This is a genomic window from Catellatospora sp. KI3, assembly GCF_029948125.1.
GTDB lineage: Bacteria > Actinomycetota > Actinomycetes > Mycobacteriales > Micromonosporaceae > Catellatospora.
In genome coordinates, this window is sequence record NZ_JASAMB010000001.1 from 569,426 (window position 1) to 684,768 (window position 115,343).

Sequence of the window (115,343 nt, forward strand, 5' to 3'; positions counted from 1 at the left end):
TGTCCGAGATGTTCCGGCGCCGCCGCGCCGCGGGCGGACCCGCCGAGCAGACGTTCGCCGCGCTGGTCGGACTGGAGCTGCGCCCGCGCCGCCTGCGCGAGGCGGCAGCCCTGTGGGCGGCGCTGACCGAGCACCGGGGCGTGGACGGGCGGGACGCCCTCTGGGCCCACCCGGACCTGCTGCCCGACGAGGAGGCGTTCACCGATCCGGTCGCGTACGCCACCCGCTCGGAGACCGACTGGGACATCAGCGCGCTGGACGACCTCGCGCCGAACCCGGAACCGGGGCCGCCGTCGGACCCCGACGACCCCGCTCACCCCTAGCTTCAACCGAAGGAAGGGCCCCTTCTTATCGCTTCGCGATGTAGAAGGGGCCCTTCCTAACGCTCACGCCCCCGCCGAGGCGGCCCGGCGCAGGGCGAACGTGCAGTTTCGGGGAAACTGGGCGAATTGGGGTCATGATTCCAGCACTTTCCCTGAAATTGCACGCATCCGGCGGCGCGGCGCCGCTCAGTGCCCCGGGTCAGTGGCCGGCGGCGGCGATGCCCTCGAGGTAGCCGCGGGCGCGCTCGGTGCGCGGGTAGCGGCTGACCAGCTCCCAGAAGCGGGCGTTGTGGCTGGGCACGATCAGGTGGACCAGCTCGTGCAGCAGCACGTAGTCGCCCACCCAGCCCGGCATCTCGCGCACCCGCTCCGACAGCCGGATGGTGCGGTCGGCCGGGGTGCAGGAGCCCCAGCGTCCGTTCTGGTTGGTGACCCAGCGGACGCTGGCGGGCATGGCGATCGCGCCGAACTCGGTCAGGTAGCGTTGGGCGAGCTGCCGCGCGCGCGTCTCCAGATCGGCATCGCTACGCTGGCTGCGCAGGTCTCTCGCGGCGAGCCGGGCGAGCATCTTGCCGACCCACTCGCTCTCCTCCGCGCGGGAGAACTGGCTCGGAATGAGCACCACCACCCGCTCACCCTCCCGGTAGGCGGACACCGTCCGACGCCGACGCTCGCTGCGCCGGACCTCGACCACGGGCTTGCGTGCGGCGGCCATCAGCGACCGGCACAGGCCAGGTGGTTTGCGGGGGTAACCAGGGGGGTGTTGCTCACGGCATGGACGCTAGCGGCCGCCTCCCAGGGTTCCGCAAGGGTCAATCTTGTGATCATCGCCAGATTTGGCTGGATACGTGCCCTTCGCCAAGAAAATTCTTGCGGCCGGGCATGATCGCCTAGGTCGCCATAAGGGACATTGCTCGATACGCAGGCGACTTCCAGAGAATGCCTCATCTTCGACAAGCGTGATGACTCCGGCGTGTCTCGCGTAACCTGACTAGTCAGATCGATCCGGACAGGCAGACTTCCACCGTCACAGCACGGGCGCCCCGGCGGTGGCGCCCGGCGATCCGTCGCCAGTGGCTCCACTCGGCCGTCCGCCGCAACGGCGGCCGTCACCGACTCCCCACCGGCGCCCGGCACCGTTGATCATGGAGGAGGAATCATGGCCGAGGAGAAGTACAACGGCTACTGCGTGAAGTGCAAGGAGAAGCGTGACTTCACCGGCAAGGTGGAGATCTCCAAGACCGGTATGCGGATGGCCAAGGGTCCCTGCCCCGTCTGCGGCACCACGGTGAACCGCATTCTCGGCAAGGCCTGAGCCACCGACCGTTCCCGCGCGGCACCTTCGCGCACAGCACAGAGGGCCCGCGAGGTTACGCGGGCCCTCTGTCGTACTCCCGACATTTCTCCCCAAGATCTGTGGATAACCCCGGTCCGGGCTGTGGAAAACGCCTTGATCATCGGGGATGGCCTGTGGATAACGCACCGGAAGTCCGATCCCGGCGGCACGCTCGGCACGTGGAACGTCACCCCCTGCCACGCCCGACCCTGCTGCCCGGCCTGCGCCTGCTCTGGCGCAACCGGCACACCGTGCAGGTGGGCACCGACCCCGGCCAGGCCGTCGTGCTGGAGCTGCCGCACCCGGCCGCGGCCCGGCTGTTCGACCTGCTCGACGGCGCGCGCACCGAACGGGCCGTGCTGGCCGAGATGGGCCGGATCGGCCTGGCGGCGCCGCAGGTGCACGAGGTGCTGGGCGCGCTGGTCGAGGCGGGCCTGGTCGTCCCCGCCGACGCGCTGCTGCCCGCCGCCCTGCCCGCCGCCCGACGCGACCAGCTGCGCGACGAGGCGGCCGCCCTGGCCCTGCGCGACGCCGGGCGACCAGGCGCCCGGCCCTCGCGGACGCTGCGCCGCCGGGCGCAGGCGCGGATCGTGGTCGCTGGCCACGGGCCGCTGGCCGAGCTGCTGGGCGAGACCCTGCAGGCCGCCGGGGTCGGCACGGTCGCCTGGGTGGACCGCCCCGGCGGCACCGCCCGGCTCGCCGGGTCGGCCGGGCACACCCTGCGCGCCACCGACGCCACCTTCCGGGTGCAGGTCGGTCCCGCCGTGAGCGGCCGGGGCACCCGGCGGCGCGTGCCGCACCTGGCCCTGGGCGTGCGCGACGGCACCGCCGTGGTCGGCCCGCTGGTGCCCGCCACCGGCGGCCCCTGCCTGCGCTGCCTGGACCTGCACCGGGCCGACCGCGACCCGTGCTGGCCGGATCTGGCGGCGCAGCTGGCGCAGGCGGCGCCGGTGCGCGACCCGTGTGCCGCGGCCACCCGGGTCACCGCGGCCGGCTTCGCCGCCGCCGAGATCCTGGCCTTCCTGGACGGCGCCGAGCCCACCACGATCGGCACCACGGTGGAGATCAACGGGGTGGCGCCGTGGCGGCGGCGGTCATGGTCACCGCACCCGGCCTGCGACTGCACCCGGCGCCGCCGGTGAGCGCCCACCGCCGTGGCCTTCACGAACTCTTCACCGCGGCATGACGCATTCGCGCCGAGGTCGGCGACAATGGCACGGTGACCGACATCCCGCGCCGAGCCGTCTCCCGGACCGCCAAGCTCGCGTCCCTGCCGCTCGGCTTCGCCGGGCGGACCGTCCTGGGCTTCGGCAAGCGGATGACGGGGCTCGCCACCGACGTGATCAGCGCCGAGATCCAGGAGCGCACCGCCGAGCAGCTGTTCAGCGTGCTCGGGCAGCTCAAGGGCGGCGCGATGAAGCTCGGCCAGGCGCTGAGCGTGTTCGAGGCGGCGCTGCCCGACGCCCTGGCCGAGCCGTACCGGGAAGCGCTGGTCAAGCTGCAGGAGGCGGCCCCGCCGCTGCCCGCCGCGACCGTGCACCGGGTGCTGGCCGAGCAGCTGGGGCCGGACTGGCGCACCATGTTCCGCGAGTTCGACGACTCCCCCGCCGCCGCGGCCAGCATCGGCCAGGTGCACCGGGCCGAGTGGAAGGTGCCGCGCCGCAAGGCCGGTCTGCCGGTCGCGGTGAAGGTGCAGTATCCGGGCGCCGGGGACGCGCTGATCGCCGACCTGACCCAGCTGTCCCGGCTGGCCGGGCTGTTCAAGGTGATCCAGCCCGGGCTGGACGTGAAACCACTGGTCACCGAGCTGCGCGCCCGGGTGGTGGAGGAGCTCGACTACGAGCTGGAGGCGGCCAGCCAGCGGGCGTTCCACGAGGCGTACGCCGACGACGAGGAGATCCTGGTGCCGCGGGTGCTCGCCGCCGCGCCGCAGGTGCTGGTGACCGAATGGGTCGAGGGCATTCCGCTGTCGAAGATCATCGGCAGCGGGACCGTGGCCCAGCGCGACCGGGCCGGGGCGCTCATGGCGACGCTGCACTTCTCTGCCCCGGCTCGCGCCGGGCTGCTGCACGCCGACCCGCACCCGGGCAACTACCGGCTGCTGCCCGACGGGCGGCTCGCCGTGATCGACTTCGGGGCGGTCGCGCGGCTGCCGCTGGGGCTGCCGGAGCCGGTGGGCCGGATCACCCGGCTCGCGCTGGCCGGGCAGGCCGACGCGGTGCTGGCCGGGCTGCGCGACGAGGGGTTCGTGCGGCCCGACACGCAGGTCGACGCGCAGGCGGTGCTCGACTTCGTCCGGCCGATGCTGGAGCCGCTGGCAGTCGAGGAGTTCCGGTTCACCCGGCAGTGGCTGCGCGACGAGGCGGCCCGGCTGGCCAGCCCGCGCAGTGCGGCGTACCAGCTGGGGCGGCAGCTCAACCTGCCGCCGTCGTACCTGATGATCCACCGGGTGACGCTGGGGTCGATCGGGGTGCTGTGCCAGCTGGAGGCCAAGGCCGGTTACCGGGGCATCCTGGAGCGCTGGCTGCCGGGCTTCGCCGAACCGGCGGCCTGAGCGGTCGTACGACGCAGGATGCCCGCCGCTGGGGAGGCGGCGGGCATCCGATGAAGTGAGCTCATCAGGTTGTCGCTATCAGCGCATCGACTGCTCTCGGGCACGTCGGCGGGCGGAGAGGATGACCTGGCGAGCGGAGCGGGAAGCCTCAGAGGGGATGGTCTGAGGCTTCGGCATTCGAGCCCGGCTCATGATTTCGTGGATCATATACATGTCGCTGATTCCGCTTCTCTCATTCATTTCTTCGTCCTATTCGGATAACTTGCTAGCCGGCAGGCGGCTGGTGTGGATGGTTGCAGAGCTCAGGCGGCCAGACGGACCGACTCGCGAACGGTGACCGTCGCGGCTACCCGCGCCTCGGTCTCGGCCACGAGGGCCGCCTCGCGAGCGAGGTCCTCCTTGCGCGGACGGCCACGGGGACGCTTGCGCGCCACGACGGCACCACGCTCGAAGATCTCACCGCCCCATACACCCCACGGCTCCTCGCGCTCGAGCGCCCCAGCGAGGCACTCGACCTTGAGCGGGCACTCGCCGCACATCGACTTGGCGAGCTCGAGCTCCGCGGGAGCGTCGGAGAACCACAGGTCCGGGTCGAACTTGCGGCAAGGAAGCTCTGCACCCAGCTCGACGCTGAAGTCGAGGGCTGGGGCCAACGCCAGACTCATCTTTCGGTCACCTTTCCTTCGTTGCAGTTGCGGTGGCTGCAATCGGGGGCCCGGTCTGTTGACCGGAAATAACTAAGGCCGCGGATCCCGGTGTACGGGTTCCGCGGCCTCGAGGTGAGCCGGTTTCGGTCTGCTAGACCGGTATACCTCGAGGTGGAACGCCGCCGAATCCATCGAGCTTGATGCCCTCGGACTCGTTCTTCCGGTAACCCTTGGTGGTGCTGGTGCTGCTGTTGTTGCTGGTGGTGCTCGTGCTGCCCATCAGGACCGGGGCACCCGCCGGGGCGGTGGCCAGGATCGGGTTCCTCGGGGCCCAGTGCAGCTGTCGCTGGGCGACCAGCTGTGCCGCCAGCAGGCTGGCGACGGCCGGGACTGCGGCCACCAGGGCACGGTCCACGGGCAGAGTGCGGTTCACGGGCGACGCGAACGTGGGCGCACAGGCGGAAGCGAACGCCGACAGGGTGATCGTGTTGGTCATCTCCACGGGACTCGCCTCCTCTCCGAAAGTGCCCTAGTCGCTTACAGAACGTGAATCACCATCTCGGAGCAGCACAGATGCGCGCTCTTTGAGGTGTGACCGAAGGCTATGCCTCCGGGGCGGGGACGCGCAAACGGTTTTACGGCTCTGTTGCCAAATCTTTTTGAAGATCTTCTGAATCCGGTTGATCGGGCGCCAAATCCGCCACCGCCGCACCCCTGAGCAGCGCCAGCACAGCCTCGCCGTACAGCTCCAACTTGCGCGGACCGATGCCGGCGATCTCCACCAGACCGGATCTGTCCGATGGACGACGCTCGGCCAGCGCCGTCAGGGTCGCGTCGGTGAACACCACGTACGCGGGGACCCGGGCCACCGCCGCGACCCGGCCCCGCCAGTCGCGCAGCCGCTCCAGCAGCGCCTCGTCCAGCGTCGACGGGCAGGTCACGCAGCGGCCGAGCTTGCGCTCCGGCCCGGTCAGCAGGGTCGCGCCGCACACCCGGCAGCTCACGATCACGGTGCGGACCCGGCGCTCGGCCGGCGCGCCCGGCACCGCCGCCGCCCGCCGCGCCGACGGCACCGCCGCGCCGTCGACCGGACCGGGCAGGAACCGGCACGCCCGGCGCGCGCGGCCGCCCGGCGACCGGGCCTCGCCGTAGCTCAGCCACAGCCACTGCCGGGCCCTGGTGATCCCGACGTACAGCAGGCGCCGCTCCTCCTCCAGCGCCTCCGGCGTGCGCGCGTAACCGGTGGGCAGGGTGCCCTCGACCAGGCCGACCAGGAACACCGCGTCCCACTCCAGGCCCTTCGCGGCGTGCAGGCTGGCCAGGGTGACCCCGGCGACCGTCGGCGCGTGCTGCGCGTGCTCCCGGCGCGCCAGCTCCTCGTTGAAGCCGGTCAGGCCGCCGTCGGCGCCCGGCTCGGGGCGGAACTCGGTCGCCAGGCGCACCAGCGCGGCCAGCGACTCCCAGCGCTCGCGCGCCGCCCCACCGCTGGGCGGGCGGTCCGGCTGCCAGCCCAGCCCGGTCAGCACCGCGCCGACCGTGCCGACCAGGTCGCCGCCGTCCTCGGACCGGGCCGCACCGCGCAGGGCCACCATCGCCTGGCGGATCTCGGGGCGCTCGAAGAAGCGCTCGCCGCCGCGCAGCACGTACGGCACGCCGTGCTCGGCCAGCGCCTCCTCGTACGTCTCCGACTGGGCGTTGGCGCGGAACAGCACCGCGATCTCGGCCGCGGGCGTGCCCGCCGCGATCAGCTCGGCGCACCGGCGCGCCACCGCGATCGCCTCGTTCGCCTCGTCGGGGAAGGTGCGCAGATCCGGCTGCGGGCCGGGCGGGCGCTGGCCGATCAGGTCCAGCCGCAGCCGCGCCTCACTGCCCCTGGCCTGCCGGATCACCGCGTTGGCCAGGCCGACCACCTGCGGCGTGGACCGGTAGTCCCGCACCAGCCGCACCACGGTCGCGTCCCGGTGCGTACGCGCGAAGTCCACCAGGTACGACGAGGTCGCGCCGGTGAACGAGTAGATCGTCTGCGCCGCGTCGCCGACCACGGTCAGGTCCCGGCGGCCGCCCAGCCACGCCTCCAGCAGCCGCTGCTGCAGCGGATTGACGTCCTGGTACTCGTCGACGACGAAGTGGCGGTACTGCGAGCGCACCTGCTCGGCGACGTCGGAGTGCTCCTCGATGCCCCAGCACATCGCGCGCAGCAGGTCCTCGAAGTCGATCACGCCCTGGTGGCGCTTGACCTGCTCGTACGCCTTGAACACCGCCTCGACCTGAGCGGCCTCCAGCGGCACCTCGCGCCCGGCCTTCGCCGCCTCGACCGCGTACTCCCCCGGCTCGACCAGGGACGACTTCGCCCACTCGATCTCGCCGGCCAGGTCGCGGGCGCCGACGCGGTCGGCCCGTACCCCCGCCTTGGCCGCCGCCAGCGTGACCAGCCGGGCCTTGCTCTCCACCAGCTGCGGCATCTCGCGGCCGCGCAGCAGCCGCGGCGCGAAGAACCGGAGCTGGCGCAGCGCCGCCGCGTGGAACGTGCGCGCCTGCACGCCCCGGGCATCCAGTGCGGCCAGGCGTTCCCGCAGCTGAGCAGCCGCGCGGGCGGTGAATGTGACGGCCAACACATGCCGCGCCTGGATCTGCTCGGACACCACCCGGTACGCGATCCGGTGCGTGATCGCGCGCGTCTTACCGGTGCCCGCACCAGCGAGAATGCACACTGGACCGGCCGGGGCCACCACTGCCGCCCGCTGCTCGTCGTCCAGGCCGGCCAGCACCCGGGCCGCCTTGACCTGGGCGGTGTCCTGGGCACGGTCGTCGGTCACACCTGGAATCATCCCAGGTCCATTCGATGTTGCTGCGGTTAGAGTCCGAGTCCCCCGCGGAGAGAGCTCTCCCCCGACCTGAGGATGACCATGCTGACCATGTACTCGACCACCTGGTGCGGCTACTGCCACCGGCTGCGCACCCAGCTCGACCGCGAGGGCATCGCCTACACGGTGATCGACATCGAGCAGGACCCGAACGCGGCCGAGTTCGTCATGAGCGTCAACGGCGGCAACCAGACGGTCCCGACGGTCAAGTTCAGCGACGGCTCCGCCCTCACCAACCCGAGCATCATCCAGGTCAAGGCCCACCTCGCCACCCTGTCAACGGCGACCGAACCGGCCTGACCAGGCTCGCGGCGGCCCCGTCGCGACCTGCCCCGCACCCGCCTGGCATCGACACTGGCCTATCTAGAAGACGTATCTCGGAATTCCGTCTTCTAGATAGGCCAGTGTCAATTTAAGGCGGGTGCGCGGAGCGCGGCCGGAAGCGCAGCTCAGCTGGGCCACTTCGGGGCGTCGAGCCGGACCACCTTCACCCGCTGGCGCCCCGACCGGACCGCGCCCACCGACGCGAGCGCCCGCGCCAGCTGGAGCGCCGCGTCCAGGGAGTCCGCCTCGGCGACCTGGCGCCGCTGCTCCGGACTGATGGTCTCGTCGCGCAGGGGCAGCTCTTCATGAACCGACGCCACCACATCCTCGGGGGCGAACGGTCGGACCTCGGTCCGGACGATCAGGTACCGCATGCGCTACTCCGTCACTGCTGGCGGGCGGAGGCGAAGTGGGTCCATGGGTGGAACTTCCACATTCGGCTGTTGTCATGCTTGTGCATTTCCCGAGCTGGAATCAAGCAAGACGCGACGATCGGCGGGTAGCACCGCCCGAACGGGTGACTCAGCGTAACGTTTGCACGTTTTGATCACTTGAGCCGCGACTCGAGCCACGCCCGCGACCGGATCGGGTCGAGCGCCGCCGCGCGCAGCCAGTCGAAGACCCGGGAGTACCGCTGCACCGCCATACGGTCAGTGATGACCAGCTCACGCGCAAGCGCTTCGACAGCCACGGTCTCGGGATCCTCCGGGTCGGAAAAGTGATAGATGGAAAATCCCGTATACGGCACGAACTCCGGACCGACGCACGCCTCGCGCGGCAGTACTCTGATCGTCACGTTAGGTAACAGCATGAGGCTCGACAGGTGTGCGAGCTGGCCGTCGCGCACCGCCCGCGGCGCGCCCCGACCGAGCACCGCCTGCTCGTCGAGCACCGCCTCGTAGCGGGGCGGATCGGGCTGCCGGGCGAGGACGGCCTGCCGGGCCAGCCGCGCCGCGACCTCGGTGTCGGGCTCCTGGGCGGCCGGCAGCTCCGCCGCCGAGCCCGCGCGCTGCACGGGCACCGCCTCGGCCCGGCCGGCCGGGTGCGGGGCAGGCGAGGACGGGGCAGGCTCGGGCGAGGACAGGATGCGGGCGCGGGCGTACTCGGCGGTCTGCAGCAGGCCGGGGACGATGCTGAGCGCGTACTCCCGGATCTCGGCACTGCCCGCCTCCAGCTCGGCGTAGCCCCGCTGCCGCTGGGTCATCACCGGGTAGGCGCGCAGCCAGCCGCGGGTGTTGCCCGCCTCGCGGGTGATGGCCACCAGCTGGTCCCGGTCCCGCCCGCGCACCTGGTACAGGTCGAGCAGGTCCAGCACGTCGGCCAGGTCGGGGCGGCTGCGCCCGTTCTCCAGCCGGGACAGCTTCGACTTGGCCGCCCAGCCGACCCGGTCGACGACCTGCTCGCCGGTGAGCCCGGCGTGTTCGCGCAGGCGGCGCAGCTCCGCGCCCAGGCGCTGGCGGCGGACGATGGGACTGGATCCTCGCGGCAAGGGGACCTCCGTGGTGACCGGTCCCCAGGCTAGGCTGCCCTACCTCTCCCGATCCGTCCGACACGCGGCTTTCACCCGTACGCCGCGAGCTGGGGACAGGGTTGAAAGACTTCTTTCGAAAGGGTACTTTCGACGCATGGATGAAGCGCGTCATGAGATCCGGGAGGTCACCGACCCCCGGATGCTGCGGGCACTGGCGCATCCGCTGCGGCTGCGGCTGCTGAACGAGCTGGCCATGCGCGGTCCGGCCACCGCCACCGAGCTGGCCGAGCAGGTGGACGAGTCGCCGTCGAACTGCTCCTGGCACCTGCGCCAGCTGTCGAAGTTCGGCTACGTCGAGGAGGCCGAGGGCGGGGTCGGGCGCAACCGGCCCTGGCGCTGGATCCCGGTCGGCCACCGCTGGGGCGACCCGGACGACTCCCCCGAGATGGTCCGCGCGGGCGAAGAGATGGGCAACACGCTCATGGCCTTCGAGCTGGCCCAGCGCAACGCGTGGGAGGCCGCCCGCGCGGCCGAGCCCGCCGCCTGGCAGCGCGCGGCGTACACGAACCAGATCGTCACCTGGCTCACCGTCGAGGAGCTGGCCGAGCTCAACACGGCGATCACCGAGCTGATGAGCCGCCACGTCGACCGCATCGGCGACCCGGCGCGCAGGCCGGACGGCTCCCGCGCGGTGCGCCTGGTCGCCTGGGGCGTCCCCGCCGCCTGATCCACCCGCACCGACCCCTGGAAAGGAACCACCATGCGCGCCGTCCTCAGCCGACCCGCGTTCCGGCTGCTCTTCTGCGGCCTGCTCTTCAGCATGACCGCCGAGTCGGTGCTGCTGCTGGCGCTCGCGATCTGGGCCAAGGACCTGACCGGCTCCGACGGCATGGCCGGGGCCGCGATCCTGGCCGTGGTCGCGCCGATGGCGCTGGCCCCGGTGCTCGGCTTCGTGGTGGACCGCTTCCGCCGCCGCCCGTTCCTGGTGGCGGTGCTGCTCAGCTCCGCGGCGATGCTCACCCCGCTCTTCCTCGTACACGACCGCGGCGACCTGTGGATCCTGTTCACCGTCGGGGTGGGCTACGGCGCCTCGTTCATCATGGTCAGCGCCGCCCTCAACGGCCTGATCAAGGAGGTCGTCCCCGACGAGCTGCTCGCCGAGGCCAACGGCGCGCTGCAGACGGTCAAGCAGGGCCTGCGCCTGGTCGGCCCGCTGCTCGGCGCCGGGCTCTACGGCGCGACCAAGGGCTGGGGGCTGGCCGCCGTCGGCATCACCGGCTTCGTCGTGGCCGCGCTGGTCATCTCCGCGGTACGGGTGCACGAACAGCCCCCGCGCCGCTCCGAGCTGCGCTGGGCGGCCGAGGTGACGGCGGGCATGCGCCAGCTCGTCGCCACCGCCGCCATGCGCCGGGTGATGGTCGGCGTCGTCATCGCGATCACGGTGTTCGGCTTCGGCGAGTCGGTCTTCTTCGCCTACGTCGACCAGGGCCTGCACCGGTCGCCCACGTTCCTGGGCGTGCTGATCAGCATCCAGGGCGTCGGCGGGCTGATCGGCGGCCTCACCGCGGCGAAGGTGGTGCGCCGCCTCGGCGAGATCGGCACCATCACGCTGGGTCTGGCCCTGTTCGCGCCGTGGCAGTTCGCCGGGCTCGTGCCCCGGCTGTGGCTGGCCGTCCCGCTGGTGGTCGTGGCCGGCCTGGGGCTGCCGTACGCGATCGTCGGGCTGATGACGCTGCTGCAGCGCACCACCCCGGCCGAGCTGATGGGCCGCACCTCGGCGGCGATGGACGCGCTGCTCAGCGGACCGCAGGCGCTGTCCATCGCGTTCGGGGCGGTGCTGGTCGGGTTGGTCGACTACCGGGTGCTGATGACGGGCATGGGCGTGGTGATGGCCGCCTCCGCCGTGTACCTGTGGGCGGGGCGGGGGCTGACCAGGCCGTCAGAGACCGCCGAGCCAGCGCCGGATCAGGTGGTTGGCGATGGAGGAGCGGTTCGGCAGCCCGAAGCTGTCGTCTGAGCCGTCCAGCACCGCGGCGACCTCGGCCCGGGTGAACCAGCGCGCGTCGACCAGCTCCTCCGGGTCGGTGCGCACCGGTTCGGCCGGGTCGCCCTGCACGGTGAAGCCGAGCATCAGCGAGCGCGGGTACGGCCAGGGCTGGCTGCCCACGTACACCGGGTCGGCGACCGTGACGCCGCACTCCTCGGCGACCTCGCGGATCACCGCCGCCTCGGCGGACTCGCCCGCCTCGACGAACCCGGCCAGGGTCGAGTAGCGGCGCTTCTCGGCGGTCGCCCACATCACGTTGGCGCCGAGCAGCGCCCGGCCCTGCGGCCCGGCCACCCCGTCGTGCACGATCATGATCACGGCCGGGTCGGTCCGTGGGAAGTGCAGCTCGCCCTCGGCGTCACGGCGCACCCAGCCGCCCTGCTCGACCGTGGTCGGCTGGCCGGACTTCGGCGCGAACATGTGATCGCGGTGCCAGCGCACCAGCGCCAGCGCCTGGGCGAGCACCCCCGCGTCGCGCTCGCTCAGGTCGGCGCCGACCTCCCACAGGTGCATCGGCCGCGCGCCCTCGACCTGCGGCAGCTCGGCGTTGACCGCGAAGAACGGCTGCCCGTCGGGCTCGACGCCCAGGAACAGCGGCGCCGCCGCCGGGTCGGTGACCGGCAGCTCCGCGGAGCGCAGCAGCACCAGTTCGGTGCCGCGGATCAGCGCCTTGCCGTCGGGGCCGACGACCACGACCTGGGCCCGCAGCCACGCGTCGGCCAGCCACTGCGGGTCGGCGCGCCGGAACGCTGCCCGGTCCAGCGAGGACCGGGCCAGCGCGGGCCGCTCGCCGAGTTCAGCGGCCCGCTGCGCGTGTACGTGGTTCATTACTTCGACTCGACCTGCACCGGCACGATCGCGGCGACCGCGGCCTGGATCTTCTCCGCGTCGCCCAGGATCACCGGGGCGGACACGGCCGGGGCCAGGTACGTGCGGGCGACCCGCGCGATGTCGTCCAGGGTCGCGGCGGCCAGCCGGGCGGAGTGCTCGGCCAGGTAGTTCAGCCGCAGCCCGAACCCGGCGTACGTGCTGGCCAGCCCGGCCAGGCCCGCCTGGGTGGACATGCCCAGCTGCAGCGTGCCCAGCGCGTACTGCCGGGCCTGCTCCAGCTCCGCCTCGGACGGGGGCAGGCTGGCCAGGCGGCCCAGCTCGTACAGCGTCTCCACCAGCGCGGGCGCGGTCACCTCGGTGGCGACCTCGGCCGAGACGGTGAGCGTCGAACCGGCCACCGAGTGCTCGATCACCGAGTGCGGGCCGTACGTGTACCCCTTGTCCTCGCGGATGTTCTCCACCCAGCGGGACGAGAAGTAGCCGCCGAACACCATGTTCGCCAGCTGCAGCGCCGCGTGGTCGGGGTGGGTCCGCCCCACCGCGGGCAGCGCGATGCGCAGCGACGACTGGACCGCGCCGGGCCGGTCGACCAGCAGCAGCGGGCCGGGCACCAGGTCCGGGATCGCGGGCAGCTCGGCCTGCGTGCCCTGCCCGTTCCAGCCGCCGAGGCGCTTGCCCGCCAGCTCCACGGCCTGCTCGGGGTCGATGTCGCCGACCAGCACCAGCGTCGCCCCGGCCGGGTGCAGCCGCTCGGCGTGCATCGCCCGCAGCTCCTCCGGCCGCACCGCGCGCACCTCGTCGACGCTCGGCGTCTGCACCGCGTACGGGTGGCCGGGGTAGATCCGCTTCAGCAGCGCCACCCGGGCCAGGTGCGCGGGCTGGCTCTGCGCCACCTGGATCCGGTCGGCCAACCGCTCGGACTCGGTGTCGACCTCGCCGTCGGGGTAGACCGCGTCGTCGAGCACCTCGGCCAGCAGCTCCAGCAGCCGGTCCAGCCCGGACACCAGCGAGTTGCCGCTGACCAGCAGGCGGTCGGGGTCGATGCCGGCGCCCAGGCCGCCGCCGACGGTCTGCAGCTCGGCGGCGATCTGGACGGTGCTCTTGGTGCTGGTGCCGGAGAACAGCGTCTGGCCCAGCACCGCGGAGCGGGCCAGGTCGGTCTTGGCGAACGGCACCCGCAGCCGCAGCTCCACCAGCGGCACGCTGGGCCGCCGGATGGCGATGACGGTGAGCCCGTTGGGCAGCGTGCGCTCGGCCTGCAGCGGCAGCGACAGCGGACGGTTCTCGTCCAGTTCGGGCAGGGCGAGAGTCACTGGTTGCCTCCGGGCACGACCTCGATGGTGGCCCGGCGCTGCGGGCGCAGGGTGGCGGCGGCCGCGCGGATCTGGTCCTCGGTCACCGAGGCGATCGCGTGCGGCAGGTCGTTGAGCAGCCCGGGGTTGCCCCGCTGCAGCTCAAGCACGGCCATGCGCAGGGCGCGGCCGAGCACCGCGTCGGTCTCGCGCAGCAGGTGCGTGGCCAGGCGGGCCTGGGTACGGGCCAGCTCGCCCGCGGTCAGGCCGTCGTTGGCCAGCCGGTCCAGCTCCTCGTCGATGGTGCCCAGCACCTTGTCGACGCTGCCGCCGGGCGGCAGGTGCGACTGCAGCAGCAGCGCGGTGGGGTCGCGCACCTCGAACGGCTCGCCCATGAAGCCGATGTAGCCGCCGACGCTGGTGACGCTGCGGTCCTTGAGCACCAGGCGCTCGACCAGCCGGGACGCGTCGCCGTCGGTCAGCACCTCGGCCAGCACCATGTACGGCAGGTAGCCCTCGAAGTCGTTGACCGGGTCGGGCACGCGCCAGGCCGAGGCCACCGCGGGCAGCGGGGCGAGGGAGTCCACGTACGACTCGCGGCGCTCGGTGGTCAGGTCGGGCTCGGCGAAGTCGGCTCGCGCCGGGGCCGGCCGGGCCGGTACGTCGCTGAAGTGCCGCTCCACCAGCGTGCGGGCGTGCGCCGGGTCGAAGTCGCCGCTGACCGCGAGGGTGGCGTTGCCGCAGGCGTAGTAGCGGTCGAAGAACTCGGCCGCGTCGGGGACGGTGGCCGACTCCAGGTCGAGGAACGAGCCGTAGCCGTCGTGCGCGTTCGGGAACGTGTCGAACATGACCGGCGGGAGCTTGAGCCACGGGAAGCCGCCGTACGGGCGGTTCAGCACGTTGACCCGGATCTCCTCCTTGACCACGTCGATCTGGTTGCGCAGGTTCTCCTCGGTGAGCCGGGGCCCGCGCATCCGGTCGGCCTCCAGGAACAGCATGCGCTCGAGCGCGTTGCTGGGGGCCGTCTCGTAGTAGTCGGTGTAGTCCAGGTGGGTGGAGCCGTTGAAGGTGCCGCCGGCGCCCTGGACGTGCCGGAAGTGGGCCAGCTTCTCCAGGTTGGCCGAGCCCTGGAACATGAGGTGCTCGAAGAGGTGGGCGAAACCGGTGCGGCCCTCGGGCTCCGAGCGGATGCCCACGTCGTAGACGACCGCCACACCGATGACGGGGGCGCTGCGGTCCGGGCTCAACACCACGCGCAGTCCGTTGGCGAGCGTGAACCGCTCCACCTCGTACGCCGTGCGCGGGATCTGGATGTTGCTGGTCTCCATGGACACAACGCGACCCTAGCAAGCCGGAGGGCCCACCCACACCCGCGTGCGATCACACCCGCCTACGAGTCGACGGTCTCGGGGACCTCCACCCGCACCGGGCCGAAGGCCAGCGCCAGCGCCCTGGCCTGGGCGCGGATCTCCGGAGCCGCCGTGGTCTCCCACAGCCGCCCGCGCCGGGTCGGGCCCAGTGTCCACAGCGCGCCGCCGGCCGAACCGTCGCGGCGCAGCACGGCACCCGAGGCGTCGGTGTCCAGGCCCAGGCGGTGCGGCCCGGGACGGGCCATGCCGACCGCGATCAGCGACCGGACCAGCGGGTCCGACTCCACCAGGCGGCCGGGGCCGGTGCAGTTCACCACCGCCGCGAACCGGCGGGTCACCACCTCGCCGCGGTGACGGTCGCGCAGCACGGCCCGTACGCCCCCGTCCTCGTCGGCCGCCAGGCCGCACAGCTCGGCCGCGGTGACCGCCAGCGTGCCGTGCGCCAGCAGCCCGTCGACGGTGTCGGCGATCGGCGGCGCCATCCGGTGCCGGTGCACCTCCCAGTAGCGGGCCAGGTGCCGCAGGAAGCGGTGCTGGTCGGGCTCCGACAGCCCCTGCCACAGCGCATCCCAGCGCGGGCGCAGCGCGTCCATCACCGCCCGCCAGTCACCGGTGCGTACGGCCAGCCGCCGCAGTCCGCGCACCAGCTCGGCGGCCGAACCGGTGGGCAGCGCGGCCAGCGCGGCCGGGTCCACCGGCTCCGACGGCACACCCGGACGCCGGTGCGGCTGGGGCAGCAGCCCGTGCCGCGACACCGCGGTCAGCGCGTGGTGCCGCCCGGTACGCGACAGCGTCAGCGCCACGTCGACCGCGGTCAGTCCGGTGCCGATGAGCAGCACCTCCCCCTCCGGCAGCGAGGCCAGCGCCCCCGGCCGCCACGGGTCCCCCAGGTACGCCGCGGACCCGCCCAGCCCGGCGTCCAGCCGCGCCGGGGCGCCCGGGGCCGGGTGGCCCAGCGCCAGCACCACCCGGTCAGCGTTGATCACCACATCGTCGCCGAGCAGCACGGTCAACCGGCCGTCGGCCGTGCCGCCGGTCTCGAAGATCCGGGCGACCCGGCCGCGCTGCACGGTCAGCCGACCGGGCGCACCCCGGTCGGCGGCCAGCAGCGTGTCGGTCAGGTAGTCGCCGTACCAGGTGCGCGGGACGAAGTCGCCCGGCCCGGTCTGCGGCGCGCGGGCCCGGCACCAGTCGAGGAACTCCTCGGGGCGGTCCGGGTCGGCGCTCATCGCGGCGACCGGAGAGTTGAGCAGGTGCCACGGGTCGGCCGTGCCGTACGCCAGCCCCCGGCCGGGGCGGGCGCCCGGGTCGATCAGCACGACCTGCCAGCCGGAGCGCAGCAGCTCACGCGTGGCGAACACGCCGCTGCAGCCGCCCCCGACCACGACCACGATGCCCATGGCGGTACCTCCTCTGTCAGCCGATCAACCTAGGGACCCTGTCCGGAGTCGCGGCACCAGCCCCCAGCCTAAAACCCATATATCCTACCGGCACAATAGGAGATACGGCTCAACCAGGCTAGCCCGGGGGCGGCCGCGACGTCCCGCGGCGCGATCGGGCGAAAGCTTTTGTTGACAGCCGAGCCCGGCGTTTCCCCCCATCCCAGGATGTGGCACCCCGCCCCGCCCCGCCCTGCCCCGTCCCGCCCTGCCCCGCCCCCGTCGCCCCGTCGCGCCCGCCCCGCCCGCGCCTTGAATCGACGCTGGCCTATCCAGAGGACGATTTCTCGCAAACCGTCCACCAGATAGGCCAGTGTCAATGTCAGCGCGGGCCGCGCCGCGGGGGTGCTTGCTGCAGTTTCAGGGAAAGTGCCGGAATCCGTGCCGAGATTCGTGCAGTTTCGCCGAAACTGCACGAATCTCGTAGGCGCGAGGGGCGGGTCGCCCCGCGAGCCGCCCCTCGCAGCATGACCGGGGCCGGGCGGGGGCAGCCAGCGGGCGGGGCTGGTCCGGGAAGGGTCAGCGGGAGGTGCGGGTCACGGGCGGGAGGTGCGGCGGGCGGTGCGGTGGGACCACAGGCCGAGGGCCGCCAGGAAGCCGAGCAGTGGCAGGACCACCAGCCAGCGGCGCCAGTCGCCGCTGTCGGCCAGCGCCACGGGCCGCGGCGACGCACTCGGCGACGGGCTGGGCGCCAGGCTCGGCGCGAGCGCGGGGCTGGGCGTCACCGAGGGCTCGGGCAGCACCAGGGACAGCGCGGCGTTCAGGTTCAGCGCGCCGGCGCCGTACCGGCTGTCGGGGCCGTCCGCGCCGCGGTCCAGCGCGGTGGTCCGCATCCGCTGCACGACCTGCGCGGCCGTGGAGCGCGGGTACGCCGACCAGATCACCGCGGCCGCACCGGCGAGCACCGCCGCGGCGCTGGCCCCGCCCTCGTCGATGTGGTAGCCACCGCCGACGTCGGTCGAGATGAGGTCCACGCCCGGCACGGTGATGCCGGTGGTCTGCCCGCTGACGGGCAGCACGGGCACCGCGCCGGTCCGGTCGGCCGCGATCGCGCCCAGCACGCCCGGGTACGACACCGGCCACGGCGTGAACGGCCGGCCGGTCTTCGCGGAGTCGGCCGCGATGATCAGCACCCCGCGCGCGACCGCCGCGTCGACCGACGCCTGCAGCCTGCTGCTGGGGGCGACGCCGCGCCCGATACAGATGATCTTCACATCGCGGCTGACCGCGTAGTCGATCGCGTCGGCCAGCCGGTCCGGCTCGCCGGTCGCCCCGGCCGCGGGCGCGAACGCCACCGGCAGGATCTTCGCCCCGGGTGCCACGCCGCGCACGCCCGCGGGGCGGTCGTCGGCCGGGGGCACCGTGGCGGGGCTCGGCGCCAGTCCGGGCGCCTGCGCCGACGCGCTGGGGGTGGGCGAGGGCGACGAGGAGGGCGTCGGCGACGCCGGGGCCAGCGGCTCGCCGATGATCTGCACCACATGGCCGCGCCCGGCGATCAGCCCGGCGAGTTCGGTGCCGCGGCCGTCCACATCGGTGGTCGCCTGCGCGTCCGGCCCGGCCAGCACCTGTCCGACCAGGTCAGGATGGGTGGCGTCGACGCCGGAGTCGAGCACCGCGACCACGATGCCGCTGCCGTCGGCGCGCTGGTGCACGCTGGGCAGGTCGAGGGCCGCGAACTGCCACTGCAGCCCGCGTACGACATCAGGCTCGGCGGCGGCCGCCGGGACCGCGTTCAACGCCAGCGCCACGCCGAGCGCGGTCGCCGACAGCAGTTTCATCCGACTTGGCATCGCGCGCACTCCGGCAGGGTATCGAGGGGGTCCACAGGTTCGCACGGGGCTGTGACGGGGACGTCAGGGCACCGTCGGGCACTGGACGTCCACGACGATACCGGCCTGCGCCGCATGCCATGGCGCCAGCACCACCGCGCCGGCGACGGCCACGCCGGCGAGGGCGAGCAGCACCACCAGCGCGATCTCCCGTACCGACGACTCCACAACGCCTCCCGCATGCATACGCGGTACCCACTCTGCATCGTGAGTACGACATCACGCAGTCGGTTTTATGACCGAAGGCCCCTCATTCGCTTTCTGCCGGAAGGCTTGTGAGCAGGGCGGTCAGCCCGTCATGGTCGAGCAGATCGGCCGGTCGGACGGTGAGATTGTCACGTACGTAATGGAAGGCGGCGCTGACCTGGGCCACCGGCACCCCGGCCAGGGCCGCCCAGGCGAGCCGGTACGCGGCGAGCTGCACGGCGGCGGCCGCGGCGGCGGCACCGGTCGGCATCCGGCCGGTCTTCCAGTCCACCACCTCGTAACCGCCGCCGACGGTGCGGAAGACCGCGTCCATCCGTCCACGCACGACTGTGCCGCCGAGTTCGATCACGAACGGCGTCTCGACCTCGACCGGGGTCCGGTCGGCCCAGACGCTCTCCTCGAACCGCTGCCGCAGCTGGTCCAGCGCCTCGTCGGGGGCGGCGTCCTCGTCGGCGGCGCCGGGCAGGTCGTCGAGGTCGAGCAGCTGGTCGGCGCCGTAGCGCTGCTCCAGCCAGTGGTGGAAGGCGGTGCCGCGCCGGGCGTACACGTCGGGGGCGGCGGGCAGCGGCCGGCGCAGCCGCCGCGCCAGCGCCAGCGGATCCTTGCGCAGCGCGACCAGCTGTGACACGGATAGGTGCGCGGGCAGCACCACGTCGGCCCGCTGCGCCCGCCGGGCCTGCTCCTCGCGTTCGATCAGCAGCAGGTCGGACTCCTGCCGCCAGCGGCGGGTGACCTCGTCGTGCTCGGCCAGCCGCACGCCGCCGTCGGGGTCGTCGAGCATCGAGCGCACCAGCGCGGCCGCCGCCTCGACGTTCGGGCGGCGCTCACCCAGCGGGTCGCTGGGCCAGACCACGGCGACTTCGCCGCTGGTCGGGTTGACCGCGTCGTCGGCGGGCTGGGGCGCCCACACGTCGACGTGCCCGTGCCCGGCCTCGCACACGGCGACGATCTCGGCCAGCAGCGGCGACGGGCCGCGCGGTTTGCGCACCTTGTCGCCCCACCAGTAGCCGGAGGCGAACAGCCAGCCGCGCGGGCGGGTGACCGCGACGTACGCCAGGCGGCGCTCCTCGCGGGCGTCGTGCTCGCGCCACTCCTGCTCGAAGGCGGTCACCGCGCGGCCCAGGTCCTTCTGGTCGTCCGCGCCGGCGACGGCCAGCTCGGGCAGGCCGTCGCGGTCGCCGCGCAGCGGGAACGGCAGCACGCCCAGGCCCTTGAGGAAGTGGTCGGAGCCCTTGCTCGGGCCCGGCCACACGTCCTTGGTGAGCCCGGCGACCGCGACCACGTCCCACTCCAGGCCCTTGGCCGCGTGCGCGGTGAGGATCTGCACCGCGCCCTCGGCCACATCGACCTCGCCGGGGGTGAGGCCGCGCTCCTCGTCCTCGGCCGCGGCCAGGTAGGACAGGAACGCGCTCAGCGGCGCGCCGTCGGTCTCGATCGCGAACCGGGCCGCGACCTCGCCGAGGGTGTCCAGGTGGGCGCGGGCCAGGCCGGTGTCGCCGGCGCGGACCGCGACCTCGACGTCCAGGCCGACGGTCCGCTCGACGTCGGCGATCAGGTCGCTGACCGGTTGGTCCAGGCGAGCTCGCAGGCTCGCGATCTCCTGGGCGTACGCCGCCAGCCGGGTGTACGCCGCGGGCGAGTACTGCTCCGGCTCGCCCAGGTCGTCCAGGGCCTCGCTCAGCGACGCCTCGTCGAGCCGGTCCACCGCGATCTCGGCGTCCGGGCCGCCCGGCTGGCGGCCCCTGGCCAGCTCGCGGGCCCGCCGGTGCAGCGCCACCAGGTCGCGCGGGCCGATCCGCCAGCGCGGGCCGGACAGCAGCCGCAGCAGGCTCGCCCCGTCCAGCGGGTCGGACAGCACCCGCAGCGTGCAGACGACGTCGCGCACCTCCGGGGTGTCCAGCAGGCCGCCCAGGCCGACGACCTCGACGGGCAGGCCCCGGGCCCGCAGCGCCGCCTCGATCGGGGCGATCTGCGAGCGCACCCGCACCAGCACCGCCGAGCTGGGCCGCCGCTCGATCGGGAGGTGCGCCGGGTTCTGGTCGGCCGTGGTCTTCGCCTCGGTCCGCCAGGCGGTGACGATCTGGTCGGCGATCCACTCGGCCTCGTCCAGGTACGACTCCAGCAGCCCCGTCAGCACGATGCCCGGCTTGTCGCTGCCGGAGGTCAGCGAGACGACCCGCGCCCCGCGCTCGCGCAGCGGCGCCGAGATGGTGTTGGCCACCGCCAGGATCTCCGACCGGTTCCGGAAACTGCGCCCCAGCTGCGCCATCTCGGCGGGCGTCGTGTCCGCGGCCGGAAACTCGCGCGGGAACCGGTCCAGGGTGCCCGCGCTGGCGCCGCGCCAGCCGTAGATGGACTGGCACGGGTCGCCGACGGCGGTCACCGGGTGGCCCGCGCCGGTCTCGGGGGTGTCCCCGGAGAACAGCGCGCGCAGCAGGGTCACCTGGGCGTGGCTGGTGTCCTGGTACTCGTCGAGCAGGACGACGCGGAACCTGTCCCGCTCGGCCGCCCCGACCTCGGGGTGCGACAGGGCGACCCGGGCCGCCCGCGACATCTGGTCGCCGAAGTCCATCGCCTCCAGCGTGTGCTTGCGGGCCGCGTACGCCCGCACCAGCGGCAGCAGCTGCAGCCGGGCCCGCTGCCGGGCCAGCAGGTCGCGCACGTCGGCCAGCATCCGGCCCGGCCGCGACGACACCTCGGCGTGGAACCGCCCCGTCCACGCGGCCAGGTCGTCCGGCTCGACCAGGTGCTCGGCCAGCTCGCCGGCCAGGGCCAGCACCGCCGACACGACCGTGCTCGGCGCCGACTCCACCGCCGACATGTCCCCCTTGTACGACCGCACCACCTCGTCGGCCAGCTGCCAGCAGGACGCCTCGGTGAGCAGCCGGGTGCTCGGCTCGTACCCGGCGCGCAGGCCGTGCTCGGTGACGATGCGGGCGGCGAACGAGTGGTACGTGGCGATGGTCGGCTCGCCGTCGAAGCCCTCGGCGACGCGGGCGCCGATGTGGCGGCGCAGCTGGCTCAGCCGCATCCGGACCCGGTGCGACAGTTCACCGGCGGCCTTGCGGGTGAAGGTGAGGCCGAGCACGTGCTCCGGGCGTACGTGCTGGTTGGCGACCAGCCACAGCACCCGCGCCGCCATCGTCTCGGTCTTGCCCGACCCGGCACCCGCCACCACCAGCAGCGGTGCCACCGGCGCGCTGATGACCGCCGCCTGCTCCTCGGTCGGCGGATGCAGCCCCAGCTGCTCGGCCAGCTCCTCCGGCGTCCACCGGGGCCCGTCCTTGATGACTATCGACACGGCGCTGTGCTCCTGACAAGAGCCGTTCCTTCGCTGCGCCCACTCACGGCTCGACCACCTGCCGCCCCTTCCCGGACACCGGGCAGCTCGACTTCACCGGGCACATCCGGCACTTGTCGTTGACCTTCGCCACGAACGTCGAGGCGGCCATGGTCGCGGCGGTCCGGTGCACCATCGCGTGCGCCCAGTTCGGGTCGCCGGACTCGCCGATCGCCTCCTGCACCTGCTCCTTGGCGTCCCTGTGGGTGGTCCCGAGCTGCACCAGCGCCGCCCCGCCGGACACCTCCCCCTCCGGGAACCCGCCCTCCTCCACCGCCACCTGGTACGCCCCCAGTTGCGGATGCTCGGGCAGCTCCTCGCGGGTGGCGGTGGTGGTCTTGCCGGTCTTGAGGTCGATCACCACCAGGCGGCCCTGGTCGTCGACTTCGAGGCGGTCGACCCGGCCGACCAGGTCGATCGGGGGCTCGTGCGCCAGCCGTACCGCGAACTCGCGCTCGATCGCGACCAGGCGGCGCGGATTCTCCGCCAGCCACCGGGTCAGCTTGGCCAGCATGTCCCGCGACCGGTCGCGCTCGCGCCCGGCCAGCCACTGCGCCGCCAGCTCGATCGCGTCGAACCGCGCCGCCACGTAGTCCACCAGCACCGACGGGTCGCTCATCGCCTCGTCGGCGAGCATCGCCGCCGCGTGCACCAGGTTGCCGACGCCCTGCGCGCTGGACGAGGCCGCCGCGCCGCCATGCTTCTCCAGCAGCCAGCGCAGCCCGCACCGCAGCGCGCTCTCCATCGTCGAGGGGGTGACCCGCACCGGCTCGTCCGGGCCGTGCAGCGGCCCGTCGTCGGTCAGCTCTGGCAGCCCCCACCACTCGTCCGGATGCGCGCCCGGGATGCCCGCTGCGGCCAGCCGGGCCAGCTCGCGGGCGGCGGCGTGGCGGCGCGGGCCGTCGGGGCCGACCACGGCCGCGCGCAGCTCCGCCACCAGCGCGGGCAGCGTCAGCGCGCGCGGCGGGCGGGCCGTCTGCAGCTCGGCCACCTCGTCCTCGTCCACCTTCACCGGCGGGGCCAGCTCGAACAGGAACCGGCTCGGCCGGTCCTCGCCTTCGGCGCCGCCGACCGCGCCCGAGTCGACCGCCGTCACCACCAGCCGCCGCCGGGCCCGGGTCGCCGCCACGTAGAACAGGCGCCGCTCCTCGGTCAGCAGGGCCGCGGTCTGCGCCACCCGCTGCGCCCGCTCCCCCGCCAGGGCCCGGTGCGCCACCTCGTCCACCAGCTGCTCCGATCCCAGCAGGCTGCCGCGCAGCCGCAGGTCAGGCCACATCCCCTCCTGTACGCCCGCGACCACGACCACGTCCCACTCCAGGCCCTTGGCCGCGTGCGCGGTCAGCAGCCGCACCGCCTCACCCCGGTCGCCGCTGGCCGCCAGCGAGTCGGCGGGCAGCTGCTGGTCGGCCACGTGCTCCAGGAACGTGTCGATGCGCGCGCCCGGCAGCCGGTCGGTGAACCGCGCCGCCGCGTCGAACAGGACCATGATCGCGTCGAGGTCCCGGTCGGCGGTCTCCGCGCGCCGCTGCTGGTCCAGCCCCAGCGCGGGCGACGTCGCCACCGCGGCCCAGCGCTCGGCCAGCCCGGTGGCCCGCCACACCGACCACAGCACCTCCTCCGCGGTGGCCCGCGGCCGCTCGGCGGCCTCGCGCGCAGTGGTCAGCAGCATCGCGATCCGGGCCGCCGGGAAGGCCCAGCGCCGGTCCAGCGCCGCCAGCTCGGCCGGATCCCGCAGCGCCTCCACCAGCAGCTCACCCGAGCCGCGCTCGTCCCCGGCCGCCATCGCCAGCGCGCGCAGACCCTGGCGCAGCCGCCGCTCCGCCATCGGATCGGCACCGCCCAGCGGCGAGTGCAGCAGCGCCACCGCCGCCTCCTCGGTCAGCAGCTGCGGCCGCAGCGCGCAGCGCAGCAGCGTCAGCAGCGGCTTGACCGCGGGCTGCTGGTGCAGCGGCAGGTCCTCGGCCAGCACCTTCGTCGGCACGCCCGCCTGCCGCAGCGCCCGCTCGTACGCGGCGAGCTGGTTGTTGGTGGAGCGCATGATCACGGCCATCCGGGACCAGGGCACGCCGTCGACCAGGTGCGCCCGCCGCAGCCGGTGCGCCACGAACGCGGCCTCGCTGATCCGGCTGCGCAGCGCCACCACCTCGACGCCGGTATCCGGGTCGGGTTCGCGTTCGGGCTGGTCGTCGCGCTGCAGCGGCACCACCGGCAGGTGCCCCGGCAGCCTGCGGGCCAGCCGCGCCGTCGCCGCGCGGACCGCCGGGGCGGCCCGGTGCGCGACGGGCAGGATCACCTCGGCGGTGCCCGGGAAGCGCTGCGTGAACGTGCGCACGATCTCCGGGTCGGCACCGCGGAACGCGTACGTCGAGCTGTCCGGGTCGGCGAAGGCGGTCAGCGGCAGCCCGGTGGCGATCAGCTCCAGCAGCTCGATCTGGGCCGGGTCGGTGTCGGCGAGCTCGTCGACGTAGACGGCGGACAGGCGGGAGCGCTCGGCCGCCAGCAGTTCCGGGTCCCGGCGCAGCAGCGAGGCGGCGGCGCGGACCAGTTCGGCGTGGTCGAAGCCGACCGAGCCCCGGGTGGAGGCGTCGCGCAGGGCCATCGTCTGCTCGTACTCCCGCAGGAAACGCGCGGCGGCCGACCAGTCGTCGCGGCGCTGCCACAGCGGGTCGTCCGGGCCGATGCCGCGCTCGGACGCGCGCAGCAGCAGGTCGCGCAGCTGCTCGGCGAAGGCGCGGGTGTTCAGGGCGGGCAGCAGGCGCTCGGGCCAGCCGGCGGTCTCGCCGGGTAGCAACTCGCGGATGACGAGGTCCTGCTCGGGGCCGGACAGCAGGCGCGGCGGTGCCGCGTCGTAGAGGGCGGCGGCGCGCCTGAGCAGGCCGAACGCGTACGCGGGAAAGGTTCTGACCAGCGGCTCGTGGCCGATGCCCTGGGCGATGCGGGCCTCGATGCGGCGGCGCAGCGACTGCGAGCCCCGGCGGCCGAAGGTGAGCACCAGGATGCGCTGCGGGTCGGCGCCCTCGGCGACGCGGCGGGCGACGGACTCGACCAGGGTGGTGGTCTTGCCGGTGCCGGGGCCGCCGCGCACCAGCAGCGGGCCGGAGTCGTGCGCGACGACGCGGAGCTGGGCGGGGTCGGGCAGCAGCGGGGGCTGGTCCGAGGCGGTGCCCCGGACCAGCCGCCACTCCCGCTGAACGCCGCTGCTCACGCCCCACATTCCAGCATGCGGGGGCGACAGAGCCCTAAACGCCGTCCTCGGCCAGGCGCACCCCGGCCTTCCGCTACGTCCTCTGGCATGGCAGCGGACCAAACAATCTGCGACCTAGTGGTAGACGTCGGCGCGATGGTCTATTCGCATGACATGTACGGAGTGGGTCTTCTCATCGATGCGGTAGACGACGCGGTAAGCACCACGTCGAGCAGAGTGATAAGCAGCGAGTTCGTTCGTCAAGGGTTTACCGAAGCGGTCGGCTTCACCGAGATGTCGGCTGCGACAGGAGCACCTGTCGCAGCCGACCGGCGACTGGTGGTGTTACAGGATGCCCCGAGCCGTGAACGCCGCCCGTACCTGTGCGGCGGCGGCGTTGCCGTACAGGCGCTGGGCCGTGGCGACGGTCTTGAGGGCCGCGTCGTGGAAGGTGGTGTCGACGGCGAAGTCGAACTGCGCCTCGATGACCACCGTGCTGCCCTTGACGTCGCCGAGCGCGTTGTGGACGTCCCACAGCGCCCGCGACCAGATCTCCCCGTCCGCGTGCACCTCACCGCGCACGTCGGCCGGGTACACCTTGTTCCCGTCGAGCCGCCGCAGGCAGTGCGGTGCGGCCGTGTACGACGCCGAGTCCCAGTCGGCCACGCACGCCTCGGCCGTGGCGGTCGGCACACCGGTCGCCCAGTCGGTGACGACGACCGACAGGTAGTCGCCGAAGCCCTCGCCGATCGCCCCGGACTCCAGGGTGGTGCCGAAGCCGGGCACCTGGCCGTCCTGCACCGAGTGGCCGTACTCGTGGATGATCACCTCGGCGTCCTCGGCGTCGTCGACGCCACCCTTGCCGAGGGTGATGTTGGCCTTGTCCTCGCGGAAGAACGAGTTGTCGCCGCCGTACTGGTCGATGCGCAGCTCGATCTGCCGCTGGTTGACCGGCCGCAGGGTGCTGCCGAACCCGAGGTGCTGGAGGTAGTGCTGGGCGGTGGTGACCCAGTAGTACCCCATGACCTGCTCGAACTGGTCCTTGTCACGGTGCCAGTCGGCGTAGGCCCCGTTCACGGCCAGGGCGCGCTGGCCGGTCTTGCTCTTGACGGCCACGTACGCGCCGGTGAGCGTGCCGGAGCCGTCGAGGTCGGTCAGCACCACGCGCCGGTACGCCGCCGCGAAGGCCGCGCTGTCGGCGTCCTTGTCGTCGGCCAGGTTCTGCAGCCCCAGCTGCTGTACCGGGTTCGGGTGGAACACGGTGCCGGTCGCGCTGTGACCGAACCCGCCGCCCGCCTGGGCACCGCCGGCCGTCCCCGTGACGGCGGCGACGGCCACCGCGACCGCGACGGTGGCGCCCCGAATCTTGGACAGTCGCATCTCTCTCCTCCCCTTGAGATGCGCCCAGCCTAGAAACCACCGCACGCGCCCCGACTCGTCCGATCTACCTACTGCGACGTCGCGCCCGCGACACGGCGATCCGGCGACGACGCCGGCTCCGGCGGTACGGCCGCGGGAACGGCGCCGCCGCCCGGAGCACCGGACACGCGCCACCAAACTCCGATCGATCATGAAGTTGTGGGCGGGACACGCCGTCGAACACGGCCATAGGTTCATGATCGGCCAGAAAAGGGGGGCCGGGTGGTGCAACCGGGGGGTGGGCGGGGGCCGTTTGAGGTCTGCAATGGACATCTAGGGACGGGGGTTCCGATGGCACCGGACAGGGCCGGGCAGCGGGACGCGGAGTACGCGGAGTTCGTATCGGCGCAGCTGCCGGCGCTGCGTCGGACGGCTTTCCTGCTGTGCGGCGATGCCCATCGCGCGGACGACCTGATACAGGAGGCGATCACCAAGCTGTATGTGCGCTGGCACAGGCTCGGTGAGGTGGAGCGGCTGGATCGCTACCTGCGCACCATGCTGGTGCGCGAGTTCCTGAACGAGCGGCGCCTGTCCTGGGCGCGCGTGCTGCTGTTCGGGCAGCCGGTGTACGAGCCCGTGGCCAGGGCCGACGACACCGAGCAGCGACTCGCCGTACGTGCCGCGCTGGCGAAGGTGCCCAAGCGACAGCGGGCCGTGCTGGTGCTGCGGTTCATGTGCGACCTGCCCGTGGACGAGGTGGCCCAGTTGCTGGGCTGCTCGGCCGGGACGGTCAAGAGCCAGACCTCGCACGGCCTCGATTCGCTGCGCAGGCATCTGGGCAACCGGGTCGACCTCGTCCCCACCCTGGCCGATTAGGAGAGTCGAGAGTGAATATCGAGGAAGAGTACGGCCGCCGGCTGCTGGAGCCGCTGGTCGGTGAGCCGGTGGCGCCGTCGCGCGTCGACGTGTCCGCCGCGATGAAGACCGGCCGCAAGCGGCGCCGCACCCGCCAGGCGGTGGCGACGACCGGGCTGCTGGCCGTCGCGACGGCCGCGGTGATCTCGCTGCCGATGGTGATCCAGCGGGTGTCGGCCGACCAGGCCGAGCCCGCCGCGAGCGGCTCGGCGTCGGCGGTCGCCAGCGCGGCGGCGTCGCCGAGTCCGGCCGCGCCCCGCTACGACCGCGGCGGCGCACCGGCGCTGCCGGCCTCGTGCAAGGCGACGGCCTTCCCGTCGCCCGGCGGCAAGCACAGCTACACGCGGGCCGTCGACCCGTCGGGGCACTGGGCGACATACCGGACCTACATCAACGGGACCAACGCGAAGATCTGGCACGACGGCAAGGTCGACGCGGTCCGGATGCCCGGTGAGGACAACGGGTTCGAGGCGGTCAACAGCCTCGGCGTCGCGGTCGGGCAGACGTTCATCGGCGAGGCGGGCGCCAACGCGATGGTGTACCGCGACGGCGGGGTGGCGAAGCTGCCCGGCGGGGTGGGGGCGTCGCCGAGCGGCATCAACGACGCCGGCGTCATCGTCGGCGAGAAGGACCGCAAGCCGATCGTCTGGCGGTCGGTGACCAGCCGTCCGGAGCCGCTGCCGCTGCCTGAGGGCTTCACCGGCGGACAGGCCTCCGACATCGACGACGACGGGACGATCGTGGGCCACGTCGACAACGGCCAGGACCGGACCGCGTACGTGTGGCTGCCCGACGGGACGGGACGGGCCCTGCCCGCACCCGAGTACAAGGGCGTCGAGGCGACCGACTTCGACGCCCGGAAGGTCACCAACGGCTGGGTCTCCGGCTACGCGGGCTTCCGCAACGGGAACATGAACTCGGTGCGCTGGGACCTGGCCACCGGCAGGGTCGAGACGTTCCCGAAGCTGAGCTGGAGCAACGACGTCAACCGGTACGGCTGGATGACCGGCATGAGCGCCGAGAACCGGGCCGTGCTCACCGACGGCACCGCCTACGTGGTGCTGGAGGAGATATTCCCGCTCTACAAGGAGTACGGGATGAACTTCGGCGAGTCGATGAGCGACGACGGGCGCGTCATCGTCGGGCAGAACGACGACGGCGCCCACGACGGCGTCCAGCGCGCCCTGCTCTGGCGCTGCTCGTAACCCACCCGCGAAGAAGGGGCGCCCAGGTCACCCTGAGCGCCCCTCCGGAGGTTGGGAAGGGACCCTTCCACATCGGATTCCGATAAGAAGGGTCCCTTCCTTACTTCACCAGGCGGAGGGCGCCGGCGGGACGACCACCGGGGGACGGTCGTCGCAGGTGATGGTGTTCGGCAGCTCCCACGAGGCGAACCAGGGGCCGGTGGTGCCGCCGCCGTCGTTGCCGCCCAGGTCGGTGAGGGAGAACTCCGAACCGGCGGGCGTGAAGTGGAACGACCCGCAGTTGTTGATGCCGACCGCGCCCACGTTGCGCGCGTCCACGTTCTCGAACGAGGCCGACCCGGCCGCGCGGGCGCTGACCACCGAGGTGCCGGTGCCGTCGACCCGGACGTCCTTGAAGTGCACGTTCGAGATCGAGTACAGGTCCTTCACCGGCCAGTCGCTGACCAGCATGATCGCGTTGTAGGTGCTGTCGAGGAAGTGGTCCCCGACGACCTGGATGTCGGCGTCGATGCTGCGCTCCAGCGCGAGGAACCAGATGGCCCCGAGGCCGATGTTCCAGTTCAGCTCGTACGTGCCGGCGCGCACGGTGGTGTTGTTCGTGATCGCCAGCGTGCCGGTGAACGGCTGCGCGCCGAAGCGCGAGCCGACGTGCAGGCCGCTGCCCTCGCGGATCGGGTCGGCGACCAGGTTGTTCGACACCGTGTTGTCGGTGCCGCCGTAGATCGCGATGCCGTTGGCCAGGGTCGGGGTCTGGACCGTGTTGTGGTCGAAGACGTTGTTCGCGTCCGCGACCTGGTCGGACCACATGGCCAGGCCGTCGTCACCGGTGTTGCGGATGAAGGTGTGCGACACCGACGAGTTGGTGACGCCCTTGCGGAAGTTGATCGCGTCGGCGATCTGGTCCGTGATGATGCTGTTGGTGATCTTCAGGTTGTCCATCGGACCGTCGAACCACATGCCCACCTTGGTGTGGTGGATGTAGAGGCCGTCGATGGTGGAGTCGCTCAGCGACCCGCCGACGCCGTTGACCTGGTCGGTGTCGATGCGCTCGCGGACGTCGCCCTCGATCGCGAACCCGGACAGGTGCACGTTGCGGCTGCCGCCGGCCTCGGCGTACTTACCGTAGAAGCCGACCCCGGTGTGCACCGAACCGTCGGCGGCGGGGGTGCTCAGCGCGACCTCGCTGCCCTTGATCACGGTGTACCAGTTGCCGGCGCCCTCGATGGTCACGTCGTCGACGATGATGTGCCGGTTGACCTGGAACACGCCCGGCGGGACGTAGACGCTGAGGTGGAATCGCTTGGCGAACGCGATCGCCTGGTCGAACGCGTCGGCCGAGTCACGCCGGCCGGTCGGGTCGGCGCCGAACAGCAGCACGTTCGCCGCGATCACGCGCACCTTCGGCGCGCCGACCAGCTCGGAGTCGAGCAGGTCGATCGTGGTCGTGGCGGCGCCGGTGCCCGCCGGGGCGGTGAGCCGGATCCGGTCGCCCGCCTTGTACACCTTGCCGAGCAGCAGGCGCTGCTCGTCGTAGAAGTGCATGGGGCGGAACGGGGTGCTGATGACCGGCGCCGGGTCGGTGTACTGCGGGACGCAGGCGCACTCGGTGATCCACCAGTCGGGGTGCAGCAGCCCGGCGGTCGGGTCGTTGCTGAACGGGTACTGATTGTACAGCCACGCGTACTGCGAGGTCAGCGTCATGGTCTGCTTGTGCTTGCCGTTGACCGTGACGTCCAGCGGCGCGGTGATGCCGCCGCCGGTCGGCGCGTCCGGGATGCTGTAGCGCACCGTGATCGCGTTGGCGGCGCTGGGCAGCGTGAACTCGACATACTGCCCGGGGGTCAGCTGCACGGCCTTGCGGCCCGAGGCCTCCGCCGCCAGCGTGTACGCGGCCCGGCCGCTGATGACCGAGCCGTTGTGGACCGCGTTCTCGGCCTCCTGCTCGGCGAAGGCCACGGTGGCACCGCGACCGGCGACGAGCGACGGGTCGAGAGCCGCCCTGGTGACGACCGGGGCGGCGGGGGCGTTGGCGGCCAGAGCCGGGGCGGCGTTGCCGACCACGAGGCTCAGGCCGACGGCGGCCGTCGTCGCGGAGGCGACCGCCACCGGCGCCCAACGCCGGCGGGACCACCTCGCTCCTGTGATGCTCCGAGACATCGATTGACTCGTTTCTGTCGGAGGGGTGAACGCCAAAGACGCTCTCGGCGGAGCGGACGCCAGGAGGTGAGGCTGACTCTAAGTCGCAGATGTCTGCTCCCACAAGCATCTCGTGAAATCTTTCCGTAACCTTGCCCGGCAGATTCGTATGTCCATTTGGTTATTGCGCTCTTGTCGTAAAGAGTTGCGCAACCGAGGTCCGTCGAACGGCTCGGCCCCACCGCATGTAGGGGTCATCCCCGACAACCTCCGGAGAGACAGAAGGCGTTCCGGAGGCGAGGATCGAACCGTTGTCGACGGCCCAGGGAGCGCGGCGTGTACCCCACCGAACCGAACGCACAGCCCGGACCGGCAGCTCCGCAACGGCCCGCGCCCGCGGCCGATCTGGACGGCGGCGACGTGCCGGCACTGCCCGCCGCCGAGACCGCGCCGGCGCCGGCGGCTCCGGAGCCACGGCGGGAGTGGCCGAAGGTCGAGCTCGGGCGCCGCCTACGGGTGCTGGCCGGGGTGGACGAGGCGCTGCTGGACCGGGTGCCGCAGGAGCGTGCCTGGTACACCTCGCTGGGCGGCGTGGTGCTGGGCACCGCCACCATCGCGGCGTTCTCCATGTTCTTCGCGATCAGCCAGGCGATCGGCGGCCCGCACTGGCTGGTGATCGTGCCGGTCGCGGTGTGGTTCCTGTTCATCCTCAACGTCGACCGCTGGCTGGTCTCCAGCCGCCTGGGCACCGGCTGGTTCCGCCGCGTGCCGGTGCTGGTGATGCGGGTGCTGATGGCCGTGTTCTTCGGCATCGTCATCGCCGAGCCGCTGGTGCTGAAGATCTTCGAGACCGCGGTGGTACAGCACGTCGCCGACCAGCGCACCCAGCACCTGGCCGACCTCGCCGGGCGGCTCAAGGTGTGCAACCCCGTCCCGGGCGGCACCGACACCGCCCCGGCCGACTGCCGGGCCACCGAGACGTTCAACTTCGACCAGTCCCCGGTGGCGACGCTACGCGAGCTCCAGGCCCGCCGCACCGACGCCGACGCCCTGCTCAAGACCATCGACGCCGACACCGCCCAGCTTCGGGCGATCAACGACCTGGCCCGGCGCGAGTGTGTCGGCGACTCCGGAGCCGGCCTGACCGGTCAGCGCGGCGTCGGACCGAACTGCCGCCGCCTGCGGGCCGAGGCGGACGCGTTCGCGCGCAACCACAACATCTCCGGCAACAGCGCGAAGCTGGCGACGCTGCGTACGCAGATCTCGGAGCTGGAGTCGGGCGCCCGCGCCAGCCACGCCGCGTTCGAGGCCGAGCGGGAGGCGAAGGTCAAGGCCCGGGTCGCGGAGGAGCGCAGCCACCAGGGCGCCATCGGCCTGCTGGAGCGCCTCGGCGCGCTGCACGGCCTGGCCGACAGCAGCGGGGTGCTCGCCGTCGGCATCTGGGCCGTGCGCATCCTGTTCATCCTGGTCGACTGCATGCCGATCCTGGTCAAATTCGTCGGCGGCAGCACCACCTACGACCGGCTGGTGTCCCAGCAGCTCGCGGTCGCCGAACGCGACCTCAACCACGACATCGAGGCCGAGTACGCCGAGCGCGAGGCGGCGCTGCGCAAGCGCCGGGCCGAGATCGACCTTGAGGTGCTGGAGCACAAGGCCGAGCTCAACACCCGCCTGCACCGCGCCGCCGACCGCCTCAGCGAACGGATCTGAGTGCCGGGTACAGGTCAGAACAGGTCGACGATGCCGCGGACGAACGAAGCCGCGCTGTCGGGCCGGAAGGCGACCCAGCCGCCGACCCCGCAGCAGCACAGTGCCGCCACCGCGACCACCAGCACGATGACGATGACGGTGCTGCTGGACTTGCGGGGAGGCGTCGGCAGGTTGCTCATGTCTGTCCTGTCACGAGAGGGGTGGGCGCCATCGTCTCATGGTGCGACCGACGTCGCCGCCCCTCGATTCGCGGTGCTAGGCGCGCGGGCCGCCGTGGCGGATCTGCTGCTCGGTGGTCAGGACCTTGTCGGCCTCGACGATGTGGCTGACCGCCTCGTCGACGTCGTCGGTCACCAGCAGCAGGTCCAGGTCAGCCGCGTCGATCTTGCCGTCCGCCAGCATCCGCTCGCGCAGCCACTTGAGCAGGCCGCTCCAGTAGTCCACGCCCATCATCACGACCGGGAACCGGGTGACCTTCTCGGTCTGCACCAGCGTCAGCGCCTCGAACAGCTCGTCCATGGTGCCCATGCCGCCGGGCAGCACCACGAAGGCCTGGGCGTACTTGACGAACATGGTCTTGCGGACGAAGAAGTAGCGGAAGTCGATGCCGATGTCGACCCACTCGTTGATGCCCTGCTCGAACGGCAGCTCGATGCCGAGCCCGACCGACAGCCCGCCCGCCTCGGTGCAGCCGCGGTTGGCCGCTTCCATCACCCCCGGGCCGCCACCGGTGATCACCGCGTACCCGGCGCGGGCCAGGGCGGCGCCCAGGCGCTCGGCCAGCCGGCACTCGGGCGACTCCGGGGCGCTGCGGGCCGAGCCGAAGACGCTGACCGCCGGGGGCAGATCGCTGAGGCTGTCGAAGCCTTCGACGAACTCACTCAGGATGCGCAGCGTCCGCCACGAGTCCCGGACCTTCCAATCCGGACGCCCGACAGAGTCGAGCAGTGCCTGGTCCGCGGTGCCCGCGGTGACCGCGTCGCGGCGCAGGGTCACCGGACCCCGGTGCCGCTCCGGTCGGGAATTGCTGTGCGTCATGCCCATCACCGTAGTCCGCCGCGATCGTTGCCCGTAGGAACCGGGGGTGTCCCGGGAACAAACAGCGGCCGGACCGCGATTCCAAGGTTTGACGCGTCCTTCCCACCGGGTAAGGAACGCCCACCGGACCACAGCCTGGGGCGCATGCCACAGGTGGCGAAATTCTCTGCGAAACGCGCAACCCTGCGCCATGCTGTGGCGTCAGGAATGTCAGACGACCAGGGTTGAATCGAAGCCGACGAGGGAGGCGATCACCGTGATGACCCGCTCCGAGATGCTCCGCCAGCGCCAGGCCATGCGCCAGCGCATCCGCGCCACCGTGCACGCCCGGCGCATCGCCCAGGTCACCGGCCCGCTCGACAACGACCAGGCCGAAGAGGCCGCGGCCGCCCGCTGACCCCGGCTACGCCTCCAGCCAGCGGCGCAGCAGGGCCGCGCCCTGCTCGATCTTCTCCAGCTCCACGTGCTCGTCGCGCTTGTGCGCCAGGTTGGGGTCGCCCGGTCCGAAGTTGAGGGCCGGGATGCCCAGCTCCGCGAAGCGCGCCACGTCGGTCCAGCCCAGCTTCGCCGCCGGGGCCGCCCCGGTGGCGGCCAGGAACTGCGCGGCGGGCGGCGCCTCCAGCCCCGGCAGGGCGCCGGGGGCGAAATCCGTGATCTCCACGTCGTACCCGGACATCACCTCGCGCAGGTGCTCCTCCGCCTGCGCGACGCTGCGGTCCGGGGCGAACCGGAAGTTGATCTCGACCTCGCACTCGTCCGGGATGACGTTGCCGGCCACCCCGCCGGTGACCTTGACCGCGTTAAGGCCCTCGCGGTACCGGCAACCGTCGATCATCACCTCGCGCGCCTGGTACTGCTCCAGCCGCCGCAGCACCTCGCCCGCCTTGTGGATCGCGTTGTCGCCCAGCCACGACCGGGCCGCGTGGGCCCGCACGCCGTGCGTGCGCACCTTCGCCCGCATGGTCCCCTGGCACCCCGCCTCGACCACCCCGTACGTCGGCTCCAGCAGGATGGCGAAGTCGGCCCGCAGCAGCTCGGGCCGCAGGTCGGCGACGATCTTCAACCCGTTGCGCACCGCCTCGACCTCCTCGCACTCATAGAAGAAGTACGTGGCGTCGTAGCGCGGCCGGTCGACCGTGACGGCCAGGTGCAGCGCCAGCGCGGTGCCGCTCTTCATGTCCGAGGTGCCGCAGCCCCACATCCGCTTCCCGTCCGTAGTGGACGGGAAGTTGTCGGCGATCGGCACCGTGTCCAGGTGCCCGGCCAGCACCACCCGCTGCTCGCGGCCCAGTTCGGTCCGCGCGATCACGGTATGGCCGATCCGCTCCACCCGCAGGTGGGCGCAGTCGCGCAGCACCTGCTCCACCGCGTCGGCGATCTCCTTCTCGTCGCCGGAGACGGACTCGATGTCCACCAGGGCACGGGTCAGCGCGACGGGATCGGCGAGCACCTGCGGCGTCAGCGGGTTCGACATACGGGTAGCCTAGGGCACCGTGAGCAGCACACGTCTCGACCAGCCCGCCTGGGGCTTCGGCCTCGCCACCGTCAGCGGCGAGCAGACCCTCGAAGTGTGGTTCCCCGCCGGTCAGCTCGGCCTGGGCACCCCGACCGCGTCCGCCCCGGACCTCAAGGCCGCCGAGCCGGCCCTGCCCGGCCTGCGCGTGGTCCCGGTCACCGTGTCGATCGCGTCACTGGCCGACGCGCCCGCCGACACCGCCGACGCCTACCTGCGCCTGCACCTGCTGTCGCACCGGATCATCCGGCCGCACCAGGCCAACCTGGACGGCGTCTTCGGCCTGCTGCCCAACAACGCCTGGACCTCGGCTGGGGTCTGCCCGCCCGAGCGCGTCGACGAGCTACGCCTCATCGAGCGCGCCGCGGGCCGGCACCTGGCCGTGTACGGCGTGGACAAGTTCCCGCGCATGACCGACTACGTCGTGCCCGCCGGGGTGCGCATCGCCGACGCCGACCGGGTCCGCCTCGGCGCGCACCTGTCGGCGGGCACCACCGTCATGCAGAAGGGCTTCGTCAACTTCAACGCCGGCACGCTGGGCACCTCCATGGTCGAGGGCAGCATCTCGGCCGGGGTCGTGGTCGGCGAGGGCGCCGACATCGGCGCGGGCGCCTCGATCATGGGTACCCTGTCCGGTGGCGGCAAGGAGGTCATCTCGGTCGGCCAGCGCAGCCTGGTCGGCGCGAACGCGGGCATCGGCATCTCGCTGGGCGACGACTGCGTCGTCGAGGCGGGCTGCTACGTGACCGCCGGAAGCAAGGTGCTGCTCGTCGAGACCGGCGAGGTCGTCAAGGCGTTGACCCTGTCGGGCGCGTCGAACGTGCTGTTCCTGCGCAACTCGGTGACCGGGGCGATCGAGGCCCGGCCGCGCACCGGCACGGGCATCGTGCTCAACGCCGCCCTGCACGCCAACGACTGACCTAGCCAGGCACTGCGACATGCTCGCCGGGTACCGCGGGCGACGATTTTCGGACTGGAGGCGTCCACGTGGACCCGAGACGGATAGCGGGGCTGCTCGACGCGCCCGGCTGCCGTCGCAGGCTGGCCGTGGACGTCTCCGGGATCGAGCCCGCCGTGCTCGCCGCCGCGGTCGGGGCGGCCGAGGGCGGGCAGAGCCCGTACGCGCGCGAGCGGGACGGCACGTTCGCGCAGCTCGCCCTGGCCCGGCTGCCCGAGCTCGCCGCGCGGCACCTGGGTGTGCGGGCTGAGGCCGTGGTCGAGACCGACGAGCTGCCCAGCGGGGCCGGGCTGTGGTCGTGGCGGGCGCCGAAGCTGCGCCTGGGCGACACCGACCTCACCGTGGACCGGGTGCTGCTGGTCGGGGACGGGACGCGGCTGCACCCGATCGAGACCAGGTCGTACGCGTGCCTGGACGGCCAGGCAGACCCGACCAAGGTCGCGGGCACGGCCCGGGAGCTGGCCGTCACCGTGGCCGCGCTGCGCCAGGCCGCCGACGAGCCGGACCAGGTCAGCAGCGCCTGCCTGCTGGTGCTGCCGCGCAACTTCGGCCTCAACCCGGTCGGCACCACGCTGGACGTGGCGCCGCAGCTGCGGCGGCTGCGCTGGGTGCTCGACCGGCTGAACGCCGGCACCGACCGCATCTCCGCCGCCCTCGAAGGACCCGAGCTGGTCGGCGCGCTGGGCCGGGTGCCCGCCCGGTTCGGCGACGGATGCCCGAGCTGCGCGGTGTACCCGTACTGCCGGGGCGACGCCGAGCAGTCCGGCGCCGCCGCCCGCGCCGGAGCCACCGTGGCCAACCTGTGCGGCCCGGTCGGCCTGGCGGCCGACGCCCTGGCCCTGGCCCACGGCGACCGCGTCCCCGGCGACGAGACCGAGCACGCCATCGCCACCGAACTCTCCCGCGCCGCCCTCGCCTACACCCAAGCCAAAACCCGCTCCCAAGAGCCCTCATGATCCACCCATCGACGTTAAGAAGGGGCCCTTCCACCACGCATTGCGATAAGAAGGGGCCCTTCCTTTCCTCGCGGAGCGGGGTGGGTGGGGCGTGAGCCTCGACGTCTACCAGCGGCTGCTGGCGCTGCAGCGGCGCCGGGCCGTGCCGGCCGCGTCGCGGGCGCACCGGCACCTGTCCCAGCGGCCGTGGGTGCTGGTCGGATACCACCTGGCCGGTGAACCGTCCGCGCCGGTCGCGATCCGGTACGGGTCGTTCCGCGGCCAGCCGAAGCTGCTCGTCGTCGCCGAGCCGCGCGACCGCGACCAGCGCTTCGCCGCGCTCGGAGCGCTCGCCCGCGACCTGGCCACCTACGTGAGCCGCTACACCGAGACCGAGCCGGTGGTCCGCGTCGGCAACGGCCGCGACCTCGACGTCGACCACTGCTGCACCGACGCCCCGCAGCTGGTGGTGCCGAACGAGGCCACCGCACACTGGCTCGACCTGCTCGGCCAGTACCTGCGCACCCTCGACGTAGACCCGGTGCTGCAGACCGCCGGGGCGCACCTGGGCTGGTTCGCCTCCCGGCGCCACCTGCCCGGCTCCAGTGCCGTGCTCACCGCCACCGACCTGCTGGCCACGCACTGGCGCACCGGCCAGCTGCCCACCGAGGACGGCCACCTGGGCCGCCTGCTCGCCTGGGTCGAACCGCCCGCCGGCCAGGACGCCTGGACCGCCGCGGCCGCCGCCGAGCAGCGCCCGCCCGCCGGGCCGGCCAGCGACCCCGAATGGGACCTGATGACGCTGCGCCCGGCGCTGGAGCGGGCCAAGCAGCTCGGCGACGTACGCCGGCTGAAGCTGGCCGCGGCCGAGGTGCTGGACCAGGCCTGGCGCGACACCTGGACCGCGCTGGACCTGGTCGCGCTGCTGCCGCCCGGCGGCCACACCGCCCAGCGCTGGGAGTCCGACCGCTGGTCCTGGACCCGGCACCGGGAGCGGGTCACCGCCGGCACGATCCGCTTCGGCGGCCGCCTGTCCGACGTGCCCGCGTTCCGGTTCCTGCACGAGCTGGAGACCCGGACCGTGGCCCTGGAGCGGCAGATGGCGCTGGACGATCCGCTGGTGATGGCGCGCTGGCTGGCCACCGGCGAGGCCGTCGCGGGCACGGTGATCAAGCGGGACCTGGAGCACACCGCGACCAGCGCCCGGGGCTCCGCGCTGCTGCGGCCGCTGCTGTGGCTGCGCACCCAGGGGTTCGACCGGCCCGCGGGCACCGAGCTGTGGCTGGGCAAGGTCGGTCTGACCGTACGCGCGTCCACGGTGGACACCGTCGAGCTGATGGTCACCAGCGGCGCCGTGACCAGGCCGAAGTTCAACCTGCTGCCCGAGTGCGACGCCGAGGTGGTGCTGGCGCCGTTCGGGCCGCAGCAGTACTTCCCCGACAACCTGCCCGAGGAGCTGCCCTGGCCCGCCCGCCCGACGCGGCTCGCCGCACCGGCCGGGGACGCCGAACCGGCCGGGGACACCGGTGAGTGAGGCCGCACGGCGGCACGAGGCCGCCATCGAGCAGGTCTGGGACCGGGTACGCGGCACCGACCGCGCCGTCGTCGTCGACTCCCCGCCCGGCGCGGGCAAGTCGACGCTGGTCCGCGAACTGACCAAGCGGCTGGTCGCCGCCGGTGAGCACGTGCCGGTGGTGGTGCAGACCAACGACCAGGCCGACGACCTGGTGATCGCACTGGCCGCCGCCGGGCTGCGCACCGGCCGCCTGCACGGCACCGAGTGGGCGCCGCCGCCGCGCTGGCCCCGCGACCGGGTGCGGACCGGGACGAAGCTCGGCGAGCTGGGCGGCTGCGACGTCATCGTCGGGACGGCCGCGAAGTGGGCCTACGTCAAGGCCGACGACCGGGTGTGGCCGCTGGGGATCATCGACGAGTCGTACCAGATGTCGGCCGCCGCCCTGGTCCGGGTCGGGCACCTGTTCGACCGGCTGCTGCTCGTCGGGGACCCGGGGCAGCTCGCCCCGTTCACCGTCGCCGACGAGCACTCGGTGCGCTCGCTGGCCACCTGGCCGCTGGACACCGCGGCGGGCACGGTGCTGCGCCACCACCCGGACACCCCGGTCATCCCGCTGCCGGTGAGCTGGCGGCTGGCCCCGCACACCGCCCCGGTCATCTCCGACGCGTTCTACACCCGACCGTTCCGCGCCGGCGCCGACGCGCAGGACCGGCGGCTCGACCTGCACACGCTGGCCCATCCGGCGCTGTCCCAGGCGGCCGAGACCGGCTGGGCGCTGCTGGAACTGCCCGCCGCGCACGTGCCGCGTACCGACCCGGCGCTGGTCTCCGTGCTCGCCGACCTGACCCACCAGCTCGTCACCGCCGACGCGTCCACCGTGGACCCATCCGGCGGGCGGCCGCTGACCAGCGCCGACATCGCCGTAGGGGTGGTGCACCGGGACCAGAAGGCACAGGTGGAGGCCGCGCTGCAGCGGCTCGGCGTGACCGGGGTGACCGTGGACACCGCCAACCGGCTGCAGGGCCGGCAGTACGAGGTCGTGCTGGCCTGGCATCCGCTCAGCGGCCGCCGCGACGCCAGTGCGTTCCACCTGGAGGCCGGGCGGCTGTGCGTGCTCGCGTCCCGGCACCGGCAGGCCTGCGTCGTGGTGACCCGCGCCGGGATCACCGACCAGCTCCACGCCTACCCCGCCGCCGAACCGGTCTGGCTCGGCACGGATCCGCCCCAGGTGGACGGCTGGGAAGCCAACCGCGTCTTCCTCGACCGCCTCGCCCCGTTCCGCGTCTGATCCCGCCCGCGCCGCCGCACCCCACGCGCCGCGCGCCCCGGCGCAAGATCACTGCACTTTCGGGGAAACTGCGCGAATCTTGGCCCGGATACCTGCACTTTCCCCGAAATTGCAGCACCGTCCCGGGCGGATGTCGTGATGATCGTCAGTTCAGGAGGGAAGCGCGCAGGCGGGGCTCCAACAGGATGCGGTGCAGTCGCCGATCGTGGCGGAACACCACCTCCGCGCCCGGCTGCACGGCCGCGAGCAGCATCGCGGTGATCACCTCGGCGAACGGCTGCATTCTGATCGTCAGCAGGCACTCGTTCATCCGGCGCCGGTCCCCGAGCCGCATGGCGTCATGCCACCCTGGCAGCGCCAGCTCGATCACCCGTCGTGCCTGCTGACGTCCATCCACCAGCACCGCCCGGTTCAGGCGTAGTACGACGATCGTGTGCTGCCCCTTGTCGGTGCGCGGCCGGTACTCCCCCACCGACAGCGCCAGGGCCAGATGGTCGGAAGGATCGTCCACCGTCGGATCGATCAGCAGATCACGCAGGCTCTGGCGGGGTTGAGCACGGCGCCACAGACTTCTGGCGTGCCGCACCCGATCGGCGGCGGCACCGATCTCACCGTTGAGCTGCTTCGTGCGTACGTCCAGCTCCACCGAGAGCGGCGGTCGGATGATCCGGATCACCGGCCGTCACACCCTGTTCTTGCTGAACCGCCGCGCCGCGTCCCGAGCCGCCGAGGCGGGTGAGCTGGTCAGCTGCTCCTGCAACCGGGTATAGCGCGCGATCTCATCCTGACTCGCATCACCCGCAAGGACCCGAATCTCCAGGTCCGCGAGTTCACGACGCATACGAGCCGCCTTCTCCGAGTACGGCTGGTCCAGGCCGAACAACTCCGACATGACCGCGTCGTCACCCGTGCCGTAGACGATCCGCTCGTAGAGATCCTGGTCGACCACCCGCGGCGGTTCCTGCTCGTCAGGGCCCGGCAGGCGGATCAGGCCGCCTGGGTCTGCCGCCTGGCAGATGTATGGGCTGTGCGAGGTGACGATGAACTGGATGCCCGGAAAGTGCTGCTTGAGCCACACGCCAATGCGCTGCTGCCAGGAAACGTGCAGATGCGCGTCGACTTCGTCGATGATCACTACGCCAGGGGCCGTGACCACGGTTCGACCCTGTTCGAGCGCGCTTGGCACGCCGCCGAAGGCCATGTGGATCTGGCGGATGATGTCAACGGTCAGCGCCGCCACGGTGCGATACCCATCACTCATCTCCCGGAGGGGATATGGATGACCGCCGTGGCTTACCCACAGCCCTTCGGAGTCGACGTGGTGTATCCGGTAGCCGTCCGGCAGTAGACCGTCCCCGAGCACAGCCAGAACCAGGTCTTTCAACTCTGCGGCGCCTGGCCGATGCTCGAGTGATCTCAAATGCTGCTCCACCAGCCAGGTCACGCCTTCAGCCAGCGACGCATCCTCGTGGAAAAGAGTTGCCGCCCGAGCTGCACCAGGGCTCGCGGTGAGCCGTTGCGCATCAGTAGCTCCGCCGGTCAGCCGCCGGAACGGACCGTAGGCCGCACAGAACGGAACTCCCTGCTCGTCTTCCCAGATGTCAGCCCGCATACCGGTCACTGCATGCATGAGGGCCGGCTGGCGCTCCGCCCCCTCTTCGCCGAGCCGACGCCAGCCGAGACCAACAGCGATCTTGGAATCGGATCCCGCCGGGGCCCCGTTCCCGTTCTCCGCAGCCGTGCCGGACGAGGTCGGTACCGCTAGATCCAAATCGACCCAGCCGATATCCCGGCCCCGCGAGATCCAGTGCCGGAAGTCCGGTACCAGCGTTCGCGCTGTCGAAGGTCCGGTCAACGCGAGTGCCATGGCCCGCAGCAGCGAGGTCTTGCCGGAACCGTTGCGCCCGGCGATGACGGTCCAGCCGGCACGACTCCCGTCGCCACGCGCGGCGAACGTCAGATCGACAGCACGCTCACCACTGAAGCCACGAATGTCCGACACCTCGACCCGAGAGATGTGCATGCGACGCCTCCGTCCACTGATTAGAGCGCCAGACTCAGGACAGGCGGGCGACCACCGTACGCACGCGTTCGTCGGTGGCGGTCAGGGCGACGCGGACGTGCCGCGCGCCCTTGGGGCCGTAGATCTCGCCGGGGGCGACGAGGATGCCGCGGTCGGCGAACCAGTCGGTGGTGTCCCAGCAGGCCTCGCCCCGGGTCACCCACAGGTACAGCCCGGCCTCGGAGTGGTCGACCGTGAACCCGGCGCCCTGCAGCGCGGGCAGCAGCAGCTCGCGGCGGGCCGCGTACCGCAGGCGCTGCTCGTCGGCGTGGGACTCGTCGGCCAGCGCCGCGATCATCGCCGCCTGCACCGGGGCGGGCATGATCATGCCGGCGTGCTTGCGTACGGCCAGCAGCTCGCCGACCAGCCCAGGGTCGCCCGCCACGAACCCGGCGCGGTATCCGGCCAGGTTGGAGCGCTTGGACAGCGAATGCACCGCGAGCACCCCGGCGTAGTCCCCGCCGCACAGCGACAGCACCGATTCGGGCTGCGCGGTCCACGGCAGGGTGAGGTAGCACTCGTCGCTGGCGAGCACCGCGCCGGTCTCGCGGGCATACCCGATCCAGGCGCGCATCTCGCCGGCGGAGGCGACCCGGCCGTGCGGGTTGCCGGGCGAGTTGATCCAGATCAGGGCGGGTCGCTCCCCGGCGGGCGGGGTGTCGGCGCGCAGCACGCGCGCTCCGGCCAGCCGCACCCCGACCTCGTAGGTCGGGTAGCAGATCTCGGGGATGACCACGGTGTCGTCGGGGCCCAGCCCGAGCAGCGTGGGCAGCCAGCCGACCAGCTCCTTCGAGCCGATCGAGGGCAGTACGGCGAAGCCGGGTTCGGCGCGGCAGGCGCGCGCGGTCCAGGCGGCGATCTCCTGCCGCAGCTCGGGCGTGCCCGCGGTCAGCGGGTAGCCGGGCGAGTCAGACGCCTCGGCCAGCGCCGTGCGGATGAGCGCGGGCACCGGGTCGACCGGGGTGCCGATGGAGAGGTCGACGATGCCGTCGGGGTGGGCCGCGGCGCGCCGCTTGGACGGCTCCAGCAGGTCCCACGGAAAGTCGGGCAGGCCGGCGGAGACCCTCCGCCGGCCGGAACCCGTGGCGCCGGTGCTCAGTGCTCGCCTTCCTTCGGCGGCAGTCCCGCGACGAACGTCGCGTCAGCGGTGATCTTGCCGATCTTGGAGGCGCCGCCCGGCGAGCCGAGCTCGTTGAAGAACTCGTAGTTGGCCGTCACGTAGTCGCGCCACTGCTCCGGCACATCGTCCTCGTAGAAGATCGCCTCGACGGGGCAGACCGGCTCGCAGGCGCCGCAGTCGACGCACTCGTCCGGGTGGATGTAGAGCATCCGGTTGCCCTCGTAGATGCAGTCGACGGGGCACTCCTCGATGCAGGCCTTGTCGAGCACATCGACGCACGGCTCGGCGATGATGTAGGTCACTGATCGTCCTTCCACGCACTTCTCCACGGACCGCACCCGCCCCCGGACCTCACACTCCGATCCGTGGGACGTGCACGCTCCGCCGCTCTACGCGGCCAAGCGCAAGCCTAGTATCCGGGGGTGGGAGGTAGGTAGTCAGTGTTGGCTAAGCGCGATCTCGGGTCCCGCGTGGTGGTACGCAGATTCGTCGGTTTCCGCGACGAACGCCCACAGTTCACCGATGTACTGGGCGAACTCACCGCACTCAGCGAGACGGAACTGTCCGTCCGCACGTCCCAAGGTGTGGTCGTGATGCCGCTGGCACAGGTGCACCGCGCGAAGGTGGTCCCGGCCCGGCGCGGCCCGACCGCCCGGGAGGTCGCCGCGCTCGAGCTGGCCGCCGCCGAGGCATGGCCCGCACCGGTACGGCGGCAGCTGGGCGACTGGTGGCTGCGGGCCGCCGAGGGGTACACGGGACGGGCGAACTCCGCGCTGCCGGTGGGCGACCCCGGCCTGCCCCTGCCCCGGGCGGTCGACGCGGTGGTCGGCTTCTACCGCGATCTGGGCCTGCCGCCGCAGGTGGACGTGCCGCTGCCGCTGGCCTCGTCGGTCGAGCGGGAGCTGCTGGCGCGCGGCTGGCACGCCGAGTGCACCGTGCAGGTGCAGACCTGCCCGCTGGACGAGCTGATCGCGGCGACCCCGGACGGGGCGCAGTTCGCGCTGTCCGATACCCCCTCGGAGCAGCTGCTGGCCATGATCGCCGGCAGCCTCGGGCCGCTGCCGGACGCGGCCCGGCACGTGCTGACCGCCGTGCCCGGCGTGGTCTTCGCCCAGCACTTCGACGAGGCCGGCGAGCTACTGGCGCGGGCCCGGGGCACGGTCACCGGCGCGGGCCGCTGGCTCGGCGTCTTCGGCGTGGAGACGGCGCCTGCCGCCCGGCGCCGCGGGCTGGCCGCCGCCTCGATGGGCGTCCTGGCCCGCTGGGCCGCCGCTCAGGGCGCCACCGACGCGTTCCTCCAGGTCAACTCGCCCAACACGGGCGCGCTGGCGCTGTACGCGGGTCTCGGCTTCACCAGCCACCACGTCTACACCCGCTACCGACTCCCCTGACCACGGGCTCTGCTTCGCCGCCGCGACGGCGAGCGCCGGAGGACACCGTGGTGTCCTCCGGCGCTCGGACGAACCGTGACCGGTACGGCCTACGCGCGGCGCGGGCGGGCCTTGCTGTGCTGCTGCTGCGCGAACGCCTTCAACTGGCGGGCCCGGTGGTCGGCGTTGAACGCCATCAGGCCGACCAGGCCGAGCCCGGTACCGATGATGAACACCCCGGCGTAGAGCCAGATCTGGTTGAAGAACGCCCCGGCCCCGTGCGCGAACGGGCCCTCGCCCGCGAGCAGCGGCCCGACCAGGATGCTGAGCAGGCAGGCGACGCCACCCGCGGCGGCCAGGTCGGCGACGACCCGGGCCTGCGGCCGGACCCGTCCCCAGTAGACCGCCATCACCAGGAAGACCAGGCCGATCACGCCGAGCGCCACCAGTCCGGCCACGGACTGCCTGTCGGCGTCCGTGATGCCCTTGGCGACCCAGCGGGCCACCAGGTTGACTGCGAACAGCACCGCCGCGATCACTCCGACCGGCAGCCACCGCTCCTTCATGGCATCCTCCTCAGCGCACATCATCACTGCGGTTTGGCATCGCACACGTATTGTGGCTCAGCGTCATACCGCCAGGTGAACTTCTCCCGCTTGAGTTCTTTACCGTCCTTGCGGAAGATGCGCCAGGCGTCCTGAGTGAAGCCCTGACTACCCTGAGTAGCAATGCAGGTCGGACCGGCCGGAAGTGACATCTTCTTCGGCTCGGTGATGTCGCGCTTCGGGTCGTACTTCGTGGTGATGCTGTCGTAGACCTTGGTGGACCACATGCTCACCGTGATCGAGTCCGCGGTGTACGAGGTGTCGATCAGCACGCCGTACGGGGTGTCGTTGGTGAAGCGCAGGTCCAGCGACGGGTACATGATGGTCGACTCGATGACCGCCGGGTAGCGGGTGAAGTAGAACGAGTGCGGCTTGTGCTCCACGTCCTTCAGGCCCGCGTAGTACGAGGCGTTGAAGATCGTGGTGGTGAACTGCGACGCGCCGCCGCCCACGCCCGGGATCAGCTTGCCGTCCATGATGATCGGGGCGTCGTGGTAGCCCTCGGCGTAGCCGCGCGGGCCGGTGTGGCCGTTGAGGGAGAAGGTCTCGCCCGGCTTCACGATCGCGCCGTCGACCTCCTTGGCGATCTGGATGATGTTCTTGCTGCGCGGGCTCTCCAGCCCGCCGGTGAAGTACGTGGTGAACGACGACACCTGCTCGCGGATGCCCAGCTTGGCCAGGTCCTTGGCGGTGGTCGCGGCCGCGACCTCGTTGATCTGCGCGGTCACGGTGCGCGCGCCGGCCTGCTTGAGCACCGGCACCAGGTCGGCGGCGAGCTTGGCCGTGTCGACCAAGGTGCCGCCGGTGCTGGCGATGACCTGCGCCTTGCCGTTCTTGCCGTCGATCGCGGCGTTCTTCGGCTGCGTCTCGACCCTGTCCAGGGTCGACTTCCAGCCGCTGCGCAGCTTCTTCTCGTCGACCTTGACGGTCAGCTTCCCGTCCGCGTCCGAGCCGATGACCAGGCTCGACGCGATGACCCGGGTGGACAGGCTCAGCCTGCCCTGCGGCGTGTCCACGGTCACCGGCGCGGCCACGGCGGGCTCGGCGACCTCGGCGATCATCGCGTCCACGTCGGCGGCGCTGCTGGCCGGAGTCTTGTCGACCAGCGGCACGGTCACCTCACCCTTGAGCCAGCCGTCGCGCACGGCGTCGGCGGCGCGGGCCGCGTCCAGAGCGCGGCCGGGCTTCGGGTAGACCGCCTTGGGTGTACGGCCGTCGAAGACCACCCCGGGCAGCGTCATCGCGGCGCCGCTGGCCTTGGCCGCGACCGGCTGCAGCGCGGCCGCCAGGCGGGCGGCGTCGACGGTGACCACCGGCGCCACGTCGGTGGTGCCGAAGGTGGAGGTGAGCGCGTCCCACGGGTTGTGCGCGGCGTCGGCCGCGGCGGCCACCGTGGCGTCCACGTCCACGCCCAGGCCGACGTCCTGCGGCTGCACCGTGGCGGTCTGGTCGCCGACGTGCACGGTCAGCGGGGCGGCGAGCTGGTCGGCGCGGGCGGCGAGCCCGTCGCGCAGCGCGTCGGCGGCCTCGGCGCGGTCGCGGTCGCCGATGGCGACCCCGAGCACGCGCACGTTGCGCGGGACCTCGCTACCGAGGGCGTAGCCAGCGAAAGCGGCGACCAGCGCCAGTGCGACGGCGGTGGTCGTACCTGCGATCAGCCAGCGTCGCCAGGACTTGCCGGGGGTGGAGAACACAGACGAACCTCATCATCGTTGGTGGGGCCTCTTGCGGAGAACCCGCTGCTCGACGCGCCGAGACGCGCCCCCTGCGGGGCCTCCGGCGGTCTAGGGTAACGCGATATACGAAGCTCGCCCACATTCGAGAAAATAGGTCGATATGGGGGATTCTGCCGGTTCTGAGCTCGAACATCGGGTAGCGCCGCATGTACGGCGGCTGCGCAGCAGGGCGCTGCGCGACCGGCTGGCCGAGAGCCTGCTGTTCATACCCGGCCTGATGCTGGCCGCCTCGGTCGCGCTGGCCATGGTGCTCGGGCACATCGACGCCCACCACGTCGGCCTGCTCAGCGAGTGGGTCACCTTCACCCCGGACGTGGCCGTGACGCTGCTGGGCATCATCGCCGGTGCGATGATCACCACAGCTGGAGTGGTCTTCTCGCTGCTGGTGGTGTCGCTCCAGCTCGCCAGCGGGCAGTTCTCACCCCGGGTGCTGCGCGGCTTCTGGCGCGACCGGCCCGGCCAGGTCCTGGTGGGCCTGCTGCTCAGCACGTTCGCCTTCTGCGTGCTGGCCCTGGCGCGCGTCGACACCAGCGCCACCGTGGCGCCCACGCTGACCGTCGGCTGCGCTCTGCTGCTGACCCTCGCCTCGGTGCTCGCCATCGTCGTCTACCTGGACCGCATCAGCCGCCAGCAGTACGTCGGCCGGATCATGGAACGCGTCGCCCGCGAGACCACCTCCCTGATCGCCGAGCTGCCCTACGGCCCCCGCATCGGCGTCAAGGTGGGTGAGCCGGTGGAGCCGCCGGACGTCGCCGCGCTGGGGCCGGGGCTGGCCGTGCCGGCGGTCCACGACGGCTGGGTGCAGCAGCTCAGCCGACGGGCCCTGGTCGCGGCCGCGCCGCCCGGCTCGGTGGTGCGGCTGGACACGCGCGTGGGGGCGTACCTGGTGGCGGGCACGCCCATGGTCACCATCTGGCCCGCCCCCGCCGACCCGGCGACCTCGGCCCGGCTGGTCTGCGACGCGGTCATCGTCGGGGTGGCCCGGACCATGCAGCAGGACATCGACTTCGGGCTGCGCCAGCTCTCCGACATCGGGCTGCGGGCGCTGTCGGCGGCGGTCAACGACCCCACCACCGCGATCGAGGTGATCCTGCGCATGGCGTCGGTGCTGCGACCGCTCATGCTGGCCGAGACGCCCGCCCGCGCCGTACGCGACGGGCAGGGGCGCACGCTGCTCACGCCGCACGAGCTGGGCCATGCCGACTACGTCGAGCACGCCTTCCACCAGCTGCGCACCTACGCGGCACCGCACCCGAGCGTGGTGGTGCCGCTGGTGCGCAGCATGCGCATGCTGCGCACCGCCTGCACCGACCCGGCGCGCGGACCGCTGACCCCGGACCGGGCCGCCACCGTGGCCGCGCTGGACCAGCAGCTGGCGCTCACGGTCGCCGCCGTACGCCGCGCCGGACCGCTGCCGGAGGAGCTGGCCGCGATCGAGGCGATCGCGGCCGGCTGAGACCTCACAAGGGCAGCTTGGCCTTGACCGCCGTGCCCTGCGTACCGATCTCCTGCCACTTAGCGCCCAGCGCGTTCAGGTCGGCCTCGTGCGCCTCGGTGAAGTCGGCCAGCTCGTCGCGGGCACCGGCCATCGCCAGCTGCCACACCGGCGTGCGGCAGGTCCGGTCGGCGGCCACCGCCTTGTCCTGGAACGCGATCGCCTGCTGCCACGGCCCCGGGTGCGTCTTCGGGCTCACCGGCACACCCCGGTCGTTGAACTTCTCGCGCACCGCGGCGTAGAGCTCGCCCAGGTCGTTGGCCTCGATCCCCTGCCTGGCCATGCAGCTGCCGTAGCCGAGCATCGCCGACTGCACGGCCGGGTCGTCGCCGACGCGGCGCAGCAGCTCCAGGAACTGCGCGTCCAGCTGCAGGCTCGCCTCGGGCACGAACCTGCCCTCGTACGACTCCGCCGGCGGCTCGCAGTACACGAGCTGGTCGGAGTACTGCTGGCGCTGCTCGGGCGGCAGCCGGTCGAAGCCGGGGTTGCTGTACTCCTCCTGCGCCGTGGCCGCCTCGACCGACGCCGCGACGCTGGTGAGCAGCTTCTCCGCACCCGGCTCGACCACCGCCGAGACCTCGAACGGCAGCAGCGTGCGGTCGCTGCCGGCCTTCACGAACGGCGGCGGCGTGTACCCGAAGCGCTCCTTGGCCATGCAGTCCTTGATCGGCTGCTGGTACGCCTGGTACGTGAGCACCTCGACGGCCTCGTGCTGCGCCACCGTGCCGTTGATCCGCTCGTACGTCGCGACCAGGCCCGCCTCGACGGCGTTGGCCGCGGGCACGGACAGCGGGGCCGGACCGGCCTCCCTCGCGTACCCGGCGAGGGTGAGCACGCTCAGCACCCCGACGGCTCCCACCGCCGCGTGCCGCCGCCACTGCTGACCCGTGAACCTCATCGTCGCCCTCTCCCGGCCGTTGACAAATGACCAGGACATCCTGGGCAGACGTCCGGTCAGTGTCCATGGCCCGTACGGTGCGGGCTTGCCCGCACCGTCGGCGCCCACCGCGCTGACCAGCATGTTCATCGCCGCCGACGGTCGAGTGTGGTGTCGGTAACGTGACATGCGCCCGACCGGGCGACCTCACCTCCGGGAGAAGCGCCGCAGCAGCAGCCGCCCGCCGGACAGGCCCAGGATCAGCACGGTCACCGTGTCACGGCCGGTCTTGACCGGGTCCCGCCGGTGCTCCGAACTCACCACGGCCGCCGGCGTGTGCCGCGGGCGCGGCCGGGGGCTGGGCGGCGTCGGCCGCGGCTGCGACGACGGCGGCGGCACCACCGGCGCGGGCAGCACCGGTGGCGGCGGCACGATCGGGCTGGGCAGCAGCGGCCGCGGACTCGGGCTCGGCGACGGACTGCGGCTGGGCGACGGGCTCGGACTCGGACTGACACTCGGGCTCGGGCTCGGGCTCGGCGAAGGCGGCGGACTCGGCGAGGGGCTGGGGGACGGCGACGGGCTGGGCGGTGCGGCGACCCAGGCTCCGTCGGTGCTGCTCAGCGGGGAGTCGGTGGCCAGCTGCACCGCCGTCGCGCTGCCCAGGTCGATCCGGTACTGGGTGGTGATCCGGCCGTCGCCGTTGTTGACCGTGTACAGGTCGCCGCCGATCACGGCCGAGGTGCCGTAGGTGCCGCCCGGACGCGGGCCGCCGCCCAGCGCCCGGCGGGTGGTCGCGCCGGTGTCCGGGTCCACCCGGACCAGCACGGGCGGCCCGCCGGTGCTGGAGTCGACGCCGTAGAGCAGGCCGTCGGCCGGGTTCAGCGCCCAGTCGCCGAGATAGGACGGCACCGACAGGGGCAGGTCGCGCAGCACGTGCCCGAAGGTCGGGCGGGACGGTCCGATGTCGAGGATTAGCAGGCGGTCGTCAGCCTGCAGGTAGAGCAGGCCGTCGGCCGCGGTGCCGCCGTACGCGTGGGAGATCGGGGTGGTCGAGCCGGGCGGGCGCCCGCCCACCGGGCCGTGGTCGGTCACGGCACCCGTTCGGGTGATGGAGACCAGGTGCCCGCCGCCGCCGAGCGGCGCCGAGAACCGGCGCGTGGCCACCCCGTAGAGCAGCCGCTGCGCGGCGTCCCAGCCGATGGCGTTGACCGAGTAGTCGAGGTCGGCCACCGGCCGTACGGCACCGGTCTGCGGGTCGAGCTCGACCAGGTCGGACGGCACGTTGGGCACCGGGGTGCGCACCTGCAGCAGCGTGCCCGGCAGGGGCGCGGCGACGCCCCGGGCCGGTCCGCCGAGCAGCACCGGAAACGCCAGCGCGGCACCGGCGGCGGCGAGCGCGCCGAGCAGGGGTCGATATCGGGAGCTGGTACGCATACCATCCTGTATAGCCCCAGATGTACTGTTTGGGCGAATCGGTGGAGGAATGCATGCAGGCGTACGTGATCGGCTTACTGTGGTTCCTCGGCGTGTCCGCCGTCGCCGCCGTGGCGGTGGTGCTGATCCGCCGATCCTGGCCGCCGGACCAGCGGGCCGACATCCACGACGTGCTCAGCGTCGTCTTCTCGATGACCGGCACGCTGTACGCCGTCGTCGCCGCCTTCGTCTTCATCGACGTCTGGCAGATCGGCAACGACGCCCGCGCCGCCACCTACCGCGAAGCCCAGACGGTGCAGGCGATCGCGTGGTCGACCGAGAGCAGCCCGCCCGAGCTGCGCGCCCAGATCGTGGCACTGTCCAAGCAGTACCTGCACGAGATCATCGATCAGGAGCTGCCCCGGCTGCGGGCCGGGCTGCCCGTCGGCGAGGAGGGCTGGACCGTGCTGGACGACCTGCGCTCGGTCAGCGCGCGGACCCCCGCCGGCGCCGACGACGGCGGAGACAGCCCGGAGCTCGCGGTGCAGGCCGTCATGCAGGCGCGCGAGGACCGGCTGGCCCTGGGCGACAAGCGGATCGGCAGCGTGACCTGGTTCGCGCTGCTGTTCGGGGCGCTGCTGGCCGGGATGCCGATCCTGTTCTTCCGGTTCGAGCACATCGGTACGCAGCTGGCCATGACCACCGCGGTGGTCGGCATGATCACGCTGCTGCTGGTGACCATCCACCAGATCGAGCGCCCGTTCACCAGCACCGAACGCGTCCCCGCCACCGCCTACCAGAACGCCCTGACCCGCCTCGACGCCCTAGACGGCTGACCCGCGCGGTGGGCGGGGGGCGCGGGCGCTCAGGAAGGCGACCGGGCCGACCAGGGCCATCCCGCCCAGCGCGAGCAGGGCCAGGCCCAGCCACGAGTTGGCGAGCTGGTCGCCCTCGGTGGTGCCGCCCACGGCGAAGATCATCACGAGGAACCACGGCACGGCGGCGAACCACCAGCCCCACGGTGCGCCGACCGCCGTCCGGGCGAACCAGATCAGGGCGATGTTCGCCCCGACCGCCAGCGGCAGCACCCACACCGCGGGCCAGCCGCCAACCCGGACCGAGGTGCACACCGCCTCGATGAACGCGGTCAGCACCGCCAGCACGACGGTGACCGCCGCCCCGGCCACGCCCAGCACCAGTCGGGTGCCGTGCGGGTCGGGGCGGTCGTCGACCGCGGTCACTCCAGCCCGGCGAACAGGTCGGTCTCCCAGCCGTACGGCCCGTCGCCGCGACCCCGCTCACCCAGCGCCAGCGTGTAGTGCTCGACGCCCATGAACTCCTGCCCGAAGTTCCCGGCGATCGAGTACAGCCAGGAGGTGTCCGGGATCTGGGTGGCGTGCGCCTTCAGCGCGGCGATCTTGGCGTCGTGGTAGTCGGAGCCGTCGATGCAGGCGGCGACCTCGTCGTCGGGCGTGCCGAACGGGAAGTCCTCGACGCTGGTGATGCCCGCGAACGGGTTGTCGGTCGAGTCGCGCAGCGCCTCGACGCCCGCCTTGAGCACGCTCAGCGGCATCGCGGTCCAGTAGATCTTCTTAGGGCCGAAGCCCCGCTCGGCGGCCAGCTCGCTGGCCCGCATCGCGACCCGGTGGGCCTGGATGTGGTCGGGGTGACCGTAGAAGCCGTTCGCGTCGTACGTGACGACGATCTGGGGCCGGACCTCGTCCATGATCGCGAGCAGGTGGGTCGAGGCCTCCTCCAGGTCCGCACCCCAGAAGGCGCGCGGGTGCTCGTTGGCCGGGGTGCCCATCATGCCGGAGTCGCGGTAGCGCCCGGCGCCGCCGAGCTGCCGGTGGTCGATGTCGCCGAGCGCCGCCAGCGCGGCGCGCAGCTCGGTGAGCCGGTAGCCGCCGAGCTGGTCGGCCTGGCTCGCCTCCAGCTGGGCGAGCGCGGGCACGTGGATCTCGCCCTCCTCGCCGAGGGTGCAGGTCACCAGGGTCACCTTGGCGCCCTGGGCGGCGTAGTGCGCCATGGTCGCGCCGGTGCCGATGGACTCGTCGTCGGGGTGGGCGTGAACGAAGAGAATGCTGCGGGCCACCCGGTCACTCTAGCCCGCATCAGGCAAACCGCCACGCGCCTGCCTGTCGCGTCGATAGCATCCGGCCATGGGTGAGCAGCAGGTCCGGCCCGGTACGGGCGGACACACCATTGCCGTGAGCAGCGACGGCCTACGGGTCGGCCATCTGCATCACGGAGTGCTGCGAAATTGCGAACTTCCCGCCGGGCGCGTCAGCACGCTCGCCACCGGCGTCGACACGTTCGCCTTCGACCGCACCGGCGCGACCGTCGTGTGGATCTCCGGCGGCTGGCTGCACCACAACCAGGCCACCGGCCCGGTACCCACCCCGGGCCCGGTCGACCAGGCCCGGCCCGACCCGACCGGCCGCCGCCTGGCGTACCTCTACGACGGCGCCATCCGCGTCGCCCCGATCGGCCCGGTCGCCGAGGGCGGCGACGAGCTGCTGGCCGGGGAGCCGGACGGGGTGCGCTGGGGTGAGGCCGACCCGCACGCCGGGCACTTCGGCCGCGACACCGGCTGGTGGTGGGCGCCGGACGGCGAGAGCATCCTGGCCACCCGGCGCCAGGGCGACCAGGTCTCGCTGCACCTGCTCGACCTCGACGGCGGCTGGGTGGACGTGCACTGGGACCGCGAGATCTACCCGTACCTGGGGGCGGTGCGCTGGGCCGACGGGGGGCCGCTGATCACGGTGCTGCGCCGATCGCAAGGGCACGGGCTGATCCTGGCGGTGGACCGGCGCACCGGCGAGACCCAGGTGCACGCCGAACTGGCCGATCCGCGCTGGGTGAACCCGGTCGACGGGACGCCCCGCCACCTGGCCGACGGCCGGGTGCTGGTCGGCGGCGAGATCTCGCACGACGGGTACGACGCGCGCTGCCTGTTCGCCGACGGCACCCTGCTCACCCCGCCCACGCTGTACGTGCGCCGGGTCGTGGGCCGCCTCGGGCCCGGCTCCACCGGCGGCGAGCTGGGCGACCTGCTGGTCGAGGCGAGCGAGGGCGAGCCCGCCGAGCAGCACCTGTTCCGGGTCCGCAGCAGCACCAGCGGCGGCATGGTGGTGCACCGGCTCACCAGCGCACCCGGCTGGCACAGCGCCGAGTGCGGCGGCGACACAGTCGTCACCGGCCTGCGCAGCCTCGACGACGAGGACGAGCAGATCACCGTATGGCACGCCGGGCGGCAGGTCGCCGAGTTGACCCCGCGTCGGGCCGTACCGGCGAGCCTGGCCCGCCCGACCCTGGACCGCGTCACCGACCGGCGCCTGCCCACCGCGGTGCTCTACCCGCCCGGCCACGTCTTCGGCCGCCGCCTGCCGGTCCTGCTGCTGCTGCCCGACTCCCCCACCGCCCAGCAGGTACGCAGCGACCACGCCGCCTTCGCCGACGCCCGCGCCTGGACCGAGGCCGGGTTCGCGGTGGTGCTCGTCGACGGCAGGGGCACCGTCGGGGTGTCGCCGAGCTTCGAGAAGGTGACCCACCGCCGGGTGGTCGACCTCGCCGTCGGCGACCAGGCCGACGCGCTGCGCCTGCTCGCCGACAAGCACTCCGACCTGGACATGAACCGCGTGACCGCGTACGGCACCGGCTTCGGCGGCTGGCTGGCCGCGATGCTCGCCGCGCGCCGCCCGGACGCCGTCCGCGCCGCGATCGCGGTCGACCCGTGGGACTGGTCGGCGCTGCCCACGCCGCTGGCCGAGCGCTACCTGGGCCCGCGCGAGCTGGACAGCGAGGTGTACGCCCGCCACGACCTCGGCGAACTGCCCGACTCCGTCGTCACCCCCACCGACGGGAAGGAAGGGCACCTCCTTATCGCGCTACGTATGGGAAGGGCCCCTTCTTAACCGCTCACCGTCCGGGCCGGGACCGTCTAGGCTCGTGATCATGTCCTATTTTGACGTGGGGGAGGCGGCCGTCGCCGCAGCTCTCGATGCCGGCGCACGGTACGCCGACGCGCGGGTGATGCACCGGCGCTACGAATCCATGGACGCCCGCAACGGCGAGATCGAGGACCTGTCCTCGACCGAGTCCGCGGGCATCGGCGTACGCGCGCTGGTCGGTTCCAGCTGGGGCTTCTACGCCGTACCCGACCTGTCCGACAGCGCGGCCCGGCTGGCCGGCGCCCGCGCCACGGCCATCGCCAAGGCCAGCGCCCGCGTCGCGGGCCGCGCCACCGACCTGGTGCCGACCGACGTCAGCACCGCGACCTGGGCCAGCGAGTGCCTGATCGACCCGCTCGCGGTGCCGCTGTCGGACAAGGGCGACCTGCTCACGCACGCCACCAAGACCATGCGCGAGCACGGCGCCGACGTGGCCACCGCCCTCTACGCCGTCTGGGACACCCGCAAGTGGTTCGTCTCCAGCGAGGGCCACCGCATCGACCAGCACGTACGCGAGTGCGGCGCGGGCGTCCAGGCGACCAGCATCGGTGAGGGCGAGACCCAGGTCCGCTCCTACCCGGCCTCGCGCGGCCAGTACGGCACCCGCGGCTGGGAGCTGGTCCAGGGCCTGGACCTGCTCGGCAACGCCGCCCGCGTCGCCGAGGAGTCGCGCGAGCTGCTGACCGCCCCGCAGTGCCCCAGCGGCGAGACCACCCTCATCCTGGGCCCCGAGCAGCTGTTCCTCCAGATCCACGAGTCCGTCGGCCACGCCATCGAACTCGACCGGATCCTCGGCTGGGAGGCCGCCTTCGCGGGCACCTCCTGGCTGGACCTGTCCCAGCTCGGCTCGCTGCGCTACGGCTCCGAGCTGATGAACATCACCATCGACCCGACCCTGCCGGGGGCGCTGGGCAGCTTCGGCTTCGACGACGAGGGCACCCCCGCCGCCAAGCGGTACGCCGTCCGCGACGGCATCTGGGTGGGTGTGCTCGCCGGGCGCGACTCCGCCGCCCTGGCCGGGCTCGACTACGCGGGCAGCGTCCGCGCCGACGGCTGGTCCCGCCTGCCCATGGTCCGCATGACCAACGTGGGCCTGGAGCCCGGCCCGCACACCCTCGAGCAGATCATCGCCGAGACCGACGACGGCATCTTCATGGAGAACAACCGCTCCTGGTCCATCGACGACAAGCGGCTCAACTTCCAGTTCGGCTGCGAGGTCGCGTACGAGGTCAAGAACGGCAGGCGCGGCCGCCTGCTGCGCAACCCCAGCTACACCGGCATCGGCCCCAAGTTCTGGCAGTCCATGGACATGCTCTCCTCGGAGATCGAGTACTGGGGCACGCCGAACTGCGGCAAGGGCCAGCCCACCCAGTCCGGCCACACCGGCCACCCGGCCGCACCGGCCCGCTTCCAGGGTGTACGGGTCGGAGTCCGCGCATGACCGACGTCGAGAAGATCACCGAACAGGTCCTCGACCTGGCCCGCCGCGCCCTGCCCGGCGGCGAGGTCGAGGCGGCCGCCGACAGCGTGCACCGCGCGCTGACCCGGTTCGCCAACTCGTTCATCCACCAGAACGTCACCGAGGACTCCGTCACCGTCCGGCTGCGCGCCCACGTCGACGGCCGCACGGTCACCACCACGACCACCCTGACCAGCCCTGAAGGGCTGACCTCGCTGGTCGACCGCACGGTGGCCGCGGTCCGCTCCGCCCCGCGCGACCCCGGCTGGCCCGGCCTGCCCGGCCCGGCCCCGCTCCAGCTCACCGGCCAGGTGGACGCCGCCACCCGGGACGCCTCCCCCGACGACCGGGCCGCCCGGGTCCGCGCCTTCGTCGACGCGGCCAAGGGCCTGGAGACCGCCGGCTACTGCCAGACCGGCCACTGGACCGGCGCCTACCGCAGCAGCGCGGGCCAGGCCCTGACCGCTTCGGCCACCACCGCCGACCTGGACGGCATCGTCCGCGACTCCGGCGCCGACGGCGTGGCCCGCCGCTCCGGCCGCGCCCTGTCCGACCTCGACGGCACCGCCCTGGGCACCCGCGCCTACGCCAAGGCCACCGCCCAGCGCGACCCGATCGAACTGCCGCCCGACCGGTACCAGGTCGTCCTCGAACCCGAGGCCGTCGCCGACCTGCTCACCAACTTCGCCTACCACGGCTTCAACGCCAAGGCACACGCCGAACGCCGCAGCTTCGCCCAGCTCGGCACCGCGCAGTTCGACGCGCAGATCACCCTGTACGACGACCCGCGCCAGCCCTTCGACGTCGAGGGCAGCCCCCGGGGCCGCCTCGTCCTCGTCGACCAGGGCGTGACCAGCGCGCTGACGCAGGACCGCCGCACGGCGGCCGCCTCCGGCACCGTCTCCACCGGCCACGGCGGCGACCCGTCCTGGGGCCCGATGCCCGACAGCTTCGGCTTCGAACCCGGCAGCGCGACCGTCGACTCGATGATCTCCAAGGTGGAGCGCGGCCTGCTCGTCTCCGACCTCTGGTACACCCGCGTGCTCGACCCGCGCCAGCTCGCCCTCACCGGGCTCACCCGCAACGGCGTGTGGCTGATCGAGAACGGCGAGGTCACCCGGCCGGTCCGCAACCTGCGCTTCACCCAGGCGTACCCGCAGGCGCTGGCCCCCGGCCAGGTCCTCGGCGTCGGCAGCGAAGCGGTCCCGCAACCGTCGCGAATGTTCCTCGGCTCCTGGACGGCCCCCGCCCTCCACCTCGCCTCCTGGAACATCACCGGCGGCGCCTCCGGCTGACCCGCACTCACCGGGGCGACGGGCCAAGGCCCGTCGCCCCGTGCAGTTTCGGGGAAACTGCAGGAATCCTGGGCCGCATTCGTACACTTTCCCCGAAACTGCACTGATCAAAAACGACGTGACGGGTCCGGCGCAGCGGCCGAGGGCGAGTCAACCGATCGTTAACATCACAGTGTCCCCGGTCACATGATCGACATCTTTCGGCGTAACGTGTCCGTGATTGATCCACGCACGTGTTCCCACGAACTGGTATATCAGGGAGCGACGAAAAGATGACGACGACGGCAACGAGGCCGATCGGCGCGCGCCCGCGCGCCGCTATCGAGGCCAAGACGTTGCGCACGGACCGCTGGTGGCTGGCGCCACTGCTGACGGTGATCGGACTGACCGCCTGGGTCGCCTACGCGACCTTCCGGGTGTTCATGCAGGCGGACTACTGGGTGGGCGCTTACCACTACCTCACCCCGTTCTACTCACCCTGCGTGTCGCTGGGCTGCGTGCCGGAGGCCGCCGAGTTCGGCCGGTTCCTGCCGGACAGCCCGCTGATCCCGTACGCGGCGCTGTCCCTGCCGTTCCTGCTGCTGTTCCGGCTGACCTGCTACTACTACCGCAAGGCGTACTACCGGTCGTTCTGGATGTCGCCGCCCGCGTGCGCGGTCCCCGACGGCCACGGCAAGTACACCGGTGAGACGCGCTTCCCGCTGATCTTCCAGAACGCGCACCGGTACGCCTTCTACGCCGCCGCTCTCATCAGCGTCATCAACACCTGGGACGCCGTGCTGGCCATGCAGTCGCCGTCCGGCTTCGGGTTCGGCCTGGGCAACGTGATCCTGTGGATCAACGTGATCATGCTGTGGGCGTACACCGCGTCGTGCCACTCGTGCCGCCACATCATCGGCGGCCGGCTCAAGCACTTCTCCAAGCACCCGGTCCGGTACAAGCTGTGGGGCTTCGTGTCGAAGCTGAACACCCGGCACATGGGTCTGGCCTGGACGACGCTGGCCACCCTGGCGATCACGGACTTCTACATCATGGCCGTCTCCGCCGGCTGGATCAACGACCTGCGGTTCATCGGCTGAGAGGGGCGACGACGAATGGTCAACATCGAAGCACACGCGTACGACGTCGTCGTGATCGGAGCCGGCGGCGCCGGCCTGCGCGCGGCCATCGAGGCCCGCCTCGCGGGCAAGAAGGTCGCCATCATCTCCAAGTCGCTGTTCGGCAAGGCGCACACGGTCATGGCCGAGGGCGGCGCCGCGGCGGCGATGGGCAACGTGAACAGCAACGACAACTGGCAGGTGCACTTCCGCGACACCATGCGCGGCGGCAAGTTCCTGAACAACTACCGGATGGCCGAGCTGCACGCCAAGGAGGCGCCGGACCGGATCTGGGAGCTGGAGACCTACGGCGCGCTGTTCGACCGCACCAAGGACGGGAAGATCTCGCAGCGCAACTTCGGCGGCCACGAGTACCCGCGCCTGGCGCACGTCGGCGACCGGACCGGCCTGGAGCTGATCCGCACGCTGCAGCAGAAGATCGTGTCGCTGCAGCAGGAGGACAAGGCGAAGTTCGGCGACTACCAGGCGCGGATCCGCGTCTTCGCCGAGTGCACCATCACCGAGCTGCTGCTGGAGGGCACGGGCGCGAAGAAGCGGATCGCGGGCGCGTTCGGCTACTACCGCGAGTCCGGCGAGTTCGTGGTGTTCGAGGCTCCGGCAGTCGTGCTGGCCACGGGCGGCGTCGGCCGCTCGTACAAGGTCACCTCGAACTCGTGGGAGTACACCGGTGACGGGCACGCGCTGGCGCTGCGCGCCGGGGCGAAGCTGATCAACATGGAGTTCCTGCAGTTCCACCCGACCGGCATGGTGTGGCCGCCCTCGGTGCGCGGCATCCTGGTCACCGAGTCGGTGCGCGGCGACGGCGGCATCCTCAAGAACTCCGAGGGCAAGCGGTTCATGTTCGACTACGTCCCGGACGTCTTCCGCAAGCAGTACGCGGAGACGCCCGAGGAGGGCGACCGCTGGTACACCGACCCCGACAACAACCGCCGCCCTCCGGAGCTGCTGCCCCGCGACGAGGTCGCCCGCGCGATCAACTCCGAGGTCAAGGCCGGCCGCGGTACGAAGGCGGGCGGCGTCTACCTCGACATCGCCTCGCGCCGCCCCGCGGCCGAGATCCTGAAGCGGCTGCCGTCGATGTACCACCAGTTCAAGGAGCTGGCCGACGTCGACATCACCGCGCAGCCGATGGAGGTCGGCCCGACCTGCCACTACGTCATGGGCGGCGTGGAGGTCGACCCGGACACCGCGTCGGCGGGCGTGCCCGGCCTGTACGCGGCGGGCGAGGTCTCCGGCGGCATGCACGGCTCCAACCGGCTCGGCGGCAACTCGCTGTCGGACCTGCTCGTCTTCGGCAAGCGCGCGGGCGAGTACGCCGCGTCCTACACCGACGAGCTGGCCGCGCGGCCGAAGATCGACGACACGCAGGTGGCGGCCGCGGTCGAGGCGGCGCTGTCGCCGCTGACGCGCGAGGGCGGCGAGAACCCGTACACGCTGCAGAGCGACCTGCAGGACGTGATGGGCACCCTGGTCGGCATCATCCGGCGCAAGGGTGAGCTGGAGGACTCGCTGCGCCAGCTCGCCGAGCTGCGCGAGCGGATCCAGAAGGTCGGCGCGACCGGCGGGCGCCGGTACAACCCGGGCTGGCACCTGGCGCTGGACCTGCGCAACATGCTGGTGGTGTCGGAGTGCACCGCCAAGGCGGCGCTGGAGCGCGAGGAGTCGCGCGGCGGCCACACCCGCGAGGACTTCCCGAAGATGTCCGCCACCTGGCGCAAGGTCAACCTGATCTGCTCGCTGTCGACCGAGGGCGGCGTCGACCTCGCCCACCAGCCCATCCCCACCATGACCCCCGAGCTGCTGGGTCTGTTCGAGCAGTCGGAGCTGGCCAAGTACATGACCGAGGAGGAGTTGTCGTGACCGTTCGTCAGTTCAAGGTCTGGCGGGGTGACGAGTCCGGCGGCCAGCTCAACGACTACCAGGTCGAGGTCAACGAGGGTGAGGTCGTGCTCGACATCATCCACCGGCTCCAGGCCACCCAGGAGCCGGATCTGGCCTGCCGGTGGAACTGCAAGGCCGGCAAGTGCGGCTCCTGCTCGATGGAGATCAACGGTATGCCCCGGCTCGGGTGCATGACCCGGATGTCGACGTTCGAGGAGGACGAGACCATCACGGTCACGCCGCTGCGGACGTTCCCGGTCATCCGCGACCTGGTCACCGACGTGTCCTTCAACTACCAGAAGGCCCTGGAGATGCCGGCGTTCGCGCCGCCGAAGGATGTCGAGCCGGGCGAGTACCGGATGCAGCAGGTCGACGTGGAGCGGTCGCAGGAGTTCCGCAAGTGCATCGAGTGCTTCCTGTGCCAGAACACCTGCCACGTGGTACGCGACCACGAGGAGAACAAGCTCGCGTTCTCCGGGCCGCGCCTGTTCATCCGCGCGGCGGAGCTGGACATGCACCCGCTGGACGCCCGCGGCGACCGCAAGGAGATCGCGCAGCAGCAGCAGGGCCTGGGCTACTGCAACATCACCAAGTGCTGCACCGAGGTCTGCCCCGAGCACATCAAGATCACCGACAACGCCATCATCCCCATGAAGGAGCGGGTCGTGGATCGCCGGTATGATCCGCTCGTGGTATTCGGACGCAAGATCCTTCGTCGTGACCAGCTGACCAGCACCGCTGTGGCTGAGCCCGCGGTGCACTCCGGCCCGGTCACCGTGGCCGAGGGCGCCGCCCCGGTCAACTTCAGCCGCCCGCTCTCCGGGCCGCCCGGGCCGGAGGTCAACGCCGCCGGTCACGTCAACCTGAACGAGATGCTCTCCGACCGGGCCGCCGCGGCGTCCCCGTTCGGCGACGACATCACGTTCCCGGTCGACCCGAAGACCCTGAACTACTACCACCCCGGCGGCGCCGACCACTGAGCCGCGGGCGTACCCGTACGCCGAAAGCCCCGCCGACCCTCCGTCGGCGGGGCTTTCGCGCTGTGCTCAGCCGCGCAGCAGGTCGGGCAGCGCCGCGACGATCGGCGCGTCGGCGGGCAGCCACTGCACCGAGTCGAGCTCGTCGGCGGCCAGCCAGCGCAGCTCGGCGTGCTCGATGAGCTGCGGCACGCCCTTGAGCAGGCGGGCGGCGTACACCCGCAGCACCGCACGGCCGTGACCCAGCAGCACGTCCGCGCCCACCCGCTCGCCGACCTCGACCAGGACGCCCAGCTCCTCCTCGCACTCGCGCACCAGCGCCTCCGGCTCGGTCTCGCCCGGCTCGACCTTCCCGCCGGGGAACTCCCAGCGGCCGGCCACCTCCGGTGGCTCGGAGCGTTCGCAGGCCAGCACCCGCCCGTCGGCGATGATCGCGGCCCCGACGATGATTCGGATCTCTGAGGAGAAGTTAGGCACGGCGGACAGCGTGCCAGAGATTGGGCCTTCATGGTTAGCACTGCGTGACGAGCCGAGTCCGCCCTGCACACAGCGTCCCGTGAAGTGCTGGAAGTCGGTTTTGTGAGCGTGGACACGCGCTCAAATTGCGGGCAGGATGGGTATCACCTGAGTGACGGTGCGGACAAGATTCGGCCACAAGCCGATATCGGCCACCGGGGATTGGAGCGGGAGGTGCTGATGGGCGCAGTCTGGAGACGGGGCCGACGGCGCGACTACCTCAGCGACGCACTATCCCAACTCACCGGCTGGGTCCATGAGGGCGACTGCCTCAAACGCACCCTGCCGCTCGACGACACCCAGCACGCGGTGCTCACCGAGCGGATCTCGGTCGCGGCCGACACGTTCGGCGTCCGACCGCACATCCGCCGCCTCGACGGCCGGACCCAGATCCAACTGTGCGTGGACGACGGCGGCGGATTCACCGACGCCGAGATCGGCATGGCCGCCAGGGTCGAGGCCGCCTACCAGTCGCTCCGCGACTGACCCGCCGACCGCCCCCGACCCGCTCTCGCGCCCACCGGGCCCCCTTCCGCCAAGATCACCGTCTGCGGTCACAGGGTCGCCTTACACCGCAGCATGTGGCCGCCGACCGCGATCTATCGCGCGACACCGGCCGCCGCCTTCCCCGCATGCGCAGCCAGAGGTGCGTGCAGTTTCAGGGAAACCTGGCCGGCGCCGGCACCGGCGCGACCGACAGCCGACGGCACAGCTCTAGCTGCGCGCTGCTGACATCAGACATGGTGGTCCTCACGCAATTTCGGGGAAAGTGCCCGAATCCGAGCTGGATTTCGTGCACTTTCCCCGAAACTGCATCTCAAGCAGCGCGAAACGGCCGCGTCAGACGTTGAAGCGGAACTCCACCACGTCGCCGTCGGCCATGATGTATTCCTTGCCCTCGATGCGGACCTTGCCGGCCGCCTTCGCCGCAGCCATGGAACCGGCGGCCACCAGGTCGTCGTACGCGACGATCTCGGCCTTGATGAAGCCGCGCTGGAAGTCGGAGTGGATGACCCCCGCGGCCTCCGGCGCCGTCGCCCCGACCGGAACGGTCCAGGCGCGCGCCTCCTTCGGCCCCGCAGTGAGGTACGTCTGCAGCCCCAGGGTCCCGAACCCGACCCGGATCAGCTGGTTGAGCCCAGGCTCGGACTGCCCGATGGACTCCAGCATCTCCGCCGCGTCCTCGGGCGACAGGTCGATCAGCTCAGACTCGATCTTGGCGTCCATGAAGACGGCCTCGGCCGGGGCGACCAGCGCCCGCAGTTCGTTCAGGAAGTCCTCGTTGCCGAGCTCCGCCTCGTCGACGTTGAAGACGTACAGGAACGGCTTGGCGGTCATCAGGTGCAGCTCGCGCAGGTCGGCCAGGTCGATGCCGGCCTTGGCGGCCCCGGCGAACAGCGTGGTGCCGCTGTCGAGCACCGCGTGGGCGGCCTTCGCGGCGGCGAAGATGCCGGCCCGCTCCTTCTTGACCTTGGCTTCCTTCTCCAGCCGAGGCAGCGCCTTCTCGACGGTCTGCAGGTCGGCGAGCATCAGCTCGGTGTTGATCGTGTCGATGTCGTCCTTCGGCGAGACCTTGCCGTCGACGTGTACGACGTTGGGGTCGCTGAACGCCCGCACCACCTGGCAGATCGCGTCGCAGTCGCGGATGTTCGCGAGGAACGCGTTGCCCCGGCCCTGGCCCTTGGAGGCGCCTTTGACCAGGCCCGCGATGTCGGTGAAGCTCACCGGCGCGGGCAGGATCTTCTGCGAGGAGTACATCTCGGCCAGCTTGTCCAGGCGCGGGTCGGGCAGCCCGACGACGCCCACGTTGGGCTCGATGGTGGCGAACGGGTAGTTCGCCGCGAGCACGTCGTTGCGGGTCAGCGCGTTGAACAGGGTGCTCTTGCCGACGTTGGGCAGGCCGACGATACCGATGGAAAGACTCACGAGCAGCGAGTCTATCCGGCCGCTTTCACCACCTTTTGATCTTGCGTATGGGAATCGCCCTCGCCACAAACCCGGCCCTTCAGCCGAGCTTCCGACCACCAACCGCGACCATCGCCCCAACGCAACAGGCCCACGGATCGATCATGAAGTTAGGGGCGCGACACACCGTCGAACACGGCCATAAGTTCATGATCGACGGGGCGGGTGGGGTGGGGGCGGGTGGGCGGGGGTGGCGGGGTGGGGTCCGATTTCCGCTAGCGGGTGGGTGGGGGCGGGCGGAGACTGGGGGTGTGGACAGGAACGACGGGTGGTATCGGGCGGTCAGCAGCCGGGACGGGAGGTTCGACGGGCGGTTCTGGATCGGGGTCACCTCGACCGGGATCTACTGTCGGCCGTCATGCCCGGCGCGTACGCCGAAGCCCGAGAACGTGCGGTACTTCGTGAGCGCGGCCGCCGCCGCCCGGGGCGGGTTCCGGGCGTGCCGCAGATGCGCGCCGGACGCGGTGCCCGGCTCGCCGCAGTGGGACAGCCGGGCCGACGTGACGGCGCGCGCGGTGCGGCTGATCGGCGACGGCGTGGTGGACCGCGGCGGCGTGCCCGCGCTGGCGCAGCGGCTCGGGTACACCGAGCGGCACCTGAACCGGCTGCTCACCGACGAGCTGGGCGCCGGACCGCTGGCGCTGGCGCGTACGCAGCGGGCGCAGACCGCCAAGACACTGATCACCAATACGGCGCTGAGCCTGTCGGAGATCGCGTTCGCGGCCGGGTTCGGCAGCATCCGCCAGTTCAACGACACCATCCGCGAGGTGTACGGGTGTGCCCCGTCCGAGCTGCGCCGCGGCACGCCCCGCGCCGACGGCACCATGTCGCTGCGGCTCAGCTACCGGCCACCGCTGCACGCCGGGTCGCTGTTCGCGTACCTGGGCGCGCGGGCGGTGAGCGGGGTCGAGTCGTACGACGGCGACGCGTACACCCGGACGCTCACGCTGCCGCACGGCACCGCCACGGTCACGCTGCGGCCCGGGGACGGGTGTGTGCACGCCGAGCTGAGCCTGGCCGATGTCCGCGACCTGACCCCGGCGGTCGCGCGCTGCCGCCGCCTGCTGGACCTCGACGCCGACCCGGTCGCCGTCGACACCGTGCTGGGCGCCGATCCGGCGCTCGCGCCGCTGGTCGAGGCCGCGCCGGGGGTACGGCTGCCGCGCAGCGTGGACGGGTTCGAGGTGGCGGTGCGGGCGGTGGTCGGCCAGCAGATCAGCGTCGCGGGTGCCCGTACCGTGCTGGGACGGCTGTGCCGCGACGGCGTCTTCCCCGACCCGGACCGGCTGCTGGCGCTGCCCGACGAGGTGTTCGCGATGCCCACCGCCCGACGGGCGACGCTGCGGCGGCTGGCCGAGGCGGTACGCGACGGGCTGGTGCTCGACGGCGGCAGCGACCGGGCCGCCACCCGCGCGGCACTGCTGGCGCTGCCCGGCATCGGCGAGTGGACCGCCGACTACATCGCGCTGCGCGCCCTGGGCGACCCGGACGTGCTGCTCCCCACCGACCTGGGTACGCGCCGGGGCGCCAGGGCGCTCGGGCTGCCCGACGACCCCGCCGCCCTGCTGCGGCACGCCGAGCGCTGGCGACCCTGGCGCTCGTACGCCCAACTGCGACTCTGGAGCCAAGCATGATCACGATCAGGACACCCCTCGGCCCGTTCTCGATGTCCGGCGACGGCGCCTCGGTGACCGCCGCCGCGTTCGCCGACACGCCCCAGGCGCTGATCGCCGGCACGCCCGACGGTCCGGTGCCGGAGGCGGCCGTGGCCGCCGTGCACGCCTATTTCGACGGGGACGTGGGCGCGCTGGACGAGGTGCCCGTCGCCTGGCACGGCGGCACGGAGTACCTGCGGCAGTGCTGGAAGGTGCTGCGGGAGGTGCGCGAGCCGGTGACGTACACGCGGCTGGCGGAGCTGACCGGGCGCCCGGCGGCGGTGCGCGCGGCGGCGCGGGGGTGCGCCCGCAACCAGATCGGGCTGTTCGTGCCGTGCCACCGGGTGCTGCGTACCGACGGCTCGCTGGGCGGCTTCCGCTGGGGCCTGGACGTCAAACGCGCCCTCCTCACCCACGAATCCACCCACCGCCCCTGACCCGCCCCTTGACCCGCCCCGCCGGGGCTTGAATTGACGCTGGCCTATCTAGAGGACGAATCGGGAAAATCCGTCTCCTAGATAGGCCAGCGTTTATGGAAGGACGAGACGGGAACCACTCGATCCGATTTCCTACTAGACCGATAGGAGTTGCGGAGATATCGTGTGCTGGTATCGCCGAGTCGCTCGTGGAGGGTTCCGTGCCGCGGACATTCCGATGTCACCGATCGATCGCTGCCAAACCCACCCGCGGACCAGCAACGACCAGGAGATCTGAGATGACGACGACCCTGCTTACCGAGCCCACCCCCGCCGTATCGCCGGCGTCGACCACGATCACCCTGCCCGTCTCGGCCCTCGGCGACGACGCCACCCAGCCGCTCACGGTCACCCTCACCCTCCAGCTGACCGGCCCGGACGCCGCCCACGCCGCCACCCGGCTGGTGCACGCCCTCGCCGACGTGGAGCCGCTGCGCGACCTGCCGGAGCTCCCCTCGCTGTCCACCGTGTCGACCCTGTCGATCCACGACGGCGAGCTGGTCCAGCCTGCCGCACCGGTCGTCATCGACCTGGTCAGCCGCAGCATCCTGATCCGCGGCCGCGCGATCCGGTTCACCCGGCGCGAGTTCGACCTGCTGCACTTCCTGGCCCGCCACCCCGGCGCCGCGTTCACCCGGCTGCAGCTGATGCGTGCCGTCTGGGGGCACGAGTTCAGCGGCGAGCGCACCGTCGACGTGCACGTGCGGCGGGTGCGCGCCAAGCTCGGCGAGCACGGCGGCGCGCTGACGACGGTGCACGGGTTCGGGTACCGCCTGGAGACGCCGAACGCCATCGCCGTGCACCGCTGATCCGAAGTAGGGTCTGTCGCCATGGCAGACGAGAAGAACAACGGCGGTAAACCCGCCGAAGCCGAGCCCGCCGACGATCTCAAGGTCACCCACCATGATCGGGGCGGGCTGCGCTACACCGCGACCGCGGGCCGGGTCGTGCTCCGCGGCGAGTCGCACACCGACGACGCGTTCGACGGGCACAAGGCGAAGGCGGAGATGTTCGTCGTGGCGTACACGCTCGACGGCGCCGACCCGGCCACGCGGCCGGTGACCTTCGCCTTCAACGGCGGACCCGGCTCGTCGAGCGTGTGGCTGCACGTCGGCCTGCTCGGTCCGCGCCGGGTGGTGATGGGCGACGCCGGTGCGCTGACCCCGCCGCCGTACGGGCTGACCGACAACCACGAGACCCTGCTGCACCACTCCGACCTGGTCTTCATCGACCCGGTGTCGACCGGTTACTCCCGGGCCGTCAAGGGCGGCAAGAGCAAGGAGTACCACGGCTTCACCGGCGACGTGGAGAGCGTGGGCGAGCTGATCCGGCTGTGGACCTCGCGCAACGGCCGGTGGTCGTCGCCGAAGTACCTGTGCGGTGAGTCGTACGGCACGCTGCGCGCCGCGGCCCTGGCCAACCACCTGCAGGACAAGCACGGCATGTGGCTCAACGGCCTGATGCTCGTCTCCAGCGTCCTCAACATCGGCACGCTGGAGTTCCACCCGCACCTCGACGTCGCCTACCCGCTGTTCCTGCCGACCTACGCGGCGATCGCGCACTACCACGGCCTGCACGGCGACCGGCCGCTGCGCGAGGTGCTGGCCGAGGCCGAGGCGTTCGCCGATCAGGCGTACCCGTGGGCGCTGGCGCGCGGCTCGCGCCTGTCCGACGCCGAGCGCACTGCCGCGGTCGGGCAGCTGGCCCGGCTGACCGGCCTGAGCGAGGACTACGTCGACCGGGTGGACCTGCGGCCGGAGCACGTCCGCTTCTTCACCGAGCTGCTGCGCTCGAGGCGGCGTACCGTCGGGCGGCTGGACGGGCGGTTCCTGGGCTGGGACGCCGACTACGGACGCGAGCACTGGACGTCCGACCCGTCCTTCGACGCGATCATGGGGCCGTACAGCGCGGCGATCAACCAGTACCTGCGCGCCGAGCTCGACTACGCCAACGACCTGCCGTACCGCGCGCTGTCCCCGGACGTGCACCCGTGGTCGTTCAAGGAGTTCGAGGGTGAGCACGTCAACGTGGCGCACAAGCTGGCCGCGGCGATGCGCGCCAACCCGCACCTGCGGGTCCAGGTGGCCTGCGGCTACCACGACGGCGCCACGCCGTACTACGCCTCCGAGCACACCTTCGCCCACCTGGAGATCCCGGCCGAGCTGCGCGCCAACATCGAGTTCAAGTACTACGAGGCCGGCCACATGATGTACGTCCACGAGCCGAGCCGCCTCGCGCAGTCGCAGCATCTGGCGGACTTCGTCCGATGACATGGCAGCCGCCTCCGCGGCTGCGGCGGGATCGCCTCGCGGCGGCGTCTTCCCTCGTCGCTGCGGGGCCTGCGGCCCCGTCACGCTCCTCAGTCCAGACGCCGCCGCGATCCCGCGTGGCGTGACGGCGGCGCCGGTGACTGAGGATGGCACATTGGACCCGTGGATACGTTCTTGATCGTTGTCGTCTGTCTGGGGGCGGGCGGTGGGCTCGGTTGGCTCGCCGCCCGCTCGCGGTCCGCCGCCGATGTGGCGCGGCTGCAGGCCACCCTGGACGCCGCGCAGGCGGGCGAGGCCCGGCTGGAGCAGGCGATGCGGGCGCTGTCGTTCGAGGCGACCGCCCAGTCGCAGGAGGCGGTGGCGCGCGCGGTGGCGCCGCTGCACGACACGCTGCGGCGTTACGAGCAGCGGGTCAACGAGATGGAGCACGACCGCGTCGACGCGTACGCCCAGCTGCGCGAGCAGGTCCGGGCCTCGGCGGAGATCTCGGCCGGGCTGCGCGCCGAGACGGGCCAGCTGGTCGCGGCGCTGCGCACCTCGCACGTGCGCGGCCGCTGGGGCGAGCACCAGCTGCGCCGCATCGTCGAGGCCGCCGGCATGCTGCGGCACTGCGACTTCGACGAGCAGGTCACGGCGGTGCGCGACGTCAGCGCCGACCTGACCGTGGTCCGGCCCGACCTGGTGGTACGGCTGCACGGCGGCCGCAGCGTCGTGGTCGACGCGAAGGTGCCGCTGGACGCGTACCTGACCGCGTTGGAGGCCCGCGACGAGCGCCAACGCGACACCCAGCTCGACGCGCACGCCCGCGCCCTGCGCATGCACGTGGACGTCCTCAGCGGCCGCGCCTACTGGGAGGCGTTCGAAGCCACGCCCGAGTTCGTGGTGCTGTTCGTGCCCGCCGACCCGTTCCTGGACGCCGCGCTGCAGCGGGACCCGTCGCTGCTGGAGCACTCGTTCTCCCGCAACGTGGTGCTGGCGACGCCGTCGACGCTGGTGGCGCTGCTGCGTACGGTCGCATACACCTGGCGCCAGGAGGCGCTGTCGCGCAACGCGGTCCAGGTGCACGAGCTGGCCAAGCAGCTGTACGCCCGGCTCGGCACGGTCAGCGGCCACCTGACCAAACTCGGCACCTCGCTGACCGGCTCGATCACCGCGTACAACGCGGCGATCGGCTCGCTGGAGCAGCGCGTCCTGGTCACCGCCCGCCGCCTCAACGAGCTGGGCGTGGGCGGCGACGAACTCCCCGAGCAGCGCCCCATCGAGCTGACCCCACGCCAGCCGCAAGCCCCCGAACTTCTCTGAGCGAGGTAAGGAAGGGCCCCTTCTTATCGCTTTACGTAGCAGAGGGGCCCCTTCTTAACGGCCGTGCCGCAGCCGTGATGAGCCTCGCTCCCATGATCGACTGCAGGCTGCGAACAGCCGGAGACGAGCGTTAAGAAGGGCCCCTTCTACATCGCAAAGCGATAAGAAGGGGCCCTTCCTTACCCTCGGGGCCTCGCGCGCGGCGCGTCAGGCAGAGGCGGCTTTCATGTCGCGCTTCAGTTCCTGGGGGAGGGAGAAGGTGAGGCGCTCCTGCACCGTGAGGACCTCCTCGACGTCGGCGAAGCCGAGTTCGGCGAGGCGGGCCAGCACCTGGGTGACCAGCTCCTCGGGCACGCTCGCGCCCGAGGACAGGCCGACCGTGGTGGCGTCCGCGAGCCACGCCGGGTCGATCTCGTGCGCGAAGTCGACCAGGTAGCCCTGGCGGGCTCCGGCCTGCACCGCGACCTCGACCATGCGGACCGAGTTCGACGAGTTGCGCGAGCCGACGACGAGCACCACGTCGCAGTCGGGGGCGATCTGCTTCATCACCTGCTGGCGGTTCTGGGTGGCGTAGCAGATGTCGTCGCTGGGCGGCGACTGCAGCAGCGGCAGCTTCTCCTTGAGCCGGGCCACGGTCTCCATGGTCTCGTCGACGCTGAGCGTGGTCTGCGACAGCCAGACGACCTTCTCCGGGTCGCGGACGGTGACCTTGTCGACCCCGTCGGGGCCGTCGACGAGCTGGATGTGGCTCGGCGCCTCGCCGGAGGTGCCGATGACCTCCTCGTGCCCCTCGTGCCCGATCAGCAGGATGTCGTAGTCCTCGGCGGCGAAGCGGCGGGCCTCGTGGTGCACCTTGGTGACCAGCGGGCAGGTGGCGTCGATCGCCTTGAGGTTGCGCTCGCGGGCCTGGTCGTGGACCTCCGGCGCCACGCCGTGGGCCGAGAAGATGACGGTCGCGCCCTCGGGGACCTCGAAGTTCTCCTCGACGAAGATGGCGCCCTTGGCCTGGAGCGTGGAGACGACGTGCTTGTTGTGCACGATCTCCTTGCGGACGTAGATGGGGGCGCCGTACAGCTTCAGCGCCTCCTCGACGGTCTGCACCGCCCGGTCGACGCCCGCGCAGTAACCACGGGGCTTGGCCAGCAGGACACGCTTGCGAGGAGTCTCGAACACCCGACCATCGTACCGTCGGCCTATGGTGAGCCGGTGACTGAGCAGAGCACCCCCGAGCAGCCTTGGCCCGTTCGGGTGATCAGCCAGAAGATCAGCGCCTGGATCGGCCGCCTCGGCTGGGTATGGGTCGACGGCCAGGTGGCGCAGCTCTCCCGCCGCCCCGGGTCGAGCACGGTCTTCCTGACCCTGCGCGACCCGTCGGCCGACCTGAGCCTCACCGTGACCGCCAGCCGCGACGTCCTCGACGCCGGGGCGCCGCAGCTCAGCGAGGGTGCCCGGGTCGTGGTGCACGCCAAGCCGGAGTGGTTCGCCCAGCGGGGCACGCTGAGCCTGCGCGCCGACGAGATCCGGCAGGTGGGCCTGGGCGAGCTGCTGGCCCGCCTGGAGCAGCTGAAGAAGCTGCTGCAGGCCGAGGGCCTGTTCGACCCGCGCCGCAAGCGCAAGCTGCCGTTCCTGCCGAACCGGATCGGGCTGATCACCGCCCGAGCCAGCGCGGCCGAGCGCGACGTGCTGACCAACACCCGCCGCCGCTGGCCGTCGGTGGACTTCAAGGTGGTCCCCGTCACGGTGCAGGGGCCGACCGCGGTGCCGTCGATCATCGGGGCGCTGCAGCTGCTGGACGCCGACGAGTCCGTGGACGTGATCATCATGGCCCGGGGCGGCGGCTCGGTGGAGGACCTGCTGCCGTTCAGCGACGAGGCGCTGTGCCGGGCGGTGTTCGCTTGCCGTACCCCGGTGATCTCCGCGATCGGGCATGAACCGGACACCCCGCTGGTCGACTGGGTCGCCGACGTACGCGCGTCGACGCCGACGGACGCGGCCAAGCGGGTGGTGCCCGACCTCGCCGACGAGATCCGGCTGATCGGGCAGGCGCGCGGGCGGCTGGAGCGGGCCGTGCGCAACCGCGTCGAGCGCGAGCAGCAGCGGCTCGACAGCATCCGCAGCAGGCCCGCGCTGGCCAAGCCGTACCAGCTGGTGGAGCACCGGTTGACCGAGGTCACCGCGCTGCGCGACCGGGCCGGGCGGTCGCTGGGCAACCGGCTGCACCGCGCCGAGAACGACCTGGACCACACGCTGGCCCGGCTGCGGGCCCTGTCACCCGCCGCGACCCTGGCCCGCGGCTACTCGATCGTGCAGCGCGCCGACGGGCACGTGGTCCGCGCGGCGGACGAGGTGGGCGCGGGCGACGCGCTGAGAGTGCGGCTGGCCGAGGGCGAGCTCGCCGCTACCGTGAACGGACCAAAGAAGGGGAAGGCATGACCGAGCAGCTGTCGTACGAGCAGGCGCGGGCCGAACTGGCCGAGGTGGTGCAGAAGCTGGAGTCCGGCGGCGGCACGCTGGAGGAGTCGCTGGCCCTGTGGGAGCGCGGCGAGCAGCTCGCCAAGGTCTGCCAGACCTGGCTCGACACCGCCAAGGCCCGCCTCGACGCCGCCACGTCCTGACACCGCCGCACCCGACGCCCGCGGCCGGCGCCCGCTCAAGATCACTACAGTTTCGGGGAAACTGCAGCTAAGCAGCCCAAGATTCCTGCACTTTCCCCGAAACTGCACGCACCCCGCCGCGCGCACCCCGCCGCGCGCGGTCAGCCGCGGGCGGCGATGCGGACGGCGACCAGGGTGAGCACGGCGCCGGTGACGGTCAGGGCGTCGGGGCGGCCGGCGGCGCCGGGGGCGAGGGCGTCGATGACCAGTGCGCCGAGGATCTGGCCCGCGATCATGCCCAGCCCGAGGAGCAGTACGCCGATGCGGTGCACCACCACCGCCGCGATCGCGATGAAGGTGATGCCGAGCGGCCCGCCCAGGTAGAGCCAGAACTGCGGGGGCAGGTGGCCGGGCGGGGCGCCGCGCAGCGCGTACTCGACGGCCAGGGCGAGCAGCAGCGCGCAGGTGCCGACGGCGAAGTTGAGCAGGGTGGCGGGCCACGGCGAGCCCGCCGCTCCGGCCACCCGGCCGTTGACGCCCTGCTGCCAGGCCAGCCCGAGCCCGGCCAGCAGCGGCAGCACGGCCAGGCCGGTCGCGCGCGGGTCGCCGAGGTGGGTCGACACGGCGACGAACACGGCCACCACGCACAGCGCGGCGCCGATGAGCCGGTTGCGGGTGACCGGGCGTACGCCGCCGGGCCCGATCCCGGCCCGGTCGACGGCCAGGCTGGACGCGGACTGCCCGGCGACCAGCGCCACGATGAACACCGACACCCCCAGCAGCGGCACGGTCAGGCCCTGCGTGGTGACCAGGAACGCCCCGCACGCCCCGCCGATGCACTGCCACCAGCGCAGGCTCCCGCCGCGTACGGCGGCGACGACTTTGCCGACGCCGGTGCGCATGAACGGCAGGGCGAACAGGAGCACGACGAACCCGATGCCGAACGAGATCGTCGCGGCCGCGATGCCGTCGCCGAGCTGCCGGCCGAGTTCACCGTTGATGCGTGACTGCAGGGCGAGGCCTGCTCCGGCCAGGACGGCCAGGCCGACTCCGGCCGCGCGGGTGGTGCCGGTGTTCACGGTGAGGGGTGCCCGCTCTCAGTTGAAGTCCACCGCCGAGTAGCCCGCGAGCTTCTCCAGCCGGTGGTACGAGTCGATCACACGTATGGTGCCCGACTTCGACCGCATGACGATCGACTGGGTGTACGCCCCGTTGTCCCGGTAGCGCACGCCCCGCAGCAGGTCGCCGCCGGTGACCCCGGTGGCCACGAAGAACACGTTCTCGCCGGTGACCAGGTCCTCGGTGGTCAGCACCCGGCTCAGGTCGTGCCCGGCCGCCAGCGCCTTCTCCCGTTCGGCCTCGTCGCGGGGCCACAGCCGCCCCTGCATCGCGCCGCCGATGCACTTGAGCGCGCAGGCGGCGGTGATGCCCTCCGGCGTGCCGCCGATGCCCATCAGCACGTCGACGTCGGACTGCTCGCGGGCGGCGGCGATGGCTCCGGCGATGTCGCCGTCGGAGATGAAGTTGATCCGGGCGCCGCTCTCGCGGACCTCGCGGATCAGGTCGGCGTGGCGGGGGCGGTCCAGGATGCAGACCGTCAGGTCCGATACGCGGACCCGCTTGGCCTTGGCGATCCGGACCAGGTTCTCGGTCCAGCCGAGCGTGATGTCGATGACGTCGGCCGCCTCCGGCCCGACGACCAGCTTCTCCATGTAGAAGACGGCGCTGGGGTCGAACATCGCGCCGCGCTCGGCGACGGCGAGCACGGCCAGCGCGTTCGGCATGCCCTTGCTCATCAGGGTGGTGCCGTCGATCGGGTCGACCGCCACGTCGACCTCGGGTCCGGTGCCGTCGCCGACCTGCTCGCCGTTGAACAGCATCGGGGCGTTGTCCTTCTCGCCCTCACCGATCACCACGACGCCGCGCATGGGCAGCGAGTTGATCAGTTTGCGCATGGCGTCCACGGCGGCCCCGTCGCCGCCCTCCTTGTCGCCGCGGCCGACCCAGCGGCCGGCGGCCATGGCGGCGGCCTCGGTCACGCGTACGAGATCGAGGGCCAGGTTGCGGTCGAGATCCTGGGGATTACGGGTGGTCATCGTGCTGCTCCTCACCGTTGAAGCGCCTGCTCGCATCCTGTCATGCCGAACCCTGAACGTACGTTCGGGTTGTTACGAAGGCGCCCTCGTGGCGGTGTGACCTGTGACATCGGCGAAGATGGTGAGGTGAGCAACGCACCGGTCGAGACCGAGCCCGCCCAGGTCCCCGCCTCCAGCGGCCGTACGCCCAAGGACATGGCGCTGTCCCTGGGTGTGCTGCTCGTGCCGGTGCTGCTGCTGGTCCTGGGCTACCGCCTGTTCTACGGCTGGAACGACGCGGTGACCGTCGACCCGACCTCGGCGATCGAGAGCGCGGGCCGCGCCAGCATGGCGCCGCTGCCCGGCGCGGTCGCGCCCGACGGCTGGCAGACGGTCACGGCCAAGTGGTCCGACGGCAAGCTGCGCATCGGCTACCTGGACCGGGACAGCCACGGCGCCCGCCTGGTGCAGTCGCGTACGCCCGCGGCGGAGCTGATCCGGGCCGAGCTGGGCGACAAGGCCCAGCCCGGCGCGCAGACGTCGGTCGGCGGGGTCGGCTGGCAGCGCTACCACTCGCCCGACGGCGAGGACGCCCTGCTGCGCACCTCGGGCGACACCTCGATCCTGCTGATCGGCCGCGACGCCGACCTGACCGCACTGGCGGGCGCGGTCTCGCACTGACGCCGGTCAGGCGTCCCGGTAGCGGGCGGCGGTCTCGGCCAGCGTCTCGTCCAGCGGCGTGGGCGCCAGCCCGAAGGTGCGCTCGGTCAGCGACGAGTCCATCGTGAACGGCGCCTCGAACTGGTAGTAGGTCGTCCGCAGCTCCTTGACGATGGGCGAGAACAGCCCCATGGTCCACAGCACCGGGTACGGGATGCGCGAGATCTTCGGGGCCGGGGCGCCGATCAGCTCGCCGGCCAGCGCCGCCGCGCGGCGGACCGAGACCGCGGGCGGGGTGGGCACCAGCCAGGCGCGGCCCCAGGCGCGCTCGTCCCCGGCGATCGTGACCAGGGTGCGGGCCACGTCCCGGATGGAAGTCCAGCTGTGCGGGGCGTCCGGGTCGCCCCACACGAAGGCGCGCCGTCCCTTGACCGTAGGGGCCAGCACGTAGTCGCCGAGGGTGCTGTTGGCCTGGAAGCCGATGTAGTCGCTGGCCCGCGCCTCGGTGGCGCGGATGCGCCCGGCCTGGTGCAGGGCCAGCGCGTCCTCCCACATCCGGGCGCGCAGCCGCAGCTTCGGGTGGGTGGCCGCGAGCGGGGTGTGCTCGTCGATCGGGGCGGTGACGGGGCCGTAGCCGTACAGGTTGCCGGCCGTGGCCAGGACCGCACCGCTGCTCTCGGCGGCGCGCAGCAGCGCGTCGGCCAGCGGCGGCCAGTCGGTCAGCCAGCGGTGGTAGAGCGGGTTGGCGCAGTTGTAGAGCGCGGCCGCGCCCGCGGCCAGCTCGGACAGGCGGGCGGCGTCGGTGGCGTCGGCGGCGACGAGTTCGATGCCGGGGTCGGCCGGGCCGGTGCCGCGCCGGGTGATCACCCGGACGCGCTCGCCGCGGTCCGCGAGCAGGCGGGCGGTGGTGGAACCGACCGGGCCCGCACCGACGATGACGTGCATGTCTCTCTCCCAGATCTCTGCCTTGTTTCGAGAGCACCGCTCTCTGTTGAGACCATTGAACACATCACCCGGCCGTCGCGTCAAGAGCACTGCTCTCTGAACGTTGCTATGCTCTGTCAGCATGACGGCAAAGAACCTGCGCGCCCGCGTACGCGACGAGCTGACCAGCGAGATCAAGGCGATCGCCCGCCGCCAGCTGGCCACCGACGGCGCCGACCTGTCCCTGCGCGCCATCGCCCGCGAGCTGGGCATGGTCTCCTCGGCCGTCTACCGCTACTTCCCCAGCCGCGACGACCTGCTCACCGCCCTGATCATCGACTGCTACGACGAACTGGGCGAAGCCGCCGAGCAGGCCGTCGCCAGAGCACAGGGCAGCCTCATGGACCGCTGGCTGGCCATCGGCCACGCCGTACGCGACTGGGCGCTGGCCCACCCAGCCGACTACGCCCTCATCTACGGCTCGCCGGTGCCCGGCTACCACGCCCCCACCGACACCGTCGGCCCCGCCTCCCGGGTCACCGTCCAGATGCTCGGCCTGCTCGTGCAGGGGGTCGCCACCGGCGCGATCCCGGCCGACCCCGGCAGCCCCGAGGTGCCGCCCAGGCTGGCCGCCGAGCTGGACCGCTTCGCCGAGCAGGTACCCGGAGTGTCGCGGCGGCTGCTCGCCCGGGGCCTGACCGCCTGGGTGCAGCTGTTCGGCGCGGTCAACTTCGAACTCTTCGGCCGCCTGCAGAATCTGATCGACGACAGCCGCCGCGAGCTGTACGACCTCCAGCTGCGGGTGATGGGCGAGTACCTCGGATTCCAGTGACCCCCGCCGCATTGCCCGCCACGCACCGGCACGACACACTGTCCGGGTGATCGTCGTCGCCGGAGAACATGTCGTGGATCTCGTCCCCGCCGGGGACGGGTTGCTGCGTGCCGCGCTCGGTGGCGGCCCCGCCAACACCGCCATCGCGGCGGCACGGCTGGGCGCCCCCGTCGCCATGGCCGCCCGCCTGGGCCGCGACTCGTTCGGCACCGCGTTCCGCAACCGGCTCACCTCGGCGGGCGTCGACACCCGCTACGTGGTCGGCACCGCGCAGCCGTCCGCGCTGGCACTGGCTTCGGTCGGCGACGACGGCGAGGCGCTGTACGACTTCTGGCTCGCCGGTGCCGCCGACTTCGGCTGGCGCGACCGCGAGCTGCCCGACCTGCCCGACGGCAGCACGATCCACATCGGCTCGCTGGCAGCGTTCCTGCCGCCCGGCGCGGACGCGCTGGAGCGCTGGGCGCTGCGCCACCACGACCGCTGCACCATCGCGTTCGACCCGAACGTACGCAGCGTCGCGCTGGCCCGGCCCGACTCGCTGGTGCGGCTGGAGCGCCTGGTCGAGCTCTCCCATCTGGTACGGGCCAGCGAAGGCGACCTGGCCCACGCGTACCCGCACGTGCCGCCGAGCGAGACCGCGCACCGCTGGCTGGCCAGCGGCCCGAAGCTGATCGTGCTCACGCACGGCGACGCGGGCGCCACCGCGATGACGGCCGACCACGAGGTCACCGTCGCCGCCCCGGCGATCTCGATGGTCGACACCATCGGCGCGGGCGACACCGCGATGGGCGCGCTGCTGGCCTGGCTGCACGAGGCCGGCCGCCTGCGCGACCAGCTCGCCCGGGAACTGGCCCCGGAGACGCTGCGCCTGATGCTGCGCCACCTGTGCGACGCGGCCGCCCTCACCTGCACCCGCCCCGGCGCCGACCCGCCCACCCTGGACGAACTCCGCGCCTTCCAGCTGGTGTAGACCCCGCCCCGACACGGGCCGACGGCCCTGCCCCTGCCTCGACGCGGCCCGCTCAGCACCGGCACGACCCGCTTGACATCGACGCTGGCCTATCTAGGACACAGATTTCACGAAATCGGCTTCTAGATAGGCCAGCGTCAATAACAGGTGGGGTGGGGCGGGGCGGGGCGGATCTCCGCCGTAGGGCGCCTGTTTGAGCAGGTGGATGCAGGGCGGGAGGAGAGACGGCCGTCAGACCACGTCCTCGGAGGAGTGGCCGGGGAACAGGTGGGCGCTGGGGTCGATGACGATGGCGGCGTTGTTGACGGCGGTGGCGGCCTCGCCGAAGCCGGTGGCGATGAGACGGACCTTGCCCGGGTACTCGACGATGTCGCCGGCGGCGAAGACGCGGGGCAGGTTCGTGGCCATGGTGGAGTCGACGAGGATGTTTCGTTTCCGCAGATCCAGGCCCCACTCGGCGAGCGGGCCGAGGTCGGCGGTGAAGCCCAGCGCAGCCACCACCACATCGGCCGGAATGATCTCGGTGCCGTTGAGTTCGGCCGACTCGACCCGGTCGGTGCCGATCAGCCGGGTGACCTGGCTGTTGACCACGATGCGGACCGGTAGCGCGCTGACCTTGGCCACCGTGGCCGCGTGCGCGCGGAACTTGTCGCGCCGGTGCACCAGCGTGACGCTGGCCGCGATCTCGGCCAGGGCCAGTGCCCAGTCGAAGGCCGAGTCTCCCCCGCCGACGATCACCACGTGCTTGCCGGCGAGCACCGCCGGGTCGGGCACGAAGAAGATCACGCCGGTGCCGGCGAAGTCCGCGGCGGCCGGCAGCGGGCGCGGCGTGAACGAGCCGAGGCCGCCGGTGATCAGCACCGCGCCGCAGCGCGCGGTGGTGCCGTCGCCGAGGCCGAGCACCGGCCGGTCGTCGGCGTAGGCGAGGGTCGCGGCCTGCACCCCCAGCCGGTACGCGGGATCGAACGCCCCCGCCTGCGCGACCAGGTTCGCGATCAGCTCGCGCCCGCGCACCTGCGGGAACCCGGCCACGTCGAAGATCATCTTCTCCGGGTACATCGCCGTCACCTGGCCGCCCGCCTCGGGCAGGGCGTCGACGATCAAGGTGCTCAGGCCGCGGAACCCGGCGTAGTACGCCGCGAACAGGCCGGTCGGGCCCGCTCCGATGATCGCCAGATCGACATCTGCCGTGCTGCGCTCCGTCATGGGGTGAACCTAGCCGCGCGCGGGCTGCTCCTCAATGGCCGCCCGGATATCGGCGGCGAACCGCGAGACCTGTGTGTAGACGCCCGGGTAGGCGGCCCGGCCGCAGCCGACGCCCCAGCTCACGATGCCGACCTGCACCCAGCGGCCGCCGTCGCGGCGCAGCAGCGGCCCGCCCGAGTCGCCCTGGCACGCGTCCCTGCCGCCGTTGCGCAGGTCCCCGGCGCAGATCATGTCGGAGGCCACGAACGGGTAGCCCTTGCTGCGGAACACGTTCCCGCAGGTGCCGTCGCCGACGTACGGGACCTGCACCTGGCGCAGGCGGCGCTGCTGGATGAGCGCGCCTTCGCGGGTGGCGCCCCAGCCGACGACGGTCAGTGCGCCGCCGTCCAGCGCGGTGCCGGTGGGCAGGGCGACCACGGGCAGGTCGACCGAATGGGCGAGCCGGATGACCGCCCAGTCGTCGCCGCGGGTCACGTCCGTGAAGCCGGGCGCGCGGCGTACCCGCTCGCTGCGCACCTGCTCGGCCCGGCCCGAGCCGAGGTCGGCCGAGCCGATGGTCGCGACGTACGACGAGGTGGTGCCGGTGCGGCTGGCGCAGTGCGCGGCGGTGAGCACGTACCTGGAGCTGACCAGGGTGCCGGCGCAGCCGTTGTTGAGCCGTACCACGAAGGGGAACTCGGTGGCGCCCGCGAGCGTCCCGCCGACGATCTCGGGCCGGGGCGGCTCGTCCGGGCGTGCCTGCGCGGCCGACCCGAGCCCTGCCAGCCCGACCACCACGCCCAAGACCAGCGTCAACGCTCGCATAGCCACCCTCCGCCAGCCGCATCCGGCCGTCCGATTTCACCCGATATTAGGTGGTGGCGTGCGGAGTGGCGGTCGGACTTGCCGGGCCGACCGGCTAATACCAGCCCTGATCCTCGGAGTGCTGCCAGGCCTTGCAGGGGTTCTGGTAGCGCCGCTGGATGTAGTCGAGGCCCCACTTGATCTGGGTGACCGGGTTGGTCCGCCAGTCGTCGCCGAACTTGGCCATCTTGTCCCCGGGCACCGCCTGCGGAATGCCGTACGCCCCGGAGCTCTTGTTCTCCGACGTGATGGTCCAGCGGGACTCCCTGGTCCACAGCTTGTCCAGGCACGGCATCTGGTCCAGGCCGAAGCCCTCCGACAGCAGCACGGCGCAGCCGATGGCCCGGTTGCCGCTGTAGGCGCCGCAGCTCGACGGGATCGGGCCGTAGTTCTGGGTGCGCCCGGCCCCGCGGCGGCTGGCCTCGTTCTCGGCCGCGGCGGCGCGGGCGGCGGCCAGCGCCGCCTCGGCGCGGGCCCGGGCCTCGGCCAGCGCCTGCAGCGCCCGCTCGTCGGCGGTGGAGGCGAGCCAGTCCTCGATGTGGTCCTTGAGCATCTGCTGCTCGGCGGCGTCGGCGGCGTCGAGCCGACCGGCGTTGGCCGCCCCGGTCTGCCCGTCGTGGAACCGGTCCACGTACAGGCCGCCGGCCACCCCGCCGAGCAGGGTCAGCAGGGCGATGGCGCGTAGGACGATGCTGCCGCGCGGGGTGGCACGACGACGGCGGGCACGGCGGGGCCGAGACACTCCGGAATTCCTTTCGGAGGTGCCCGCTTGCCGCGTCCAGGTGCCAGGGGTGTCGGGGGTGGACGGGGCCGGGCATCGAGGGGTTCCGGCCCAGCCTTACCCAGCGGACCGGGATCTGTCGCCCCCGTCTGGGCGACTGTGACCCCGGTCACGCCGCAAAACGTACCTTATCCGGGCGCGGTCACTCCTCCAGAAGGTCGGTGACCACTTCGGCGATGGCGGAACGCTCCGAACGGGTCAGCGTGACGTGGGCGAAGAGCGGATGCCCCTTGAGCGTCTCGATCACCGCCGTAACGCCGTCGTGCTTGCCGACCCGCAGGTTGTCCCGCTGCGCCACGTCGTGGGTGAGCACCACCCGCGACCCGGCGCCGATCCGCGACAGCACCGTGAGCAGCACGCCCCGCTCCAGCGACTGCGCCTCGTCGACGATCACGAACGCGTCGTGCAGGCTGCGGCCGCGGATGTGGGTCAGCGGCAGCACCTCGAGCATGCCCCGGTGCAGCACCTCGTCGCGTACGTTGTCGTGCACCAGCGCGCCCAGGGTGTCGAAGACGGCCTGCGCCCACGGCGACATCTTCTCGGCCTCGGTGCCGGGCAGGTAGCCCAGCTCCTGCCCGCCCACGGCGTACAGCGGCCGGAAGACGATCACCTTCTTGTGCTTGCCGCGCTCCATCACCTGCTCCAGGCCCGCGCACAGGGCCAGCGCGGACTTGCCCGTGCCGGCCCGGCCGCCCAGCGACACGATGCCGATGCTGTCGTCCAGCAGCAGGTCCAGCGCTATGCGCTGCTCGGCCGAGCGGCCGCGCAGCCCGAACGCCTCGCGGTCGCCGCGGACCAGTTTCACGGTCTTGTCGGTGTGCACCCGGCCCAGCGCGGAGCCGCGCCCGGCGTGCAGCACCAGTCCGGTGTGGACGGGCAGGCCGGAGGCCTCGTCCAGGTCGATGCCCTCACCGGCGTAGAGGGCGGTCATCTGCGCGTCCGTGAGCTCCGCCTCGGCCAGCCCCGACCACGTCGGGTCCACGGCCTGGTCGTGGCGGTACTCGTCGGCCTGCAGCCCGACCGCGGCGGCCTTGACCCGCAGCGGCATGTCCTTGCTGACCAGGGTGACCAGCTCGCCCGCCTGCGCCAGCCCCAGCGCGACGGACAGGATCCGCGCGTCGTTGCTGTCGTTGCGACCGAAATCTCGGTCCGCCGAGTGGCGGAGCGCGCTGGGCAGCAGCCGCGGGTCGGAGTGGTTGAGCTCCACCCGCAGCGTCCCGCCGATCTCGTTGACCGGCAGTGGCACGTCCAACCTTCCGTGGCGCACCCGCAGGTCGTCCAGCAACCGCAGGGACTGGCGGGCGAACCAGCCGAGTTCCGGATGATGCCGCTTGCCCTCGAGTTCGGAGATGACCACGAGTGGAAGCACGACGTTGTGCTCGGCGAAGCGACGGATCGCGGCAGGGTCGGCCAGCAGCACGGAGGTGTCGAGTACGTAGGTGCGTATCGGGACATCGACCATGACTCACGCTAACCGCAGAAACGCTGTTTGGCCAGCATGTTGGCGCTGATCAGCCACTTACGACCACCGATGCGAGCACATCTCGCGTCCCGCACCGGTGGTAGCAGGCAGTATTCGTGTCAGTACCAGTTGTTGTCCTGGAAGTGGTTCCACGCCCCGGCGGGCGTGGAGTACCGGTTCTTGATGTAGTCCAGCCCCCACTTGATCTGGGTGGCCGGGTTGGTCTTCCAGTCGTCGCCGAACTTGGCCATCTTGCTGCCGGGCAGCGCCTGCGGGATGCCGTACGCGCCGGAGCCCTTGTTCTCAGCCCGCGCGTTCCAGCCGCTCTCGTGGTTCCACAGCTTCACCAGCGGCGACATCTGGCTGTACCCGAAGCCGAAGCTCGGCAGCAGCTTGCACGCGGTCAACTGGTTGCCCGTGTACGCCTTGCACGACGACGGCGTGGCCGAGGTCGGCTTCGGCGACGCGGGCCTGGCGGTCGGCTTCGGAGTGGTACGCCTGACCGTCGGCGTCAGCTTGGGCTTGACGGTCTGGGCCGCCGAGGGCGTGCTCTGCAGGGTTCGCGGCGACGGCGTCGCGGTGGGCGTGGGGCTCGCGCTCGGGGTGGGCGTCGCGGTGCGCTCGAAGTCGCGGCTGTACTGCTGCGCCGAGGCGTCCCGGGAGGCCAGGTCCACCGCGGTCGGCTCGTCGGCGGCGGCCAGCCGGTAGCCGCCGAAGCCGAGCAGCGCGGCGCACAGCACGCCGATGGCGATCTTTCGCGAGTGGACACCAGCCGGCCGGGAGCGGCGGTGTCGGGCGAACGGGGTACGGGGTGTCGACACGAGTCGGTCCCTTCGTCGGGGGTTCCGCGCCCAAGCGAGGGGGAGGGCGCCGGGAGCAGCGAGTTCGCCCGGGGAGGCGAATGCGCTGGTCGCAGACCTTGCCGAAGGGATAACCGAACTGACAAGCTCACTACGGTGATCGTGAAACTCGTCACATTCTCAACAGGAGTGCAGCTAGCGCGAGGGCATCAATCGGACAGCAACAATCTGTTATCCACCCGTGACAGTGACCCGCGCGATCGCGGCGGCGTCTGGACTGAGGAGCGTGACCGGGCCGAAGGCCCGGCAGCGACGAGGGAAGACGCCGCCTTGAGGCGATCACGCCGCAGCCGCCGAGGCGGCTGCCAGAAACTAAGTTCCGAAGCGCCTCTGGCGGCCGGCGTAGGCGCGCAGGGCGCGCAGGAAGTCGACATGGCGGAAGTCGGGCCAGTTGAGCTCGCAGAAGTAGAACTCCGAGTGCGCCGACTGCCACAGCAGGAAGCCGGACAGCCGCTGCTCGCCGCTGGTCCGGATGATCAGGTCGGGGTCGGGCTGGCCGCGGGTGTAGAGGTGCTCGGCGATGTGCTCCACGTCGATCAGCTCGGCCACCTCCTCGATGGTGGCCCCCGCCTTGGCGTGCTCCTGCAGCAGCGAGCGCACCGCGTCGGCGATCTCCCGGCGCCCGGTGTAGCCGACCGCGATGTTGACGAACGCCCCGCCCTCGCGGCCGCCGGTGCGGTTCTCGGCCGCCTTCAGCGCCGCCGCCGTCTCGGCGGGCAGCAGGTCCAGCGCGCCGACCATGCGCAGCTGCCAGGGGTTGCCGTCCTCGGCCAGCTCGGTGACCAGGTCCACGATGATCTGCAGCAGCGGGTCCAGCTCGGCGGCGGGCCGGCGCAGGTTGTCGGTGGCCAGCAGGTACAGCGTGACGTGGGCGATGTCGGCCTCGTCGCACCAGCGCAGCAGTTCCTTGATCCGCGCGGCGCCGACCCGGTGGCCGTCGTTGGGGTCGACGTAGCCCATGTCGCGCGCCCAGCGGCGATTGCCGTCGCACATGACGCCCACGTGGCGGGGGCGGGGCTTGCCCGCCAGCAGGGACGTCAGGCGGCGTTCGTACACCGAGTAGACGAGATCGCGCAGTTTCATCCAGGGCAGCCTAACGCCGCCGAAGCTGGTCAGCGCGGCTGCCAGGCATCGGGGGCCGTGGTCAGCTCGCGGACGGCCTCGGGCAGCTGGCCGGTGACCGCCTGGGCCAGGGTGACCTCGTCCACCACGCTGCGCACGGCCGAGCGGACGGCGACCCAGACCAGCGGCAGGTGCAGCGCGGTCCCGGTGTAGCTGGTCTGCTCGGGCCGGTGCCCGCGTACGCCCGCGAGCGGGCCGTCGACGGCGCGCAGCACCATGCCGATGGTGACCTCGGTGGGCGGCACGCTCAGGCAGTAGCCGCCGTCGGCACCGCGCACGGCGTGGATGACGCCGCTGCGGCGCAGGTCGGCCAGGACCGCCTCCAGGAACTTGCGGGGCAGGCCCTGGGCGTCGGCGAGGGCCTGGGCCGAGATGGTGTTGGGGTACGCGTTGGCCAGCTCAAGGGTCGCCCTGACCGCGTAATCGCCTCGCGCCGAGATCTGCACGCTCCCATCATGCCCGCAGGCCCGCCGACGGTGTCAGCGGGCCTGCGAGATGTGAACGGATGTTGCGGAAATATGAACGGACTACTCGGTGACGCCCAGGCGCGCCTTCAGCGCGTCCAGCTCCGCCCAGAGCACGCCGGGCAGCTTGTCGCCGAACTTCTCGAACCACTCGGTGATCTGCGGGAGCTCCTGCCGCCACTCCTCGGCGCGGACCTCCAGGGCCAGCTCGACGTCGGCGACAGGCTGCTCCAGCCCGACCAGGTCCAGGTCCTGCGCGCGCGGCACGAAGCCGACCGGGGTCTCGACCGCGCCGGCCTCGCCCTCCAGCCGGTCCACGACCCACTTGAGCACGCGCGAGTTCTCGCCGAACCCGGGCCACAGGAACCGGCCGTCGTCGCCGCGGCGGAACCAGTTGACGTAGAAGATGCCGGGCAGCTTGTCGGCGTTGCCGTCGGCGCCCTTGCCCATCGCGATCCAGTGCCGGAAGTAGTCGCCGGCGTGGTAGCCGATGAACGGCAGCATCGCCATCGGGTCGCGCCGGACCACGCCGACCTGGCCGACCGCGGCGGCGGTGGTCTCGCTGGACAGGGTCGCGCCCTGGAACACGCCGTGCACCCAGTCGCGGGCCTGGCTGACCAGCGGGATCGTGGTCTTGCGGCGGCCGCCGAACAGGATCGCCGAGATCGGCACGCCCTTGGGGTCGTCGTACTCCGGGGCGAGGATCGGGCACTGGGTGATCGGCGTGCAGAACCGCGAGTTCGGGTGGCTGGAGACCTGCTCGGAGTCCGGGGTCCAGTCGTTGCCGTGCCAGTCCGTCAGGTGGGCCGGGGGCTGCCCCATGCCCTCCCACCAGATGTCGCCGTCGTCGGTGCGGGCGACGTTGGTGAACAGCGAGTTGCCCGAGGCGAGCGTACGCATCGCGTTGGGGTTGGTCTTCCAGTCCGTGCCCGGGGCGACGCCGAACAGGCCGTACTCCGGGTTGACCGCGTAGAGGCGGCCGTCGTCGCCGAAGCGCATCCAGGCGATGTCGTCGCCCAGGGTCTCGACCTTCCAGCCCGGGATGGTCGGCTCCAGCATGGCCAGGTTGGTCTTGCCGCACGCCGACGGGAACGCCGCCGCGATGTAGTGCACCTTGCCGGCCGGGTTGGTCAGCTTGAGGATCAGCATGTGCTCGGCGAGCCAGCCCTCGTCGCGCCCCATCACGCTGGCGATGCGCAGCGAGTAGCACTTCTTGCCCAGCAGCGAGTTGCCGCCGTAGCCCGAACCGAACGACCAGATCTCGCGGGTCTCCGGGAAGTGCGAGATGTACTTGGTGGTCGAGCACGGCCACGGCACGTCGGCCTGGCCCGGCTCCAGCGGGGCGCCGACCGAGTGCAGCGCCGGGACGAAGTCGGCGTCGGAGCCCATGGCCGCCAGCACCTTGCTGCCCATCCGGGTCATGATCCGCATGCTGGCGACCACGTACGCCGAGTCGGTGAGCTCGACGCCGAACATCGGGTTCTCCGCGGTCAGCGGACCCATGCAGAACGGGATGACGTACATGGTCCGGCCGCGCATGCAGCCGCGGTACAGCTCGGTCATAAGCTGCTTCATCTCGGCCGGGGCCATCCAGTTGTTGGTCGGGCCGGCGTCGGCCTCGTCGACCGAGCAGATGAAGGTGCGCTCCTCGACCCGCGCTACGTCGGACGGGTCGGTGCGGGCCCAGAACGAGTTCGGACGCTTCACCGGGTCGAGCGGCGTCAGGCTGCCCCCGGCGACGAGCTCGCCGGTGAGCCGCGCCCACTCGGCCTCGGAACCGTCGACCCACACGACGCGGTCGGGGGTGGTGAGTTCGGCGACCTGGCGCACCCAGGCGATGAGCTTCGCGTGCTCGGTCGGATGCTGGTCTAGCCCTGCGATGACTGCCGGCGCGGTCATGGGTGTTCTCCTCGTGGTCGTCTTTGACCGACGGATACGACAGAGCAACGGCCGCTGGCCGTCTGTCGTCCGGGATGTGGGCTCAGCGTAAGCCCGGTCAGGGGCCAAAAGCCCGCTCCGGCTTGTGAATAACTGCACAAGCCTCGGTGCGACTGCACTCTCACGCACGGTTCTTCGGTGAACCGCGCACGTTTCCGCAAATCCTTTCCTCCGTCACATCTGTCACGCTCGCCCCTCCCGGCCGGGCGACCGCTGAAAATCACACGGCGCATACCCGTCACCAGACGCTCCCGAACCTGGTTAACCGACTTCACCACGGTTTTGGCATATTCCGCAAATCGGGTGATTGGTCTAACGTCCGTAACAGCCGGTAGAAACTCGGACATTCCCCCCGGAGGCGGCTGTGACCACTGCGTACGACCCTGCCCTGGATCGGCTCGATCCGCACACCGACCACCACCTGATCGCCCTGGTACGAGGCGGTGACACCGGCGCCTACGGCCTGCTCTACCGGCGCCACTACGACAGCGCCCGACGCCTGGCCCGGGTGCTGTCCACCGACACCGCCGAGACGGACGACCTCATCGCCGAGACGTTCGCCAAGGTGCTGGCCGCCCTGCGCGAGGGCGGCGGCCCGGACAGCGCGTTCCGCGCCTACCTGCTCACCACCATGCGGCACACCCGCTACGACCGGGCCCGCCGCGAGCGCCGGCTGGAGCTCACCGACGACCTCACCCGGTACGAGACCGCGCAGCCGACCGACGATCCGACCATCTCCCGCCTGGAGACGTCGTACGCGGCGCGCGCCTTCGCCAGGCTGCCCGAGCGGTGGCGCGCCGTGCTGTGGCACACCGAGGTCGAGGGCGAGAGCCCGGCCCAGGTGGCACCGATCATGGGGCTGACCCCGAACGGGGTGGCGGCGCTGGCCTACCGGGCCCGCGAACGCCTGCGCCAGATGTACCTGCAGGAGCACATCGCCACCACCGGCAACCCGCGCTGCCACTGGACCGGCTCGCACCTGGCCGGGTACGTGCGGGCCGCGCTGGCCCGCCGCGACCGGGCCAAGGTCGACGAGCACCTCACCGGCTGCGCCGAGTGCCGCCGCCTGCACCGCGAGCTGGCAGAGGAGAACGGCGGCCTCCGGGGGGTGTTAGCGCCCGTGCTGCTCGGCGCCGCGGCGGCGGGCTACCTGTCCGGCGCCGCCCGCCCCGCCCGCATCCCGATGCGGGGCCGACTCGCCGCCTGGCTGCACGACCGGCGCACCGCCCTGCGGACCGAGGTCGCCGCCGCGCTCACCGCACTGGCCGCCGCCTGGTGGTGGCTGGCCGGGCTGCCCCGGCGCCTGGTCGCCCGGTTCGGGGCGGGCGGGGTGGTCGCGGGCGCGGGGGTGGCGCTCGCGGCGCTGGCCGGAGTGCTGGTGTTCGCATTGATGACGGCGACGCCGGTGCCGGTGCGGCGGCCTCAGGCCATACCCGTGCCCGCTCCGGCCGGGCCCGCGTCGCCCGGCGGCGCGCCGACTGCCGCGCCCGCCCCGACGGCCGCGTCCTCCGCGACCGCCCGCAGCCAGGCCCCGCGCCCCTCGCCCGCCCGCACCGCGCCGCCGGGCGCCCCCGAACCCGTGGCCCCCGCACCCGCAGTGCCGCCCGCGCAGGCCGACCCGGCCGCCGCGGACCTGACCGCGGGCGGCAAGGGCACCCTGCCGATCCCGGTCCGGGCCCCCGGCCCGCCCGAGCGGACCACCAGCCAGACCGCCCCGGCGCCAGACACCGTCACACCAGAGGCCGCGGGACCGGACGCCGTGGGACCGGACACCGTCGCGGACACCCTGGCGCCGGGCACGGGCACTCCGGTGGCCAAGGCACGCGGACCCGTCCCGGCCGTGCCGGTCGGCCTGGCCGCGGATGCGGTACGGCTGGAGGTCACGCTCCCGGCCGGCGTGCACCTGATCGGCGCCGACGGCGGCGACGGCTGGCGCTGCGAGACCACCACCGGGGGCGCCGCCTGCGCCCATGCCGCCCTGCGCCCGGGGCAGCTGTCCACGGTGCGGCTGCCGGTCGAGGTGGACAAGACCGTCAGCGGGTTCCAGCCGGTGGCCACCTCGGTCGAGTTCGGCGGACGACGCCGCGCCGCCGCCTTCCGGGTGCCGGTGGCCCCCGCGGGCATGCGCGCCGGGTACGCCGCCAGCGGCCGGGTCGACGTGGCGCTGGCGGGCAACACGCTGCTGTCGTGCAGCCCGCGCCCGCAGTGCTTCCAGTCCGACGACAACAACCTGCTGCCGATGCTGCCGCTGCTGCCCGGCGTCGCCGAGCCGCAGGCGCCCGACGGGCTGTTCGACAAGGGCGGCCCGAAAGGCCCGGACGGGCGGATCAGCGTCCTGGCCGGGCCGAAGGCGGCCGCCGGAGCCCGGCTGATCCTGCCCCGGGGCGCCGAGGTGCGCTGGGCGGGCCTGGTCCTGGCCACCTCGTCCGACCGGTTCCCGCAGACCGTCGGCCTGCACGGGCCCAGCGGCCGGTGGCACCCCGTCGAGGTCCGGTACGGGCACGGCCAGACCAGCCCCTCGCTCACCCAGGGCTTCGCCGACGTCACCGGCCTGGTCCGTACCGGCGGCGACTGGTGGCTGGCCGCCCCCGCCGACGAGCTGCCGCACGGCAGCGGCCAGTACGCGGGCTGGAGCCTGGCCGTGGTCTACGCCCGCGACGGCGCCCCGCGCGCCGAGGCCGCCGTCTACCTGGGGCCGCGTACCGGCCACGGCGACGACGACGCCACCGTGGCCCTCGGTCCGGGCGGGCAGGTCAAGATCGGCCTGGCCCTGTGGGACGGCGACCTCAACATGGCCGGCGACTCCCTTTACATCGGGGACAGCCAGGTGGGCGTCGCGGGCAACCTCGCCGGCGGGCGCAACAGCAGCGCCGCGGCGCTGGCCTGCCGGGCCGACCCGGGCCGGTGCACCTGGCGTACGCCGGGGGTGGACGTGCTCTGGCTGGGGGCGCCGGCCGCGCCGGGCAGCACCGCCCGGCTGCGTACCGGCCGGGATCCGCTGGAGGTCGGACTGCTCGCGGTCGTCACCGAGGCCGCGCAGACCGGCGACCACGGCGCCGCCGACCGGTAAGCTCGGCACGTGACCCCTGAACCCGCCGCCGGACTCCTCCCCCGGCTCCTCGGCCGCTTCCAGCACCTGCTGCGGGAGCTGGGCAAGTTCGGCGTAGTCGGCGGACTGGCCTTCCTGGTCGACCTGGCGGTGTTCAACCTGCTGCTGGGGCCCATGGGCTGGCTGGCCGCGACCGTCACCTCGATGACGATCGCGGCCACCGCGGCGTTCCTGGGCAACCGCTACTGGACCTGGCGCGACCGGGAGAGCTCCAGCCTCACCCGCGAGTACGCCCTGTACTTCTTCTTCAACGCGGTCGGCCTCGGCATCACCCTGGCGGTGCTGTGGTTCAGCCACGACGTCCTCGGCGGCGCGTGGCCGGAGGTCTTCCAGACCCGCCTGGCCGACAACGTCGCGAAGTCGCTCATCGGCAACGCGTTCGCGACCGTGTTCCGCTTCTGGGCCTACCGGCGGTTCGTGTTCAACGGCCCCCGGGTGGAGCTGCCCCAGCCTGCCGCGGCGCAGGCTTCCGCAAGGTGAGATGGCACGCATCCGGGGTTGCGGAACATGTCGTGGCGATTCTTCTCGCGTAAAGTGACCGAGTGCACCTTGACCAGATGATGTGGGACCGTCTGCTGCCGGCCCGACTGCGCAGACTCGGCCCGGAGGCCCTCAAGTTCGCCATCGTCGGCGCCGGAAACACGCTGGTCAATTTCCTGGTCCTCAACGGGCTGGTGCTCACGGTCTTCCCGAACGGCGAGCTCAAGGCCAAGGTCGTCGCGACCGTCGTCGCGATGATCACCTCGTACCTGATGAACCGGCACTGGACCTACAAGGACCGGCCCAAGGACGGGGTCACCCGCGAGTTCGTCATGTTCGTCATCTTCAACGTCGCGGGCCTGGCCATCGAACTGGCCATCATGGGCGCCACCAAGTACGCGCTCGGCCTGACCAGCCTGCTCGCCCTCAACGTGGCGGCCTTCTTCGGCCTGGTCCTGGGCACCGTGTTCCGCTTCTTCACCTACCGCGTGTTCGTCTTCGCCCCCGCCAACACGGTCGCGGTCGGGCCCGCCGGCGCCGACGTCGACCTGGGCCCGGCGCACCTGCACGTCGCCGACGTCGAGGAGCTGCTCGACGCCGAGGCCATCGCCGCCACCGCGGCGGGGGTGCCGGTGCCCGCCCAGGTGCACCGCGACGACTTCACCCGCCTCACCGCCTCGCTCGAGGCGGAGTTCGCGGCCGAGGCCGAGCGGCTGGCCGCCCTGGACGCGGAACTCAGCGACGCGCAGCTCTCCGACGAGCTCACGCAGGCCAAGCCGCGCCCAGAGCGGTGACCCGCCGGACCTACTTCTCCTCGGCCTCGGCCTCGGCGCGCGTCGCCTGGGCCGGGGCCGAACTCTTGGCAGCGCGCTCGTTGTCGTTGAACGAGTACGCGTCCCGGTCCGCCTCGACCAGCTCGTACAGCGTGGTCTGGACCTTCTCCACGTGCGGGATGTCGTTCAGGACCGACTGACCGCGCTCGCCCGCCGACTCGATGGTCAGCGTGCCGCAGCCCAGCAGCCGCTCGATGAACTTCTGGTTCATCGAGTGGTCGTTGACCCGCGACAGCGGGATGTCACGCCGGTCGCGCGAGAACACGCCGGTCTGCAGCAGCACCCGCTCGTTGGTCAGCACGTAGTGCGTCGTACGCCAGACCAGCCAGGGCCAGAACGACAGCCACGCCACCGCCACCACGGCCAGGCCCGCGATGATGTAGATCAGCACCTCGTTGTCCAGCAGGACCAGCGCGCTGATCACCGCCGCCACTGCCAGCACCAGCACCGTGACCGGCCGGATCATGGCCTTCCAGTGCGGGTGCAGGTCGAGCACCACATGTTCGCCGTCGGTCAGCACGTCCTCGGGGAACGCCATCTTCCTTGCCTCCTATGTCGCGGGCTGTCAGTTCCTGCGCGATTGCCCGCGAGCAGGTTAGTGCCGCCCCACCACCATCCGGAATCGGCTCTATTGTCGGCGCCTGCCTCCGCGGGCACGGCGGACCCGCTCGCAGGCGGTGTCTTCCCTCGTCGCTGCCGGGCCTTTGGCCCGGTCACGCTCCTCAGTCCAGACACCGCCGCGGGCCCGCGTGGGGGTGCTGGGCTGCGCGAGTGTCGGTGATATGACCGGAGGCGGGTGAGCGGGCCCAGGGTCCCGGGGTGAGCGTCGCCAGGTCCCCGGGTGGGTGGGCGCTGGGTCCCGGGATGAGCGTGGCCAGGTCCCGGGATGAGTGTGGTCAGCCGGGGCGGAGGGTGAGGTGTGATCGCCCAGGCACGGGGCGGGTGGTCGCCCGGTCCTGCGGGTGAGTGGTCGCCCGGCCCTGCGGGTGAGTGGTCGCCCGGTCCTGCGGGTGAGTGGTCGCCCGGCCCTGGGGTGGGTGTGATCGGCGGGCGCGGGGTTGAAGTGATCGGCGGGGTGCGGGGTGCGTGTGATCGGCGGTTTGGGTCGGTTGGCGGGGTGAGGGGCCAGGTTGTGACCGCAGGCGCCGATCAGCACGGGTCGTGCCGCCAGAGATCAGCGTTTTAGGACGGCACAGGGGGCAACCCTGCGCACCCGCCTATGCGGCAGACACCCCGACAACATGATCACCCTCGTTTCCTCAGCCATGATCGCCACTTGCGGTCGCTCGACCGGCTCAGGTGTGCAGGAATCGACCGCGCATGCCGATCATCAACGATGCCGCGGTGTGGTGATCGGGGGTCGGGGACGACGGGCGACGACCACTCGCACTCACCTACGCAGCCAACGTCCCGAGAACGCGATCAACCACCCCGCGCCCAGCCATGATCGCCATTTGCGGTCATTCGCCCGGCTCTACGAAGAGGAAATGACCACCGATGCCGATCAAGCCGATGTTGTGGGCTTCGAGATCGGAGTTTGGGACGGAACCGTGGGGCTGACGTCGCCCATCAGGCCGAAGGCGGCGATCTTGGCCGAGGTGCCCGTCCGTGGAGGTGGCCGTCAGCGAAAGTCGGCGTCAGCCGAAGTCGCCGTCAGCCGAGGTGGCTGTAAGCGCAGGTGGGTGTCAGCGCAGGTGGGTGTCAGCGGAGGTGGGTGTCAGCGGAGGTGGAGGATGTCGCCTGCGGCGATGGGGCGCGGGGTGCCGTCGGGGGCGGCGATGATGAGGCGGCCGTCGGTGTCGACGGTGGTGGCGGTGCCGGTGAGCGCCGAACCGTCCGGGAGGGATACCGACACCTCGCGGCCGACCGTGGCGCACAGCCGCACATAGCTCTCGCGTACGCCACTGGCCTCGGGATCGCCACCCGCGGCGTGCCACTGGCGGTAGCGGTCGTGCAGGCGGTGCAGCAGTGCGACGGCCAGCTCGGTACGGTCCACCGAGCGCGCCCCGGCCAGCTGGAGCGAGGTCGCGGGCAGGCCCGACGGGGTCATGGGCAGTTCGTCCTCGGCAAGGCTGACGTTGACTCCGATGCCGATCACGACAGCGCCGGGCTGGGGCACCTCGGCCAGCAGGCCCGCGCATTTGCGCCCGTCGAGCAGCAGGTCGTTGGGCCATTTGAGTCCCGCCTCAAGCCCCGCCACCGCGCGTACGGCCTCGGCCAGGGCGACTCCGGCCAGCAGCGGCAGCCAGCCCCAGCGGGCCACGTCCACGGTCGGCCGCAGCAGCACGCTGAGGGCCAGCCCGGCCCTCGGCGGTGACTGCCAGGCACGCCCCAGGCGTCCCCGCCCCGCGGTCTGCGACTCGGCCAGTACGACCAGCCCTTCGCGCTCGCCTTCGCAGGCCGCTGCCACGTCGGTGTTGGTGGAGCCGGTCTCGGCCACGATCCGTGGCCGCCAGAACGGGCCGGTCTGGTCCCGCAGCCGGACGTCGTCGAGTGGCGGGCGGGCGTCGTCGGTCACGGGCACACGCTAGCCCGCATGCCGGGCCCGGACGGGGGCAGTGTCACCGTCGGTGAACGGGCCGAGCCAGTCGGGGAGCACGATGTCGGTCTGGCCGGCGTCGGTGGCGATGCGGCGGGGACGCTGCAGGGCCTCCATCCGGTGGTGGCGGCGTACCGGTTCACCCGCGGCCGCGCTCGCGCCGCCGCCGGGGACCGCGACCAGGCCGGGTCCGAAGCCGGCGGGTACGGCCACGGTGGGTCCGGTGGCCAGCCCGTCGCCGACGGTACGGTCCGCCAGCGGTACGGCCGCTCGCCGACGCGGCGCCGGACGGGGCACGCTTCCGTTGCTCCCGGCACTTGCCCGGTCCTGCCGGATCGGGTGCACCGAGCCGCCGACGCCGTCGGCGGGCGGGGCGAAAGCGGGGGCGGCGGCAGCGCTCTCCGACGATACGGCGGAAGCCGAGACGGCGGCGCTGCTCCTGGACGACCTGGCCGAAGCTGTGACGGAATCGCCGCCGACAAGCGGTGCGCCCGAAGCCGAGGCGGAATCGCGGCCGACGAGCCGTGCGGCGGAAACCGCGGCGGGATCGCTGCCGACGAGCCGTGCGGCCGAAGGCGAGGCGGGACCGACGACGAGCCCGGCGGCGGAAGGCGAGGCGGGGCCGCTGCCGACGGGTGGTGCGGCAGAGGTCGGAGCCGCGGTCGGAGCTGTCGGGTGGTTGGTGCGTGGACGGTGTGCGAAGCGGGAGTCGGTGTTGATCCCCGGCACGCCGGTGCCGACCGTCAGGGGTGGGACGCGGTCGGCGGGGTTCGGGACGGTGGTCGTGAGCCGGGGCGCCCCGGCGTGGGCGGGTACGGCGGCGCGTTCGGTCCGCCGGGGTGCGGCGGGAGTCGTGGCCGACACCGCGCCGCGCCCGGCGGGACGGGGTCGGCGCGAGCCTGGCGCGGTCCGGCCGCCGGCTCCGGGCCGGGTCGGGTTCGGCGGAGCCGAGACCGGTCGGCGTCTGCGCGTCGCGCGGGGGCGTGGTTCGCCCTGCCACGGCCGCACCACGGCGAGCACGGTGAAGCCGCCCACCAGCAGCGCTACCCCGAAGACCATCGTCACATCAGTCCTAACGACCACCCCAAACCAGACGAAACGACCACACCCCGTACCAAGATCGACTCGTTGTTGATCCGTGCACGTGTGGCGCAGATGACTGAACGAGAGTTCAGGGGTTCGTTAGCATCACGGGCGTGACGACTACGGTGCCGAAGGACAGCAGCCAGGTGAGCCGGACGACGGCGGGCAAGCTCGCCGACTTCGACCGCAGGGTCGAGGAGGCCGTGCACGCGGGCTCCGCGCGGGCGGTGGAGAAGCAGCACGCCCGGGGCAAGAAGACCGCGCGCGAGCGGATCGAGCTGCTGCTCGACGAGGGTTCGTTCGTCGAGCTGGACGAGCTGGCCCGGCACCGGTCGACCAACTTCGGCCAGGACCGCAACCGGCCGTACGGCGACGGCGTGGTCACCGGCTACGGCACCGTCGACGGCCGCCCGGTGTGCGTGTTCGCGCAGGATTTCACGATCTTCGGCGGCTCGCTGGGCGAGGTCTTCGGCCAGAAGATCGTGAAGGTGATGGACCTGGCCATGAAGACCGGCTGCCCGGTCATCGGCATCAACGACTCCGGCGGCGCCCGCATCCAGGAGGGCGTGGTCTCCCTCGGCCTGTACGGCGAGATCTTCTTCCGCAACGTGCGCGCCTCCGGCGTGATCCCGCAGATCTCGCTGGTCATGGGCCCGTGCGCGGGCGGGGCGGTCTACTCCCCCGCCGTCACCGACTTCACCGTGATGGTCGACCAGACCTCGCACATGTTCATCACCGGCCCCGACGTGATCAAGACCGTCACCGGCGAGGACGTGGGCATGGAGGAGCTGGGCGGGGCGCGTACGCACAACACCAAGAGCGGCAACGCGCACTACCTGGCCACCGACGAGGCCGACGCGATCGAGTACGTCAAGGCGCTGCTGTCGTACCTGCCGAGCAACAACCTCGACCAGGCGCCGGCCTACCCGGCCGTGGCCGACCTGGCCGTCTCCGACGTCGACGCGGGGCTGGACACGCTGATCCCGGACTCGGCCAACCAGCCGTACGACATGCACGCCGTGCTGGAGTCGATCCTCGACGACGGCGAGTTCCTAGAGGTCCAGCCGCTGTACGCGCAGAACATCCTGACCGGCTTCGGCCGGGTCGAGGGCAAGCCGGTGGGCGTGGTCGCCAACCAGCCGATGCACTTCGCGGGCTGCCTGGACATCGCCGCCTCGGAGAAGGCGGCCCGGTTCGTGCGCACCTGCGACGCGTTCAACATCCCGGTGCTGACCTTCGTGGACGTGCCCGGCTTCCTGCCCGGCACCAGCCAGGAGTGGGACGGCATCATCCGCCGCGGCGCCAAGCTCATCTACGCGTACGCGGAGGCCACCGTCCCGAAGATCACGGTGATCACCCGCAAGGCCTACGGCGGCGCGTACGACGTCATGGGCTCCAAGCACCTGGGCGCCGACCTGAACTTCGCCTGGCCGACCGCGCAGATCGCGGTGATGGGCGCGCAGGGCGCGGTGAACATCCTCTACCGTGCGGAGCTGGCCGCCGCCGACGACCCGGTGTCCCGCCGCGCCGAACTCATCGACGAGTACGAGGACACCCTGTGCAACCCGTACGTCGCCGCCGAGCGGGGCTATGTCGACGCGGTCATCCGCCCGTCCGCCACCAGGGCACACATCGTCCGGGGGCTGCGCACGCTGGCCGCCAAGCGGGAGACCCTGCCGCCGAAGAAGCACGGCAACATCCCCCTGTAGCGGCATCCATCAATCATCAGCGGTGAGTGACGCCCATGTGGCACAACGTTCACGTGCACCCTCCAGTGTGGAACGATGGCGGGATGAACCTGCCGCGGCGCCATACCGTGCTGGTCGACGTGGGCTACCTCTACGCGGCCTCGGGCGAACTGGTGCTGGGCACCTCCAACCGCTCGGAGTTCAAGGTGGACGCCGAGCCGCTCATTCACGCCCTCATCCAGCTGGCCGCCAAGCACCTGGGCGAGGACCTGCTGCGGGTGTACTGGTTCGACGCCGCCCGGGACCGGGTGCCCACCATCGACCAGCGGGTCATCGCGCAGATGGGCCAGGTCAAGCTGCGGCTGGGCAACCTGAACATGCGCGGGCAGCAGAAGGGCGTGGACGCGCAGATCCGCAGCGACCTGGAGACGCTGGCCCGGCACAAGGCGGTCACCGACGCGGTGCTGGTCGCCGGGGACGAGGACATGCTCTCGGCGATCGAGGCGGCGCAGAGCTACGGGGTGCGGGTGCACCTGTGGGGCGTCGAGCCGCCGTACGGCACCAACCAGGCCGAGCGGCTGCTCTGGGAGAGCGACACGGTGTTCACGCTGGACGCCGACACGGTCCGCCCCTACTTCACGCCCACCGGCCGCACCCGTACCCCCACGCCCGCCGAGGTGTTCTCGGGCCGCCCGGCGATCGCGCTGCCGGCCGCGCAGGTGTCGGCGGTGCCCGAGCCGCGGCCCGCCCCGGTCCGCCCGGTCGCCGCGCCGCTGCCCGAGCGCACCGAGATCGTGGACATCGGCGAGTTCGTGGCGCAGAAGTGGATCCTCGCCCGGGGGCGGGACAACATCGGCGACCTGCTGCCGGGGCCGAAACTGCCGACCGTCATCGACAAGGAGCTGCTGGTCGAGGCGGAGAAGGAGCTGGGCATCTCGCTGCGGCAGTACGAGAAGGCCCGGCTGTGGGTCCGCGACGGGTTCTGGTCGCGGGTGTATCGGGAGTTCGGCATGAGCCGGCCCCACGGGGAGGGAGAGCAGAGATGAGCGAGCAGAGCGGCCCGATCCGGATCGAGCGCGGGGTGCCGACGGCGGAGGAGGTGGCGGCCCTGGTCGCCGTACTGTCGGCGCGGCCGGTGGTGGCACCGGCCACATCGGAGCCGGTGTCGGCGTGGTGGCGCAGCGGCCTTCCGGCCGTGACCAGGCCGGGCGCGGGCGCGTGGCGGCGCTCGGGACTGCCCGCCTGACGGTGTGCATCCTTGCCCGATTTCGGTAGTCTGCAAGCGCTGGAATCGGTGGGCGCCCATGGCCTGACTCGTTGGCCGCGAACGGCAGCACGCCACCGACTCGCCAATGGGGGAGGTAACAAGCGCCATGGGACTGCCCGAAGAGGACAAGGGACCCGCCTGGCTGCGTGACTACGGCCGCGGCAGCGGATACACCAAGACCAGCGCGTTCACCGGGTATGACGAGGGCACGCTGGCCATCGAGCTGGCGGATCTGAAGCTCTTCGCCGACGTGCTGGAGAAGGAGCACATGCTCGACTACCGTCCGCACGCCAAGACGGTCTTCGAGCAGATGGCGACCGTCGTGCAGGCTCCGGACAAGCGGTTCCAGGAGCTGTGCGCGGGCATGCAGGGCCACCGCGACATGCTGGTCCAGGCCGCCGACGCGCTCGCCCGGCACGACGAGGCGGTGCTGAACTTCATCACCGCCACCCGCGAGATCGTCAAGCAGTACGGCAAGACCGACGCGCTCACCGCCGCCCGCACCACGGACGTCAACCGCGTGCTGGCCTCCGATCCGAACGCGGCGGCGCCCGGCCAGAGCGGCCAGCCGGCCGCGCCCGGCACCGGGCAGGCCACGGACCCGAAGAACGCGGTCGTCATCCCGCCGGTGGACCCGACCGCCGGCACCACCTCGGACAACGGCGGTGACTACAAGTGACGGGCACCGACTGGAACAACGTCCCCATGCAGACCATGTGGGACTGGGTGAACCACCGGCAGCTCACCCCGCACTTCGAGCAGTCCGACGGCTGGAAGAAGGCCAGCGAGCTGGCCTACCTGCACCGCGACCGGCTCCAGGTGTACCGGGAGAAGCTGGCCGCCGTCTGGCGGCCCGAGGGCAGCGAGGCGGCGAAGACCTTCCTGGCCAAGCTCGACGAGCTGATCGCCTCGGTGGCGAACGTCGCCCACGTGACCAGCGGCAACTACATGTACGCCCATGACATGCCGATGGCCATCGACGACGCCAAGCGCAAGCTGAAGCCGATCTACGACGAGTACATGAAGTACCTGCCCGCGTCGGGGCCGAACCCGAAGACGCCGTCCGACCTGCCCAGCGGGGCGGGCACGGTGGACCAGTACCTGGCCAAGAAGCTGGGCGAGGCGCGGGCGATCATGGTAAACCTCGGTTCGGCACTGGTCATGGCGCCGTACAACATGGAGAAGCCCGCGCCGTACGTGCCACCGGGCCGCGGCACCAAGCTCGACGGCGGCGGCGACTACGGCGGCGGTGGCGGCGGCTCCCCGGCACCGTTCGTACCGCCGATGATCCCGCCCGTCCTGCCGATCCCGGCGCCGCCGCCCCTGGCGAGCTTCACCCCCGTCACGATGCCCGTCGGCAGCGGTCCGGACCTGTCCGGGCTCAACCCGGCGCCACCGACCACGAACGTGCCGATCGGCACCAGCCCGACCAACCCGGGCCTGCCCTCGACCCCCGGCACCCCCGGCCTGCCGCCCAACGTCATCGGCGGCCCGCCGATGACCGGCCTGCCCGGCGGGGTCAAGCCGCCGGTGATCGGCGGCATGGGCGGCGCCGCGCCGCTGGCCCGCGGCGGCGCGGGCATGCCCGGCGGCGTGATCGGCGGTGCCCCGGTCGGCGGCGCGGCCCGCGCGGCGGGCGCCCGGCCCAACCCGGTCGGCGGCATGATCGGCGGCGGCGCACCCGGTGCGGCCGGTCGCGGCGCCGCGGGCGCGCGCGGTGCGGCCGGGGTCGGCGCGCCGATGGGCGGGGTGCCGGGGCGGCCCGGCCAGCGCCGCGACGGCGAGCTCGAGGAGCACGGCGATCCGGACACGCTGTGGAGCGTGGCCCAGGGCGTGGCGCCGGTGCTGGAGGCGCCCGAGGCGCCCGACCCGATCGACCCCGGTCCGGCGATCGGCATGTACCGGTGAGGCGTCTGCTCCGGACGGCGGCGGTGCTGGTCACCGCCGCCGCCACCATCGCGGTCGGCGCGGCCCCCGCGCACGCCGACCGCTTCCGCGACGACCAGTGGTTCCTGGGCTACCTCGATCTGGCCAAAGCGCACGCGATCAGCCAGGGCGAGGGCGTCACCGTCGCGGTGATCGACTCCGGCGTCGAGGCGCGCCATCCGGACCTGGCCGGCAACGTGCTGACCGGCATCGACGTGGTGACCGGGGGCAGCGGCAACGGCTGGGGCGACCTGGACGGCCACGGCACCGGCATGGCCGGGCTGATCGCCGCGCACGGCCACGGCAGCGGCGACGGCGTGCTCGGCGTCGCGCCCAAGGCGAAGATCTTCCCGATCCGGATGGCCAACGCGGCCGGCATGGGCAACGGCGACGCCATCGTGCGCGGCATCAACGAGGCGGTCAGCCGCAAGATAAAGATCATCTCGATCTCGGTGTCGGCGTTCTCATCCGTCCCGGACGACCTGATCGACGCGGTCGCCCGCGCCCGCGAGGCGGGCACGCTGGTCTTCGCGGCCAGCGGCAACGCCCCCGAGGACTTCGTGGTCACCGCCCCGGCCCGCTACCCCGGCGCGGTCGCCGTGGGCGCCGTGGACCGCGGCGGCAACCACATGGGCTCCTCGGTGAGCGGCCCCGAGGTGCTGCTCAGCGCCCCGGGCGCCGACATCACCAGCACTAGCAAGATCAACAAGTCCGCCGGTACGCAGTACCGGCGCGGCAGCGGCACCAGCCCCGCCACCGCGATCGCCGCGGGCGTGGCGGCCCTCGTCTGGTCCAAGTACCCGACGCTGACCGCCGACCAGGTGCTGGAACGGCTGACCCGCACCTCGGTCGACAAGGGACCCCAGGGCCAGGACGGCGACTACGGCTTCGGCGTGGTCGACCCGGTCGCCGCGCTCACCGCCCCGGACGCGGCCCCCAGCACCGAGCCGACCGACGGGTCCGTCGCCACCTTCAGCGCCAGCGAACTGCCCGACACCGGCGACGGCGACGGCTCGCGGCTGGGCCTGATCGCGCTGCTGCTCGGCGCGGTCGTCGTCGCGGGCGGCGTGGCCGTCGTCGTGGGCCGCCGCGTACGCCGGTAGCCTGCCGTCTATGCCTAATCGCCCGAACCTGGTCCTCGCCTCCGCCAGCCCGGCGCGCCGCAACCTGCTCGCGGCCGCCGGGATCGACGTCGAGGTCATCGTCAGCGGCGTCGACGAGGAGGCGGTCGAGGCGACCACCGCCGAGGCGCTCAGCGGCGTGCTGGCCCGGATGAAGGCCCACGCCGTGGCCGAGCGGCTGCGCCACAGCACCCACCCGCACCCGCAGCCGCTGGTGCTCGGCTGCGACTCGGTGCTCGCCTTCGACGGCCAGATCCTCGGCAAGCCGGACAGCCCCGAGGCGGCGGCCAAGCGCTGGCAGGCGATGCGCGGCCGCAGCGGCGTGCTGCACACCGGCCACTGCCTGATCGACCTGGCCACCGACCGGATCGCCCAGGGCGACGCCGCCACCGTGGTGCACTTCGCCGACATCAGCGACGAGGAGATCGACGCGTACGTCGGCTCCGGCGAGCCGCTCTGGGTGGCCGGCTCGTTCACCATCGACGGCCTGGGCAGCTCGTTCGTCGAGCGGCTGGAGGGCGACCACACCAACGTGATCGGCCTGTCGATGCCCCTGCTGCGCCGCATGCTGGCCGAACTGGGCTACGAGATCACGCAGTTCTGGCGGAGCCGCTGAACCCGCCCGGCGGCGGCATAGGCTCGCAGGCATGAGCCGTTCCTTCATCACGGTCACCGACGAACTCCACGACTACGTCGTCAACCACGGCACCCCGCCCGACGAGCTGCAGCAGGACCTGATCGCGGAGACGGCGCGCGCCACCGGCTCCGCGGCGGGCATGCAGATCGAGCCGGAGTACGCGGCGCTGCTGACCATGCTCACCAAGCTCGTCGGCGTACGGCACGCGGTCGAGGTGGGCACGTTCACCGGCATGTCGTCGCTGGCCATCGCCCGCGGGCTGGCCGAGGGCGGGCGCCTGACCTGCTTCGACGTCTCCGACGAGTACACCTCGATCGCCCGGGCGTACTGGGCGCGCGCGGGCGTGGCCGACCGGGTCGAGCTGCGCCTCGGCCCTGCCGCGGACGGGCTGGCGCAGCTGCCCGACGAGCCGTACCTGGACCTGGCGTTCATCGACGCCGACAAGGAGAGCTACGGGCAGTACTGGGAGCTGCTGGTGCCGCGGATGCGCCCCGGCGGCCTGATCATCTCCGACAACACCCTGCGCGGCGGCCGCGTCCTCGACCCGAGCCCCGACGACACCGGCACCATCGCCATCGCGGCCTTCAACGCCGCCGTCGCCGCCGACCCCCGCGTCGAAACCGTCCTACTCCCCTTCTCCGACGGCGTAACCCTCTCCCGCAAACACTGACCCCGCACCCCAACCGGGCAGGGGGGCTGGGGCCGGGGCTGGGGTGGGGGGTGTTAGGCGGAGGGCGAGGGTGGCGGCGGCGGTGAGGAGGAGGGGGATGAGGAGGAAGGCGGTGTGCGGGCCTACCTGGTCGGCGACCAGGCCGAGGGCGAGCGGGCCCGCGCCGAAGCTGACCGCCATCGAGTACGACGCCACGCCCGCCGCCCGGTCCGCCTGCCCCGCCGCGGCTCCCAGCGCCAGCCCGATCGCCAGCGGGTAGTGCATCGCGTTGCCGAGCCCGAGCACCGCCAGCCCCGCGACCGCGACCACGGGCCCGGTGGCGCTCCAGAACAGGGCGAACCCGGCCAGGCTGACGGCCAGCGCGCACAGGTACAGCGGGATGGACCGCACCCGCAGCGCGATCCGCGCCCCGCCGAGCCGCCCGATGAACATGCCCGCGACCACGGCCGACATCACGGCGGTGGCCACGCCGGGCGACATCCCGGCCCGGTCGCGCAGGACCGAGGCGGCCCACATGGACAGCACCACCTCGACCGCGCCGGTGAGCGTCATCATCGACCAGGCGAGCCAGTACGCGCGGGGCAGTGGGCGGCGGGGGGCGGTGTCGGCCGCCGGTGCGACCGCGGGGCCGCCGGCGACGCTGATCCGGCGCAGGTACGCCACCAGGGCGAGCAGCACGATGAGGCCGACCAGCAGGCCGAAGCCGGTACGCCAGCCGAGCCCGGCCCGCATGGTGGCGCCGACGGCCAGCGGGGCGAGCAGCCCGGCGGCGCAGCAGACGGCGTTGGCCTCGCTGATGGCGGCCGGTCCGGCGGGTCCGTGCCGGTCGGACAGTGCCGCCACGATGCCGCCGATCATGGCGATGCCGGCGACCGCGATGAGCGCGGTCAGCGCCAGGGTGACCGGGTACCGCGCCGGGAGGGTGACGAAGCCGAGCACGCCCAGCGCGATGACGCCCTGGCCGCCCCACAGCACGGCGCCGCGGCCGTACCGGCGGGAAAGGACCGGGTAGAGGGCGCCGCCGAGGACCGCGCCGACGGCGATGGCGGTGCTGTGCAGGCTGGCCGCGGCGGCGCTGGTGTGCTGCTCGTCGCGCAGCAGCGGCATGACCGGCCCGAAGCCGTAGTTGAAGTAGCCCCAGAGGCCCAGTTGGAGGTAGATCAACCAGGTCGCGAGATCACGATGAAGCCGGGGCACTGTACGAAGCTACGCTCCTTACACTGCCCCGGCGTCCGGGTGTAACCGAGCTAACGCCGGTCAGCGCACCGACTTGGCGAAGGTCCGCGACGAGACGATCAGCGCGATGACGGTCAGCGGCGTGAGGATGGCCAGCGCCTGCCATACCGAGTCGTCGCCGGGGTGGCCCGCGAACAGGGCGCGCACCCCGCTCACGGCCCAGCTGAACGGGTTGAAGTCGGCGAGGCGCTGCAGCCACGCGGGGCCCATCGCGATCGGCAGCAGGATGCCCGACAGCAGCATGATCGGCTGGATCAGCGTGTTGAGCAGGGGCGCCATCGCGTCCTCGCTCTTGAGCGCCAGGCCCAGCGCGTACCCGAGCGAGGACAGCAGCAGGGCCATCAGGCCGACCAGCAGGAACGCCAGCACCGCGTCGCCGACGGCGATGCGCAGCCCGAACGGGTACGACAGCAGCGTCACCAGCACGGCCTGGAACATCAGCTGCACCACGTCGCGCAGCGAGCGGCCCAGCAGCAGCGCGACCCGGCTGACCGGGGTGACCCGGTTGCGCTCGATCACGCCGGCGCGCAGCTCGGCGATGATGCCGAAGCCGGAGAAGGCGCTGAACAGCGCAACCATGACCAGCATGCCCGGCACGAACAGCTGGTAGGTCTCGCCCTGGCTGAGCGGCCTGCCCTGGCCCAGCGCCTTGCTCATCAGCGGCGCGAACAGGAACAGGTAGAACAGCGGCTGGGTGATGCCGACGATGACCCACACCGGGTTGCGCAGCAGCAGCTGCATCTGCCGCTGGAACACCAGCCAGGTGTCACGGAGGAATTTCATGCTCAGCTCTCCCTCAGGCTGCGGCCGGTCTTGGCCAGGAACACGTCGTCGAGGCTGGGGCGGTGCAGCTCGATGCCGTCGATGGCGATCTTCTCGGCGTCGAGAGTGCGCAGCACGTGCGGGATGACGCTGGCGCCGTCCTCGACGTACAGCCGCAGCGACTGCTCGGTGGTCTCCAGCTTGCGCACGAAGTCGGTGTCGCCGAACAGGTCGGCGGCCCGGGGCACGTCGCGCTGGAGCTGCACGGAGACGACGTCGCCGAGGACCTCCTGCTTGAGGTCGGCGGGCGTGCCCTCGGCGACGATCTGGCCGTGGTCCATGATGGCCAGCCGGTCGCAGAGCGCGTCGGCCTCGTCGAGGTAGTGCGTGGTGAGGAAGACGGTCATGCCCATCTGCTGGAGCTTGCGCACCTCGCCCCACATGTGGGCGCGCGACTGCGGGTCCAGGCCGGTGGTGGGCTCGTCCAGGAAGACGACCTTCGGCTGGTGGATGATGCCGAGCGCGATGTCGACCCGCCGGCGCTGGCCGCCGGAGTAGGTCTTGCACTTGCGGTCGGCGTACTCGGCGAGCTCGAAGGTGTTCAGGGCGTCGGCGGCGCGCCGCTGGGCCTCGGCCTTTGAGATGCCGTACATCCGGGCGTGCAGGACCAGCTCCTCGCGGCCGGTGGAGTCGTCCCAGGTGCTGCCGCCCTGGGCGACGTAGCCGATGCGGCGGCGGACCTCGCCCGGGTTCTTGCGCAGGTCGGCGCCCGCGATGACGGCGCTGCCGCCGTCGGGTTCGAGCAGGGTGGCGAGCATGCGCAGGGTGGTGGTCTTGCCGGCGCCGTTGGGGCCGAGGAAGCCGAAGATCTCGCCCTCGGCGACGCTCAGGTCGACGCCGCGGACCGCTTCCACGGTCTTGACGTCGCGACCGGCACGGGAGCGGAAGGATTTCCGCAGCCCGGAGGTCTCGATGATCATGTTGCGCTCCAGAGTCGGGGGAACCGGTGGAGCGTAGGATCAGGGTCCGACACTAGTCAAGTTTGATTATTCGGTTGCGAAATCGAAGCCGCCCTGCCAGCGGGCCGCCAGCTCCGGGGAGACGTATGGCGTCCCCGCCTCGATCTCGCCCGCCACCCGCTCGCACCAGGCGATCTCGCCCTCCGCCCGGGCGATGTCCAGCTCAAGCATCCAGCGCACATGGGTCGGCTTGTTGTCCGGCACCGCCCAGCCCGAGTCCAGCGCGGCCCGCTTGCCGTCGCTGTCGGCCCGCAGCCGCCGGGCCCGGTCGCGCAGCGCCGCCGCCACCTCCGCCCGGGGCAGCTGGATCATCAGCGAGAACGCCGCCAGAAACGGGTCCTCCCCGCCCTGCTGCCCCCACAGGTACGTCGTCAGCAGGTCGCGCAGCTGCTCGTGCCCCTTGTCGGTCACCTCGTAGCGGGTGCGCGCGGGGCGGGCGCCGACCTGCTCGCTGCCGACCTCGCGCAGCGCGCCCTCGTCGGCGAGCTTCTTCAACGCGTGATAGACCGATCCCGGCTGCACGTTGGCCCACCGGTCGGCATGCCAGCTGAGCAGCTCACGCCGCACGTCGTAACCGTGCACGGGCTGGAGCAGCCGGACCACACCCAGGATCATCATCCGCGTCGTAGACACGCTCGCAAGTGTGCGACGCCGCGCCCGGCCCGACTCGCGCCGGGTCCGCGCGCCCGAGCCCACGCCCATCCGTGGGTTTCGGGGAAAGTGCAGGAATCTTGGGCCCCGTTCGCGCACTTTCCCCGAAACTGCACGGACCACGCCCGCGCCCCGGAAGCACGCACGCCGGCGCAAGCACGCGCCGTACGGGTGAACGGTCGTTCATGAGACTCGTCACAACGCGCCTCAACGGTCGTTAATGATCAACTGCGCCGATAGACTCCGCCAAGGCCCGTCGGGGAGGACGATGATGACGATGCTGTCCAAAGTGTTGATCGCCAACCGAGGCGAGATCGCCGTACGTGTGGCGCGCGCCTGCCGCGACGCGGGCCTGACCAGCGTCGCCGTCTACGCCGACGGGGACCGCGACGCCCTGCACGTCACCATCGCCGACGAGGCGTACGCCCTGGGCGGTGAGACGAGCGCCGACACGTACCTGCGCATCGACAAGCTCATCGACGTCGCCCGGCGCGCCGGCGCCGACGCCGTGCACCCGGGCTACGGCTTCCTGTCCGAGAACGCCGACTTCGCCCAGGCCGTCCTCGACGCCGGGCTCACCTGGATCGGACCCTCGCCGCAGGCGATCCGCGACCTCGGCGACAAGGTCACCGCCCGGCACATCGCCCAGCGCGCCGGTGCCCCGCTGGTGCCCGGCACGCCCGAGCCGGTCAAGGGCGCCGACGAGATCGTCGCGTTCGCGCGCGAGAACGGCCTGCCGGTGGCCATCAAGGCGGCCTTCGGCGGTGGCGGTCGCGGCCTCAAGGTCGCCCGCACGCTGGAGGAGATCCCGGACCTGTTCGACTCGGCGACCCGGGAGGCCGTGGCCGCGTTCGGCCGGGGCGAGTGCTTCGTCGAGCGGTACCTGGACAAGCCGCGCCACGTCGAGGCGCAGGTGCTGGCCGACCAGCACGGCAACGTGATCGTGGTGGGCACCCGCGACTGCTCGCTGCAGCGCCGCCACCAGAAGCTGGTCGAGGAGGCGCCCGCGCCGTTCCTGACCGACGCGCAGCGCGCGGCCATCCACGACTCGGCCAAGGCGATCTGCCGCGAGGCGGGCTACCACGGCGCGGGCACGGTCGAGTACCTGGTCGGGGTGGACGGAACGATCTCGTTCCTGGAGGTCAACACCCGCCTTCAGGTCGAGCACCCGGTGACCGAGGAGACGTCGGGCATCGACCTGGTCCGCGAGCAGTTCCGCATCGCGGCCGGTGACAAGCTGCGCTTGGACGCCGACCCGGCCCCGCGCGGCCACTCGATCGAGTTCCGGATCAACGGCGAGGACCCGGGCCGCAACTTCCTGCCCGCCCCCGGGGCGATCACGAAGATGCACCTGCCGGCCGGTCCGGGCGTACGCGTGGACACCGGGTTCGGCACCGGCAGCGTGATCAGCGGCAACTTCGACTCGCTGCTCGCCAAGGTGATCATCACCGGCGAGACCCGCACCGAGGCGCTGGAGCGCGCCCGCCGCGCCCTGGACGAGATGATCGTCGAGGGCATGGCCACCGCCCTCCCCTTCCACCGCGCCATCGTGCGCGACCAGGCCTTCGTCGACTTCACCGTGCACACCCGGTGGATCGAGACCGAGTGGGACAACACCGTCCCCGCCTTCACCGGCGCCGCCGCGGCCGAGGGCGACGAGGGCGGCCGCCAGACCGTCGTGGTCGAGGTCGGCGGCAAGCGCCTGGAGGTCTCGCTGCCGGCCTCCTTCGGGGGTACGGCCGCAGCCGCGCCCGCCGCCGCGGGCCGCCCCGCCAAGCGGGCCGCCGGCAAGCGCGGCCCCAACGTCGCGGCCGGTGGGGACGCGCTGACGGCACCCATGCAGGGCACCATCGTCAAGCTCGCCGTCGCCGACGGCGACACCGTGGCCGAGGGCGACACCGTCGTGGTCCTGGAGGCCATGAAGATGGAGCAGCCGCTCACCGCGCACAAGGCGGGCGTGATCACCGGCCTGTCCGCCTCGGTCGGCGAGGTCGTCCAGTCCGGCACCACCCTGTGCGAGATCAAGTAACCGCCAAGACCAGCAGGGTTGCCGGGCAATCGGGCGTATCTTGACCCGTCATACGCCCGGTTGCCCGGCAACTTGAGCGATCTTGGGTTCTTCGGTCACCAGGACGTGGGCAGGGGCATGCCCTCGGTGTAACCCGCTGCCGACTGGACGCCGACGAGGGCCCGGTCGTGCAGCTCGTCGAGGGTGTTCGCGCCCGCGTACGTGCAGGCGCTGCGCACCCCCGCCACGATCTCGTCGATGACGTCCTCGACGCCCGGCCGGGCCGGGTCGAGGTACATCTTCGCCGTGGAGATGCCCTCCTCGAACACCGCCTTGCGGGCCCGGTCGAACGCCGAGTCGTCGGCCGTACGCGCGCTGACCGCCCGCGCCGAGGCCATCCCGAAGTTCTCCTTGTACCGGCGCCCGTCCGGGTCGGTGTACAGGTCGCCGGGCGACTCGTAGGTGCCCGCCAGCCACGATCCGATCATCACGTTCGCCGCCCCGGCGGCCAGCGCCAGCGCCACGTCGCGCGGATGGCGCACCCCGCCGTCGGCCCAGACGTGCCGCCCCAGCTCCCGGGCCGCGCCCGCGCACTCCAGCACCGCCGAGAACTGCGGGCGCCCGACCCCGGTCATCATCCGCGTGGTGCACATCGCGCCGGGGCCCACCCCGACCTTGATGATGTCGGCGCCCGCGTCGACGAGGTCCCGTACCCCCTCGGCGGTCACGACGTTGCCCGCCACGACCGGGACCTGCGGATCCAGCGCGCGCACCGCCTGCAGCGCCTTGATCATGCGGGCCTGGTGCCCGTGCGCGGTGTCCACCACCAGCACGTCCACCCCGGCCTCCAGCAGCTCGGCGGCCCGGCCGGCGTAGTCACCGTTGATGCCGATCGCCGCCGCCACCCGCAGCCGCCCCTTCTCGTCCAGCGCCGGGCGGTACAGCGTCGCGCGCAGCGCGCCCTGCCGGGTCAGCAGCCCGGCCAGCCGGCCCTCGTGGTCGACCACCGGCGCCAGCTTGCGCCGCCCCTTGGTGAGCAGGTCGAACGCCTCGCGCGGGGTGGCCGACGACGGCACGGTCAGCAGCTCGGTCGACATCACGTCGCGCAGCTGCGAGAACCGGTCCACGCCCTGCAGGTCCGACTCGGTGACCAGGCCGAGCGGCCGCCGCTCGGCGTCCACGACGACCAGGGCCCCGTGGGCCCGCTTGGGCAGCAGGTGGATCGCGTCGCCGACGGTCTCGTACGGTCCGAGGGTGATCGCGGTGTCGTGCACCAGATGCCGCTGCTTGACCCAGCCGATGACCTCGGTGACCACCCCGGTCGGAATGTCCTGCGGGATCACGGTCAGGCCGCCCCGCCGCGCCACCGTCTCGGCCATCCGGCGGCCCGCGATCGCGGTCATGTTCGCCACGACCAGCGGGATCGTGCACCCGGTGCCGTCGACGGTCGACAGGTCGACATCCAGGCGGGAGCCGACGTCGGACCGGCTCGGCGCCATGAACACATCGTTGTACGTCAGGTCGTAGACGGGCTGAGCCCCAGACAGGAACCGCATAAGGTCATCTTCACCCATCGCCGCCCCGCGCCGCGGGCCAGCCGGTGCTGCAGTTTCGGGGAAAGTGCACGAATCATGGTCTGCTTTTGTGCACTTTCCCCGAAACTGCTTGATCAGCGAACCCTGGTGAGGGTGACCTCGACGGACTGGCCGGTGCTGGACGGACCGGCGTAGACGCCCTTCAGGGGTGGGACGTCGCCGTAGTCGCGGCCGCGGCCGACCACGACGTGGCGCTCGCCCACCGGCACTCGGTTGGTCGGGTCGTACCCGTGCCACTGCCCCGCCCACCACTCCACCCACGCGTGGCTCTGCCCGGCCACCGCCTGCCCGAGCGGGGCGTTCGGGGTCGGGTGCAGGTAGCCGGAGACGTACCGGGCGGGCACGCCCATCGCCCGCAGCAGCGAGATCGACAGGTGCGAGATGTCCTGGCAGACGCCCTGCTTCTGGCGCCACACGTGCACCGCGTCCGTCTGCACCCCGGTCGATCCCGGCACGTACGCCACCTCGCGTCCGACCAGCTCGCACACGGCCAACGCCGCCTCGTCCGGGCTCGCATGCCCGGCCCGCAGCCCGGCGGCCAGCGCGGTCAGCTCCTCGTCCAGCGCCGTACGCGGCGTCGGCAGCAGCAGCTCCTGCCAGCGGTCCACCACCTCGGGCTCGGTCAGGTCGGGCCACCGCGGCCCGTCGGTGCCGATCGCGGCCGGACCTGAGGTCTCCACGGTGGCGTCGGCGACCACCTCCAGCACGTCGTGCGGCACCTGCACGTCGAACGAGGTGACCGTGGTGTTCCAGTAGTCCTGGTAGCGGTATGTGCGGGCGGTAGGCCAGACGGTGACGCGGCTGTCGAGCACCGTCTGGCGGGGCTCGCTGCCCGGCGTCATCCGGGCCTCGTTGTAGGAGGAGGCGACCAGGCCGCCGTACTGGAAACCGGTGCGGTGCCGGATCTGCAGCCGCCAGCCGGGCGAGGCCATCGTCATACGTGTCCTGTTCTCGTTCGCCAGCGGGCTCACCCGACGGCTCCGGCCTGCCAGTGCACGGCCGCGGTCTGCCGGAAGTAGCGGGCCGAGACGGCGTCGTTGACCTGCGAGCAGGTGCGCTCCAGCCGGGCCAGCACGGTGCCGAGGTCGCCGAGCAGCTCGTCGGAGGAGCGGTAGGCCAGGTCGGTGCGGGCCCGGCCGAGGATGCGCTGGGCGTCGGTGCCCGCGCCGACGCGGCCGGAGCGGGTGGTGCCGCCGACCGGTTCCAGCTCGCGCAGGCAGGATTCGGCCGTGGCCAGTGCCGCCAGGACCGAGCGCGGAAAGAGCCGGTCGACCAGCAGGAACTCGGCCGCGTGCTGGTCGCTGAGCGAGCCGCGGTACGTGCGCAGGTACGTCTCCCAGGCCCCGCATGAGCGCAGCAGCGTCAGCCAGCTGGGGATGCTGCCGCCCGCGCGGCTGTGCGTGGACAGCAGCCGCGCGGTCATGTCGACGCGTTCGATGCTGCGGCCGAGCACCAGGAACAGCCAGCCCTCGTCCCGGCTCATGGTGGCGTCGGCCAGCCCCGCGAGCACCGAGCAGCGCTCGCGTACCCACTGGAAGAACGCGTGCACGCCGCCCTCCTCGATCCGGCGGCGTGCCCCGGCGAGCCCGAGCCAGGTCGTGTTCAGGCACTCCCACATCTCGGCGCTGACCGTCTCGCGGGCGCCGCGGGCGTTCTCCCGGGCCGCGGCCAGGGCGCCCAGCACCGAGCTGGTGCTGTCGAGGTCCAGCCCGAGGCGTTCGACGACGCCGGGCAGGCTGGCGCTCTCCTCGCCGACGGGCAGGCCCATGACCGACAGCAGCGACCGGCAGGCCTGGTCCTCGTCGGTCCACGGGTCCTGCAGCATCCGGTGCAGGTTCACGTCGAGGATGCGCGCGGTGTCCTCGGCCCGCTCGACGTAGCGGCCGATCCAGTACAGCGACTCGGCGATCCGGCTCAGCATGCCGCTGCCTCCCTCGCGGCTCGTGCCTGCTGCTGCTGTTGCTGCTGCTGATGGCCGGACTGGCCCGGTCCGGGGTCGGGACGGCGCGCGGACGGCACCGGGACGACCGCCTCCGGCTCGGTCCACGGCTGCTCTGCCGAGCCGTCCTCCGGCAGCACCCAGGTGTCCTTCGAGCCGCCGCCCTGGCTGGAGTTGACCACCAGTGCGCCCTCCGGCAGCGCGACCCGGGTCAGGCCGCCCGGCAGCACCCGGACCCGCTGCCCGTCGTTGACCGCGAACGGCCGCAGGTCGACGTGGCGGGGGCGCAGCCGGTCCTCGATCAGCGTCGGCACCATCGACAGCTTCACCTCCCGCTGGGCGATCCAGCCGCGCGGGTCGAGCATGATCCGCTGCCGTACGTGGTCGAGCTGCTCCCCGGTGGCCTGCGAGCCGATCACGATGCCCGCGCCGCCGGAGCCGTCGACCGGCTTGAGCACCAGCTCGTCCAGCCTGCCCAGCACGTGGGTGCGCACGTCCGGGTCGTCCAGCCGGTACGTCTCCACGTTGGGCAGCAGCGGCTCCTCGCCGAGGTAGTACCGGATCAGGTCCGGCACGTACGTGTAGAGCAGCTTGTCGTCGGCGACGCCGTTGCCGACCGCGTTGGCGATGGTCACCTTCCCGGCACGGGCGGCGTTGAGCAGGCCCGCGACGCCGAGCATCGAGTCGGCGCGGAAGTGCACGGGATCCAGGAACTCGTCGTCGATCCGCCGGTAGATGACGTCGACGCGCTGCTCGCCGGCGGTGGTGCGCATCGACACCTCGTTGCCCGAGCACACCAGGTCGCGCCCCTCGACCAGCTCCACGCCCATCTCGCGGGCCAGCAGCGCGTGCTCGAAGTACGCCGAGTTGTGCACGCCGGGGGTCAGCACGACCACGGTCGGCTCGTCCACTCCGGCCGGTGCGGCCGCGCGCAGCGCCTGCAGGAGCATCCCAGGGTACGACTCCACCGGCCGCACCCGCGTCGCGGTGAACACCTCCGGCAGCACGTGCGCCATGGCCCGCCGGTTCTCCATCACGTAGCTGACCCCGGACGGGGTCCGCACGTTGTCCTCCAGCACCCGGAACTCGCCCGCCTCGTCGCGGATCAGGTCCACCCCGGCCACGTGCACCCGCACCCCGTTGGGCGGCACGATCCCGGCCGCCTCGCGGTGGTAGTGGGCGCTGGTCACGATGAGGCGCCGGGGCACGATCCCGTCGGCGAGGGCGCGGCCCTCGCCGTACACGTCGGCCAGGAAGGCCTCCAGCGCGCGGACCCGCTGCGCCACCCCGGCCTCGACCTGCCGCCACTGCTCGGCGGCGATGATGCGGGGCACGATGTCCAGCGGGAACGGCCGTTCGACGCCCTTGAGCGCGAAGGTGATGCCCTGGTCGAGGAAGGCGCGGGCCAGCACGTCGGCGCGCAGCCGCAGCTCGCCCCCGGCCAGCGGCCGCAGCGTGGCGTGCAGCGCCTCGTAGGTGGACCGGGGCAGGCCGGGCGTGCCGAACATCTCGTCCCAACCGGGCCCGAGCGGGTAGTCCTCGAAAAGGTCCGCCATGTCCCGACGCTACGCGGATCCCATTGCGTACACGTAAACGATGTGAGCGACGAGACTCACATCCCTCTATATGGAACACGCCCGCCGCGCTCGCCCCTCCAAGATCGGTGCAGTTTCAGCGAAAGTGCACGAATCTTGGGCGACCTTCCAGCACTTTCCCCGAAACTGCAGCCAACCCTCAGTCTCCCCGGTAGAGGCGGTCGATGTCGATCAGCTCCAGGTCGGGGCGGGTCTTCGCCCGCGCCAGGAGGTTCGGGGTGAAGCCGGAGCGGCTGAACAGCACTAGTCTCGGCGGATCGGTGACCTTCGCCGGCGGCACCAGGTCGCGCAGATGGTCCAGCCGTGCCAGTTCCGCGACGCCGACCGGACCGCCGCCGGACTTCGCCTCGCCGATCGCGGTCACCCGGTCGCGCTCGAACGCGTTCTCACTCAACGCGACCACGTCGAGCTCGTGGCCCTGCTGGTGCTCGCGGCACGAGATCGTCGCGGACCGCACCTGGTTGGCGAACCCGCCCCGGCTCGCATCGGCGGCGTAGACGAGTGTCCACTGCCGACACAGCTCCTCGAAGTGCGGTCCGTGGATCTTCGCGGCGACGGTGTCCCGCACCCCCGGCCAGATCCGGTCGCCGCCGAGCGCGGCGATGGCCGCCTCCCGCGGGCGGGTGACGAGCTGGTGAAAACGGATCAGGGGCTCGGCGATGCGGTACACAGGCCGCCTGGCCACCAGGGCGTCCTCGACCCGCTCGATCAGCCGGACCTCCTCCAGCACGGCGAGCGGGTGGGTCAGCGCGGCGTCCGAGCGGCTGAGCCTGCCGGCGATCTCACTGCGTCGGCAGGCGCCGCCCGCGATCGCGTTCAGCACCGAGAAGTACAGCGTCTCGTCGACCAGTTCCGGCTGCTCATAGAGCAGCACGTTGCCTTCGCGGAACATCGCCGACAGCGGGTTGAGCAGGCCCCGGTGCACCCAGCCGTCGACATCGCCGTCGGCGATCAGCCCGCCGCTCATACCGACGTAGGCGGGGGTGCCGCCGACCAGCGAGTGCACCCGGAAGGCGGCGTCCGGGTCGTCGTCCAGGCGCCACAGCCGGGCCGCGCCCCGGAAGTCGAGCGGGGCCAGGTTCATCTCCAGGACGGCGCGGCCGCGCAGCGGTGCGGTGCCGACGAGCAGCTGCCGCATGGTGGTCATGGCACTGCCGCAGAGGATGAGGCGGGTGCGGCTGTCGCGCATGGCCCGGCTCATCGGGCTGAGCGCCGTCTGGATCAGCGAAGGCAGCGCGGGCTCGTCTGCGAGCAGGTACGGGAACTCGTCGAGCACCACCAGCGTCGGGCGGCCGTCGCGCTCGCCGAGTCGCAGCAGCGCGTCGATCGCCTCCTGCCAGGTGGCGAACCGCACCGGGTCCTCGGTGCCGGTGTAGGCGCGGTACGCCTCGCTCAATGCGCGCAGGTTCTCCTGGCCGTACAGCTGCGAGGCGGTGAACATGAAGCCGCCGGCAGCCAGGCTCAGCAGTTCGAGCATGAACGTCTTGCCCTGCCGGCGACGTCCGTAGACCAGCCCCAACGAGGCGCCGAGCGCCGGGTTCAGCGCGAAATCGGCCAGCGCACGCCACTCCCGGTCACGGGCGAGCAGCTCCGCGGGCTTGTCCAGCATGCTCCGCTCCACTTCATCGAAACTCCAGCTATGGTAACTGGAGTTTCGATGAAGTGCGTGGCCGACTTATTCGACGTCGTGGAGCATGAGCTGGCGGGCGGCTTCGGCGATGCTGCCGGACAGGGACGGGTAGATCGTGATCGTGTGGGCCAGCTGGTCCACCGTCATGTGGTTCTCCACCGCCATCGTCAGCGGCATGATCAGCTCGCTGGCGCGCGGCGAGACGACGACCCCGCCGACGACGATGCCGCTGGCCGGGCGGCAGAACAGCTTGATGAAGCCGTCGTCGAGCCCGGCCATCTTGGCCCGGGCGTTGCCCGCCAGCGGCAGCATGACCTGCCGGGCCGGGGTCTTGCCGCTGTCCACGTCGGCCTGCGAGACGCCCACCGTGGCCAGCTCCGGGTCGGTGAACACGTTCGCCGCGACGGTACGCAGCCGCAGCGGCGCCACCGCCTCGCCCAGCGCGTGCCACATCGCGATCCGGCCCTGCATCGCCGCGACACTGGCCAGCGGCAGCACCCCGGTGCAGTCGCCGGCGGCGTAGATGCCGGGCACGTTGGTCCGCGACACCCGGTCGACGGCGACGTAGCCGCCGGGGGCGACGTTCACGCCGTACTCGGTGAGGCCCAGGTCGGCGGTGTTCGGGATGGAGCCGACCGCCATCAGCGCGTGCGAGCCGGTGACCACCCGCCCGTCGGACAGGGTGACCTCGACGCTGTCGCCGACCCGCTTGACCACGTCGGCGCGGGAGTTGTTCAGGATGGTCATGCCCCGGGCGCGGAAGACGCGCTCGATCGCCATCGCGGCGTCGGCGTCCTCGTGCGGCATGACCCGGTCGCGCGAGGAGACCAGGGTCACCGGCACGCCCATGGCCAGGTACGACGAGGCGAACTCGGCACCGGTGACGCCGGAGCCGATCACGATCAGGTGCTCGGGCAGCTTGGGCAGGTCGTAGACCTGGCGCCAGGTGAGGATGCGCTCGCCGTCGGGCAGGGCGGTGGGCAGCCGGCGCGGGGTGGCGCCGGTGGCGATGAGCACGGTCGAGGCGTCGACGGCGTACTCGGCGTCGCCGTCCTCGGGGCGCACCCGCACCCGGTGGGTGTGGCCGAGGGTGTCCTCGCCGAGCCGGGCCGTACCGCGGATCAGGGTGACCCCGGCCTTGATCAGCTTGGCGTGGATGTCGCCGGACTGGGCCAGGGCCAGCCGCTTGACCCGGCTGTAGACGGCCGGGGCGTCGACGGTGATCGCCTCCAGGCCGTCGGAGTGGATGCCGAACTCGTCAGTGTCCCGGTAACCGGTGACCACGTCCGAGCTGGCGATGAAGGTCTTCGACGGGACGCAGTCGTGCAGCACGCAGGCGCCGCCGGCGCCGTCGGCCTCCACCACGGTGACGTCCGCGTCGAGCTGTGCGGCGACCAGCGCCGCCTCGTATCCGGCGGGTCCGCCACCGATGATCACAATCCGGCTCACGGTGCCATTCTTCCCTACCCCGCAAACCGTGACGGTGCGGATGCGCCCCTCCCGCGGGCCGTCGCGCGGGCGCCGAAATGCGCTCACTGCGCGTGGTGGAAAAGATACCGAGGGCTCGACACGCACGGGCGTATTCTCAGCAAGCGCTCCGGGCGGCTAATGTCATCGCCGTGCGTCATTACGCAGCGTACGGCTCGAA

At 72.2% G+C, this 115,343-nt stretch carries 104 protein-coding genes (2 of these 104 running past the window's edge); 48 read left to right on the top strand and 56 right to left on the bottom strand.

What is annotated here, in order from left to right:
* A protein-coding gene (locus tag QEZ54_RS02530; RefSeq protein WP_281302783.1) for a zinc-dependent metalloprotease crosses the window boundary here: on the top strand, nt 1-323 show its end. Its footprint begins 955 nt before the window's first position; only the last 323 of its 1,278 coding nucleotides appear in the window; the start codon falls outside the window, past its left edge; it ends in the stop codon at nt 321-323.
* 199 nt (nt 324-522) lie between these two features.
* Here QEZ54_RS02530 and QEZ54_RS02535 read toward each other — a convergent pair whose 3' ends face one another.
* Entirely contained in the window at nt 523-1,038 is a 516-nt protein-coding gene (locus QEZ54_RS02535) for a M48 family metallopeptidase (RefSeq protein ID WP_281302784.1), read from the bottom strand.
* A 444-nt stretch (nt 1,039-1,482) separates the two neighbouring features.
* Between QEZ54_RS02535 and QEZ54_RS02540 the strand changes: the two genes are divergently transcribed.
* The 3 genes from QEZ54_RS02540 (at nt 1,483) to QEZ54_RS02550 (ending at nt 4,213) form a co-directional block, all read left to right on the top strand.
* Nucleotides 1,483-1,638: a DUF5679 domain-containing protein gene (locus QEZ54_RS02540; RefSeq protein WP_166381884.1), complete on the top strand. Its 156-nt coding sequence runs from the start codon at nt 1,483-1,485 to the stop codon at nt 1,636-1,638.
* A 200-nt stretch (nt 1,639-1,838) separates the two neighbouring features.
* Nucleotides 1,839-2,801: a hypothetical protein gene (locus tag QEZ54_RS02545; RefSeq protein WP_281302785.1), complete on the top strand. Its 963-nt coding sequence runs from the start codon at nt 1,839-1,841 to the stop codon at nt 2,799-2,801.
* A 77-nt stretch (nt 2,802-2,878) separates the two neighbouring features.
* The gene (locus QEZ54_RS02550) at nt 2,879-4,213 is read left to right on the top strand and encodes an AarF/ABC1/UbiB kinase family protein (RefSeq protein WP_281302786.1); all 1,335 of its coding nucleotides are present in this window, start codon (nt 2,879-2,881) and stop codon (nt 4,211-4,213) included.
* A gap of 302 nt (nt 4,214-4,515) precedes the next feature.
* Here the strand turns inward: QEZ54_RS02550 and QEZ54_RS02555 are convergent, their stop codons facing one another.
* The 3 genes from QEZ54_RS02555 to QEZ54_RS02565 all read right to left on the bottom strand — a co-directional run bounded on the left by QEZ54_RS02555 (nt 4,516) and on the right by QEZ54_RS02565 (nt 7,676).
* Complete coding sequence (locus QEZ54_RS02555) at nt 4,516-4,878, bottom strand: WhiB family transcriptional regulator (RefSeq protein WP_281302787.1); 363 nt, start codon at nt 4,876-4,878, stop codon at nt 4,516-4,518.
* Between the two features lie 133 nt (nt 4,879-5,011).
* The gene (locus tag QEZ54_RS02560) at nt 5,012-5,362 is read right to left on the bottom strand and encodes a hypothetical protein (protein ID WP_281302788.1); all 351 of its coding nucleotides are present in this window, start codon (nt 5,360-5,362) and stop codon (nt 5,012-5,014) included.
* Nucleotides 5,363-5,495: 133 nt separating this feature from the next.
* A complete protein-coding gene (locus QEZ54_RS02565; RefSeq protein ID WP_281302789.1) occupies nt 5,496-7,676 on the bottom strand; it encodes an ATP-dependent DNA helicase UvrD2 in 2,181 nt (726 codons plus the stop codon).
* Nucleotides 7,677-7,766: 90 nt separating this feature from the next.
* On the opposite strand from QEZ54_RS02565, the gene QEZ54_RS02570 reads away from it, so the two are divergent.
* Nucleotides 7,767-8,024, top strand: coding sequence for a mycoredoxin (locus QEZ54_RS02570; RefSeq protein ID WP_281302790.1), 258 nt, complete (start codon nt 7,767-7,769; stop codon nt 8,022-8,024).
* Nucleotides 8,025-8,173: 149 nt separating this feature from the next.
* On the opposite strand, the gene QEZ54_RS02575 is transcribed toward QEZ54_RS02570, so the two are convergent.
* Nucleotides 8,174-8,422, bottom strand: a complete 249-nt coding sequence (locus tag QEZ54_RS02575; protein WP_281302791.1) for a hypothetical protein — start codon at nt 8,420-8,422, stop codon at nt 8,174-8,176.
* Nucleotides 8,423-8,595: 173 nt separating this feature from the next.
* Complete coding sequence (locus QEZ54_RS02580) at nt 8,596-9,537, bottom strand: helix-turn-helix transcriptional regulator (protein ID WP_281302792.1); 942 nt, start codon at nt 9,535-9,537, stop codon at nt 8,596-8,598.
* 136 nt (nt 9,538-9,673) lie between these two features.
* Between QEZ54_RS02580 and QEZ54_RS02585 the strand changes: the two genes are divergently transcribed.
* On the top strand, nt 9,674-10,246 hold the full coding sequence (locus QEZ54_RS02585) for a winged helix-turn-helix domain-containing protein (RefSeq protein ID WP_281302793.1): 573 nt from the start codon (nt 9,674-9,676) through the stop codon (nt 10,244-10,246).
* Between the two features lie 33 nt (nt 10,247-10,279).
* Nucleotides 10,280-11,536, top strand: a complete 1,257-nt coding sequence (locus QEZ54_RS02590) for an MFS transporter (RefSeq protein WP_281302794.1) — start codon at nt 10,280-10,282, stop codon at nt 11,534-11,536.
* Here QEZ54_RS02590 and nudC read toward each other — a convergent pair.
* The 9 genes from nudC to QEZ54_RS02635 all read right to left on the bottom strand — a co-directional run bounded on the left by nudC (nt 11,459) and on the right by QEZ54_RS02635 (nt 26,438).
* On the bottom strand, nt 11,459-12,394 hold the full coding sequence (gene nudC, locus QEZ54_RS02595) for an NAD(+) diphosphatase (RefSeq protein WP_281302795.1): 936 nt from the start codon (nt 12,392-12,394) through the stop codon (nt 11,459-11,461). The two genes, QEZ54_RS02590 and nudC, sit on opposite strands and share 78 nt — an antisense overlap.
* Nucleotides 12,394-13,710 (bottom strand): pitrilysin family protein, encoded by a 1,317-nt coding sequence (locus QEZ54_RS02600; protein WP_281302796.1) that lies wholly within the window; start codon nt 13,708-13,710, stop codon nt 12,394-12,396. Before QEZ54_RS02600 ends, nudC begins: the two co-directional genes overlap by 1 nt.
* Nucleotides 13,707-15,017 (bottom strand): pitrilysin family protein, encoded by a 1,311-nt coding sequence (locus QEZ54_RS02605; protein ID WP_281303031.1) that lies wholly within the window; start codon nt 15,015-15,017, stop codon nt 13,707-13,709. The genes QEZ54_RS02600 and QEZ54_RS02605 overlap by 4 nt, the downstream gene beginning before the upstream one ends.
* Nucleotides 15,018-15,079: 62 nt before the next feature.
* Nucleotides 15,080-16,459: an FAD/NAD(P)-binding protein gene (locus tag QEZ54_RS02610; protein WP_281302797.1), complete on the bottom strand. Its 1,380-nt coding sequence runs from the start codon at nt 16,457-16,459 to the stop codon at nt 15,080-15,082.
* 575 nt (nt 16,460-17,034) lie between these two features.
* Nucleotides 17,035-18,276, bottom strand: coding sequence for a S8 family serine peptidase (locus tag QEZ54_RS02615; protein WP_281302798.1), 1,242 nt, complete (start codon nt 18,274-18,276; stop codon nt 17,035-17,037).
* A gap of 75 nt (nt 18,277-18,351) precedes the next feature.
* Nucleotides 18,352-18,495, bottom strand: a complete 144-nt coding sequence (locus QEZ54_RS02620; RefSeq protein ID WP_281302799.1) for a hypothetical protein — start codon at nt 18,493-18,495, stop codon at nt 18,352-18,354.
* Between the two features lie 82 nt (nt 18,496-18,577).
* Nucleotides 18,578-21,835, bottom strand: coding sequence for a UvrD-helicase domain-containing protein (locus QEZ54_RS02625; RefSeq protein WP_281302800.1), 3,258 nt, complete (start codon nt 21,833-21,835; stop codon nt 18,578-18,580).
* A 43-nt stretch (nt 21,836-21,878) separates the two neighbouring features.
* On the bottom strand, nt 21,879-25,016 hold the full coding sequence (locus QEZ54_RS02630; RefSeq protein WP_281303032.1) for an ATP-dependent DNA helicase: 3,138 nt from the start codon (nt 25,014-25,016) through the stop codon (nt 21,879-21,881).
* Between the two features lie 387 nt (nt 25,017-25,403).
* The gene (locus tag QEZ54_RS02635; protein ID WP_281302801.1) at nt 25,404-26,438 is read right to left on the bottom strand and encodes a M36 family metallopeptidase; all 1,035 of its coding nucleotides are present in this window, start codon (nt 26,436-26,438) and stop codon (nt 25,404-25,406) included.
* A gap of 330 nt (nt 26,439-26,768) precedes the next feature.
* Here QEZ54_RS02635 and QEZ54_RS02640 point away from each other — a divergent pair, with 330 nt between their 5' ends.
* Nucleotides 26,769-27,293, top strand: coding sequence for a SigE family RNA polymerase sigma factor (locus QEZ54_RS02640; protein ID WP_281302802.1), 525 nt, complete (start codon nt 26,769-26,771; stop codon nt 27,291-27,293).
* A gap of 11 nt (nt 27,294-27,304) precedes the next feature.
* Complete coding sequence (locus QEZ54_RS02645) at nt 27,305-28,537, top strand: hypothetical protein (RefSeq protein ID WP_281302803.1); 1,233 nt, start codon at nt 27,305-27,307, stop codon at nt 28,535-28,537.
* 105 nt (nt 28,538-28,642) lie between these two features.
* Here the strand turns inward: QEZ54_RS02645 and QEZ54_RS02650 are convergent, their stop codons facing one another.
* A complete protein-coding gene (locus QEZ54_RS02650) occupies nt 28,643-30,598 on the bottom strand; it encodes a glycosyl hydrolase family 28-related protein (protein ID WP_281303033.1) in 1,956 nt (651 codons plus the stop codon).
* A 411-nt stretch (nt 30,599-31,009) separates the two neighbouring features.
* Here QEZ54_RS02650 and QEZ54_RS02655 point away from each other — a divergent pair, with 411 nt between their 5' ends.
* Entirely contained in the window at nt 31,010-32,383 is a 1,374-nt protein-coding gene (locus tag QEZ54_RS02655; protein WP_281302804.1) for a DUF4407 domain-containing protein, read from the top strand.
* Nucleotides 32,384-32,397: 14 nt separating this feature from the next.
* On the opposite strand, the gene QEZ54_RS02660 is transcribed toward QEZ54_RS02655, so the two are convergent.
* Entirely contained in the window at nt 32,398-32,562 is a 165-nt protein-coding gene (locus QEZ54_RS02660; RefSeq protein WP_281302805.1) for a hypothetical protein, read from the bottom strand.
* A 76-nt stretch (nt 32,563-32,638) separates the two neighbouring features.
* A complete protein-coding gene (locus QEZ54_RS02665; protein WP_281302806.1) occupies nt 32,639-33,421 on the bottom strand; it encodes a TIGR00730 family Rossman fold protein in 783 nt (260 codons plus the stop codon).
* Between the two features lie 256 nt (nt 33,422-33,677).
* On the opposite strand from QEZ54_RS02665, the gene QEZ54_RS02670 reads away from it, so the two are divergent.
* Nucleotides 33,678-33,818, top strand: a complete 141-nt coding sequence (locus QEZ54_RS02670; RefSeq protein ID WP_281302807.1) for a hypothetical protein — start codon at nt 33,678-33,680, stop codon at nt 33,816-33,818.
* Between the two features lie 6 nt (nt 33,819-33,824).
* On the opposite strand, the gene dapE is transcribed toward QEZ54_RS02670, so the two are convergent.
* Nucleotides 33,825-34,895, bottom strand: coding sequence for a succinyl-diaminopimelate desuccinylase (dapE, locus tag QEZ54_RS02675; protein ID WP_281302808.1), 1,071 nt, complete (start codon nt 34,893-34,895; stop codon nt 33,825-33,827).
* 19 nt (nt 34,896-34,914) lie between these two features.
* Between dapE and QEZ54_RS02680 the strand changes: the two genes are divergently transcribed.
* From QEZ54_RS02680 to QEZ54_RS02695, 4 genes are all read left to right on the top strand, one after another.
* Complete coding sequence (locus tag QEZ54_RS02680) at nt 34,915-35,853, top strand: DapH/DapD/GlmU-related protein (RefSeq protein WP_281302809.1); 939 nt, start codon at nt 34,915-34,917, stop codon at nt 35,851-35,853.
* A 68-nt stretch (nt 35,854-35,921) separates the two neighbouring features.
* Entirely contained in the window at nt 35,922-36,848 is a 927-nt protein-coding gene (locus QEZ54_RS02685; RefSeq protein WP_281302810.1) for a hypothetical protein, read from the top strand.
* 91 nt (nt 36,849-36,939) lie between these two features.
* Complete coding sequence (locus QEZ54_RS02690; protein WP_281302811.1) at nt 36,940-38,361, top strand: hypothetical protein; 1,422 nt, start codon at nt 36,940-36,942, stop codon at nt 38,359-38,361.
* A complete protein-coding gene (locus QEZ54_RS02695; RefSeq protein WP_281302812.1) occupies nt 38,354-39,631 on the top strand; it encodes an AAA family ATPase in 1,278 nt (425 codons plus the stop codon). Before QEZ54_RS02690 ends, QEZ54_RS02695 begins: the two co-directional genes overlap by 8 nt.
* A 145-nt stretch (nt 39,632-39,776) precedes the next feature.
* Here QEZ54_RS02695 and QEZ54_RS02700 read toward each other — a convergent pair whose 3' ends face one another.
* From QEZ54_RS02700 to fdxA, 4 genes are read right to left on the bottom strand one after another with little or no spacing between them, the layout of a single operon-like run.
* Nucleotides 39,777-40,307, bottom strand: a complete 531-nt coding sequence (locus QEZ54_RS02700) for a hypothetical protein (protein ID WP_281302813.1) — start codon at nt 40,305-40,307, stop codon at nt 39,777-39,779.
* Between the two features lie 6 nt (nt 40,308-40,313).
* Nucleotides 40,314-41,654: an AAA family ATPase gene (locus QEZ54_RS02705; RefSeq protein ID WP_281302814.1), complete on the bottom strand. Its 1,341-nt coding sequence runs from the start codon at nt 41,652-41,654 to the stop codon at nt 40,314-40,316.
* Between the two features lie 34 nt (nt 41,655-41,688).
* Nucleotides 41,689-42,792, bottom strand: coding sequence for a succinyldiaminopimelate transaminase (gene dapC / locus QEZ54_RS02710; protein WP_281303034.1), 1,104 nt, complete (start codon nt 42,790-42,792; stop codon nt 41,689-41,691).
* The gene (gene fdxA, locus QEZ54_RS02715) at nt 42,789-43,115 is read right to left on the bottom strand and encodes a ferredoxin (protein ID WP_212833726.1); all 327 of its coding nucleotides are present in this window, start codon (nt 43,113-43,115) and stop codon (nt 42,789-42,791) included. The genes dapC and fdxA overlap by 4 nt, the downstream gene beginning before the upstream one ends.
* Nucleotides 43,116-43,253: 138 nt before the next feature.
* Here fdxA and QEZ54_RS02720 point away from each other — a divergent pair, with 138 nt between their 5' ends.
* The gene (locus QEZ54_RS02720; RefSeq protein WP_281302815.1) at nt 43,254-44,204 is read left to right on the top strand and encodes a GNAT family N-acetyltransferase; all 951 of its coding nucleotides are present in this window, start codon (nt 43,254-43,256) and stop codon (nt 44,202-44,204) included.
* 89 nt (nt 44,205-44,293) lie between these two features.
* Here QEZ54_RS02720 and QEZ54_RS02725 read toward each other — a convergent pair whose 3' ends face one another.
* Together QEZ54_RS02725 and QEZ54_RS02730 are read right to left on the bottom strand one after the other, a co-directional pair.
* Nucleotides 44,294-44,749 (bottom strand): hypothetical protein, encoded by a 456-nt coding sequence (locus QEZ54_RS02725; RefSeq protein WP_281302816.1) that lies wholly within the window; start codon nt 44,747-44,749, stop codon nt 44,294-44,296.
* A gap of 23 nt (nt 44,750-44,772) precedes the next feature.
* On the bottom strand, nt 44,773-46,482 hold the full coding sequence (locus QEZ54_RS02730; protein WP_281302817.1) for a VanW family protein: 1,710 nt from the start codon (nt 46,480-46,482) through the stop codon (nt 44,773-44,775).
* Nucleotides 46,483-46,624: 142 nt separating this feature from the next.
* On the opposite strand from QEZ54_RS02730, the gene QEZ54_RS02735 reads away from it, so the two are divergent.
* On the top strand, nt 46,625-47,980 hold the full coding sequence (locus QEZ54_RS02735) for a DUF2254 domain-containing protein (protein ID WP_281302818.1): 1,356 nt from the start codon (nt 46,625-46,627) through the stop codon (nt 47,978-47,980).
* A 4-nt stretch (nt 47,981-47,984) separates the two neighbouring features.
* Here QEZ54_RS02735 and QEZ54_RS02740 read toward each other — a convergent pair whose 3' ends face one another.
* Together QEZ54_RS02740 and QEZ54_RS02745 are read right to left on the bottom strand one after the other, a co-directional pair.
* The gene (locus tag QEZ54_RS02740) at nt 47,985-48,917 is read right to left on the bottom strand and encodes a hypothetical protein (RefSeq protein ID WP_281302819.1); all 933 of its coding nucleotides are present in this window, start codon (nt 48,915-48,917) and stop codon (nt 47,985-47,987) included.
* 186 nt (nt 48,918-49,103) lie between these two features.
* Entirely contained in the window at nt 49,104-50,330 is a 1,227-nt protein-coding gene (locus QEZ54_RS02745; protein WP_281302820.1) for a hypothetical protein, read from the bottom strand.
* A 65-nt stretch (nt 50,331-50,395) separates the two neighbouring features.
* Here QEZ54_RS02745 and QEZ54_RS02750 point away from each other — a divergent pair, with 65 nt between their 5' ends.
* Nucleotides 50,396-51,145 (top strand): hypothetical protein, encoded by a 750-nt coding sequence (locus QEZ54_RS02750; protein ID WP_281302821.1) that lies wholly within the window; start codon nt 50,396-50,398, stop codon nt 51,143-51,145.
* Here the strand turns inward: QEZ54_RS02750 and QEZ54_RS02755 are convergent.
* Nucleotides 51,134-51,550 (bottom strand): hypothetical protein, encoded by a 417-nt coding sequence (locus QEZ54_RS02755; RefSeq protein WP_281302822.1) that lies wholly within the window; start codon nt 51,548-51,550, stop codon nt 51,134-51,136. The genes QEZ54_RS02750 and QEZ54_RS02755 overlap by 12 nt on opposite strands.
* Nucleotides 51,547-52,404 carry an N-acetyl-1-D-myo-inositol-2-amino-2-deoxy-alpha-D-glucopyranoside deacetylase gene (gene mshB / locus QEZ54_RS02760; RefSeq protein ID WP_281302823.1) on the bottom strand — a complete coding sequence of 286 codons (858 nt, stop codon included), beginning with the start codon at nt 52,402-52,404 and terminating at the stop codon, nt 51,547-51,549. The genes QEZ54_RS02755 and mshB overlap by 4 nt, the downstream gene beginning before the upstream one ends.
* 67 nt (nt 52,405-52,471) lie before the next feature.
* Here mshB and QEZ54_RS02765 point away from each other — a divergent pair, with 67 nt between their 5' ends.
* From QEZ54_RS02765 to QEZ54_RS02790, 6 genes are all read left to right on the top strand, one after another.
* Nucleotides 52,472-54,226, top strand: coding sequence for a prolyl oligopeptidase family serine peptidase (locus tag QEZ54_RS02765; RefSeq protein ID WP_281302824.1), 1,755 nt, complete (start codon nt 52,472-52,474; stop codon nt 54,224-54,226).
* Nucleotides 54,227-54,266: 40 nt separating this feature from the next.
* Nucleotides 54,267-55,703 (top strand): TldD/PmbA family protein, encoded by a 1,437-nt coding sequence (locus QEZ54_RS02770; RefSeq protein ID WP_281302825.1) that lies wholly within the window; start codon nt 54,267-54,269, stop codon nt 55,701-55,703.
* On the top strand, nt 55,700-57,016 hold the full coding sequence (locus QEZ54_RS02775) for a TldD/PmbA family protein (RefSeq protein ID WP_281302826.1): 1,317 nt from the start codon (nt 55,700-55,702) through the stop codon (nt 57,014-57,016). Before QEZ54_RS02770 ends, QEZ54_RS02775 begins: the two co-directional genes overlap by 4 nt.
* Before the next feature lie 272 nt (nt 57,017-57,288).
* Nucleotides 57,289-58,095, top strand: coding sequence for a hypothetical protein (locus tag QEZ54_RS02780; protein ID WP_281302827.1), 807 nt, complete (start codon nt 57,289-57,291; stop codon nt 58,093-58,095).
* A 15-nt stretch (nt 58,096-58,110) separates the two neighbouring features.
* Nucleotides 58,111-59,994 (top strand): fumarate reductase/succinate dehydrogenase flavoprotein subunit, encoded by a 1,884-nt coding sequence (locus tag QEZ54_RS02785; protein ID WP_281302828.1) that lies wholly within the window; start codon nt 58,111-58,113, stop codon nt 59,992-59,994.
* Nucleotides 59,991-60,995, top strand: coding sequence for a succinate dehydrogenase/fumarate reductase iron-sulfur subunit (locus QEZ54_RS02790; protein WP_281302829.1), 1,005 nt, complete (start codon nt 59,991-59,993; stop codon nt 60,993-60,995). Before QEZ54_RS02785 ends, QEZ54_RS02790 begins: the two co-directional genes overlap by 4 nt.
* A gap of 66 nt (nt 60,996-61,061) precedes the next feature.
* Here QEZ54_RS02790 and QEZ54_RS02795 read toward each other — a convergent pair whose 3' ends face one another.
* Nucleotides 61,062-61,469 carry a (deoxy)nucleoside triphosphate pyrophosphohydrolase gene (locus QEZ54_RS02795; RefSeq protein WP_281302830.1) on the bottom strand — a complete coding sequence of 136 codons (408 nt, stop codon included), beginning with the start codon at nt 61,467-61,469 and terminating at the stop codon, nt 61,062-61,064.
* A gap of 219 nt (nt 61,470-61,688) precedes the next feature.
* Here QEZ54_RS02795 and QEZ54_RS02800 point away from each other — a divergent pair, with 219 nt between their 5' ends.
* Nucleotides 61,689-61,994, top strand: a complete 306-nt coding sequence (locus QEZ54_RS02800; RefSeq protein WP_217394457.1) for a 4a-hydroxytetrahydrobiopterin dehydratase — start codon at nt 61,689-61,691, stop codon at nt 61,992-61,994.
* Nucleotides 61,995-62,348: 354 nt separating this feature from the next.
* Here QEZ54_RS02800 and ychF read toward each other — a convergent pair whose 3' ends face one another.
* A complete protein-coding gene (gene ychF / locus QEZ54_RS02805; protein WP_281302831.1) occupies nt 62,349-63,434 on the bottom strand; it encodes a redox-regulated ATPase YchF in 1,086 nt (361 codons plus the stop codon).
* A 290-nt stretch (nt 63,435-63,724) separates the two neighbouring features.
* Here ychF and QEZ54_RS02810 point away from each other — a divergent pair, with 290 nt between their 5' ends.
* From QEZ54_RS02810 to QEZ54_RS02830, 5 genes are all read left to right on the top strand, one after another.
* Nucleotides 63,725-65,107 carry an AlkA N-terminal domain-containing protein gene (locus QEZ54_RS02810; protein WP_281302832.1) on the top strand — a complete coding sequence of 461 codons (1,383 nt, stop codon included), beginning with the start codon at nt 63,725-63,727 and terminating at the stop codon, nt 65,105-65,107.
* Nucleotides 65,104-65,565: a methylated-DNA--[protein]-cysteine S-methyltransferase gene (locus QEZ54_RS02815; protein ID WP_281302833.1), complete on the top strand. Its 462-nt coding sequence runs from the start codon at nt 65,104-65,106 to the stop codon at nt 65,563-65,565. Before QEZ54_RS02810 ends, QEZ54_RS02815 begins: the two co-directional genes overlap by 4 nt.
* 278 nt (nt 65,566-65,843) lie before the next feature.
* Nucleotides 65,844-66,413, top strand: coding sequence for a winged helix-turn-helix domain-containing protein (locus QEZ54_RS02820; protein WP_281302834.1), 570 nt, complete (start codon nt 65,844-65,846; stop codon nt 66,411-66,413).
* A gap of 21 nt (nt 66,414-66,434) precedes the next feature.
* The gene (locus QEZ54_RS02825) at nt 66,435-67,874 is read left to right on the top strand and encodes a peptidase S10 (protein ID WP_281302835.1); all 1,440 of its coding nucleotides are present in this window, start codon (nt 66,435-66,437) and stop codon (nt 67,872-67,874) included.
* 153 nt (nt 67,875-68,027) lie between these two features.
* Nucleotides 68,028-69,176, top strand: coding sequence for a DNA recombination protein RmuC (locus QEZ54_RS02830; RefSeq protein WP_281303035.1), 1,149 nt, complete (start codon nt 68,028-68,030; stop codon nt 69,174-69,176).
* 207 nt (nt 69,177-69,383) lie between these two features.
* Here QEZ54_RS02830 and QEZ54_RS02835 read toward each other — a convergent pair whose 3' ends face one another.
* The gene (locus QEZ54_RS02835; protein ID WP_281302836.1) at nt 69,384-70,349 is read right to left on the bottom strand and encodes a 4-hydroxy-3-methylbut-2-enyl diphosphate reductase; all 966 of its coding nucleotides are present in this window, start codon (nt 70,347-70,349) and stop codon (nt 69,384-69,386) included.
* Nucleotides 70,350-70,382: 33 nt separating this feature from the next.
* Between QEZ54_RS02835 and xseA the strand changes: the two genes are divergently transcribed.
* Together xseA and QEZ54_RS02845 are read left to right on the top strand one after the other, a co-directional pair.
* Complete coding sequence (xseA, locus tag QEZ54_RS02840) at nt 70,383-71,609, top strand: exodeoxyribonuclease VII large subunit (protein ID WP_281302837.1); 1,227 nt, start codon at nt 70,383-70,385, stop codon at nt 71,607-71,609.
* Nucleotides 71,606-71,791 carry an exodeoxyribonuclease VII small subunit gene (locus QEZ54_RS02845; protein WP_281302838.1) on the top strand — a complete coding sequence of 62 codons (186 nt, stop codon included), beginning with the start codon at nt 71,606-71,608 and terminating at the stop codon, nt 71,789-71,791. Before xseA ends, QEZ54_RS02845 begins: the two co-directional genes overlap by 4 nt.
* A 140-nt stretch (nt 71,792-71,931) precedes the next feature.
* Here QEZ54_RS02845 and QEZ54_RS02850 read toward each other — a convergent pair whose 3' ends face one another.
* Together QEZ54_RS02850 and glpX are read right to left on the bottom strand one after the other, a co-directional pair.
* Nucleotides 71,932-72,849: a DMT family transporter gene (locus QEZ54_RS02850; protein ID WP_281302839.1), complete on the bottom strand. Its 918-nt coding sequence runs from the start codon at nt 72,847-72,849 to the stop codon at nt 71,932-71,934.
* A gap of 18 nt (nt 72,850-72,867) precedes the next feature.
* Entirely contained in the window at nt 72,868-73,866 is a 999-nt protein-coding gene (gene glpX / locus QEZ54_RS02855; RefSeq protein ID WP_281302840.1) for a class II fructose-bisphosphatase, read from the bottom strand.
* A 126-nt stretch (nt 73,867-73,992) separates the two neighbouring features.
* Here glpX and QEZ54_RS02860 point away from each other — a divergent pair, with 126 nt between their 5' ends.
* Nucleotides 73,993-74,526: a DUF4245 family protein gene (locus QEZ54_RS02860; protein ID WP_281302841.1), complete on the top strand. Its 534-nt coding sequence runs from the start codon at nt 73,993-73,995 to the stop codon at nt 74,524-74,526.
* 6 nt (nt 74,527-74,532) lie between these two features.
* Here the strand turns inward: QEZ54_RS02860 and QEZ54_RS02865 are convergent, their stop codons facing one another.
* Nucleotides 74,533-75,450 carry an NAD-dependent epimerase/dehydratase family protein gene (locus QEZ54_RS02865; protein ID WP_281302842.1) on the bottom strand — a complete coding sequence of 306 codons (918 nt, stop codon included), beginning with the start codon at nt 75,448-75,450 and terminating at the stop codon, nt 74,533-74,535.
* 121 nt (nt 75,451-75,571) lie between these two features.
* On the opposite strand from QEZ54_RS02865, the gene QEZ54_RS02870 reads away from it, so the two are divergent.
* Both QEZ54_RS02870 and QEZ54_RS02875 read left to right on the top strand, forming a co-directional pair.
* Nucleotides 75,572-76,261 (top strand): TetR/AcrR family transcriptional regulator, encoded by a 690-nt coding sequence (locus QEZ54_RS02870; RefSeq protein ID WP_281302843.1) that lies wholly within the window; start codon nt 75,572-75,574, stop codon nt 76,259-76,261.
* A gap of 46 nt (nt 76,262-76,307) precedes the next feature.
* Nucleotides 76,308-77,231 carry a carbohydrate kinase gene (locus QEZ54_RS02875; protein ID WP_281302844.1) on the top strand — a complete coding sequence of 308 codons (924 nt, stop codon included), beginning with the start codon at nt 76,308-76,310 and terminating at the stop codon, nt 77,229-77,231.
* Nucleotides 77,232-77,462: 231 nt separating this feature from the next.
* Here the strand turns inward: QEZ54_RS02875 and QEZ54_RS02880 are convergent, their stop codons facing one another.
* From QEZ54_RS02880 to QEZ54_RS02915, 8 genes are all read right to left on the bottom strand, one after another.
* On the bottom strand, nt 77,463-78,437 hold the full coding sequence (locus tag QEZ54_RS02880) for an NAD(P)/FAD-dependent oxidoreductase (RefSeq protein WP_281302845.1): 975 nt from the start codon (nt 78,435-78,437) through the stop codon (nt 77,463-77,465).
* Between the two features lie 9 nt (nt 78,438-78,446).
* Nucleotides 78,447-79,241, bottom strand: a complete 795-nt coding sequence (locus QEZ54_RS02885; protein WP_281302846.1) for a serine protease — start codon at nt 79,239-79,241, stop codon at nt 78,447-78,449.
* Between the two features lie 94 nt (nt 79,242-79,335).
* Entirely contained in the window at nt 79,336-80,022 is a 687-nt protein-coding gene (locus QEZ54_RS02890; RefSeq protein WP_281302847.1) for a lytic transglycosylase domain-containing protein, read from the bottom strand.
* 181 nt (nt 80,023-80,203) lie between these two features.
* Entirely contained in the window at nt 80,204-81,523 is a 1,320-nt protein-coding gene (locus QEZ54_RS02895) for a PhoH family protein (RefSeq protein ID WP_281302848.1), read from the bottom strand.
* Between the two features lie 119 nt (nt 81,524-81,642).
* Nucleotides 81,643-82,344, bottom strand: coding sequence for a transglycosylase SLT domain-containing protein (locus QEZ54_RS02900; RefSeq protein WP_281302849.1), 702 nt, complete (start codon nt 82,342-82,344; stop codon nt 81,643-81,645).
* A gap of 351 nt (nt 82,345-82,695) precedes the next feature.
* On the bottom strand, nt 82,696-83,466 hold the full coding sequence (locus QEZ54_RS02905) for an isoprenyl transferase (protein WP_212833790.1): 771 nt from the start codon (nt 83,464-83,466) through the stop codon (nt 82,696-82,698).
* 29 nt (nt 83,467-83,495) lie between these two features.
* Nucleotides 83,496-83,951: an Rrf2 family transcriptional regulator gene (locus QEZ54_RS02910; RefSeq protein ID WP_281302850.1), complete on the bottom strand. Its 456-nt coding sequence runs from the start codon at nt 83,949-83,951 to the stop codon at nt 83,496-83,498.
* An 81-nt stretch (nt 83,952-84,032) separates the two neighbouring features.
* Nucleotides 84,033-85,868 (bottom strand): phosphoenolpyruvate carboxykinase (GTP), encoded by a 1,836-nt coding sequence (locus tag QEZ54_RS02915; protein WP_281302851.1) that lies wholly within the window; start codon nt 85,866-85,868, stop codon nt 84,033-84,035.
* A gap of 403 nt (nt 85,869-86,271) precedes the next feature.
* Between QEZ54_RS02915 and QEZ54_RS02920 the strand changes: the two genes are divergently transcribed.
* The 3 genes from QEZ54_RS02920 (at nt 86,272) to QEZ54_RS02930 (ending at nt 90,290) form a co-directional block, all read left to right on the top strand.
* On the top strand, nt 86,272-88,977 hold the full coding sequence (locus QEZ54_RS02920) for a sigma-70 family RNA polymerase sigma factor (RefSeq protein ID WP_281302852.1): 2,706 nt from the start codon (nt 86,272-86,274) through the stop codon (nt 88,975-88,977).
* Nucleotides 88,978-88,986: 9 nt separating this feature from the next.
* Nucleotides 88,987-89,496: a GtrA family protein gene (locus QEZ54_RS02925; protein ID WP_281302853.1), complete on the top strand. Its 510-nt coding sequence runs from the start codon at nt 88,987-88,989 to the stop codon at nt 89,494-89,496.
* 77 nt (nt 89,497-89,573) lie between these two features.
* The gene (locus QEZ54_RS02930; protein WP_281303036.1) at nt 89,574-90,290 is read left to right on the top strand and encodes a GtrA family protein; all 717 of its coding nucleotides are present in this window, start codon (nt 89,574-89,576) and stop codon (nt 90,288-90,290) included.
* Nucleotides 90,291-90,300: 10 nt separating this feature from the next.
* Here the strand turns inward: QEZ54_RS02930 and QEZ54_RS02935 are convergent, their stop codons facing one another.
* The 3 genes from QEZ54_RS02935 to QEZ54_RS02945 form a co-directional block, all read right to left on the bottom strand.
* A complete protein-coding gene (locus QEZ54_RS02935; RefSeq protein WP_281302854.1) occupies nt 90,301-90,867 on the bottom strand; it encodes a PH domain-containing protein in 567 nt (188 codons plus the stop codon).
* A gap of 1,179 nt (nt 90,868-92,046) precedes the next feature.
* Entirely contained in the window at nt 92,047-92,853 is an 807-nt protein-coding gene (locus QEZ54_RS02940) for a biotin--[acetyl-CoA-carboxylase] ligase (RefSeq protein WP_281302855.1), read from the bottom strand.
* Between the two features lie 3 nt (nt 92,854-92,856).
* A complete protein-coding gene (locus QEZ54_RS02945; RefSeq protein WP_281302856.1) occupies nt 92,857-93,165 on the bottom strand; it encodes a hypothetical protein in 309 nt (102 codons plus the stop codon).
* 911 nt (nt 93,166-94,076) lie between these two features.
* Here QEZ54_RS02945 and QEZ54_RS02950 point away from each other — a divergent pair.
* The 8 genes from QEZ54_RS02950 to QEZ54_RS02985 all read left to right on the top strand — a co-directional run bounded on the left by QEZ54_RS02950 (nt 94,077) and on the right by QEZ54_RS02985 (nt 101,260).
* Nucleotides 94,077-95,660 carry an acyl-CoA carboxylase subunit beta gene (locus QEZ54_RS02950; protein ID WP_281303037.1) on the top strand — a complete coding sequence of 528 codons (1,584 nt, stop codon included), beginning with the start codon at nt 94,077-94,079 and terminating at the stop codon, nt 95,658-95,660.
* Nucleotides 95,661-95,743: 83 nt separating this feature from the next.
* The gene (locus tag QEZ54_RS02955) at nt 95,744-96,685 is read left to right on the top strand and encodes an NYN domain-containing protein (protein WP_281302857.1); all 942 of its coding nucleotides are present in this window, start codon (nt 95,744-95,746) and stop codon (nt 96,683-96,685) included.
* Complete coding sequence (locus tag QEZ54_RS02960; protein ID WP_281302858.1) at nt 96,682-96,885, top strand: acyl-CoA carboxylase subunit epsilon; 204 nt, start codon at nt 96,682-96,684, stop codon at nt 96,883-96,885. Before QEZ54_RS02955 ends, QEZ54_RS02960 begins: the two co-directional genes overlap by 4 nt.
* A gap of 127 nt (nt 96,886-97,012) precedes the next feature.
* On the top strand, nt 97,013-97,585 hold the full coding sequence (locus tag QEZ54_RS02965; RefSeq protein WP_281302859.1) for a hypothetical protein: 573 nt from the start codon (nt 97,013-97,015) through the stop codon (nt 97,583-97,585).
* Complete coding sequence (locus tag QEZ54_RS02970; protein WP_281302860.1) at nt 97,582-98,814, top strand: hypothetical protein; 1,233 nt, start codon at nt 97,582-97,584, stop codon at nt 98,812-98,814. The genes QEZ54_RS02965 and QEZ54_RS02970 overlap by 4 nt, the downstream gene beginning before the upstream one ends.
* On the top strand, nt 98,811-99,935 hold the full coding sequence (locus QEZ54_RS02975) for a S8 family serine peptidase (protein WP_281302861.1): 1,125 nt from the start codon (nt 98,811-98,813) through the stop codon (nt 99,933-99,935). Before QEZ54_RS02970 ends, QEZ54_RS02975 begins: the two co-directional genes overlap by 4 nt.
* A 10-nt stretch (nt 99,936-99,945) precedes the next feature.
* Entirely contained in the window at nt 99,946-100,569 is a 624-nt protein-coding gene (locus QEZ54_RS02980) for a Maf family protein (RefSeq protein WP_281302862.1), read from the top strand.
* Between the two features lie 31 nt (nt 100,570-100,600).
* Nucleotides 100,601-101,260: an O-methyltransferase gene (locus QEZ54_RS02985; protein ID WP_281302863.1), complete on the top strand. Its 660-nt coding sequence runs from the start codon at nt 100,601-100,603 to the stop codon at nt 101,258-101,260.
* Here QEZ54_RS02985 and QEZ54_RS02990 read toward each other — a convergent pair.
* The 4 genes from QEZ54_RS02990 to QEZ54_RS03005 all read right to left on the bottom strand — a co-directional run bounded on the left by QEZ54_RS02990 (nt 101,216) and on the right by QEZ54_RS03005 (nt 104,910).
* Nucleotides 101,216-102,457, bottom strand: a complete 1,242-nt coding sequence (locus QEZ54_RS02990; protein ID WP_281302864.1) for an MFS transporter — start codon at nt 102,455-102,457, stop codon at nt 101,216-101,218. The genes QEZ54_RS02985 and QEZ54_RS02990 overlap by 45 nt on opposite strands.
* Before the next feature lie 60 nt (nt 102,458-102,517).
* Nucleotides 102,518-103,279, bottom strand: a complete 762-nt coding sequence (locus QEZ54_RS02995) for an ABC transporter permease (protein ID WP_281302865.1) — start codon at nt 103,277-103,279, stop codon at nt 102,518-102,520.
* Between the two features lie 2 nt (nt 103,280-103,281).
* The gene (locus tag QEZ54_RS03000; protein WP_281303038.1) at nt 103,282-104,235 is read right to left on the bottom strand and encodes an ATP-binding cassette domain-containing protein; all 954 of its coding nucleotides are present in this window, start codon (nt 104,233-104,235) and stop codon (nt 103,282-103,284) included.
* A gap of 69 nt (nt 104,236-104,304) precedes the next feature.
* On the bottom strand, nt 104,305-104,910 hold the full coding sequence (locus QEZ54_RS03005) for a PadR family transcriptional regulator (protein ID WP_281302866.1): 606 nt from the start codon (nt 104,908-104,910) through the stop codon (nt 104,305-104,307).
* A 298-nt stretch (nt 104,911-105,208) separates the two neighbouring features.
* On the opposite strand from QEZ54_RS03005, the gene QEZ54_RS03010 reads away from it, so the two are divergent.
* Complete coding sequence (locus tag QEZ54_RS03010; RefSeq protein WP_281303039.1) at nt 105,209-106,957, top strand: biotin carboxylase N-terminal domain-containing protein; 1,749 nt, start codon at nt 105,209-105,211, stop codon at nt 106,955-106,957.
* 95 nt (nt 106,958-107,052) lie between these two features.
* Here the strand turns inward: QEZ54_RS03010 and QEZ54_RS03015 are convergent, their stop codons facing one another.
* The 6 genes from QEZ54_RS03015 to QEZ54_RS03040 form a co-directional block, all read right to left on the bottom strand.
* Nucleotides 107,053-108,492: a GuaB1 family IMP dehydrogenase-related protein gene (locus QEZ54_RS03015; RefSeq protein ID WP_281302867.1), complete on the bottom strand. Its 1,440-nt coding sequence runs from the start codon at nt 108,490-108,492 to the stop codon at nt 107,053-107,055.
* A gap of 113 nt (nt 108,493-108,605) precedes the next feature.
* Nucleotides 108,606-109,502, bottom strand: coding sequence for a transglutaminase family protein (locus tag QEZ54_RS03020; RefSeq protein ID WP_281302868.1), 897 nt, complete (start codon nt 109,500-109,502; stop codon nt 108,606-108,608).
* Entirely contained in the window at nt 109,499-110,452 is a 954-nt protein-coding gene (locus QEZ54_RS03025; RefSeq protein WP_281302869.1) for an alpha-E domain-containing protein, read from the bottom strand. Before QEZ54_RS03025 ends, QEZ54_RS03020 begins: the two co-directional genes overlap by 4 nt.
* The gene (locus tag QEZ54_RS03030; RefSeq protein ID WP_281302870.1) at nt 110,446-112,026 is read right to left on the bottom strand and encodes a circularly permuted type 2 ATP-grasp protein; all 1,581 of its coding nucleotides are present in this window, start codon (nt 112,024-112,026) and stop codon (nt 110,446-110,448) included. The genes QEZ54_RS03025 and QEZ54_RS03030 overlap by 7 nt, the downstream gene beginning before the upstream one ends.
* Before the next feature lie 178 nt (nt 112,027-112,204).
* On the bottom strand, nt 112,205-113,674 hold the full coding sequence (locus QEZ54_RS03035) for an ATP-binding protein (protein WP_281302871.1): 1,470 nt from the start codon (nt 113,672-113,674) through the stop codon (nt 112,205-112,207).
* Nucleotides 113,675-113,740: 66 nt separating this feature from the next.
* Nucleotides 113,741-115,144: an NAD(P)H-quinone dehydrogenase gene (locus tag QEZ54_RS03040; protein WP_281302872.1), complete on the bottom strand. Its 1,404-nt coding sequence runs from the start codon at nt 115,142-115,144 to the stop codon at nt 113,741-113,743.
* 170 nt (nt 115,145-115,314) lie between these two features.
* On the opposite strand from QEZ54_RS03040, the gene QEZ54_RS03045 reads away from it, so the two are divergent.
* Nucleotides 115,315-115,343, top strand: partial view of a gamma-glutamylcyclotransferase gene (locus QEZ54_RS03045; protein WP_281302873.1) — the beginning only. The gene runs 427 nt beyond the window's last position; the window shows 29 of its 456 coding nt (coding positions 1-29); the start codon lies at nt 115,315-115,317; the stop codon falls past the right edge of the window.

What these genes read in the sequence shown, in the direction of transcription:
- QEZ54_RS02845 (WP_281302838.1), top strand. Translation starts at nt 71,606, where the DNA reads ATGACCGAGCAGCTGTCGTACGAGCAGGCGCGGGCCGAACTGGCCGAG.
- QEZ54_RS02740 (WP_281302819.1), bottom strand. Translation starts at nt 48,917, where the DNA reads ATGAGGTTCACGGGTCAGCAGTGGCGGCGGCACGCGGCGGTGGGAGCC.
- QEZ54_RS02610 (WP_281302797.1), bottom strand. Translation starts at nt 16,459, where the DNA reads ATGGGCATCGTGGTCGTGGTCGGGGGCGGCTGCAGCGGCGTGTTCGCC.
- QEZ54_RS02605 (WP_281303031.1), bottom strand. Translation starts at nt 15,017, where the DNA reads ATGGAGACCAGCAACATCCAGATCCCGCGCACGGCGTACGAGGTGGAG.
- QEZ54_RS02825 (WP_281302835.1), top strand. Translation starts at nt 66,435, where the DNA reads ATGGCAGACGAGAAGAACAACGGCGGTAAACCCGCCGAAGCCGAGCCC.
- QEZ54_RS02955 (WP_281302857.1), top strand. Translation starts at nt 95,744, where the DNA reads ATGAACCTGCCGCGGCGCCATACCGTGCTGGTCGACGTGGGCTACCTC.
- QEZ54_RS02725 (WP_281302816.1), bottom strand. Translation starts at nt 44,749, where the DNA reads ATGAAGGAGCGGTGGCTGCCGGTCGGAGTGATCGCGGCGGTGCTGTTC.
- QEZ54_RS03035 (WP_281302871.1), bottom strand. Translation starts at nt 113,674, where the DNA reads ATGCTGGACAAGCCCGCGGAGCTGCTCGCCCGTGACCGGGAGTGGCGT.
- QEZ54_RS02895 (WP_281302848.1), bottom strand. Translation starts at nt 81,523, where the DNA reads ATGGTCGATGTCCCGATACGCACCTACGTACTCGACACCTCCGTGCTG.
- QEZ54_RS02960 (WP_281302858.1), top strand. Translation starts at nt 96,682, where the DNA reads ATGAGCGAGCAGAGCGGCCCGATCCGGATCGAGCGCGGGGTGCCGACG.
- QEZ54_RS02885 (WP_281302846.1), bottom strand. Translation starts at nt 79,241, where the DNA reads ATGCGAGCGTTGACGCTGGTCTTGGGCGTGGTGGTCGGGCTGGCAGGG.
- QEZ54_RS02785 (WP_281302828.1), top strand. Translation starts at nt 58,111, where the DNA reads ATGGTCAACATCGAAGCACACGCGTACGACGTCGTCGTGATCGGAGCC.
- QEZ54_RS02780 (WP_281302827.1), top strand. Translation starts at nt 57,289, where the DNA reads ATGACGACGACGGCAACGAGGCCGATCGGCGCGCGCCCGCGCGCCGCT.
- QEZ54_RS02585 (WP_281302793.1), top strand. Translation starts at nt 9,674, where the DNA reads ATGGATGAAGCGCGTCATGAGATCCGGGAGGTCACCGACCCCCGGATG.
- QEZ54_RS02705 (WP_281302814.1), bottom strand. Translation starts at nt 41,654, where the DNA reads ATGCACATCTCTCGGGTCGAGGTGTCGGACATTCGTGGCTTCAGTGGT.
- QEZ54_RS02870 (WP_281302843.1), top strand. Translation starts at nt 75,572, where the DNA reads ATGACGGCAAAGAACCTGCGCGCCCGCGTACGCGACGAGCTGACCAGC.
- QEZ54_RS02765 (WP_281302824.1), top strand. Translation starts at nt 52,472, where the DNA reads ATGGGTGAGCAGCAGGTCCGGCCCGGTACGGGCGGACACACCATTGCC.
- QEZ54_RS02735 (WP_281302818.1), top strand. Translation starts at nt 46,625, where the DNA reads ATGGGGGATTCTGCCGGTTCTGAGCTCGAACATCGGGTAGCGCCGCAT.
- nudC (WP_281302795.1), bottom strand. Translation starts at nt 12,394, where the DNA reads ATGAACCACGTACACGCGCAGCGGGCCGCTGAACTCGGCGAGCGGCCC.
- QEZ54_RS02905 (WP_212833790.1), bottom strand. Translation starts at nt 83,466, where the DNA reads ATGAAACTGCGCGATCTCGTCTACTCGGTGTACGAACGCCGCCTGACG.
- QEZ54_RS02775 (WP_281302826.1), top strand. Translation starts at nt 55,700, where the DNA reads ATGACCGACGTCGAGAAGATCACCGAACAGGTCCTCGACCTGGCCCGC.
- QEZ54_RS02640 (WP_281302802.1), top strand. Translation starts at nt 26,769, where the DNA reads ATGGCACCGGACAGGGCCGGGCAGCGGGACGCGGAGTACGCGGAGTTC.
- QEZ54_RS02665 (WP_281302806.1), bottom strand. Translation starts at nt 33,421, where the DNA reads ATGACGCACAGCAATTCCCGACCGGAGCGGCACCGGGGTCCGGTGACC.
- QEZ54_RS02555 (WP_281302787.1), bottom strand. Translation starts at nt 4,878, where the DNA reads ATGAGTCTGGCGTTGGCCCCAGCCCTCGACTTCAGCGTCGAGCTGGGT.
- QEZ54_RS02635 (WP_281302801.1), bottom strand. Translation starts at nt 26,438, where the DNA reads ATGCGACTGTCCAAGATTCGGGGCGCCACCGTCGCGGTCGCGGTGGCC.
- QEZ54_RS02660 (WP_281302805.1), bottom strand. Translation starts at nt 32,562, where the DNA reads ATGAGCAACCTGCCGACGCCTCCCCGCAAGTCCAGCAGCACCGTCATC.
- QEZ54_RS02570 (WP_281302790.1), top strand. Translation starts at nt 7,767, where the DNA reads ATGCTGACCATGTACTCGACCACCTGGTGCGGCTACTGCCACCGGCTG.
- QEZ54_RS02930 (WP_281303036.1), top strand. Translation starts at nt 89,574, where the DNA reads ATGATGTGGGACCGTCTGCTGCCGGCCCGACTGCGCAGACTCGGCCCG.
- QEZ54_RS02540 (WP_166381884.1), top strand. Translation starts at nt 1,483, where the DNA reads ATGGCCGAGGAGAAGTACAACGGCTACTGCGTGAAGTGCAAGGAGAAG.
- QEZ54_RS02820 (WP_281302834.1), top strand. Translation starts at nt 65,844, where the DNA reads ATGACGACGACCCTGCTTACCGAGCCCACCCCCGCCGTATCGCCGGCG.
- QEZ54_RS02985 (WP_281302863.1), top strand. Translation starts at nt 100,601, where the DNA reads ATGAGCCGTTCCTTCATCACGGTCACCGACGAACTCCACGACTACGTC.
- QEZ54_RS02880 (WP_281302845.1), bottom strand. Translation starts at nt 78,437, where the DNA reads ATGACGGAGCGCAGCACGGCAGATGTCGATCTGGCGATCATCGGAGCG.
- QEZ54_RS02815 (WP_281302833.1), top strand. Translation starts at nt 65,104, where the DNA reads ATGATCACGATCAGGACACCCCTCGGCCCGTTCTCGATGTCCGGCGAC.
- QEZ54_RS02865 (WP_281302842.1), bottom strand. Translation starts at nt 75,450, where the DNA reads ATGCACGTCATCGTCGGTGCGGGCCCGGTCGGTTCCACCACCGCCCGC.
- QEZ54_RS02770 (WP_281302825.1), top strand. Translation starts at nt 54,267, where the DNA reads ATGTCCTATTTTGACGTGGGGGAGGCGGCCGTCGCCGCAGCTCTCGAT.
- QEZ54_RS02575 (WP_281302791.1), bottom strand. Translation starts at nt 8,422, where the DNA reads ATGCGGTACCTGATCGTCCGGACCGAGGTCCGACCGTTCGCCCCCGAG.
- QEZ54_RS02980 (WP_281302862.1), top strand. Translation starts at nt 99,946, where the DNA reads ATGCCTAATCGCCCGAACCTGGTCCTCGCCTCCGCCAGCCCGGCGCGC.
- QEZ54_RS02615 (WP_281302798.1), bottom strand. Translation starts at nt 18,276, where the DNA reads ATGAAACTGCTGTCGGCGACCGCGCTCGGCGTGGCGCTGGCGTTGAAC.
- dapE (WP_281302808.1), bottom strand. Translation starts at nt 34,895, where the DNA reads ATGTCGAACCCGCTGACGCCGCAGGTGCTCGCCGATCCCGTCGCGCTG.
- QEZ54_RS03030 (WP_281302870.1), bottom strand. Translation starts at nt 112,026, where the DNA reads ATGGCGGACCTTTTCGAGGACTACCCGCTCGGGCCCGGTTGGGACGAG.
- QEZ54_RS02915 (WP_281302851.1), bottom strand. Translation starts at nt 85,868, where the DNA reads ATGACCGCGCCGGCAGTCATCGCAGGGCTAGACCAGCATCCGACCGAG.
- QEZ54_RS02590 (WP_281302794.1), top strand. Translation starts at nt 10,280, where the DNA reads ATGCGCGCCGTCCTCAGCCGACCCGCGTTCCGGCTGCTCTTCTGCGGC.
- QEZ54_RS03025 (WP_281302869.1), bottom strand. Translation starts at nt 110,452, where the DNA reads ATGCTGAGCCGGATCGCCGAGTCGCTGTACTGGATCGGCCGCTACGTC.
- QEZ54_RS02535 (WP_281302784.1), bottom strand. Translation starts at nt 1,038, where the DNA reads ATGGCCGCCGCACGCAAGCCCGTGGTCGAGGTCCGGCGCAGCGAGCGT.
- QEZ54_RS03015 (WP_281302867.1), bottom strand. Translation starts at nt 108,492, where the DNA reads ATGCGGTTCCTGTCTGGGGCTCAGCCCGTCTACGACCTGACGTACAAC.
- QEZ54_RS02995 (WP_281302865.1), bottom strand. Translation starts at nt 103,279, where the DNA reads ATGAAATTCCTCCGTGACACCTGGCTGGTGTTCCAGCGGCAGATGCAG.
- QEZ54_RS02935 (WP_281302854.1), bottom strand. Translation starts at nt 90,867, where the DNA reads ATGGCGTTCCCCGAGGACGTGCTGACCGACGGCGAACATGTGGTGCTC.
- QEZ54_RS02800 (WP_217394457.1), top strand. Translation starts at nt 61,689, where the DNA reads ATGGGCGCAGTCTGGAGACGGGGCCGACGGCGCGACTACCTCAGCGAC.
- glpX (WP_281302840.1), bottom strand. Translation starts at nt 73,866, where the DNA reads ATGACCACCCGTAATCCCCAGGATCTCGACCGCAACCTGGCCCTCGAT.
- QEZ54_RS02965 (WP_281302859.1), top strand. Translation starts at nt 97,013, where the DNA reads ATGGGACTGCCCGAAGAGGACAAGGGACCCGCCTGGCTGCGTGACTAC.
- QEZ54_RS02745 (WP_281302820.1), bottom strand. Translation starts at nt 50,330, where the DNA reads ATGCGTACCAGCTCCCGATATCGACCCCTGCTCGGCGCGCTCGCCGCC.